Origin of the sequence: Streptococcus sp. bf_0095, assembly GCF_004166885.1 — a bacterium.
Taxonomy (GTDB): Bacteria; Bacillota; Bacilli; order Lactobacillales; family Streptococcaceae; genus Streptococcus.
The window spans coordinates 459,914-572,605 of the sequence record NZ_RCYU01000001.1; the positions used below are offsets into that span (position 1 = coordinate 459,914).

General features: G+C 42.8%; 121 protein-coding genes, 4 tRNA genes, 1 pseudogene and 1 other annotated feature (1 of these 127 running past the window's edge). Of the genes and pseudogenes, 30 read left to right on the top strand and 96 right to left on the bottom strand.

Going from position 1 to position 112,692, the window contains the following annotated elements; translation table 11 throughout:
- Nucleotides 1-96 precede the first annotated feature (96 nt).
- The 4 genes from EAI95_RS02320 to EAI95_RS02335 all read right to left on the bottom strand — a co-directional run bounded on the left by EAI95_RS02320 (nucleotide 97) and on the right by EAI95_RS02335 (nucleotide 4,287).
- Nucleotides 97-651, bottom strand: coding sequence for a LemA family protein (locus EAI95_RS02320; protein WP_048715957.1), 555 nt, complete (start codon nucleotides 649-651; stop codon nucleotides 97-99).
- Nucleotides 652-653: 2 nt separating this feature from the next.
- Nucleotides 654-1,541 carry a DUF3137 domain-containing protein gene (locus EAI95_RS02325; RefSeq protein ID WP_238662884.1) on the bottom strand — a complete coding sequence of 296 codons (888 nt, stop codon included), beginning with the start codon at nucleotides 1,539-1,541 and terminating at the stop codon, nucleotides 654-656.
- Nucleotides 1,542-2,024: 483 nt separating this feature from the next.
- Nucleotides 2,025-2,537, bottom strand: coding sequence for a GNAT family N-acetyltransferase (locus EAI95_RS02330; protein ID WP_048715955.1), 513 nt, complete (start codon nucleotides 2,535-2,537; stop codon nucleotides 2,025-2,027).
- A 79-nt stretch (nucleotides 2,538-2,616) separates the two neighbouring features.
- Nucleotides 2,617-4,287 carry a formate--tetrahydrofolate ligase gene (locus EAI95_RS02335; protein WP_048788993.1) on the bottom strand — a complete coding sequence of 557 codons (1,671 nt, stop codon included), beginning with the start codon at nucleotides 4,285-4,287 and terminating at the stop codon, nucleotides 2,617-2,619.
- Nucleotides 4,288-4,554: 267 nt separating this feature from the next.
- Here EAI95_RS02335 and EAI95_RS02340 point away from each other — a divergent pair, with 267 nt between their 5' ends.
- The 5 genes from EAI95_RS02340 to EAI95_RS02360 all read left to right on the top strand — a co-directional run bounded on the left by EAI95_RS02340 (nucleotide 4,555) and on the right by EAI95_RS02360 (nucleotide 8,755).
- The gene (locus EAI95_RS02340; protein ID WP_048715952.1) at nucleotides 4,555-5,241 is read left to right on the top strand and encodes a phosphopantothenate--cysteine ligase; all 687 of its coding nucleotides are present in this window, start codon (nucleotides 4,555-4,557) and stop codon (nucleotides 5,239-5,241) included.
- 5 nt (nucleotides 5,242-5,246) lie between these two features.
- On the top strand, nucleotides 5,247-5,786 hold the full coding sequence (gene coaC / locus EAI95_RS02345) for a phosphopantothenoylcysteine decarboxylase (RefSeq protein ID WP_048715950.1): 540 nt from the start codon (nucleotides 5,247-5,249) through the stop codon (nucleotides 5,784-5,786).
- On the top strand, nucleotides 5,783-6,343 hold the full coding sequence (locus EAI95_RS02350; RefSeq protein ID WP_129269106.1) for an ECF transporter S component: 561 nt from the start codon (nucleotides 5,783-5,785) through the stop codon (nucleotides 6,341-6,343). The genes coaC and EAI95_RS02350 overlap by 4 nt, the downstream gene beginning before the upstream one ends.
- Before the next feature lie 236 nt (nucleotides 6,344-6,579).
- Complete coding sequence (locus tag EAI95_RS02355) at nucleotides 6,580-8,298, top strand: phospho-sugar mutase (protein ID WP_048715947.1); 1,719 nt, start codon at nucleotides 6,580-6,582, stop codon at nucleotides 8,296-8,298.
- Nucleotides 8,299-8,407: 109 nt separating this feature from the next.
- Complete coding sequence (locus tag EAI95_RS02360) at nucleotides 8,408-8,755, top strand: thiol reductase thioredoxin (RefSeq protein WP_048715945.1); 348 nt, start codon at nucleotides 8,408-8,410, stop codon at nucleotides 8,753-8,755.
- A gap of 27 nt (nucleotides 8,756-8,782) precedes the next feature.
- Here the strand turns inward: EAI95_RS02360 and mutY are convergent, their stop codons facing one another.
- From mutY to EAI95_RS02385, 5 genes are all read right to left on the bottom strand, one after another.
- Nucleotides 8,783-9,937, bottom strand: coding sequence for an A/G-specific adenine glycosylase (gene mutY / locus EAI95_RS02365; protein ID WP_048715943.1), 1,155 nt, complete (start codon nucleotides 9,935-9,937; stop codon nucleotides 8,783-8,785).
- Between the two features lie 91 nt (nucleotides 9,938-10,028).
- On the bottom strand, nucleotides 10,029-11,003 hold the full coding sequence (gene pta / locus EAI95_RS02370; protein WP_023023173.1) for a phosphate acetyltransferase: 975 nt from the start codon (nucleotides 11,001-11,003) through the stop codon (nucleotides 10,029-10,031).
- 21 nt (nucleotides 11,004-11,024) lie between these two features.
- Nucleotides 11,025-11,915, bottom strand: coding sequence for an RluA family pseudouridine synthase (locus tag EAI95_RS02375; protein WP_048715941.1), 891 nt, complete (start codon nucleotides 11,913-11,915; stop codon nucleotides 11,025-11,027).
- Nucleotides 11,912-12,730 (bottom strand): NAD kinase, encoded by an 819-nt coding sequence (locus EAI95_RS02380; protein ID WP_281281320.1) that lies wholly within the window; start codon nucleotides 12,728-12,730, stop codon nucleotides 11,912-11,914. Before EAI95_RS02380 ends, EAI95_RS02375 begins: the two co-directional genes overlap by 4 nt.
- Complete coding sequence (locus tag EAI95_RS02385) at nucleotides 12,714-13,385, bottom strand: GTP pyrophosphokinase family protein (RefSeq protein ID WP_048690012.1); 672 nt, start codon at nucleotides 13,383-13,385, stop codon at nucleotides 12,714-12,716. The genes EAI95_RS02380 and EAI95_RS02385 overlap by 17 nt, the downstream gene beginning before the upstream one ends.
- Before the next feature lie 95 nt (nucleotides 13,386-13,480).
- On the opposite strand from EAI95_RS02385, the gene EAI95_RS02390 reads away from it, so the two are divergent.
- The 6 genes from EAI95_RS02390 to EAI95_RS02415 all read left to right on the top strand — a co-directional run bounded on the left by EAI95_RS02390 (nucleotide 13,481) and on the right by EAI95_RS02415 (nucleotide 17,514).
- On the top strand, nucleotides 13,481-14,047 hold the full coding sequence (locus EAI95_RS02390) for a CYTH domain-containing protein (RefSeq protein ID WP_129822077.1): 567 nt from the start codon (nucleotides 13,481-13,483) through the stop codon (nucleotides 14,045-14,047).
- A 62-nt stretch (nucleotides 14,048-14,109) separates the two neighbouring features.
- Nucleotides 14,110-15,066 (top strand): ribose-phosphate diphosphokinase, encoded by a 957-nt coding sequence (locus tag EAI95_RS02395; protein WP_129822078.1) that lies wholly within the window; start codon nucleotides 14,110-14,112, stop codon nucleotides 15,064-15,066.
- 9 nt (nucleotides 15,067-15,075) lie between these two features.
- Nucleotides 15,076-16,203 (top strand): cysteine desulfurase family protein, encoded by a 1,128-nt coding sequence (locus EAI95_RS02400; RefSeq protein WP_129822079.1) that lies wholly within the window; start codon nucleotides 15,076-15,078, stop codon nucleotides 16,201-16,203.
- Nucleotides 16,193-16,540, top strand: a complete 348-nt coding sequence (locus EAI95_RS02405) for a DUF1831 domain-containing protein (protein ID WP_129822080.1) — start codon at nucleotides 16,193-16,195, stop codon at nucleotides 16,538-16,540. The genes EAI95_RS02400 and EAI95_RS02405 overlap by 11 nt, the downstream gene beginning before the upstream one ends.
- Entirely contained in the window at nucleotides 16,540-16,776 is a 237-nt protein-coding gene (locus EAI95_RS02410; RefSeq protein WP_129822081.1) for a DUF4649 family protein, read from the top strand. The genes EAI95_RS02405 and EAI95_RS02410 overlap by 1 nt, the downstream gene beginning before the upstream one ends.
- Nucleotides 16,777-16,869: 93 nt before the next feature.
- Nucleotides 16,870-17,514, top strand: a complete 645-nt coding sequence (locus tag EAI95_RS02415; RefSeq protein ID WP_129822082.1) for a redox-sensing transcriptional repressor Rex — start codon at nucleotides 16,870-16,872, stop codon at nucleotides 17,512-17,514.
- A gap of 188 nt (nucleotides 17,515-17,702) precedes the next feature.
- Here EAI95_RS02415 and radC read toward each other — a convergent pair whose 3' ends face one another.
- From radC to gyrA, 4 genes are all read right to left on the bottom strand, one after another.
- The gene (gene radC, locus EAI95_RS02425) at nucleotides 17,703-18,386 is read right to left on the bottom strand and encodes a DNA repair protein RadC (RefSeq protein WP_129822083.1); all 684 of its coding nucleotides are present in this window, start codon (nucleotides 18,384-18,386) and stop codon (nucleotides 17,703-17,705) included.
- A 60-nt stretch (nucleotides 18,387-18,446) separates the two neighbouring features.
- A complete protein-coding gene (locus EAI95_RS02430; protein ID WP_129269090.1) occupies nucleotides 18,447-18,725 on the bottom strand; it encodes a porphobilinogen deaminase in 279 nt (92 codons plus the stop codon).
- 477 nt (nucleotides 18,726-19,202) lie between these two features.
- Nucleotides 19,203-19,949, bottom strand: coding sequence for a class A sortase (locus EAI95_RS02435; RefSeq protein WP_129822084.1), 747 nt, complete (start codon nucleotides 19,947-19,949; stop codon nucleotides 19,203-19,205).
- An 8-nt stretch (nucleotides 19,950-19,957) separates the two neighbouring features.
- The gene (gyrA, locus tag EAI95_RS02440) at nucleotides 19,958-22,420 is read right to left on the bottom strand and encodes a DNA gyrase subunit A (protein ID WP_129822085.1); all 2,463 of its coding nucleotides are present in this window, start codon (nucleotides 22,418-22,420) and stop codon (nucleotides 19,958-19,960) included.
- 195 nt (nucleotides 22,421-22,615) lie between these two features.
- On the opposite strand from gyrA, the gene EAI95_RS02445 reads away from it, so the two are divergent.
- Nucleotides 22,616-23,602, top strand: coding sequence for an L-lactate dehydrogenase (locus tag EAI95_RS02445; RefSeq protein WP_061563935.1), 987 nt, complete (start codon nucleotides 22,616-22,618; stop codon nucleotides 23,600-23,602).
- A gap of 162 nt (nucleotides 23,603-23,764) precedes the next feature.
- Here the strand turns inward: EAI95_RS02445 and EAI95_RS02450 are convergent.
- From EAI95_RS02450 to parE, 9 genes are all read right to left on the bottom strand, one after another.
- Nucleotides 23,765-23,836: transfer RNA gene (locus EAI95_RS02450), tRNA-Arg, on the bottom strand.
- 76 nt (nucleotides 23,837-23,912) lie between these two features.
- Entirely contained in the window at nucleotides 23,913-25,112 is a 1,200-nt protein-coding gene (rpsA, locus tag EAI95_RS02455) for a 30S ribosomal protein S1 (protein WP_006596419.1), read from the bottom strand.
- Nucleotides 25,113-25,279: 167 nt separating this feature from the next.
- A tRNA-Gln gene (locus EAI95_RS02460) sits at nucleotides 25,280-25,351 on the bottom strand.
- Nucleotides 25,352-25,360: 9 nt separating this feature from the next.
- A tRNA-Tyr gene (locus EAI95_RS02465) sits at nucleotides 25,361-25,441 on the bottom strand.
- Between the two features lie 52 nt (nucleotides 25,442-25,493).
- A complete protein-coding gene (locus tag EAI95_RS02470) occupies nucleotides 25,494-25,724 on the bottom strand; it encodes a DUF2969 domain-containing protein (RefSeq protein ID WP_048715920.1) in 231 nt (76 codons plus the stop codon).
- Nucleotides 25,725-25,868: 144 nt separating this feature from the next.
- Nucleotides 25,869-26,894 carry a branched-chain amino acid aminotransferase gene (locus EAI95_RS02475; RefSeq protein WP_129822086.1) on the bottom strand — a complete coding sequence of 342 codons (1,026 nt, stop codon included), beginning with the start codon at nucleotides 26,892-26,894 and terminating at the stop codon, nucleotides 25,869-25,871.
- Nucleotides 26,895-27,067: 173 nt separating this feature from the next.
- Nucleotides 27,068-29,521, bottom strand: coding sequence for a DNA topoisomerase IV subunit A (parC, locus tag EAI95_RS02480; protein ID WP_129822087.1), 2,454 nt, complete (start codon nucleotides 29,519-29,521; stop codon nucleotides 27,068-27,070).
- A gap of 217 nt (nucleotides 29,522-29,738) precedes the next feature.
- Nucleotides 29,739-30,557 carry an aminoglycoside 6-adenylyltransferase gene (locus tag EAI95_RS02485; protein ID WP_129822088.1) on the bottom strand — a complete coding sequence of 273 codons (819 nt, stop codon included), beginning with the start codon at nucleotides 30,555-30,557 and terminating at the stop codon, nucleotides 29,739-29,741.
- Nucleotides 30,558-31,172: 615 nt separating this feature from the next.
- The gene (parE, locus tag EAI95_RS02495) at nucleotides 31,173-33,122 is read right to left on the bottom strand and encodes a DNA topoisomerase IV subunit B (RefSeq protein ID WP_129822089.1); all 1,950 of its coding nucleotides are present in this window, start codon (nucleotides 33,120-33,122) and stop codon (nucleotides 31,173-31,175) included.
- 188 nt (nucleotides 33,123-33,310) lie between these two features.
- Between parE and plsY the strand changes: the two genes are divergently transcribed.
- Entirely contained in the window at nucleotides 33,311-33,952 is a 642-nt protein-coding gene (plsY, locus tag EAI95_RS02500; protein ID WP_173018596.1) for a glycerol-3-phosphate 1-O-acyltransferase PlsY, read from the top strand.
- Between the two features lie 81 nt (nucleotides 33,953-34,033).
- Here plsY and EAI95_RS02505 read toward each other — a convergent pair whose 3' ends face one another.
- From EAI95_RS02505 to EAI95_RS02520, 4 genes are read right to left on the bottom strand one after another with little or no spacing between them, the layout of a single operon-like run.
- Entirely contained in the window at nucleotides 34,034-35,317 is a 1,284-nt protein-coding gene (locus tag EAI95_RS02505) for a glycosyltransferase (RefSeq protein ID WP_129822091.1), read from the bottom strand.
- A complete protein-coding gene (locus tag EAI95_RS02510) occupies nucleotides 35,277-35,933 on the bottom strand; it encodes a hypothetical protein (protein WP_129822092.1) in 657 nt (218 codons plus the stop codon). Before EAI95_RS02510 ends, EAI95_RS02505 begins: the two co-directional genes overlap by 41 nt.
- The gene (locus EAI95_RS02515; protein WP_129822093.1) at nucleotides 35,926-37,068 is read right to left on the bottom strand and encodes a glycosyltransferase; all 1,143 of its coding nucleotides are present in this window, start codon (nucleotides 37,066-37,068) and stop codon (nucleotides 35,926-35,928) included. The genes EAI95_RS02510 and EAI95_RS02515 overlap by 8 nt, the downstream gene beginning before the upstream one ends.
- Nucleotides 37,065-37,841: an SDR family NAD(P)-dependent oxidoreductase gene (locus EAI95_RS02520; RefSeq protein ID WP_129822344.1), complete on the bottom strand. Its 777-nt coding sequence runs from the start codon at nucleotides 37,839-37,841 to the stop codon at nucleotides 37,065-37,067. The genes EAI95_RS02515 and EAI95_RS02520 overlap by 4 nt, the downstream gene beginning before the upstream one ends.
- A gap of 168 nt (nucleotides 37,842-38,009) precedes the next feature.
- On the opposite strand from EAI95_RS02520, the gene EAI95_RS02525 reads away from it, so the two are divergent.
- Together EAI95_RS02525 and EAI95_RS02530 are read left to right on the top strand one after the other, a co-directional pair.
- The gene (locus EAI95_RS02525; RefSeq protein WP_129822094.1) at nucleotides 38,010-38,462 is read left to right on the top strand and encodes a DUF3290 family protein; all 453 of its coding nucleotides are present in this window, start codon (nucleotides 38,010-38,012) and stop codon (nucleotides 38,460-38,462) included.
- The gene (locus EAI95_RS02530; protein WP_129822095.1) at nucleotides 38,459-39,091 is read left to right on the top strand and encodes a DUF421 domain-containing protein; all 633 of its coding nucleotides are present in this window, start codon (nucleotides 38,459-38,461) and stop codon (nucleotides 39,089-39,091) included. Before EAI95_RS02525 ends, EAI95_RS02530 begins: the two co-directional genes overlap by 4 nt.
- A 224-nt stretch (nucleotides 39,092-39,315) precedes the next feature.
- On the opposite strand, the gene EAI95_RS02535 is transcribed toward EAI95_RS02530, so the two are convergent.
- The 18 genes from EAI95_RS02535 to EAI95_RS02620 form a co-directional block, all read right to left on the bottom strand.
- On the bottom strand, nucleotides 39,316-40,101 hold the full coding sequence (locus EAI95_RS02535; protein WP_006596430.1) for a Sua5/YciO/YrdC/YwlC family protein: 786 nt from the start codon (nucleotides 40,099-40,101) through the stop codon (nucleotides 39,316-39,318).
- Nucleotides 40,102-40,198: 97 nt separating this feature from the next.
- Entirely contained in the window at nucleotides 40,199-40,789 is a 591-nt protein-coding gene (gene leuD, locus EAI95_RS02540; protein ID WP_006596431.1) for a 3-isopropylmalate dehydratase small subunit, read from the bottom strand.
- An 11-nt stretch (nucleotides 40,790-40,800) separates the two neighbouring features.
- The gene (gene leuC / locus EAI95_RS02545) at nucleotides 40,801-42,183 is read right to left on the bottom strand and encodes a 3-isopropylmalate dehydratase large subunit (protein WP_129822096.1); all 1,383 of its coding nucleotides are present in this window, start codon (nucleotides 42,181-42,183) and stop codon (nucleotides 40,801-40,803) included.
- 2 nt (nucleotides 42,184-42,185) lie between these two features.
- Nucleotides 42,186-42,455, bottom strand: a complete 270-nt coding sequence (locus EAI95_RS02550; protein ID WP_048689804.1) for a DUF1294 domain-containing protein — start codon at nucleotides 42,453-42,455, stop codon at nucleotides 42,186-42,188.
- Nucleotides 42,452-43,489 carry a 3-isopropylmalate dehydrogenase gene (leuB, locus tag EAI95_RS02555; protein WP_129822097.1) on the bottom strand — a complete coding sequence of 346 codons (1,038 nt, stop codon included), beginning with the start codon at nucleotides 43,487-43,489 and terminating at the stop codon, nucleotides 42,452-42,454. The genes EAI95_RS02550 and leuB overlap by 4 nt, the downstream gene beginning before the upstream one ends.
- Nucleotides 43,490-43,500: 11 nt before the next feature.
- A complete protein-coding gene (locus EAI95_RS02560; RefSeq protein WP_129822098.1) occupies nucleotides 43,501-45,063 on the bottom strand; it encodes a 2-isopropylmalate synthase in 1,563 nt (520 codons plus the stop codon).
- A 315-nt stretch (nucleotides 45,064-45,378) separates the two neighbouring features.
- Nucleotides 45,379-46,035, bottom strand: coding sequence for a YpmS family protein (locus EAI95_RS02565; protein ID WP_129822099.1), 657 nt, complete (start codon nucleotides 46,033-46,035; stop codon nucleotides 45,379-45,381).
- On the bottom strand, nucleotides 45,995-46,846 hold the full coding sequence (locus EAI95_RS02570) for an SGNH/GDSL hydrolase family protein (RefSeq protein WP_129822100.1): 852 nt from the start codon (nucleotides 46,844-46,846) through the stop codon (nucleotides 45,995-45,997). Before EAI95_RS02570 ends, EAI95_RS02565 begins: the two co-directional genes overlap by 41 nt.
- 53 nt (nucleotides 46,847-46,899) lie before the next feature.
- Entirely contained in the window at nucleotides 46,900-48,168 is a 1,269-nt protein-coding gene (locus tag EAI95_RS02575; RefSeq protein WP_129822101.1) for a dihydroorotase, read from the bottom strand.
- Between the two features lie 11 nt (nucleotides 48,169-48,179).
- The gene (locus tag EAI95_RS02580) at nucleotides 48,180-48,644 is read right to left on the bottom strand and encodes an 8-oxo-dGTP diphosphatase (RefSeq protein WP_006596439.1); all 465 of its coding nucleotides are present in this window, start codon (nucleotides 48,642-48,644) and stop codon (nucleotides 48,180-48,182) included.
- A 26-nt stretch (nucleotides 48,645-48,670) separates the two neighbouring features.
- Nucleotides 48,671-49,321: a uracil-DNA glycosylase gene (locus EAI95_RS02585; RefSeq protein WP_129822102.1), complete on the bottom strand. Its 651-nt coding sequence runs from the start codon at nucleotides 49,319-49,321 to the stop codon at nucleotides 48,671-48,673.
- Between the two features lie 25 nt (nucleotides 49,322-49,346).
- Nucleotides 49,347-50,858, bottom strand: a complete 1,512-nt coding sequence (locus tag EAI95_RS02590; protein ID WP_129822103.1) for a glycosyltransferase family 39 protein — start codon at nucleotides 50,856-50,858, stop codon at nucleotides 49,347-49,349.
- Between the two features lie 39 nt (nucleotides 50,859-50,897).
- Complete coding sequence (locus EAI95_RS02595) at nucleotides 50,898-51,767, bottom strand: GNAT family N-acetyltransferase (protein ID WP_238662885.1); 870 nt, start codon at nucleotides 51,765-51,767, stop codon at nucleotides 50,898-50,900.
- Between the two features lie 62 nt (nucleotides 51,768-51,829).
- Nucleotides 51,830-52,459 carry an orotate phosphoribosyltransferase gene (gene pyrE / locus EAI95_RS02600; protein WP_129822105.1) on the bottom strand — a complete coding sequence of 210 codons (630 nt, stop codon included), beginning with the start codon at nucleotides 52,457-52,459 and terminating at the stop codon, nucleotides 51,830-51,832.
- A 443-nt stretch (nucleotides 52,460-52,902) separates the two neighbouring features.
- Nucleotides 52,903-53,595, bottom strand: coding sequence for an orotidine-5'-phosphate decarboxylase (gene pyrF / locus EAI95_RS02605; protein WP_023023089.1), 693 nt, complete (start codon nucleotides 53,593-53,595; stop codon nucleotides 52,903-52,905).
- 376 nt (nucleotides 53,596-53,971) lie between these two features.
- Entirely contained in the window at nucleotides 53,972-54,910 is a 939-nt protein-coding gene (locus EAI95_RS02610) for a dihydroorotate dehydrogenase (protein ID WP_129822106.1), read from the bottom strand.
- 10 nt (nucleotides 54,911-54,920) lie between these two features.
- A complete protein-coding gene (locus EAI95_RS02615) occupies nucleotides 54,921-55,727 on the bottom strand; it encodes a dihydroorotate dehydrogenase electron transfer subunit (RefSeq protein WP_129822107.1) in 807 nt (268 codons plus the stop codon).
- Nucleotides 55,728-55,918: 191 nt separating this feature from the next.
- Nucleotides 55,919-57,286, bottom strand: coding sequence for a DUF6688 family protein (locus tag EAI95_RS02620; RefSeq protein ID WP_129822108.1), 1,368 nt, complete (start codon nucleotides 57,284-57,286; stop codon nucleotides 55,919-55,921).
- Between the two features lie 141 nt (nucleotides 57,287-57,427).
- On the opposite strand from EAI95_RS02620, the gene EAI95_RS02625 reads away from it, so the two are divergent.
- Both EAI95_RS02625 and EAI95_RS02630 read left to right on the top strand, forming a co-directional pair.
- Nucleotides 57,428-58,336: a LysR family transcriptional regulator gene (locus EAI95_RS02625; protein ID WP_048689847.1), complete on the top strand. Its 909-nt coding sequence runs from the start codon at nucleotides 57,428-57,430 to the stop codon at nucleotides 58,334-58,336.
- 9 nt (nucleotides 58,337-58,345) lie between these two features.
- Entirely contained in the window at nucleotides 58,346-59,278 is a 933-nt protein-coding gene (locus EAI95_RS02630; protein ID WP_129822109.1) for a hypothetical protein, read from the top strand.
- A 30-nt stretch (nucleotides 59,279-59,308) separates the two neighbouring features.
- Here EAI95_RS02630 and EAI95_RS02635 read toward each other — a convergent pair whose 3' ends face one another.
- On the bottom strand, nucleotides 59,309-60,274 hold the full coding sequence (locus tag EAI95_RS02635; RefSeq protein ID WP_129822110.1) for a hypothetical protein: 966 nt from the start codon (nucleotides 60,272-60,274) through the stop codon (nucleotides 59,309-59,311).
- Nucleotides 60,275-60,740: 466 nt separating this feature from the next.
- Between EAI95_RS02635 and EAI95_RS02640 the strand changes: the two genes are divergently transcribed.
- Nucleotides 60,741-61,514 carry a hypothetical protein gene (locus EAI95_RS02640; protein ID WP_129822111.1) on the top strand — a complete coding sequence of 258 codons (774 nt, stop codon included), beginning with the start codon at nucleotides 60,741-60,743 and terminating at the stop codon, nucleotides 61,512-61,514.
- Between the two features lie 150 nt (nucleotides 61,515-61,664).
- Here the strand turns inward: EAI95_RS02640 and EAI95_RS09950 are convergent, their stop codons facing one another.
- From EAI95_RS09950 to rpiA, 9 genes are all read right to left on the bottom strand, one after another.
- Nucleotides 61,665-62,642, bottom strand: coding sequence for a hypothetical protein (locus EAI95_RS09950; protein WP_173018597.1), 978 nt, complete (start codon nucleotides 62,640-62,642; stop codon nucleotides 61,665-61,667).
- Nucleotides 62,643-62,768: 126 nt separating this feature from the next.
- Nucleotides 62,769-63,500 (bottom strand): NAD-dependent protein deacylase, encoded by a 732-nt coding sequence (locus tag EAI95_RS02650; RefSeq protein ID WP_129822112.1) that lies wholly within the window; start codon nucleotides 63,498-63,500, stop codon nucleotides 62,769-62,771.
- 10 nt (nucleotides 63,501-63,510) lie between these two features.
- Nucleotides 63,511-64,269 (bottom strand): hypothetical protein, encoded by a 759-nt coding sequence (locus EAI95_RS02655; protein WP_129822113.1) that lies wholly within the window; start codon nucleotides 64,267-64,269, stop codon nucleotides 63,511-63,513.
- Entirely contained in the window at nucleotides 64,269-64,979 is a 711-nt protein-coding gene (gene deoD / locus EAI95_RS02660) for a purine-nucleoside phosphorylase (protein WP_129822345.1), read from the bottom strand. The genes EAI95_RS02655 and deoD overlap by 1 nt, the downstream gene beginning before the upstream one ends.
- Before the next feature lie 345 nt (nucleotides 64,980-65,324).
- Nucleotides 65,325-66,590, bottom strand: a complete 1,266-nt coding sequence (locus EAI95_RS02665; RefSeq protein ID WP_129822114.1) for a chloride channel protein — start codon at nucleotides 66,588-66,590, stop codon at nucleotides 65,325-65,327.
- Nucleotides 66,591-66,595: 5 nt separating this feature from the next.
- The gene (locus EAI95_RS02670) at nucleotides 66,596-67,405 is read right to left on the bottom strand and encodes a purine-nucleoside phosphorylase (protein ID WP_123159244.1); all 810 of its coding nucleotides are present in this window, start codon (nucleotides 67,403-67,405) and stop codon (nucleotides 66,596-66,598) included.
- Nucleotides 67,406-67,418: 13 nt separating this feature from the next.
- Complete coding sequence (locus tag EAI95_RS02675) at nucleotides 67,419-67,961, bottom strand: DUF1697 domain-containing protein (RefSeq protein WP_129822115.1); 543 nt, start codon at nucleotides 67,959-67,961, stop codon at nucleotides 67,419-67,421.
- 1 nt (nucleotide 67,962) lies between these two features.
- Nucleotides 67,963-69,174, bottom strand: coding sequence for a phosphopentomutase (locus EAI95_RS02680; RefSeq protein ID WP_129822116.1), 1,212 nt, complete (start codon nucleotides 69,172-69,174; stop codon nucleotides 67,963-67,965).
- Between the two features lie 126 nt (nucleotides 69,175-69,300).
- On the bottom strand, nucleotides 69,301-69,978 hold the full coding sequence (gene rpiA, locus EAI95_RS02685; protein ID WP_129822117.1) for a ribose-5-phosphate isomerase RpiA: 678 nt from the start codon (nucleotides 69,976-69,978) through the stop codon (nucleotides 69,301-69,303).
- Nucleotides 69,979-70,140: 162 nt separating this feature from the next.
- On the opposite strand from rpiA, the gene mnmE reads away from it, so the two are divergent.
- A complete protein-coding gene (gene mnmE, locus EAI95_RS02690) occupies nucleotides 70,141-71,514 on the top strand; it encodes a tRNA uridine-5-carboxymethylaminomethyl(34) synthesis GTPase MnmE (RefSeq protein WP_129822118.1) in 1,374 nt (457 codons plus the stop codon).
- Between the two features lie 43 nt (nucleotides 71,515-71,557).
- On the opposite strand, the gene EAI95_RS02695 is transcribed toward mnmE, so the two are convergent.
- The 12 genes from EAI95_RS02695 to EAI95_RS02750 form a co-directional block, all read right to left on the bottom strand.
- Nucleotides 71,558-72,370 (bottom strand): PrsW family glutamic-type intramembrane protease, encoded by an 813-nt coding sequence (locus EAI95_RS02695; RefSeq protein WP_129822119.1) that lies wholly within the window; start codon nucleotides 72,368-72,370, stop codon nucleotides 71,558-71,560.
- Nucleotides 72,371-72,624: 254 nt separating this feature from the next.
- Complete coding sequence (locus tag EAI95_RS02700) at nucleotides 72,625-72,912, bottom strand: hypothetical protein (protein ID WP_129822120.1); 288 nt, start codon at nucleotides 72,910-72,912, stop codon at nucleotides 72,625-72,627.
- A 191-nt stretch (nucleotides 72,913-73,103) separates the two neighbouring features.
- Nucleotides 73,104-73,571, bottom strand: a complete 468-nt coding sequence (locus EAI95_RS02705) for a hypothetical protein (RefSeq protein ID WP_129822121.1) — start codon at nucleotides 73,569-73,571, stop codon at nucleotides 73,104-73,106.
- A 57-nt stretch (nucleotides 73,572-73,628) separates the two neighbouring features.
- Nucleotides 73,629-74,273, bottom strand: a complete 645-nt coding sequence (locus EAI95_RS02710; protein WP_129822122.1) for a DUF6572 domain-containing protein — start codon at nucleotides 74,271-74,273, stop codon at nucleotides 73,629-73,631.
- Nucleotides 74,274-74,306: 33 nt separating this feature from the next.
- Nucleotides 74,307-74,729, bottom strand: a complete 423-nt coding sequence (locus EAI95_RS02715) for a hypothetical protein (protein WP_129822123.1) — start codon at nucleotides 74,727-74,729, stop codon at nucleotides 74,307-74,309.
- Between the two features lie 69 nt (nucleotides 74,730-74,798).
- Nucleotides 74,799-75,356 (bottom strand): hypothetical protein, encoded by a 558-nt coding sequence (locus tag EAI95_RS02720; protein ID WP_238662886.1) that lies wholly within the window; start codon nucleotides 75,354-75,356, stop codon nucleotides 74,799-74,801.
- Between the two features lie 17 nt (nucleotides 75,357-75,373).
- On the bottom strand, nucleotides 75,374-75,607 hold the full coding sequence (locus tag EAI95_RS02725) for an Imm74 family immunity protein (protein ID WP_129822124.1): 234 nt from the start codon (nucleotides 75,605-75,607) through the stop codon (nucleotides 75,374-75,376).
- A 202-nt stretch (nucleotides 75,608-75,809) separates the two neighbouring features.
- Nucleotides 75,810-75,881 (bottom strand) — tRNA-Arg (locus EAI95_RS02730).
- A gap of 43 nt (nucleotides 75,882-75,924) precedes the next feature.
- A complete protein-coding gene (rplS, locus tag EAI95_RS02735) occupies nucleotides 75,925-76,272 on the bottom strand; it encodes a 50S ribosomal protein L19 (RefSeq protein WP_003016418.1) in 348 nt (115 codons plus the stop codon).
- Between the two features lie 117 nt (nucleotides 76,273-76,389).
- Nucleotides 76,390-77,601 (bottom strand): chloride channel protein, encoded by a 1,212-nt coding sequence (locus EAI95_RS02740; protein WP_117744186.1) that lies wholly within the window; start codon nucleotides 77,599-77,601, stop codon nucleotides 76,390-76,392.
- Between the two features lies 1 nt (nucleotide 77,602).
- Nucleotides 77,603-77,884 carry a chorismate mutase gene (locus EAI95_RS02745; protein ID WP_117744185.1) on the bottom strand — a complete coding sequence of 94 codons (282 nt, stop codon included), beginning with the start codon at nucleotides 77,882-77,884 and terminating at the stop codon, nucleotides 77,603-77,605.
- A gap of 131 nt (nucleotides 77,885-78,015) precedes the next feature.
- Nucleotides 78,016-78,459: a flavodoxin gene (locus EAI95_RS02750; RefSeq protein ID WP_126404151.1), complete on the bottom strand. Its 444-nt coding sequence runs from the start codon at nucleotides 78,457-78,459 to the stop codon at nucleotides 78,016-78,018.
- 176 nt (nucleotides 78,460-78,635) lie between these two features.
- Here EAI95_RS02750 and EAI95_RS02755 point away from each other — a divergent pair, with 176 nt between their 5' ends.
- From EAI95_RS02755 to EAI95_RS02765, 3 genes are all read left to right on the top strand, one after another.
- The gene (locus tag EAI95_RS02755) at nucleotides 78,636-79,574 is read left to right on the top strand and encodes a bifunctional oligoribonuclease/PAP phosphatase NrnA (RefSeq protein ID WP_129822125.1); all 939 of its coding nucleotides are present in this window, start codon (nucleotides 78,636-78,638) and stop codon (nucleotides 79,572-79,574) included.
- Between the two features lie 179 nt (nucleotides 79,575-79,753).
- The gene (locus EAI95_RS02760; protein ID WP_129822126.1) at nucleotides 79,754-80,488 is read left to right on the top strand and encodes a hypothetical protein; all 735 of its coding nucleotides are present in this window, start codon (nucleotides 79,754-79,756) and stop codon (nucleotides 80,486-80,488) included.
- A gap of 221 nt (nucleotides 80,489-80,709) precedes the next feature.
- On the top strand, nucleotides 80,710-80,952 hold the full coding sequence (locus tag EAI95_RS02765) for a type B 50S ribosomal protein L31 (protein ID WP_023023047.1): 243 nt from the start codon (nucleotides 80,710-80,712) through the stop codon (nucleotides 80,950-80,952).
- 102 nt (nucleotides 80,953-81,054) lie between these two features.
- Here the strand turns inward: EAI95_RS02765 and ldcB are convergent, their stop codons facing one another.
- From ldcB to hemW, 17 genes are all read right to left on the bottom strand, one after another.
- Nucleotides 81,055-81,828, bottom strand: a complete 774-nt coding sequence (gene ldcB, locus EAI95_RS02770) for an LD-carboxypeptidase LdcB/DacB (RefSeq protein WP_129822127.1) — start codon at nucleotides 81,826-81,828, stop codon at nucleotides 81,055-81,057.
- Nucleotides 81,829-81,838: 10 nt separating this feature from the next.
- Nucleotides 81,839-83,620, bottom strand: a complete 1,782-nt coding sequence (locus tag EAI95_RS10040) for a hypothetical protein (protein WP_173018599.1) — start codon at nucleotides 83,618-83,620, stop codon at nucleotides 81,839-81,841.
- Between the two features lie 80 nt (nucleotides 83,621-83,700).
- Nucleotides 83,701-84,855: a DUF6574 domain-containing protein gene (locus EAI95_RS02780; protein ID WP_129822128.1), complete on the bottom strand. Its 1,155-nt coding sequence runs from the start codon at nucleotides 84,853-84,855 to the stop codon at nucleotides 83,701-83,703.
- Nucleotides 84,856-84,953: 98 nt separating this feature from the next.
- Nucleotides 84,954-85,235, bottom strand: coding sequence for a rhodanese-like domain-containing protein (locus EAI95_RS02785; protein ID WP_023026738.1), 282 nt, complete (start codon nucleotides 85,233-85,235; stop codon nucleotides 84,954-84,956).
- Between the two features lie 21 nt (nucleotides 85,236-85,256).
- Complete coding sequence (locus EAI95_RS02790; RefSeq protein WP_129822129.1) at nucleotides 85,257-85,748, bottom strand: prolyl-tRNA synthetase associated domain-containing protein; 492 nt, start codon at nucleotides 85,746-85,748, stop codon at nucleotides 85,257-85,259.
- Between the two features lie 33 nt (nucleotides 85,749-85,781).
- Complete coding sequence (locus tag EAI95_RS02795; protein WP_023023037.1) at nucleotides 85,782-86,375, bottom strand: uracil-DNA glycosylase family protein; 594 nt, start codon at nucleotides 86,373-86,375, stop codon at nucleotides 85,782-85,784.
- 52 nt (nucleotides 86,376-86,427) lie between these two features.
- The gene (gene pepV, locus EAI95_RS02800; RefSeq protein ID WP_129822130.1) at nucleotides 86,428-87,834 is read right to left on the bottom strand and encodes a dipeptidase PepV; all 1,407 of its coding nucleotides are present in this window, start codon (nucleotides 87,832-87,834) and stop codon (nucleotides 86,428-86,430) included.
- 136 nt (nucleotides 87,835-87,970) lie between these two features.
- Nucleotides 87,971-88,576, bottom strand: a complete 606-nt coding sequence (locus EAI95_RS02805) for a nitroreductase family protein (RefSeq protein ID WP_129822131.1) — start codon at nucleotides 88,574-88,576, stop codon at nucleotides 87,971-87,973.
- 79 nt (nucleotides 88,577-88,655) lie between these two features.
- Nucleotides 88,656-89,492 (bottom strand): metallophosphoesterase family protein, encoded by an 837-nt coding sequence (locus EAI95_RS02810; protein ID WP_129822132.1) that lies wholly within the window; start codon nucleotides 89,490-89,492, stop codon nucleotides 88,656-88,658.
- 94 nt (nucleotides 89,493-89,586) lie between these two features.
- A complete protein-coding gene (uvrC, locus tag EAI95_RS02815; protein ID WP_129822133.1) occupies nucleotides 89,587-91,419 on the bottom strand; it encodes an excinuclease ABC subunit UvrC in 1,833 nt (610 codons plus the stop codon).
- A gap of 116 nt (nucleotides 91,420-91,535) precedes the next feature.
- Entirely contained in the window at nucleotides 91,536-91,943 is a 408-nt protein-coding gene (locus tag EAI95_RS02820; protein WP_129822134.1) for a hypothetical protein, read from the bottom strand.
- Nucleotides 91,944-92,347: 404 nt separating this feature from the next.
- A complete protein-coding gene (locus EAI95_RS02825; RefSeq protein ID WP_129822135.1) occupies nucleotides 92,348-93,307 on the bottom strand; it encodes a CPBP family intramembrane glutamic endopeptidase in 960 nt (319 codons plus the stop codon).
- 12 nt (nucleotides 93,308-93,319) lie between these two features.
- A complete protein-coding gene (locus EAI95_RS02830; RefSeq protein ID WP_129822136.1) occupies nucleotides 93,320-93,949 on the bottom strand; it encodes a TIGR01906 family membrane protein in 630 nt (209 codons plus the stop codon).
- On the bottom strand, nucleotides 93,942-94,712 hold the full coding sequence (locus EAI95_RS02835; protein ID WP_023023020.1) for a TIGR01457 family HAD-type hydrolase: 771 nt from the start codon (nucleotides 94,710-94,712) through the stop codon (nucleotides 93,942-93,944). The genes EAI95_RS02830 and EAI95_RS02835 overlap by 8 nt, the downstream gene beginning before the upstream one ends.
- Nucleotides 94,702-95,406, bottom strand: a complete 705-nt coding sequence (locus tag EAI95_RS02840; RefSeq protein ID WP_023023018.1) for a hypothetical protein — start codon at nucleotides 95,404-95,406, stop codon at nucleotides 94,702-94,704. The genes EAI95_RS02835 and EAI95_RS02840 overlap by 11 nt, the downstream gene beginning before the upstream one ends.
- A complete protein-coding gene (locus tag EAI95_RS02845; RefSeq protein ID WP_117744165.1) occupies nucleotides 95,388-96,146 on the bottom strand; it encodes an acyl-ACP thioesterase domain-containing protein in 759 nt (252 codons plus the stop codon). Before EAI95_RS02845 ends, EAI95_RS02840 begins: the two co-directional genes overlap by 19 nt.
- Nucleotides 96,147-96,149: 3 nt before the next feature.
- Nucleotides 96,150-97,280, bottom strand: coding sequence for a radical SAM family heme chaperone HemW (gene hemW / locus EAI95_RS02850; RefSeq protein ID WP_117744164.1), 1,131 nt, complete (start codon nucleotides 97,278-97,280; stop codon nucleotides 96,150-96,152).
- A 318-nt stretch (nucleotides 97,281-97,598) separates the two neighbouring features.
- Between hemW and EAI95_RS02855 the strand changes: the two genes are divergently transcribed.
- Nucleotides 97,599-99,122 (top strand): ATP-binding cassette domain-containing protein, encoded by a 1,524-nt coding sequence (locus EAI95_RS02855; RefSeq protein ID WP_129822137.1) that lies wholly within the window; start codon nucleotides 97,599-97,601, stop codon nucleotides 99,120-99,122.
- 288 nt (nucleotides 99,123-99,410) lie between these two features.
- Here EAI95_RS02855 and EAI95_RS02860 read toward each other — a convergent pair.
- The 4 genes and pseudogenes from EAI95_RS02860 to EAI95_RS02880 all read right to left on the bottom strand — a co-directional run.
- Nucleotides 99,411-99,602, bottom strand: a pseudogene (locus tag EAI95_RS02860) (pyrroline-5-carboxylate reductase dimerization domain-containing protein); the annotation flags it as partial.
- A gap of 201 nt (nucleotides 99,603-99,803) precedes the next feature.
- Entirely contained in the window at nucleotides 99,804-100,694 is an 891-nt protein-coding gene (locus EAI95_RS02870; RefSeq protein WP_129822138.1) for an RluA family pseudouridine synthase, read from the bottom strand.
- Nucleotides 100,684-101,145 (bottom strand): signal peptidase II, encoded by a 462-nt coding sequence (gene lspA, locus EAI95_RS02875; protein WP_129822139.1) that lies wholly within the window; start codon nucleotides 101,143-101,145, stop codon nucleotides 100,684-100,686. The genes EAI95_RS02870 and lspA overlap by 11 nt, the downstream gene beginning before the upstream one ends.
- Before the next feature lie 3 nt (nucleotides 101,146-101,148).
- On the bottom strand, nucleotides 101,149-102,051 hold the full coding sequence (locus EAI95_RS02880; protein WP_048690250.1) for a LysR family transcriptional regulator: 903 nt from the start codon (nucleotides 102,049-102,051) through the stop codon (nucleotides 101,149-101,151).
- A gap of 504 nt (nucleotides 102,052-102,555) precedes the next feature.
- On the opposite strand from EAI95_RS02880, the gene EAI95_RS02890 reads away from it, so the two are divergent.
- The gene (locus tag EAI95_RS02890) at nucleotides 102,556-102,939 is read left to right on the top strand and encodes a DUF2513 domain-containing protein (RefSeq protein WP_238662887.1); all 384 of its coding nucleotides are present in this window, start codon (nucleotides 102,556-102,558) and stop codon (nucleotides 102,937-102,939) included.
- A 146-nt stretch (nucleotides 102,940-103,085) separates the two neighbouring features.
- Here the strand turns inward: EAI95_RS02890 and EAI95_RS02895 are convergent, their stop codons facing one another.
- Nucleotides 103,086-103,274: a helix-turn-helix transcriptional regulator gene (locus EAI95_RS02895; protein ID WP_129822141.1), complete on the bottom strand. Its 189-nt coding sequence runs from the start codon at nucleotides 103,272-103,274 to the stop codon at nucleotides 103,086-103,088.
- 68 nt (nucleotides 103,275-103,342) lie between these two features.
- Entirely contained in the window at nucleotides 103,343-103,459 is a 117-nt protein-coding gene (locus EAI95_RS10085) for a helix-turn-helix transcriptional regulator (protein WP_257573089.1), read from the bottom strand.
- Between the two features lie 159 nt (nucleotides 103,460-103,618).
- On the opposite strand from EAI95_RS10085, the gene EAI95_RS02905 reads away from it, so the two are divergent.
- A complete protein-coding gene (locus EAI95_RS02905) occupies nucleotides 103,619-103,843 on the top strand; it encodes a DUF2188 domain-containing protein (protein WP_129822142.1) in 225 nt (74 codons plus the stop codon).
- On the opposite strand, the gene EAI95_RS02910 is transcribed toward EAI95_RS02905, so the two are convergent.
- The gene (locus tag EAI95_RS02910; RefSeq protein WP_129822143.1) at nucleotides 103,840-104,022 is read right to left on the bottom strand and encodes a hypothetical protein; all 183 of its coding nucleotides are present in this window, start codon (nucleotides 104,020-104,022) and stop codon (nucleotides 103,840-103,842) included. The two genes, EAI95_RS02905 and EAI95_RS02910, sit on opposite strands and share 4 nt — an antisense overlap.
- Nucleotides 104,023-104,098: 76 nt before the next feature.
- Between EAI95_RS02910 and EAI95_RS02915 the strand changes: the two genes are divergently transcribed.
- Nucleotides 104,099-104,797, top strand: coding sequence for a hypothetical protein (locus EAI95_RS02915; RefSeq protein WP_129822144.1), 699 nt, complete (start codon nucleotides 104,099-104,101; stop codon nucleotides 104,795-104,797).
- Here the strand turns inward: EAI95_RS02915 and EAI95_RS09955 are convergent.
- The gene (locus EAI95_RS09955) at nucleotides 104,751-104,906 is read right to left on the bottom strand and encodes a hypothetical protein (RefSeq protein WP_155223217.1); all 156 of its coding nucleotides are present in this window, start codon (nucleotides 104,904-104,906) and stop codon (nucleotides 104,751-104,753) included. The two genes, EAI95_RS02915 and EAI95_RS09955, sit on opposite strands and share 47 nt — an antisense overlap.
- Nucleotides 104,907-105,358: 452 nt before the next feature.
- Here EAI95_RS09955 and EAI95_RS02920 point away from each other — a divergent pair, with 452 nt between their 5' ends.
- The 3 genes from EAI95_RS02920 (at nucleotide 105,359) to EAI95_RS02930 (ending at nucleotide 108,331) form a co-directional block, all read left to right on the top strand.
- Nucleotides 105,359-106,120, top strand: a complete 762-nt coding sequence (locus EAI95_RS02920; RefSeq protein ID WP_155223218.1) for an XRE family transcriptional regulator — start codon at nucleotides 105,359-105,361, stop codon at nucleotides 106,118-106,120.
- 53 nt (nucleotides 106,121-106,173) lie between these two features.
- A complete protein-coding gene (locus EAI95_RS02925) occupies nucleotides 106,174-106,989 on the top strand; it encodes a MazF family toxin-antitoxin system (RefSeq protein ID WP_129822146.1) in 816 nt (271 codons plus the stop codon).
- Nucleotides 106,990-107,227: 238 nt separating this feature from the next.
- Nucleotides 107,228-108,331, top strand: a complete 1,104-nt coding sequence (locus EAI95_RS02930) for a site-specific integrase (protein ID WP_129822147.1) — start codon at nucleotides 107,228-107,230, stop codon at nucleotides 108,329-108,331.
- Between the two features lie 85 nt (nucleotides 108,332-108,416).
- Here EAI95_RS02930 and rpmA read toward each other — a convergent pair whose 3' ends face one another.
- From rpmA to EAI95_RS02955, 5 genes are all read right to left on the bottom strand, one after another.
- Complete coding sequence (rpmA, locus tag EAI95_RS02935; protein ID WP_003002805.1) at nucleotides 108,417-108,710, bottom strand: 50S ribosomal protein L27; 294 nt, start codon at nucleotides 108,708-108,710, stop codon at nucleotides 108,417-108,419.
- A 16-nt stretch (nucleotides 108,711-108,726) separates the two neighbouring features.
- A complete protein-coding gene (locus EAI95_RS02940; RefSeq protein ID WP_006596492.1) occupies nucleotides 108,727-109,071 on the bottom strand; it encodes a ribosomal-processing cysteine protease Prp in 345 nt (114 codons plus the stop codon).
- A 15-nt stretch (nucleotides 109,072-109,086) separates the two neighbouring features.
- A complete protein-coding gene (gene rplU, locus EAI95_RS02945; RefSeq protein ID WP_003007734.1) occupies nucleotides 109,087-109,401 on the bottom strand; it encodes a 50S ribosomal protein L21 in 315 nt (104 codons plus the stop codon).
- A 33-nt stretch (nucleotides 109,402-109,434) separates the two neighbouring features.
- Nucleotides 109,435-109,521, bottom strand: a sequence feature (ribosomal protein L21 leader region).
- Nucleotides 109,522-109,688: 167 nt separating this feature from the next.
- Nucleotides 109,689-110,909: a tRNA uracil 4-sulfurtransferase ThiI gene (gene thiI, locus EAI95_RS02950; RefSeq protein WP_129822148.1), complete on the bottom strand. Its 1,221-nt coding sequence runs from the start codon at nucleotides 110,907-110,909 to the stop codon at nucleotides 109,689-109,691.
- Between the two features lie 21 nt (nucleotides 110,910-110,930).
- Nucleotides 110,931-112,073 carry a cysteine desulfurase family protein gene (locus EAI95_RS02955; protein WP_048716734.1) on the bottom strand — a complete coding sequence of 381 codons (1,143 nt, stop codon included), beginning with the start codon at nucleotides 112,071-112,073 and terminating at the stop codon, nucleotides 110,931-110,933.
- A 238-nt stretch (nucleotides 112,074-112,311) separates the two neighbouring features.
- On the opposite strand from EAI95_RS02955, the gene EAI95_RS02960 reads away from it, so the two are divergent.
- Nucleotides 112,312-112,692, top strand: partial view of a hypothetical protein gene (locus tag EAI95_RS02960; protein WP_048716731.1) — the 5' portion only. It continues 183 nt past the right edge of the window; 381 of the gene's 564 nt are visible here — the first part of the coding sequence; its start codon is at nucleotides 112,312-112,314; the stop codon falls past the right edge of the window.

Sequence of the window (112,692 nt, forward strand, 5' to 3'; positions counted from 1 at the left end):
CTACAAATGAAAAGTGTATTTTACACTTATAAAAACAAAATAATCCCGATCTAAGACCGGGATAGTTTCTAGATATCGAATAGCTTTTATTGAAAATTAATGGATTTCATAATCCAAATCATTCAAATTCTTCTTGCCTTGAGTATCTTCCAATAAAAATGGCACCTGTTGCATCCCTTTGATACCCGCCACTAGTGAAGTTGGGAAGGTTACTATTGCTTGGTTGATTTGGCTAATATTACTATTAACAATACGTTTAGAAGCTGCCAAATCTTCATTTTCGTCTGCAATTTCTTTTTGCAAGGCCAAGAATTGGTTAGAAGATAAGAGATCTGGATAATTCTCACCTACTGCTCGGATTTGTGCCAAGACATCATTTTGATTGGCAATAACTTGGTTGGATTCTTGGATAGAGGCACCTTGACGAAGGGCTACTAATTCGGTAAAGACTTTCTCTTCATGTTTGGCGTAGGCCTTAGCTGCCTTCAACATTTCAGAAATGGTATCGTAGCGTTTGACAAGAATTATATCAACCGTTCTCTTTGCTTCTTCAATCATGACCTGATAACGATTCAAGCGATTGCTTTCACCGATAAACCACATAACAATGACAAGAGCAAAAACGACGATGGCAATAAATAATCCTAACATAGTTATTCTCCTTTAAATATATTGGTTAATTCATCAATGAGATCAATCTCCCTACAGAGTTTTTGATACTCTGCAGCAATCGAAAGACTTTCGATTGCATCTTTTCTATTCGGTGTTGGGAAAAGGTAGCGGTTAGTATATAAGGAAATATAGAGTGTATCTTGTACTAAATACACACACATAGCATTTTGAGAAATTTGCTGATCAAACCATTCTAGGATCTTGGGTTTTAAGAATTTTCGAGCAGCCAGTTCATCTGTACAATAGATATTGTAATTTTCATTGTTTCGGATATCTTCTGTTTCAATTTGAACTTCATTAGGTCCAGCACCCGGATAGGCACCTTTTAGTTCTCTTTTTAAAAACAAAGATTTCTTGGTTGGAACAACTCTCAAGTGCCCTGGAAATGAGATAGGAGCTTTTAAAGAAAAAATCTGACCAGCAAAATCTTCAACTTCTTCTCTGACCGTATGAGTTTCCCCACTTGAGTATCTCTTTGTTCGCGTCTCAATATGATAAGCATAGAGATTGGCTACTACGAGATTCTTTTCATCATGGAAAGACAATTGATGAAAGAGATCAAACTTAGTCGATCTCGGACTAATGACCTGCAGGACATTCATTGGGTAGTCAGCTGTCAGAGTTAGCTCCGCTTGAGGAAAAACTTCTTTCAGGATGGGACAAAGAAAATCTGTAATATAAATCTCTTCATTGGATCGAACCTGATCTCCGAATAAGGCTTTTCGTTTTTTGTATGCCGGTAAATAATAAAACACCACTACAAGAAGAATGATAACAATCGCTGCTCGCCATCTAACAAGTTGGAAGGAGAGAAAAGCTAGAATACCACCAAGAATAGTGGCGTTTCTCCAATGAAGATTATTCTTCATTTGTTACTTCATAATGAGCAACTTAGCCTGATATTGTTCTAATTTTTCCAGTTCACTGATACGTTGAAACGTTTCTTGTGACCACTTGTTGTTTGGACTGTTTTGATCATACACTATAACCATCTCCTTTCAAACACAAATGAATCCATTTATTTACATCATTATATCACCGGTAGTCATAAGAGGCAAACAAATTTATGTATTTGCTTACTATGAATTTTTACAAAAAAAATCCCTTACCACATGGTAAGGGATTCGAGGCATCTTTCGATGAGAACAGCAGGTTCACACAACTGTTCAAGGTCCGCTCCTGCGTTACAATTAAATGTAGACCTCCTCAGCGCAAAAGGCTCCTAAGAGCCAATCGACTCATCGCATAAACTTAGTGTACCATGAACGGCCCAAAAAAGTCAAGAGGCTCGTTCTAGACTTCCTTTTAAATAACTTAAAAGAAATTGAGCAAAGCTAAGCTCCTTCTAATTTTTACATTAGGGGCTTCACAGGCCCTTCGATCGTCTTTTGCATCCAGACAATATCATGCCATTGATCAAATTTATAGCCAATTTTAGGAAAATGAGCAACTTTCACATAGCCACGTTTCTCATGGAGGGCGATACTAGCTGGATTTGGCAGGGCAATGCAAGCTAAGAAACGTAAATAACCACGCGCCTCCAACTCCGACTCTAATGCCTCATACAATCGAGAACCCAGACCTTGCCCACGACGATCTTGATCCACATAGACGGATACTTCCACCGCCCAATCATATGCTGATCGATCATAATAGCTTGAGGCATAGGCATAAGCAAGGACTTGACCGTCTACTTCTGCTACTAAATAGGGAAAACGTTGAAGGATCTTTTCGATACGCCCTTCAAATTCCTCAATGGTCGGAACCTGGTATTCAAAAGTGATGGCTGTTTTCTCAACATAGGGAGCATAAATCCTGACAAGTTCAGGAGCATCTTCAAGGGTGACTGGTCGTATCTTCAGCATGGTCTTCTCGCTTTCTATTTCTCTATTATACCCCAAAAGCACAAAAATAGAGGTTGTCCGCCAACCTCTATATATTTTATTAGAACAATCCTAAAGCAGTCCCATCTTCTGCTACATCCATGTTCAAAGCAGCAGGACGTTTTGGTAATCCAGGCATAGTCATCACTTCACCTGTCAAAGCAACAATGAAGCCTGCACCAGTCTTAGGTACCAATTCGCGAATGGTAATGTCAAAACCAGACGGCGCCCCGAGGAGACTTGGATCATCTGAGAAACTATATTGGGTCTTAGCCATACAAACTGGCAACTTGTCCCAGCCATTTTTCACGATTTGAGCAATCTGAGTTTTGGCTTTCTTCTCAAAGACAACATTGTCGGCCCGGTAAATTTCTTGGGCAATCTTAGTGATCTTTTCTTCAACAGAAAGGTCATTATCATAAAGACGAGTGTAGTTGGCTGGACTTGTTTCAAGTGTCTCCACTACTGTTTCTGCTAGGGCCAATCCTCCATCAGCACCATCAGCCCAAACGCTCGCCAATTCAACAGGAACTTGAATAGAAGCACAGAGTTCTTTCAGAGCTGCAATTTCAGCTTCTGTATCTGTGACAAATTCATTAATAGCCACTACTACAGGAACTCCAAATTTACGCATATTTTCTACGTGGCGCTCCAAGTTCGCAAAACCTGAACGAACAGCTTCTACATTTTCTTCAGAAAGAGCATCTTTGGCAACTCCACCATTCATCTTCAAAGCACGAATCGTTGCGACAATCACCACTGCAGATGGGCTAACAGGAAGATTTGGTGTTTTGATATCCAAGAATTTTTCAGCTCCCAAATCCGCGCCAAAACCTGCTTCTGTCACTACGTAATCGGCTAAACGAAGAGCGGTTGAGGTAGCTAAAACAGAATTACATCCATGGGCAATATTAGCAAAAGGTCCACCATGAACAAAGGCTGGCGTTCCATAGATGGTTTGGACCAAGTTTGGCTTGATCGCATCTTTCAGAATCAAGGCAAGCGCCCCTTCTACTTCTAAATCGCGGACATAAACTGGACTACGATCATAACGGTAACCAATCACAATATTGGCCAAACGACGTTTCAAGTCTTCAATATCTGTCGCCAAGCAAAGGATGGCCATAATCTCAGAAGCAACGGTGATATCAAATCCGTCTTCACGAGGAATCCCATTGAGCGGTCCACCAAGACCGACCGATACGTGACGCAAAGCACGGTCATTCAAGTCCACTACCCGTTTCCAGATAATCCGACGTTGGTCAATGCCTAGCTCATTTCCTTGATGCAAATGATTGTCGATCAAAGCTGAAAGTGCATTATTTGCTGTTGTAATGGCATGCATGTCACCCGTGAAATGAAGGTTGATGTCTTCCATTGGTAGAACTTGTGCATAACCTCCACCTGCTGCTCCCCCTTTAATCCCCATAACAGGACCTAAAGAAGGTTCGCGAATGGCAATCATGGTTTGTTTGCCAATTTTATTTAAAGCATCTGCTAAACCAATGGTGATGGTAGACTTTCCTTCCCCTGCTGGAGTCGGGTTAATGGCGGTTACCAAGATGAGCTTTCCTGGTTCTTCCTTCTGAACGGCTTGGATCTTGTCAAAGGTTAATTTTGCCTTGTACTTTCCATAGAGTTCTAGGTCATCGAAGTGAATACCCAATTTCTCTACCACATCTGTGATTGGTTTCAATTCAATACTTTGTGCAATCTCGATATCTGTCTTCATCTGAATCTCCTCACTATTTAATAATCCTATTATACAGAAATTTCACAAGGATATATATTTTAAATCTCAAACTTTTCTCATTCGTTCGGTTTTTGCTTAGTAACTCTGCTTTTTCAGCCTTTATTCCAATTTCTTATACCCCTCTATATGAAATAACTATGAGTCCCTTCGTCGTCTACTCTACCGCCTTTGTATCCCCTTGACCAACAATCGCAAGAGCCGTGTTCTTGGCTTTACTAAAATATAAAATTCTTGTAAAATAAGCCTATGAATATTTTGATTACTTCCGGTGGGACGAGTGAAAAGATTGATCAGGTTCGTTCGATTACCAACCATTCCACTGGTCAACTTGGAAAAATCATTTCCAAACGTTTTTTAGAGGCAGGTTTTTCTGTGACTCTGGTGACAACTCCAACTGCGGTTCAGCCTAAAGAACATCCTCATTTAAGAAAGATATTTATCAAAGATGTCGCTGAACTTCAAACAGTCCTTGAAAAAGAAACTCCAACTCACCAGGTGCTCATCCATGCTATGGCTGTCTCTGACTACAGCCCTGTCTATATGTCAGGTTTCCAGGCTGTCAAAGAAGCTAGCAATTTAGAGCATTTTCTTCATCAAACCAACCAGGAATCGAAAATTTCTTCAGAGGAAGATTACCAAGTTCTCTTTTTAAAGAAAAATCCTAAGTTGATTTCCTTAGTAAAAACATGGAATCCAGACATTCGCTTGATCGGCTTTAAACTGCTGGTTGGTGTAGCACAGGATCAACTCCTAGCCGTTGCTCGTGCAAGTCTCGAAAAAAATCAGGCAGAAATGATTGTTGCCAATGACTTAAGCGAAATTCAAGACGGAAAACATCGAGCTTACTTAGTTACGAAAGATGCTACTCAAATAGCCGAAACGAAATTGGATATTGCTCAAAAAATTTATCATCACATTAGGAACAAAGGATAAAACCTATGGCGAATATACTACTGGCTGTAACTGGGAGCATTTCTGCCTACAAGGCAGCAGACCTCACCAGTCAATTGACCAAGCTCGGTCACCAGGTAAAGATTCTTATGACTCCTGCAGCTACAGCTTTTATTACCCCTCTAACACTTCAGGTCCTCTCCAAACAAGCTGTCCTGGTAGAGGTCATGACAGAAGACGATCCAAAACAAATCCAACATATTGACTTGGGGAAAGAGGCTGATCTTTTTCTAGTCGCTCCTGCAAGTGCCAATACCATTGCAAAACTTGCCATAGGGCTAGCGGATAATATGGTGACGAGCACAGCTCTAGCCTTGCCTCAAGGAACTAAAAAAATCCTAGCCCCCGCTATGAATACGAAAATGCTGGAACACCCAGCTACCCAACGAAATCTAAAACTTTTACAAGACTACGGCTATCAGATTATTCAACCTCGCCATGCTACTCTGGCTTGTGGCGATCAAGGGTCTGGAGCTTTAGCTTCTATCGAAACCATTCTAACTACTATACAGGAGTCACTTTCATGAAAAAATCTTCATCCATTTCACGCATTGCTATATTTTTCGCGGTAATGATTACCATCCATTTTACAACTTCCTTCATCTTACATTTTGTACCATCAGGTATTCAGCCAACCTTGGTTCATATTCCTGTTGTGATCGCGTCTATCATTTACGGGCCACGAATCGGAGCTACCTTAGGATTGCTTATGGGACTATTTAGTTTAACGATGAATACCCTTGTTTTAACACCTGCAAGCCACCTCTTTAGTCCCTTTGTACCAAACGGAAACTTCTATTCCCTCCTTATTGCAATAGTTCCACGTATCTTGATCGGAATAACACCTTACTATATCTATCAATTAATGCGCAATCGTACCGGGTTAATAACAGCCGGCATTGTCGGATCCATGACCAATACCGTTTTTGTTTTAAGTGGGATTTACTTCTTTTTTGGTAGTCAATTCAAAGGTGGAATCAACGATTTTCTAGCCTTGATTGTGTCTACAAACTCACTTATCGAAGTTATTGCAACGGTTCTGATCACTAGTGCCGTTGTCCCAGCCCTTGAAAAAATAAAATAAACAGTTGAGTAGGGCTATAAAAGCTGATGAAATCAGCGTAGTAGAGCCCACTCGAAAACTGCGTCTTGCTCGACAATCCAAAGACAATTGAGAGGCTAGGACTTTTGTCCCAGCCTCTTTTTTTCTATCCAAAATTCCCCCTTTATTTTTGAAAAGATTTACAATTATCGCTAGAATTTTCTGAAAAAATTTGCTATAATGTAAGCGATTAATTTATAGAAATAAGGAGTTGCACTATGACTTATCAAGAAAACTTCCAAAAATGGGCTGATTTCGCGGACCTACCAGATTACCTTCGTCGTGATTTGGAAAGCATGGATGAAAAAACGAAGGAAGATGCCTTCTACACAAACCTTGAATTCGGTACTGCTGGTATGCGCGGATTGATTGGTGCTGGGACTAACCGCATTAATATCTACGTTGTTCGTCAAGCAACTGAAGGTTTGGCGCGTTTGATCGAATCTAAAGGTGGAAATGAAAAAGAACGTGGTGTAGCCATCGCCTACGATAGCCGTCACTTCTCTCCAGAATTTGCCTTTGAATCAGCAGCCGTTCTTGCAAAACACGGTATTAAATCCTATGTCTTTGAAAGTCTCCGTCCAACTCCAGAACTTTCATTTGCTGTTCGTCACCTAAACTGTTTCGCAGGGATCATGATTACTGCTAGCCACAACCCTGCTCCGTTTAACGGATACAAGGTTTACGGTGAAGATGGTGGTCAAATGCCTCCACACGACGCGGACGCTTTGACAACCTACATCCGTGCCATCGACAATCCATTCGCTGTAGAAGTTGCGGATGTTGAAGCTGAAAAAGCATCTGGTTTGATTGAAGTCATCGGTGAAGCTGTCGATACTGAATACCTCAAAGAAGTAAAAGACGTTAACATCAACCCAGCCTTGATTGAAGAGTTTGGCAAAGACATGAAGATTGTCTACACTCCTCTTCACGGTACTGGTGAAATGTTGGCTCGTCGTGCTCTTGCTCAAGCAGGATTTGACTCTGTTCAAGTCGTTGAAGCTCAAGCAACTCCAGACCCTGACTTCTCAACTGTAAAATCACCAAACCCAGAAAGCCAAGCAGCCTTTGCTCTTGCAGAAGAACTTGGTCGCCAAGTAGGAGCTGATGTTCTTGTGGCAACTGACCCTGACGCTGACCGTGTCGGTGTTGAAGTCCTTCAAAAAGACGGTAGCTACCTTAACCTTTCAGGTAACCAAATCGGTGCTATCATGGCTAAGTACATCTTGGAAGCTCACAAAAATGCTGGCACTCTTCCAGAAAATGCAGCCCTTTGCAAATCTATCGTATCAACTGACTTGGTAACGAAGATTGCTGAAAGCTACGGCGCAACTATGTTTAACGTCTTGACTGGTTTCAAATTCATCGCTGAAAAGATTCAAGAATTCGAAGAAAAACACAATCACACTTACATGATGGGATTTGAAGAAAGCTTCGGTTACTTGATTAAACCATTCGTACGTGATAAAGATGCGATTCAAGCTGTCCTTGTCGTTGCTGAGCTTGCTGCTTACTACCGCTCTCGTGGTTTGACACTTGCTGACGGTATCGAAGAAATCTACAAAGAGTACGGCTACTATGCTGAAAAGACAATCTCTGTTACACTTTCTGGTGTTGACGGTGCTGAGCAAATCAAAGCGATTATGGCGAAATTCCGTGAAAACGGGCCAAAAGAATTTAACTCAACAGAAGTTTCAATCACTGAAGACTTCAAAGCACAAACATCTACTGCTGCTGATGGCACTGTAACAACCTTGACAACTCCTCCAAGTGATGTATTGAAATACACACTTGCTGATGGTTCTTGGATTGCCGTTCGCCCTTCAGGTACAGAACCAAAAATTAAGTTCTACATTGCCGTTGTTGGTGAAAGCAACGAAGATTCTCAAGCTAAAATTGCTAACATCGAAGCTGAAATCAATGCCTTTGTAAAATAAGAAACCACAAAAGATGAGATCAACCAATCTCATCTTTTTTTCGTATCAAAATACAGCATTTTTTCGCCCTTTATGGCATACTAGATTTATAAGAAAGCGAGGTAATCTCATGGAACAATTTTTAGAAGATATTAAAGATCTTGAAGTAACCACTGTTGCGCGTGCGCAAGAAGCCATCGACCAAAAAGAAACAGCAACCTTCTTTATTGGACGCAAGACTTGCCCATATTGCCGAAAGTTCGCTGCTAAATTAGCAACTGTAGTAGCCGAAACTAAAGCTCATATCTACTTCATTAATAGTGAAGAACCAAGTCAACTGGATGCTTTGCAAGTCTTCCGCTCTACCTATGGCATTCCAACTGTTCCTGGATTTTTACATGTCGAAGCCGGTGAAGTTACCGTTCGCTGCGACTCATCCATGTCAGAAGAAGAAATCAAAGCATTCGCTCATCTATAAAAAAAATAGCTAGAGATTATTCTCTAGCTATTTTTCATTTTCTGTAAAAGTCGTCCAAATCTTCTGCTGGGGTTTGGCAAAAGGAAAGGCCGAAAATTCTTCCGGTTTTAACCAAATAGTTGATTCACTGGTTGCTTGTTCTCCTTCTTTTACCAATCCGTACCGAAGTTGAACCTGCCACTTGCGGTGCGAAAAGACATGCTGGACCATGGGATAAGTTCTCTCTTGCCAATCAATGACTAAGTCATAGTCCTGTTCAAAGGAGAGAATCTCTAGATTGCTCTCTGCTTGTTCCTTCTCATCCAGTAGAGACAATTGGCCCAGGTTCTCAGATAGACTATCCACTTCAATCAAGGGAAAATGCCAGAAGCCTGACAAGAGTCCCTCTCGCTCATTTTTTTCCAGCAGGTAGCGCTCTTGACTATCCTTTATAATAAAGGCTGTTAAATAAACGGGTACTGGTTTCTTCTTTGGAGCCTTGATGGGATAGCGATCCATGGTCCCATGCTGATAGGCCGCGCTAAACTCTTTTACAGGACTCTCTTCGGGCCGTGGATTGACTGGTGATTCAATATCTGAGCCCAGATCCATCAAAGCCTGATTGAAATCACCCGGACGCTCTGGATCGATCAAGACTTCCATCATGGCTTGAAAAATCTTACGATTAGTCGGAACTCCGATATCGTAGTCAACCTCAAACAAACGAGCTAAAACCCGCATGACATTGCCATCCACTGCTGGCTCTGGCAAGCCAAAAGCAATACTGGCAATGGCACCAGCTGTATAAGGTCCAATTCCCTTGAGTTTAGAGATAGCCTCATAGCTTGATGGGAAAACACCCCCATGGTCCTCCATGATTTGCTGGGCAGCTTTCTGCATGTTGCGGACCCTCGAGTAATAGCCCAAGCCCTCCCAAGCTTTTAAGAGCTTTTCTTCAGGGGCTTGAGCTAAATCCGCAATGGTCGGAAACCAATCCAAAAAACGCTCATAATAAGGAATAACCGTATCGACACGTGTCTGCTGGAGCATAATCTCTGAAATCCATATTTTATAAGGATCCTGCGTCCGTCTCCAGGGGAGATCCCGTTTATTGGCATCATACCAGGCTAATAACTTTTCTCGGAAAGAGGCAATTTTTTCCTCCTCCCACATGATAATCCCGTAATCTTTTAAATCCATCATATTCCTAGTATACCATAGAATGACTTCTACTTTAGAGATTCTGACTCTACCATAAAAAGGCCTAGGAAATCCCTAAGCCTTTCAATCATTCTTATTGTTCCACAGCTTGAGCTGCTGTGATCAAGGTCAATTTGTAAACGTCATCTGCATTACATCCGCGAGAAAGGTCGTTAACTGGTTTGTTCAACCCTTGCAAAACTGGTCCTACTGCAGCAAAGCCACCGAGACGTTCTGCCATCTTGTACCCAATGTTACCAGCCTCAATACCTGGGAAGATAAAGACATTAGCTTGTCCTGCCACCTTGCTTCCTGGAGCTTTCAATGCTGCTGTTTCTGGTACAAAGGCAGCGTCAAATTGCAATTCCCCATCAATTTCAAGGTCTGGACGAAGTTCATGAGCGATTTTTGTTGCTTCCACAACTTTATCAACACTTTCACCGAAACCAGAACCTTTGGTTGAATAGCTCAACATGGCGATTTTCGGATCGATGCCAAACATCTTGGCTGTGATAGCAGAGTTGATGGCAATTTCAGCCAAACCTTCAGCATCTGGATTGATGTTAATCGCACAGTCTCCAAACAAGTAACGTTCAGAACCACGAACCATGAGGAAGGCACCTGAAGTGCGTTTGACATTTGGACGAGTTTTGATAATTTGAAGGGCTGGACGAACAGTTGCAGCTGTTGAGTGAATCGCACCTGAAACCATACCATCAACGATTCCCAGATGTACCAACATAACACCAAAGTAGTTGACATCGTCTTGCAAAATTTGACGTGCTTCTTCTTCTGTCATTTTACCCTTCCGACGTTCTACCAAGGAAGCTACCATCTCATCAAAGCCTGCGTAAGAATGCGGGTCGATAACTTCGTATCCTTCCAAAACTCCTTCAATTTCAAGGTAAATACGAATCTTATCTGGATTACCAAGCAAGACAGGTGTAACGTCTGTTTCTTTTACAATCCGTTTTGCTGCTTGCAGAATACGAGGCTCTTCCCCTTCTGGTAACACAATACGAGCATTCTTACCAACGAGGTTGGTTTTGAGGCTTTCAAAAACTTCCATGAGTTTCTCCTTTGAAAAAAATTAAATATTTGATAACTGTTTTAAGACTCGGCTAAAATCATCTGGCAGAGAGCTTTCAATTCGGAGCTCCTCTTCCAAAAAAGGATGATAAAAAGCCAAGGAATGGCAATGCAAGGCTTGTCGAAGAATCCCATCTTCTAACGAACCTCCATAGAGATCATCTCCCAAAAGTGGAAAACCAATATGAGAAAAATGAACGCGAATCTGATGGGTCCGGCCTGTATGCAACTGGATATCCACCAGATGAATATCACCAAAAGACTGGACAACTTGGTAGCTGGTATGAGCATACTTGCCACCTTTTGCTACCTTTCGGGTAATAATGGAGTCTTCATCACGCGCAATGGGGGCTATGATATCCCCCTTGCTTTCCAACTTACCCTTGCCCTTTACCAATGCAAAGTAACGTTTTTGAATCGTCTTAGCCTGAAGTTGCTTATCCAAGCGAGCATGGGCATAGCCATGTTTGGCAAAAAGCATGATCCCACTGGTATCCTTGTCTAAACGGGTGACAATATGAACGAGCTGATTTTCATACTGATTGCGAACATAGTAACCCTTGACAAAGTTCGCAATGGTGTTGGAATGAAGGGAGCTAGGAATGGATGCCACTCCTGCTGGTTTGTTGATAACCAAGAAATGATCGTCTTCGTACAAGATTTCCAAATCACGATCAATGGCCTCCAAAGCTTCATAACCTTCCTCAGAGGGAATATCAATCGTTACCTTATCTCCGATATCCAGAAGATAAATGGCATTTTGTTCAACGCCATTGACTAAAATCTGGCCTCCAGAAAACTTGATCTTGGCCAATAAGCCTTTTGAAACCTGATGTTTCTTCAGAAAGGTTTTAACCTTGACATGTTCATCTGCAATAAACTCGAACCTCATTCGTCAATATCTCCGATAAAGGCATCCTTGACCCGATTCCAGAAACTGGTATGGCTTGGGCTCGCTACGAAATTGATCTTGTGGTTATCAATCTGGTACTCGATATGGGCGATATTTCGATAGGAATAGGTTGAATTATCAACAGAGAGAATGTGAAAACCTGGCCGGCTAGGAGTGATTTCAATCTTATCTTTTTTGGGAACAATAATCGATGACCCCAAAGTTCGATAGACACGATTATTCAGACTAGCGATTTCAGCAATCTGAAGCGCTTCGATCGTCGGGTGAAGAACAGCTCCTCCCAAAGATTTGTTATAAGCTGTGCTACCTGTAGGGGTCGAAACCGTAATGCCATCCCCTCTGAATCGCTCAAAATGAACGCCATTGATGGTTAAATCAGCCACCATGGTTCGATCGCTGCGTTTGATTGTCGCTTCGTTAAGAGCTCGCATAATCTTCGTATCCCCATTATCAAAGGTCACTTTGACATTAAGGATTGGGTAAGATACCTTGGCACCTGTATCGAACTTGAGATTTTCTACCAACTTGTCAATCTCATCATCTAAATAGTCCGTATAAAATCCAAGATGACCCGTATGCACTCCAACAAAACGAACCCGATCTAATTGACTCTCGTACTTATGAAAAGCCGAGAGCAACATACCATCCCCACCGATAGAGATCACGATATCCGGATGCTTCTCAGTTAAGATAAAATTATTCTTTTTTAATTTATAACGAAGTTGTTGAAAAACCTCTTCGCTCTGGCGTTTTCGATTCCGAATAATCGAAACCTTTTTACCTGTAGTCCTCATCTGTATCATCACTATTTCCGACGCCATCGTTTAATTTACGATGCATTGGATCAAAAAGAGCTTGCGCCTCCTGAATGGCATCACGAATGGCACCCATTTCCTCATCGAGTTGATAAGCCAAATTCGCGGTGACTTCAAGACGCTTCTTAATCTCGTCCGGAAAATCTCCTTTATATTTGTAATTTAATGAGTGTTCAATGGTAGCCCAGAAATTCATAGACAGAGTACGAATCTGAATCTCTGCCAAAATCGTTTCATAGCCATTAATGGTATCTACTGGATACTCTACCACTACATGATAGCTTCGATACCCACTTGATTTCTTGTGACGAATATAGTCTCGTTCTTGAACCACGCGCATATCCTGACGCTTCCGCAAGACTTCTAGGACTTCGTCTACATCGTCTACAAATTGAACCATGATCCTCAGACCAGCAATATCTTGCATATCTTGAGCCAGGTTCTCTTCAGATATACTTCTGCGTTCCATCTTTTCGAGAATACTCTCAATCGGCTTCACACGACCGGTCACAAACTCGATTGGGGAATGCTTTTGTTGTTTGCGATACTGCTTTCTTATCCCACGAAGTTTAATCTTCAACTCCCCAACTGCTTGGATATAGGGATCTAAAAAATTTTCCCAATCAATCGCCATTGAATCACCTTGTCATCTCAAAGTTTTTTGTATAAAATAAACACATCTATTATTATATCATAAAGAGCTTGCAAACGAAAGGAAAGGACGTAGCTATGAATCATTTAGAAATTGAATTTAAAACCTTATTAACCAAGGAAGAATACCACTCTCTTGAAGATTTTTTCAAGGACCAACCTCCTATCCAACAAACCAATCACTATATCGATACGCCTGACCAAGCTATCCGAAAACATCAGATGGCCTTGCGCATTCGTACCTTAGCAGATCGGGCTGAGCTAACCCTTAAAGTACCGCAAGAAGCAGGACATTTCGAATACAATCAAGCCCTTACATTTGATCAAGTGGGAGCCTTTCTATCCAAGAAAAAACTCCCTCAAGGTGAGATTGCCAGCTTTCTCACTGATTTAGACATTCCTCTAACTTCCTTAGATGTCTGGGGAAGTCTAGAAACAGAGAGACGGGAGAAAAGAATCCCTAAAGGATTATTAGCTTTTGACCGTAGTCGCTATAACTCTATCGAGGACTATGAGTTGGAGATGGAGGTAGATGACGCCTCAGATGAAACTTATTTTCACGAATTTCTCAAGGAAAAACAAATTGAATACAAGCCAGCAAAAAGTAAAGTAGCAAGATTGGCTCAAAGTTTGCTAAAAAGCTGAAATTACTGAATTTTTTTGCTAAAATAAGAGTAGACAAAAATATCTAAATGAGGATCAAACACATGTCAGAAAAAAACAATATGAAGCTCTTCGCACTCAACTCCAACCAAGAAATTGCACAAAAAATTTCGGAAGTTGCTGGCATCCCACTCGGAAAGCTTTCTTCACGTCAATTCTCAGATGGTGAAATCCAAATTAATATCGAAGAAAGTGTGCGTGGATATGATATTTACATCATCCAATCTACTAGCTTCCCAGTGAACAATCACTTAATGGAATTGTTAATCATGGTAGATGCTTGCCAACGAGCAAGTGCCCATACCGTAAACGTGGTCCTTCCATACTTTGGGTATGCTCGTCAAGACCGCACTGCTGCTCCTCGCGAACCAATTACAGCAAAATTAGTTGCCAACATGCTTGTCAAGGCAGGGGTAGACCGTGTTGTAACCCTCGATCTTCATGCGGTTCAAGTACAAGGCTTCTTCGATATCCCAGTAGACAACTTGTTCACGATTCCTCTATTTGCTGATCACTATATCAAACAAGGTTTAACCGGTTCAGATGTAGTGGTTGTCAGCCCTAAAAATTCTGGAGTGAAACGCGCACGCAATCTTGCAGAATATCTAGATGCCCCAATTGCTATCATCGACTACGCCCAAGACGATTCTAGCCGTGACGAGGGCTACATCATCGGGGATGTTAAAGGTAAAAAAGCAATCCTGATCGATGATATTCTAAATACAGGAAAAACCTTCTCTGAGGCTGCAAAAATTGTTCAACGCGACGGCGCCACTGAGATTTATGCCGTTTCTAGTCACGGACTTTTCGTTAAGGGAGCCGCAGACCTACTGGATCAAGCACCGATTAAAGAGATTTTGGTTACAGACTCTGTAGCAACCAAAGAACAAAAACCAAAAAATGTAAAATACATTACTGCAAGTGAATTGATTGGAGATGCCCTTGTTCGTATCCAAGAGCGTAAACCAGTTAGTCCTCTCTTTGCATACCACAAGAAATAAGGTGATGGCGTGATTTATTTTGACAATGCGGCAACCACTCCCCTAAGCCCAGGAGTAATCAAGGTGATGACAGAAACGATGGAAACCAGTTTCGGAAATCCCTCTAGCCTCCACTCCCATGGTCGTCAAGCGAAAAAGATTCTTAGAGACGCTAGGGAATGCGTTGCAACTTGTTTAAAGACCTCTAGTCAACAGATTATCTTCACATCTGGCGGGACCGAAAGCAATAACACAGTTATAAAGGGCTACTGCCTCAAACATAGACAGCAAGGGAAGCATATTATTACCACGGCTATTGAGCACCATGCCGTCCTTGAACCGATTGAGTACTTGGTCCAAGAATATGGATTTGAAGTAACCATCATTCAACCGGTCGATCAAAAAATTCGACCTGAAGATATTCGAGCTGCACTTCGTCCCGATACTATTTTAGTATCCACCATGTATGCCAACAACGAAACGGGTGATCTCTTGCCTATCAAGGCAATTTCTGACCTTTTGAAAGACCATCCTGCTGCTTTCCATGTCGATGCTGTTCAAGCCGTTGGTAAACTTGCTGTAGCCCCTGAAGAGTTAGGAGTTGATTTTCTAACCGCATCAGCCCATAAATTCCACGGGCCTAAAGGAGTTGGTTTTCTCTATGCTAAAAAGCCTGACTTCTTCAATCTCTTACACGGAGGTGACCAAGAAGACAAGCGTCGAGCTAGCACAGAGAACTTGATTTCAATTGCTGGAATGGCTCAAGCCCTCAAAGAAGCAACTGATCAGTTAGACGCAAATTATCAGTATATTCAGCGCTTATCTGATCGTATCCTAACTGGCCTAGAAGATTTAGATTTCTATCTGAATAGCACAGACTCCAAACTTCCTCATGTCTTGAACATTGGCTTCCCTGGTATCAGCAATGATATCTTACTGCTTCGTTTAGATATGGCGGGAATTTCAGTCTCAACTGGCTCGGCTTGTACTGCGGGGACTGTTCAGCCAAGTCACGTCCTTGCAGCTTATTACGGCGAAGATTCACCCCGCTTGAAGGAATCTATTCGCATTAGTTTATCCGAATTCAATACGACTGCTGAAGTCGATACTTATATAACAACTATTCACAAAATTTTAGGAGAATTACATGGCATTTGAAACATCTGTCTCATTACCAAACTGCGATTACACATACGCAATCCATCCAAATATTAAAAAATATACCCTACGCGACAATACCTTTGCACAAACAAAGGTTGGAAACTACGAATTAAATCGTTTGTTAGAAGCTATTCCAAATAGCGGAGATGGCTTTAAGTTAAAAATTATCATCAATAAGGATTTAACAGGATTTAAAATTAACATTACTGACAAGTCAGGCCTTCGTTTGGTAAATATTTTTAAAAATCCAGAAAACAAGATTATCCAACAAAAATTCTACTTCCTCATGGACAGTTTAGTTGAACGTGAAATCTTTGAAAGGATTGAAAACTAATGACCAATGGTCCTGTAGTCCTCACCTATTTGGATGCATACCAAAAGGAACGTCAGGTTAGCTACGACAACATCGATCACTGTCTATTAGCCTTCTCAGGCTGTGTTTCCATTCCAGATTCCTATCAGGTTGTTTCTGTTACCTACAAGGAGCATACCTTACCTTTCACTGGAAAAATCGGTGACTTTTATCGCTATCTGATTCAGTTCGATCAGAGTTTAAGAAATTCCAATTAAGAAAGAAAAACACCATTTTGGTGTTTTTTTAGTAGAAGATAGTTGCTTTTTTCACAAACTTTTTATAAAATAGATTTGAAAGGTTGTGATATTGTGAAACAAGATAAGACTAATCCAATTCCTCGTGCTACTGCCAAACGACTCTCCTTGTATTACCGCATTTTTAAACGCTTTAATGCAGAGAAAATCGAGCGAGCAAATTCAAAACAGATTGCTGAAGCCATCGGGATTGATTCCGCAACTGTTCGTCGAGACTTCTCCTACTTTGGAGAGCTTGGACGACGTGGTTTTGGTTATGATGTCAAAAAGTTAATGAACTTCTTTGCTGATCTCTTGAATGATAACTCCATCACCAATGTTGCTATCGTCGGGATTGGAAATATGGGGAGTGCCCTTCTTCACTATCGCTTCCATGAGCGAAACAAAATGAAAATTGTCATGGCATTTGATACGGATGATCATGAGTTAGTCGGCACTAAAAGTAAAGATGGTATTCCGATTTACGGCATCTCCACACTAAAAGAAAAACTTGAGGGACAAGAGATTCAAACAGCCATTTTAACCGTTCCAAGTGTAAAATCTCAAGAAGTTGCAGATTTACTAGTTGAAGCTGGTATCAAGGGAATCCTTAGCTTTTCTCCAGTCCACTTAACAGTTCCAAAAGATGTGGTAGTCCAATATGTCGACCTAACCAGTGAACTGCAAACCCTTCTCTACTTTATGCGCAAAAATTCATGATAAGCAAAGAGGCTGGGACAAAAGTCCTAGCCTCTCAATTGTCCTTGGATTATCGAGCAAGACGCAGTGGTTGAGTGGGCTCTACTACGCTGATTTTATCAGCTTTTACAGCCCTACTCAACTGTGCGGAGGTGGGACGACGAAATCGAATTCTAACGAATTACCGATTTCTGTCCCACTCTCTTTTTCTATACCAATAAATCTGTTTCTTCCCGGTAGCTATAGTAATCATCAGTTGAGACAATCAGATGGTCCAATAAAACAATTCCTAGACAATTGCAGGCTTCAATCATTTGTTGGGTAACGCCATCATCATTCTTGCTAGGATGAATGACCCCGGACGGGTGGTTGTGAACCAAGATTAAGGATGTCGCCATATGCTTGATGGCATAGTGCAAGATTTCCCTCGGTTCTGCAATGCTACGATTGACTGTTCCGATAAAGATCACTTGCTGATGGATAATTTGATTTTGGGTATTCAGATACAAGGCCAGTAAATGCTCCTGTTTCTCATGGCCTATTTTTTGTTGCATCATTTTTGCCAGCTTCTGACTACTCATGATTTGTTCCGTTTCAATCACTTCAGAAGTCTGTATTCGTTTCCCTAGTTCAATAGCAGCTAACAGCTCAATGGCCTTAACTTTCCCAATTCCTGGAACTTCCTTTAACTCCTGAAAACTCATACTAGCCAGTTCTTTTAAATTCTTTAGTGAGCCCAGCAGGTCCTGAGCGATCTCGTAGACTGGTTTATTTTTGTTCCCCGTCCGTAATAAGATGGACAGCAATTCTTGATGACTGAGCTTATCAGGTCCTTCTGTTAGCAAACGTTCTCTAGGTAAGAGACCTGATTCTTGAAATACAATATGATACATAAAAAACCTCCTCAATTAATAATTCGCAATTGAGGAGGAAAAAGGACGATTCTGTATAAATTAAATTGGACAAACTACTTCTCTTAAGTTTTCAAGAATTCGAGTTTCTTCATTTGAGAAGTTAATTTTATAGCACTCTTGCACTTGTTCCAAAGACGCAAGAAATTGACGAATTTCGTATCGAATTAAGTGTTCTTGATCATCAGGAAGGTTTTCAATGGTTTCGAAGACCTGTTCAACTTCGTAGATCCCCTTGGTAATGAGACCTGTTTTGGGGAAATCATTGACCAGTAAGCCATAGAAGTTTCTTAACAAAGTATAGATATCTTCTGTGCACATTTGGTTCCTCCAAGTTTCTTTCTATCACTCTTCTATTATAAAATAGAAAGCATGCAAAAATATGTCAGTCAGGTAACATTTTATGACTATCCTCTTACAAGTTGGCAGAAAATTAACAGAAAAAAAGGGGGCAGGGACCTCTTTTCAGATTGAAAACAAAGTAATTTAAAAAACTTTCCTTAGGTGAGTACGGACGTCAGCGAACTTCGTAGAAGTTCCGTGACTAATTATTGAGTCTCTTCGCTCTTTAATTTCTTGGCTCAGGCTAAAACAGTTCCCCAAACTGTTTTACTCTCAATAATTCCGAGTGCCTGAATTAACAGTGTTTCAGGCACTTTTCTCACATCGGAAAGTTTTTCTTCTTCTTAAATGAGTAAAAATAAAAGTCATTTTTTGAAAATCATCCAGCTGTTTTATGTAACATAACAATTTGTCTACATTCAAAAAAGAGGTCAAGGACCTCTCTTTTTAAGTTGATTATAATTGCATTTGATTATAAGATTTTGTGAAAGCTTCCAGTATATCATTTGGTGCTTTTGAGTAATCTACTGAAGTTTCCAAAGTACCTTTTACAATCGTACGATAAGTTGCTGCGGCATCCTCACAGGTCACCAAGGTAATTTCATTAACCCCTTCACGATCTGCAATAACATCGACCCGATCTGGTGTCACTGTCTCAACAGAATTAATGACATAGGTATAGACCTTTTCCTTATCAGTGATATAGATTTTCATTCCAGCTTTGGCATGTTCTAATGGGGAAAAGAGCATTTCATTTGCCCCTGTTAAACCAAAGACATGGTGACTAGCCAAGGAGTAATTCCTTTGCCCCATAACCTGGTCCTCTTTCATGGTACCTGCCCCATAATAGAGTCCCACATTATCTAAGCCTTTAAAAATCGGAAGGTTCATCTTTAACTCAGGAATTGCTATCCCCCCAATAACAGGCAACTTCTGCGCCTGCCACTGGGCATTGATAACAGATTCTGTAGAAAGCGATTTGACTTCTTTAAAATCAAAGCTAGTCTTGGCATCTTTATTCTTATCGATGGTCTTTTTCGATACCTTGTTGACTTGATACTGATTGGTATGCCACACCATGATCATGTTCCGAATCGGAGCATTAAAGATCAAGGCAATAGACAAAAGGATTAGTAAGGTAGCAAAGATATTAATCAAGCGATTGCGTAAGCTTGTTTTCTTCTTTTTTCTTCTTGAAGCCATTATTTATCCTACCCTTCACTTTCAGTTTCAGTCTCTGACTCATCTTTTTCGTCAGCTTGAACCGTTGTAAAGGTTACGATTTGGGCATCTTGATCCAGACGCATCACTTTCACACCCATGGTCGAACGTCCAGTTTGAGAAATATTGGCGACGCTGGTACGAATCATGACACCTGTATTGGTGATAATCATCAAATCCTCATCTCCTTTGACAGTCATGAGACCGGCCAGAGGACCATTCTTATCAACCACATTAGCAGTTTTAATCCCTTTACCACCACGTCCTTTTGTTGGATACTCATCAGCACGCGTTCGTTTACCGTACCCCTTTTCAGTGATGATCAATACTTCATCTTGATCTGTAATCACACTTGCACCGACCACTTGGTCGCCTGGACGGAGGTTGACACCTCGAACCCCAGTTGCCGAGCGACCCATGTTCCGTACAACAGACTCTTTGAAGCGAACAGAATAACCAAATTTGGTCCCGATGATTACGTCCGTATTTCCATCGGTTAGGAAGACGTTAATCAGCTCATCCTCGTCTTTAAGGTTAAGAGCTTTCAAGCCATTTTGACGAATATTAGCAAACTCAGCTACACTGGTCCGTTTTACCAAACCTGAGCGGGTTGTAAAGAAGAGATAGGCGTCTTCACTACGATCCTGAGCGACGTTAATAATGGTCTGAATGGATTCTCCGTCATCTAACTTGAGCAAGTTGACAATTGGAAGTCCCTTAGCTGTACGGCCGTATTCAGGGATTTCATAGCCTTTCAGACGGTAAACCCGTCCCTTATTGGTAAAGAAGAGCAAACGATCATGGGTGCTGGTAGAAACCAATTCACGGACAAAGTCATCATCTTTGACCCCTGTACCTTGAACACCACGTCCCCCACGTTTTTGAGCAGTAAATTCATCTTGATCCAATCGCTTGATGTAGCCCTTGTTAGAGAGAGTGATCAAAACATTGCTTTCTTCGATCAAATCTTCGTCTTCTAGTGAAAGAACTTCTCCTACCATCAATTCTGTCCGACGTGGATCTCCAAACTTCCGTTTGACCTCGTCCAATTCTTCCTTGATAATCGCAACTACACGCTCTGGCTTGGCTAAAATATCAGCAAGATCAGCAATCAAGGCAACGAGATCATCGTATTCGCTTTGAATCTTGTCACGTTCCAAACCAGTCAAACGACGAAGACGCATATCCAAGATAGCTTGGCTTTGACGCTCAGAAAGCTTGAACTTACTCATCAATTCTGCTTGTGCTTCTGCATCTGTCTGGCTATTACGGATGATTTTAATCACTTCATCGATGTGATCAAGAGCAATTAAGAGTCCTTCCAAGATATGGGCACGTGCTTCTGCCTTCTCTTTATCAAAGATGGTCCGACGAGTCACCACTTCTTTTTGGTGCTCAATATAAGATCCCAAAATCTCACGAAGAGAGAGAATCTTAGGAACACCATTTTGAATAGCCAACATGTTGAAACCAAAGTTGGTTTGCATTTGGGTCATCTTGAAGAGGTTGTTTAAGATAACATTAGCTGAGGCATCACGGCGCACTTCGATGACGAAACGAACCCCTTCCCGGTTAGACTCATCCCGAACTGCTGTGATCCCATCGATTCGTTTTTCTTGAACCAAACGAACGATATGCTCATGCACTTTGGTCTTGTTGACCATATAAGGAAATTCAGTGACGACAATGCGTTCACGGCCTGTCTTGGTCTCTTCAATTTCCGTCCGAGACCGTAAGACAATTGAACCTTTTCCTGTTTCATAGGCCTTATGAATACCTGATTTGCCCATGACCAAGGCCCCTGTTGGGAAATCTGGTCCAGGAAGCACCTCCATCAGCTCACGTGTGGTCACATCAGGATTGTCCATCATTAGCTTGACAGCATCAATAGACTCACCGAGGTTGTGTGGAGGGATATTTGTCGCCATCCCTACCGCAATCCCTGTAGCCCCATTGACTAACAAGTTAGGGAAGCGAGCTGGAAGGACGTTTGGTTCGCGTTCACTGGCATCATAGTTATCTGTGAAATCAACTGTATTCTTGTTGATATCCCGAAGCATTTCAAGAGCAATCTTGCTCATACGAGCTTCTGTATACCGTTGGGCCGCGGCTCCATCACCATCCATTGAACCAAAGTTCCCATGCCCATCTACGAGCATGTAACGATAGCTCCACCATTGAGCCATCCGAACCATAGCCTCATAAATAGAAGAGTCCCCGTGTGGATGGTATTTACCCATAACATCCCCAGTAATACGGGCAGATTTCTTATGTGGTTTATCTGGTGTAACCCCAAGTTCATTCATTCCATAAAGGATCCGACGATGAACTGGCTTTAAACCATCTCGCACGTCAGGAAGAGCCCGAGACACGATAACACTCATAGCGTAATCGATGAAACTGGTCTTCATTTCAGATGTTAAGTTAACATCAACTAAGTTATTATCCTGCATTAAAACAATGCCTCTCTTTAATTAATTCATCATACTATTATAACACATTTAGCACTTTTTTTCTCCTTCTGAACACAAGAGAAAAAACGTTTACATCGTCCAAATTAGGCGTAAAACCGTGACAAAGAAAAGTAAAAGTGGTAGAATAAATGCGAATGGGGAAACCCCAAAAAATAGAAGGAGACGTTTAGAATAATGACATTAACTAAACAACATAAAAAAGTTATCCTTGTTGGTGACGGCGCTGTAGGTTCATCTTATGCTTTCGCACTTGTTACTCAAGGTATCGCACAAGAATTAGGTATCATCGAAATCCCTCAATTGTTTGAAAAAGCGGTTGGTGATGCTGAAGACCTTAGCCACGCACTTGCCTTCACTTCTCCTAAGAAGATTTATGCTGCTAAGTACGAAGACTGTGCGGATGCTGACCTCGTTGTTATTACTGCGGGTGCTCCTCAAAAACCAGGTGAAACTCGTCTTGACCTTGTTGGTAAAAACCTTGCCATCAACAAATCAATCGTTGAACAAGTTGTTGCTTCTGGTTTCGACGGTATCTTCCTTGTTGCTGCTAACCCAGTTGACGTTTTGACTTACTCAACTTGGAAATTCTCAGGTTTCCCTAAAGAACGTGTTATCGGTTCAGGTACTTCACTTGACTCAGCTCGTTTCCGTCAAGCACTTGCTGAAAAAATCGGCGTTGATGCTCGTTCAGTTCACGCCTACATCATGGGTGAACACGGTGACTCTGAGTTTGCTGTTTGGTCACACGCTAACGTTGCCGGTGTAAAATTGGAACAATGGTTGCAAGCTAACCGTGACTTGGATGAAGCTGACCTTGTAGATCTCTTCATCTCTGTACGTGATGCTGCTTACTCAATCATCAACAAGAAAGGGGCTACTTACTACGGTATCGCCGTTGCCCTTGCACGTATTACTCGTGCCATCCTTGATGATGAAAATGCTGTACTTCCACTTTCAGTCTTCCAAGAAGGACAATACGGAGTTGAGAACGTCTTTATCGGTCAACCAGCGATCGTTGGTGCTCACGGTATCGTTCGTCCAGTAAACATCCCATTGAACGACGCTGAAACACAAAAAATGCAAGCATCTGCAAAAGAATTGCAAGCAATTATCGATGAAGCATGGAAGAACCCAGAATTCCAAGCAGCTTCTAAAAACTAAACAAAACATTAAACACCATGTCTTAGGACATGGTGTTTTCTTGATCTCATTATTATGAAATCCTAGAGAGCCCTGAGAGCCCAATCCTGCTCTTAAAAACTCACTGCTATCTTTCTTCATCCAAAAACAAAAAAAGAGAGCCTCAAGGCTCTCCTATCGTCATCCACCCTGAGAGAATCGAACTCCCATCTCAAGAACCGGAATCTTACGTGATATCCATTACACTAAGGGTGGCAACTATGATAGTATATCAAAAAATCGATCATTTTACAAGTAAAAAAAGCTTGCCTAAGCAAGCTTTTTATGTTGATTACAATTCAATATCACCAAACAAGTCAGCCATTGAGAATCCAGTTTGAGTTTCTGGAAGTTCAAAGTCACGTTTTTCTTGTTTTGGACGACGTGGACGTTGTTGACGTTTTTCTTGTTTTTCGCCTTCTTCTTGAGCTGGACGTTCTTCAAGAGCTTTGATAGAAAGTGATACACGTTCATCAGCAGCATTTACTTCAAGAACTTTAACAGTTACTTCTTGTCCAACTTTAAGAACATCTTTTGGATTTTCAACACGTTTGTGTGAAATTTGTGAGATGTGTACAAGTCCATCGATACCTGGCAATACTTCAACGAATGCACCGAAGTCAGTCAAACGTTTAACAGTACCTTCAATGACATCACCAGCAGCCAATTTTTGTTCTACGCCATCCCATGGTCCAGGTGTTGTAGCTTTCAATGAAAGTGATACGCGACCTTCTTCTTCGTTCAAGTCAAGGACTTTCACTTCGATTTCTTCACCAACAGTTACAACTGATTTAGGTGAAACGTTGCGTTCGTGTGACAATTCAGTCAAGTGAACCAATCCATCAACACCACCAAGGTCGATGAAAGCACCGAAGCTAGTGATACGAGCAACTTTACCAGTTACAACGTCACCAACATTCAATTTACCGAATACTTCAGCGCGAGCTGCAGCTGATGCAGCTTCAACAACTTCACGACGAGAAAGGATGAAGCGGTTTTCTTTTGCGTCAACTTCTTTGATTTTAGCATCAAATTCTTGACCTACGAAACGTTCAGTGTTACGTACAAAACGAGTATCAAGCATTGAAGCTGGAATAAATCCACGAAGTCCTTCAAATTCTACTGAAAGTCCGCCTTTAACAGCGCGAGTTCCTTTAACAGTAACAACTTCTTCTTCACGTCCGACCAATTTGTCCCATGCTTTGCGAGCTTCCAAACGTTTTTTAGATACAAGGTAAGTTACTGTATCAGTATCTTTACCAACTACTTGACGAAGAACAAGCAATTCAAGTGTTTCACCTGGTTTAACCAAGTCATTGATGTCAGCATCACGATCGTTTGTCAATTCGCGAAGAGTCAAGACACCTTCGACACCAGTTCCAGAGATTGCAACGTTAGCTTGTGTAGCGTCAACTGTCAAAACTTCAGCAGTAACAACATCACCTGGCTCAACTTGGCTAACACTGTTTAGCAAATCTTCAAATTCATTCATCTAAAAAATCCTCCAACAATCAAGTTTTCTAAACTTGACATACTTATAATTATTTTTCCTAAGCAAGCACTCGCAACGAAATCAAAATGATCTACAACGACTTCTTCATATAAAGAAATAAAATACCTGAGTAGATATTTTACCACCTTATCTGATATTACCTAGAACTGGGGTAGCTGGATTCGAACCAACGCATGAGGGAGTCAAAGTCCCTTGCCTTACCGCTTGGCTATACCCCAAAAGTGAAATGGAGAGAGAGGGATTCGAACCCCCGAACCCGAAGGAGCGGATTTACAGTCCGCCGCGTTTAGCCTCTTCGCTATCTCTCCAAGCAAATCAACAGACACAATTATACCATTGATTTCATGAAAATGCAACCCCTTATTTATTCAAATTGTAATTTTCGATGGCACTTTCCACTGCTTTTTCCAGTGATTTATAGAGACTTTCTACGGCTCCATTTTTCACAAGAGCGAACTGAGCCCCCATATCAGCAATCTCTGCAATAGCCTTCTTCCCAATCGCTAATTGGTAGCCATCAAAGGTATCTTTTCCAACAACTACCTTGCTATCAGAGATTTGGATTTCGATTTTTTTATCTTTTTTACTCATTCTTCTACCTCATTTCAACCCCTTTATTTTACAAAATTTTTCACATGCTTGCAAGCCGGAAATGTTTCATGATTAAATTATTTTAATTTGCTAGTATCGCTTCCTAAGAAAAAAGAGGGAGTACTTCTCCCTCTGATCATTCCTTTAATCGTTTACTTTGAAAATCCATCCTTCTGGTGCTTCAATATCACCAAACTGGATGCCCGTTAATTCATCATACAGCTTGCGGGTAACCGGCCCTACTTCCGTTTCTGAATAGAAGACATGGAAGTCATCTCCGTGCTGAACTCCTCCGATTGGTGAAATAACTGCGGCAGTTCCACAAGCACCTGCTTCAACAAATCGGTCTAAGTTATCGATTGGGACATCCCCTTCGATTGGTGTCAAACCAAGACGGTGCTCTGCGAGATAGAGCAAGGAATACTTGGTAATGGATGGCAGAATAGATGGGCTAAGTGGCGTCACAAACTCATTATCAGCTGTGATCCCAAAGAAGTTAGCAGATCCCACTTCTTCAATCTTGGTGTGGGTTGCAGGATCCAAGTAGATCACGTCTGAGAAGTTTCGAGACTTAGCTAATTTACCAGGTAAGAGGCTAGCGGCATAGTTTCCACCGACTTTCGCTGCACCTGTCCCATGGGGAGCTGCCCGGTCATAGTCGTCTTGGATCAAGAAGTTGGTTGGAACCAAGCCACCCTTGAAGTAGTTTCCGACGGGCATAGCAAAGATCGTAAAGATGTATTCCTCTGCTGGCTTCACCCCAATGATATCTCCAACCCCAATCAACAATGGACGAAGATAGAGGGTTCCACCTGTTCCATATGGTGGGACATATTCTTCATTGGCACGCACTACTGCTTTACAAGCTTCCACAAACATGTCCGTTGGAACTTGATGCATAAGCAAGCGATCTGCAGTCCGTTGAAGGCGTTTGGCATTTTCATCAGGACGGAACAATTGAATGCTGCCATCTTTTGTCCGGTAGGCTTTCAGCCCCTCAAAAGCTTGCTGTCCATAGTGCAAACTTGGAGAAGATTCCGAAATATGAAGAGTGGCATCTTCGGATAGTTCTCCATTTTCCCAGGCACCATTACGATAATAGGCGATGTAGCGGTAAGGTAATTTCATATAAGAAAATCCAAGATTTTCCCAATCAAGTGATACTGTCATGTCAGTTTTCCTTCTTCCATTCAAGACTTGCTAAATAGCAAGAGCCACCACAAAGGATGACTTTATTCATGTACTCTATTTTACACCATTTCATGAGAATTTCAAGTGAAATTTGCAATTTTCAGAAAATTTATCGAGCAAAAAAATTAGCCATAAACTGGCTAATTTTGTTTTTATTTAATTCTAGCAGTAAAGACTTCTTGATCAGAAATTTGATCATTGACAAAAGAACCATTGCTAGTTCGTTCTGACAAGCTGAGTTGAGTAACATCCACTTCTGTCACCTGACCTGTTGTCGAGGTAATCTGAAGAATTTGATCTTGCTCTCCCACTTCTTCTTGGCTAGTAAAGAGATCAAAATCGCCCTGGTCAGTGAAGACTGGACCTGCCTTAAAGACGCGGTGTGGTTTAGACTTCAGTTCACGCAGGACCTGTAGGCCACGTTTGGCACGGCTGGTCACAGGAATATCATCTTGTGACATTCGTTTGAGGCTGCCTCGCTGGGTCAGGATATACATGCTTGGTGTCGTTGACTTAAAGACGGCCATAACTTGATCCCCGTCTTTGAGGTTAATGGCTTTAACACCTGCTGCTTTGGGCCCTACCACTGGAACCTCTTCAATATTGAATCGGAGGCCATAACCATTCTTAGTAATGATCATGATGTCCTCGAGGACCACTGGTGCAACCGCTACGATACGGTCCTCTTGGTCCTTCAGTTTAGCGTACTTAGTTGATTTAGAACGATAGGTCCGCCATGGGCTCAATTCCTTGCGTTCAAAACGCTTGATTTGGCCTTGTTGGGTAGCTGCAAAGTAGGTCACTCCTTCAAACTGATCCACAATCTCCGCAAAAAGAATCTCTTCTTCTTGCTCGAAATTGGTCAAGGTCTGACTAAGGTGCTCCCCGATGTCCTTCCACTTGGTATCTGCCAATTCATGAACAGGTCGATAGATGGCATTTCCCAAGTTGGTAAAGAGCAAAAGATGCTGGGTGGTCTTAGCAGGCTCTACGAAAATCAATTCATCGTCGTCCCGCTTACCGACTTCTTCCACTGTCGACGCATTGAAGGAACGAGGAGAGGTCCGTTTAATGTAACCCGCACGGGTCACGCTGACGAAGGTTTCCTCTTCAACGATCAGACTAGCTGTATCGATCTCAATCGTTTTAGCAGTGTCTTGCAACTCACTACGACGCGGGTTACCAAAGAGCTTCTTGACTTCACGCAATTCCTTCTTCATGAGGTTAAACATAGTCCGTTCATCCCCAATGATAGCTGCCAAGGTCGCGATTTGCTCCTTGAGACTGGCATGCTCTTCTTCCAAGGTCACGATATCCGTATTGGTCAAGCGGTACAATTGCAAGGTGACAATAGCTTCTGCTTGTTCTTCCGTGAAATCGTAGCTGACCTTGAGGTTTTCCTTAGCATCTGCCTTGTTATCGGAAGCTCGGATCAAGGCAATCACTTCATCGAGGATAGAAATGACGCGGATCAAGCCCTCTACGATGTGGAGGCGTCGTTCTGCCTTTTCCTTATCAAAGCGTGAGCGAGCGACAATGATATCCCGACGGTGAGCAATGTAGCTAGAGAGAATCGGTACGATCCCAACCTGACGTGGTGTGTAGTTATCAATCGCCACCATATTGAAGTTGTAGTTGACCTGCAAGTCTGTGTACTTGAACAAGTAGTTCAAGATTAGATCAGCATTGGCATCTTTCTTCAACTCAATGGCAATGCGAAGACCATCTCGGTCAGACTCATCCCGGACTTCCGCAATACCGGCCACCTTGTTGTTAACACGGACATCGTCGATCTTCTTGACCAAAACAGCCTTGTTGATCTCATAAGGGATTTCGGTAACGACGATTTGCTGCTTACCACCTTTGAGTTGCTCGATTTCTGTCTTAGAGCGGACAACCACCCGGCCCTTACCAGTTTCATAGGCTTTCTTGATCTCATCACGCCCTTGGATAATGGCACCAGTCGGGAAGTCAGGCCCAGGTAGAAACTCCATGAGCTTGTCTACCTGGGCAGATGGATGGTCGATCATGTAGACCACGGCATCGATGACTTCAGCGAGATTATGTGGCGGAATATCTGTCGCGTAACCAGCTGAAATTCCTGTAGCTCCATTGACCAAAAGGTTTGGAAAGGCCGCCGGCAAAACAGTTGGCTCTTTTTCTGTATCGTCAAAGTTCCAGGCAAAGGGCACTGTGTTCTTTTCGATATCTTGCAAAAGATAACCAGCGATTTCGGACAAACGCGCTTCCGTATAACGCATGGCCGCTGGTGGATCACCGTCCATGGAGCCATTGTTTCCGTGCATTTCGACTAGGATCTCGCGGTTCTTCCAGTCTTGAGACATACGGACCATGGCATCATAGATAGAAGAATCCCCGTGAGGGTGAAAATTCCCCATGATATTTCCGACAGACTTGGCAGACTTGCGGTAGCCCTTGTCATGGGTATTGCCATCCTTATTCATAGAATAAAGAATCCGCCGTTGAACAGGTTTCAAGCCATCCCGAATATCAGGAAGAGCCCGTTCTTGAATAATGTATTTGGAGTAGCGACCAAAACGCTCTCCCATGATGTCCTCCAAGGACATATTTTGGATATTACTCATATAGGATACAAAGCCCGTAAAATACAAAGTGAAAATAGGAAATTCTTGCAGTGAGCCATGCTCACAAGAGAATTTATCTTTTTCACACAGTATTTAGGGCGTGTTCAACTCCTTTCAAAGAATGTAGAGTAGATTTTTTTAGAAAAAGGAATTCAGTTACTACAAGTAACTAAACTATCCTTTCTGTATTTTAAAGTGTTTAAAATAGATTATTGAATCAATGATTTGACAGTTTCTCTTCAGCATAAGCTATCATCTTCTCAGCCTCTTCCTGATCGTAGGCAAATCCCATCTTTTTGGCCAGGCTTTGAGCTTCTCGATCAAAAACATTCATGGTAGCAAACAAGGACTGGCTGACCTTCTCTATACTAGATAGATTTAGCAGAGCTGAGAACTCCTTCTCTTTCTCAGCTGGGAGATAGTGAAAGAGGTATTTGTAGTTCTTTCCGATATCAACTGCTCCCCTATCACTTGTCACCTGCCAAGCAAAGACCTTGAGGAGTTCTTGCTGGCAAATGCCATAGAGGTGATCCGTCGCATAGATGAGCTGATTTCTTCGAATGGCCTTTACGACATAAGCCGATACCCACCAAAATTCATTGCAGGATGCTGCAAATTCCTCTTCAGTAGGCGGAGCGGTCCAATAGCGCTTGGAATTAGGCTGATAGGCTTCAAACAAACCTTTGTCGTCTTTTATAACTTCAAAATTTGCTTCGCTGTCCACCCACTCTTGGATATACTCCTTGGGGCAGAGGGTTAAATCAATACGATTCCCATCTTCAAAAAGCATGAGATACAGACGACGGTGTCCAAGGACATTGTGCTGTTCAATCAGACGCATTCCAAACTGGCCTAGCCAAGATAAATCAGATAACAAGTCTTTCAGATCATCAACTATATAAACCACATCGTAATCTTGAAACTCGTCTTTGGATGCCTGAGGATTCGTTCGTGATCCGGATAAAGCAATTGCTTCTACTTCTAGAGTATCAGCTATTTGCAAAATCAGATTCATCATTTCTGTATCAGTTCTCATCTTTCCCTCCTTCATCACTTAAAGGTATTGGTTATATTTTAACAGGATAGAGCAGTAAACTATTGATCACTTCTGAATTTTCTATACAATCAACGACAAGATATTATTAAGGAAGTGTCCCGTAGCCTACTGATCTCGCTCAAAATGATAGAGATAAAGAGGAGGCAGATAGGAAACCAGAATCATCAAAATAAGGACTATGAATACGAACTGATGAATCTGAAATATCATTACCACACACAAGCCAAGAAGACCAATTAATAGGGGGCCTAAGATATAGGATAGGAAAATCAAAAGTCCCTTCCGCAGATTCTTCCTATAAACGAAACACAAACGAATCAGTGTGTAGACTAAGGCTCCTATTATCAAAGGAAAGCCAAATAAAAACATGATAAAGGTCGCCCCTAAAGCAGCGGATTCTGAGCCCTCTATATTAAAAATAAGCATCAAGATCATGAACAAAGTAAACACGATCGGTGCATAAAGTCCTAGTAAACTTTTTTTCCGATGATTCATAAAGAATGCAAAAATAGCTGAGGGCGATGAGACTAAGAGAATAAAACCTAAGTAAGTCCATATAATCGAATGTCCTGAACTATCCATCACTCGCACTTCTTAAAACGCGGTCGTTTCTTCCAGGGTAAACTTAACATTGTCTTCGATCCATTGGCGGCGAGGGGCTGCCTTGTCACCCATGAGGACTGAGACACGGCGTTCTGCACGCGCCAAATCATCAATCGTGACACGAATCAAGGTGCGGGTTTCTGGGTTCATGGTGGTTTCCCAAAGCTGGTCCGCATTCATCTCACCCAACCCTTTGTACCGTTGAAGGGTTGCTCCACGGCCAAAAGTTCGGCGTAGGTCTTCCAATTCATTGTCTGTCCAGGCATAAGCCACTTCTTCTTTCTTGCCTTTCCCTTTAGACATCTTGTAAAGAGGAGGCATGGCGATATAGACACGTCCTGCTTCAACCAAGGGGCGCATATAGCGGTAGAAGAAAGTTAGGAGAAGGGTCTGAATGTGGGCTCCATCCGTATCCGCATCGGTCATGATGATAATCTTGTCATAGTTGGCATCTTCAATTGTAAAGTCAGCCCCGACTCCAGCACCGATGGTGTAGATCATGGTGTTGATTTCCTCGTTTTTGAGGATATCACTCATATTAGCCTTTTCGGTATTAAGAACCTTCCCTCGAAGCGGAAGGATAGCCTGGAACTTACGGTCCCGACCTTGCTTAGCAGATCCACCGGCTGAGTCTCCTTCGACTAGATAGAGTTCGTTCTTGGCAGGATTCTTGGACTGGGCTGGGGTCAATTTACCAGATAAGAGTCCCTTATCCTTCTTGTTCTTCTTGCCATTTCGACTCTCATCCCGCGCCTTCCGAGCGGCTTCACGCGCATCCCGGGCCTTGATAGCCTTGCGGATCAGATTGGAAGCCAACTCCCCATTTTCCATGAGGAAGAAGGTCAACTTGTCAGCGACAATGCCGTCAACAACTGGTCGAGCAAGTGGACTTCCTAGTTTGTCCTTGGTCTGCCCTTCAAACTGCAAATGAGCTTCTGGCACCAAGATCGAAAGAACAGCAGACAAGCCTTCGCGATAGTCGGATCCCTCTAGGTTCTTGTCTTTTTCTTTGAGAAGACCCGTCTTTCTTGCATAGTCGTTCATAGCCTTGGTAATGGCTGTCTTCAATCCTGTCTCGTGGGTTCCCCCATCCTTGGTGCGGACATTGTTGACGAAGGACAAGATATTATCAGAGTAACCATCATTGTATTGGAGAGCAACTTCTACTTGGAAGCCTTCTGATTCCCCATTAAAGTAGAGAACGGGAGTCAAGGTTTCCTTGTCTTCGTTCAAGTACTCTACGAAATCTTGGACACCATTTTCATAGTGAAAGGCCACATGGTTGTCTTCTTCCTTGCGGAGATCGGTCAGCGTCAGTGTTACATCCTTGAGCAAGAAGGCTGATTCTTTGATCCGCTCAGCAATGGTATTAAACTTGAAATCGGTTGTTGAGAAGATGGTTGGATCCGGCATGAAGGTAACCTTAGTTCCCGTCTTAGACTTAGGAGCCGACCCAATCTTCTCAAGAGTAGTAACGGGCTTCCCACCATCTTCAAAACGTTGCTTGTAGACAGCTCCATCACGGGTAATCTCAACCTCTAGCCAGCTAGAAAGGGCATTGACGACAGAAGATCCCACTCCGTGAAGACCTCCAGATGTCTTATAGCCCCCTTGACCAAACTTTCCTCCAGCATGGAGGACGGTAAAGATGACCTCAACGGTTGGTTTGCCCATAGCATGCATCCCTGTCGGCATCCCTCGACCTTGGTCAGCTACAGATAAGGAACCATCTTTGTTGATGGTAACGTCAATTTGAGAACCAAAACCAGATAGGGCTTCATCGACCGCATTGTCGACAATTTCCCAGACCAAATGGTGAAGCCCATTTCCATCTGTCGATCCGATGTACATCCCTGGACGTTTACGGACCGCATCCAACCCTTCTAGTACCTGAATGGCATCGTCATTGTAATTATTAATGTTGATTTCCTTTTTAGACACAAGGAACCTCCTGTTTGTTCATCTTTTCTATATTACAGCTTTTTAGGAAATTTTGCAAAATTTTTCTTTCTTCTCTCCCTTTAACTAGGCTATTTACGTGCGATTGGATCAAATCAACTATCCGATGTGACACTTCAGCTAGAAATTTTCTTTTTCATTCAAAGCATTTTTGATATAATGAAACTATGATGAAAACTATTCTTTTACTCGTATTAGCATACTTATTAGGTTCTATCCCTTCTGGTTTGTGGATTGGGAAAATCTTCTTTAACATCAATCTACGGGAACACGGTTCTGGGAATACAGGGACGACCAATACCTTTCGGATTTTAGGGAAGAAAGCTGGAATTATCGTATTTGCGATTGATTTCCTCAAGGGAACTTTGGCTGTTTTATTGCCGACTATTTTTGGGGTCACGGGAATCTCGCCAATGATCTTTGGTCTTCTCGCTGTCCTCGGCCACACCTTCCCTATTTTTGCTAACTTTAAAGGAGGCAAGGCAGTCGCGACCAGTGCTGGGGTTCTCATTGGTTTCTCTCCCGTTTTCCTCATCCTCTTAGCCATCTATTTCTTTGTTAGCCTCTATTTAACCAGCATGATTTCTTTTTCAAGTGTAACGGTTGCTATTCTGGCTAGTATCGGAGTTCTCTTCCTCCCATTGACTGGCTGGATCCTCCCAAGCTATGACCTTATTTTCACTCTTATTGTCCTCGCTTTGGCCACCTTGATCATCATCCGCCACAAGGACAATATCAAGCGCATCCTCAACAAGAATGAAAACATCATCTCTTGGGGAAAAAACATCACCCATCAAAAACAAAAAGACTAGAGTCAAACCTCTAGTTTTTTTATGTTCAATAATAGAAGGTATTTGGAAGAAAGCAAACAGGAGTCGCCTCCTCCACTTCTTCTATAACCTCACTTTCATGAGTCTCTCTATTTCTTGATAAAGAATCTTCGTTGGCTGGTAGGCTTTGCTTTTCTGAGCCAGAGCCTTTAGGTGCGACCAATCTTCCCGAGAAACCAATTCATTAAATAAGCGCAAGACTTCGGAATCTGTCTTTTTACGAGAGACCAATCCTATTTGGAATAACTCAGCCCGAACCGCATTGTCAAACTGGTCATAGTCCTGGGGCAAAATCAGGCTTGGAATGCCCTCTTCGATACACCCCATCAAAATCCCAGCACCTGCATGATGAATAGCAAAGTCCATCTGATTTAGAACATCTGAATAAGGAAGGTAATCAAAAATCAAAAGATTATCTGACAACACCCGGGGTAGGTGATTCAAACCACTAGGGTCGCCTAGGGTTACGTAAAAGACATAGTCAGGATATTCTTGGCTCAAAAGCTTTGCCAACTCCACCATCCGCTCTTTTTCCCATTTTAAATGAGTGCCACAAGTGACGAGGACCCGCTTTTTAGAGCTAGTGAAATACTGCCTCTGTTCTTGAGGAAGTCGGTCAAAAGATAGACAGCGATAACCAACCCATTTAAGCTGGGATGGAAAATCGTCTCGAAACTCCAACTCTTTCATGCCTAGAGCCAAGATTGAATAGGGAGAATAGATCGCTTCTGTCCCATCTTCACGGTACAATTTGAAATCCTCTAGGGTATCGAGATTCTTCTTAACTAGCGAAAATCCAACTTTCTTTGCCAGACGGATGACTTGCCTACCCAGAGAATCTCTCCACTTGTAGAAGGTCCCCTGGTGAGGTTTCCAGCCACCTAGATAAGCAGGCGTTGTCGTGCGACTTTCAATCGCTACTGGACTTGGAATGGTCGTAATCCAGGGAATGCCCAAACGATCTGCTAACATACCAGCAGGAGCGGCTACAAAATCTGCAATGATCAAGTCTGGTCTCCCCTCAGAGTTCCAAATTCGAGTTATTTCGTCAAAAACTTCAGGGATCAGTCTGCTATTGGCCCCTAATTGTTGGTACATGATAAATAGGTTTGCTTGCTTTGATGTATTGGCTATATCTTCCATGACTGTCGGACGATCAGGAAATAAGGTAAGGCAGTCAAAACCAATCTGCTCAACCAATGCCTTTTTCTGAAAACCTGTAATAACACGGATCTGAAAACGCGGATCCTCCAGTAAGGGCTTTACCAGAGTCAAGGTTGGAAATAAATGGCCACTAAAGGGGACGCTAATTACATCGATTTTTATCACTTTTTCTAATCCAGTCATAGATGATTCCTTTCACATCTTCTCTGTATTCATAGCTATAATGATCCGTATCCACTTGAATATCCGCTGAATGGTGGTCCAGGATACGTGAATAAGGATCTTTCTTTCCTTTGATGACCAGTAGTTCTAGCTCCTTTTGACTTATGAGAAGCTGGGAAACCGGGCCAAGCGCTATCACACGCAATCTTGGAAGGGGGACTTGATTCCCTAAACTTCTGAGCCACTGGGTCAGCATATTGACCCCTGAACTCTTACAAACAAGAACCACTTCCTGCGCTTCCAACAAGGGAGACAAGTGTTGTTGTAAGAGCTTTTGAAAGCGAGGGTTCAAAATGGTATGCCAATAATAGATGATATTGGATGCAGAAGCCGACAAGAGGGATACTTGAGGAAACTGTATATGTTCAAAATCTTGATTGAAGGGAAAATTGCTGGCTACTACTGTATAGCCGGATGGACAAATCGCATGAAGGAGGTCTAGCTGCCCAGCTGTCAGTCCGGCACAAGTGACATCACTGCTCCCACTGAGAAAGAGAACCAAGCGATTAGAGTTTAGCATGGTCTGATCAAGAGATAAAGCAGACAAACGGTCTAGATAGGACTTCATCTTACTCATAACGAATCTTTCCGTCCGTCACACGAATCTTCCGCCCCCGCCAATTAATCACAGGAGGAGTCATTAGAACATAGATAAACAGCCAAGGAAGCAAGAGATCATTCAGCACTTCGTAGGTGACTTCATCCAAGTGTAAGCGATTGGTTAGAATGCTTTTTCGATACAGGAGCATCCAAACTGCCTTGAATACCAGTAAGCTTAAGGCTAGAAGAAGATAAGGCCACCCTAAAATAAGACTTAAGATCAAACCTGGAAGAGGCAGAAAACTCGGTAAACCTATGAGGCAAAAGACCTTCCAGTCCAGGTGTTCTTTGAGATAGATAGAGCTAAAGAGAAGCCAACGCTTCATCTGGAGCAGATATTGCTTGACGTCCTTGATAGTGGTTCGAACATTACAGGTGACCCGTGTTTGGATAATGGATACTCCTTTACTCCTTAAAAAATCGGCTACGGCTAAATCATCACATAGATAATCCTTAATCGCTGTGAAAAGCCCCTGGTCTTTTGCAAGTTCTACCGGTAGGATATAGAACATCCCGTTGATGGAGTGATTCGCCTCAACTTCTGCCATGGTAAAATAAGTAATAAAAGAATTGCCATTTACAAATGCTGCGACCAGCTTGGACCAGAAATTGCTTCTCTCCTGGTTATAAGGAATACCTGTCAGAATGACCTCTTGACCCAAATAGGCAGTCAGCTCCCCCATCTTAGAAAAATCAATCACACTATCATCGTCCAAAACAATCAGATAAGGCCGGGTCACCTCCTCTACAACCTGCTCAATCTTGTAACTCTTGGGATTAATCCCTTGAGGGACGTCTTCAATGAGAAAGACTCGAATGCGTTGGGCAAAGGAAGCCTCTTGGCAAATCTGATCTGCTACTCGCTGGGCTTCTGTATCAGACTGGTCGATCAACCAGTAGAATTCCACTGCTTCTGTTTGCTGGAGATTGGCCAGCAAATCATTCGCTAAACGAGGATCCCCAGAGAGGATGGGTTGGACCACTGTAAAAAGCTCTTCTGGGAAGTCTGCAATATGAGACTGGCCTTTTTTATAATAAATGAAGGACAGTAACCAACGGATGAGAAATAAGAGAAGATAAGCAACGCCTAAAAATATAAATAAAAATTTCATCTAGTAAGTCCCTTTCGTAAATACCGTGCAAGGAGACGAATGATCCATCTTTGGGGAAGCAGACGACCTAGCAAAACGAGCAAGCGATAGCGAAGGCCGATAACAGCATAGGAAGTATCTCTTTCTATGAATCGAATCAACTGCTGAGCGACTTTCTCAGGCTTCATCTGCAAGCGACCGCCACCCAATGCTTCTACTAGTTTGGGAGGAAGAATAGCTGTTTGGACTGGTCCAAGAATATAGAGACCTAGCTGAATCGGTGAATCTGATTGCTTCAGTTCCTCCTGGAGAGCAAGAGTGTAGGTCTGCAAGGCAGCCTTACTGGCACTGTAGGCTGCTAAATAGGGATGAGGAAAAAGAGCAGCCAGAGATGACAGCTGGACCAAGTGGATCTTCTGATTCTTCTTCACCACCTGCTTGATTAGTTGGACTGGAGCATGGTAGTTGACTTGCCAGAGGTCTTGCTCACTAGCTGAATCAAGGTCACTTCCACGGGAAAAGTAAGATAAACCCGCACAATTGACAAGAAAATCTGCATCTAGGTTCTCTACAAAGGCTTCTAGAGCCATTTGATCTAGCATATCTAATGCTAGGATTGACAGTTGCGCCTTGCTCCCAGTTAGTTCCTCTTGGACTTGGGAGAGTCTGTCTGAATCCCGACCTACTAAGACCAGATGATCCAGCCTTCTTGCCAATTCTTTCGCTAGCTGCCGGCCAATCCCTCCTGTAGCCCCTAAAATGATCGCTTTATTAATTGTATCTTCCATCTTCATAGCTCTAGTGTACCAAATTTCGATTAGATAGAAAACATCTACTGCCATTCTTCAACATTTAATGTACAATCTATACCTTAAAATAATGAGAATTTCACTTTTAATCATTGAAATATGGATTGAAATAATTTATAATATCTTGAATAAAAAAATAAGTGAGGGATTTTTATGAAATTCTATTCATATGATTATGTATTGAGTCAGATTAGTCAACAAAATTGGGTCATGGTAATCATGTCCATTCTCTTAGTGTTGGTAACGGCTTTTTTTGCCTTTAAGGCATTTAAGGATAAACGCGGAAGTAAGTTCCGTGAATTATCAATCATTTCTGTCTTAATCTTAGTGGCCGTTGTTTTGATTGGTATTTCAAATTTCCAAAGCAATCAGTCCAACGACAATCAATTCCGTAGCTCTTTGCACTTTATCGAAGTCGTTTCAAAAGAGTTAGGAGTTGAAAAAGAAGATGTCTACGTCAATACTTCAGCGACGACCGATGGAGCTATTATCAAGGTAGACAAGCAATTCTATCGTGCGATTAGCGAAACAGACCCAGATAGCTATTTACTTGAAAAAATGGACTTATATAAAACAGATGTAGAACTGGTGGAGGTTGAAAAATGATAAGCTTTTTTGCTACAATTGCAATTAAATTGGCCTTCGGGCTTCTTTCTCTTGTTTTTGTTATTAACGTAACAGGAAAAGGAAATTTAGCGCCAAGTTCTGCAGTAGACCAAATACAGAACTTTGTTCTCGGGGGTATTATCGGCGGGGTCATCTACAATAGCTCGATTACCATCCTTCAATATGTCGTCATCCTCATCATCTGGACGATTTTGATTCTGTCACTCAAATGGCTTAATACCAATGTATCCTTCATCAAACATCTGATTGATGGAAAACCAACTATTATCATAAAAAACGGAAAATTAGATCCAGAAGCTTGTCGCTCAAAAGGCCTTTCTGCTTCTGACGTCGCTCTTAAGTTGCGCTCTCAAGGGGTCTTCCAATTGAAAGAAGTCAAAAGAGCCATCATCGAACAAAATGGCCAACTCATAATCGTTCGAATGGGAGATGAAAATCCCAAATACCCAATCATTACAGATGGTGTAGTCCAAGTAGAAATCTTAGAGACCATCGGTAAAACTGAAGAATGGCTTATGGCCGAACTGAATAAAAAAGGATTTGAAAATGTCGATGACATCTTTATCGCTGAGTACGACAAGGGTGAGATTAATGTCGTGACTTATTAAAAAGTTACTTCAACTCCTACTCAATCAAAAGAGGCTGGGACAAAAGTCCCAGCCTCTCGATTGTCTTTGGATTGTCGAGCAAGACGCAGTGGTTGAGTGGACTCTACTACGCTGATTTCATCAGCTTTTACAGCCCTACTCAATTGTACGGAGGTGGGACGACGAAATCGAATTCTAACGAATGACCGATTTCTGTCCCACTTTCTTTTTAATACATCTATCTTTTAATAGTATTCCCCTTGGCGATAGTTCCAAGAGTTGAAATGATCGGATAGGTGCATCATGATCTTATCGATATCCAATCCTTTACGGATCACGACTGGGCAAGTATTGACAGAACGGCTACCTGCTCCTTGTTCTGGGATGAGTTTTCCTTCTGCATCAACCATAGAAACCATCACTCCTTGTTCATAGCGAGTTTCAATAGTCTTGTCTGGTTGGATAGAGGCTACATAATCATCGGCTTCGATGACCAAATCCACGGCACCTTCGATTCGCTCTCCGATTCCCTCGACTTTCCCACGATTTCCTTTACCAGATGGGTTAGCTGAAGAGGCATAAACCATTTTGCCTTCTTTTTCCCACATTTCTTTGGCGATTTGCTCACCAGCTTTACCGAATTTGATGACAAAACAGCTGGTTCCACGAACATCTGTCATGAGTTCTTCACGTCCATCGCCGAAGGCTTGTAATTTGGCATAGGCATCTTCACGCCAAGGAAGGATACAACCAAGCAAGATATCTTCATCCCAATGTTTTTGGTAGAAGGCTTCGATTTCAGGATTCAATTGCGCAAGGGCACGAAGTTCATCCATACTTCCGCAAAGAACGACACCTGGTTTGTTGCGGTTACGTTCTTTGGCTTCAAACTTGCGTTCCAAGCCAGCCTTGTCGCTGGTCATGATGATGTAGCCGACTTTGGTAGGGCAGACGATACAACCACCCTCGCCTTTAAGAATGTCAAATCCTTCTTGTGAAAGTGTTCCGTCCCATTGAATGTGTTTTGTCATAAATTTCGTCCTCTTCTATTTCTTTTTTTCTATTCTATCAAAATTCCAAAAAAGCTTCAATATATTTTCTGAAAATTCTTAATTAACTATACAATTTTTATTGCCAATAGGCGGGCCGATTCTTCTCATAAGCAGCAATCAAGTCCTCGTATTGGAGGGTAATCCCAATATCATCTAGACCGTTGAGTAATTTGTTCTTCCAATCCCCATCGATCTCAAAGCTAAATTCTCCAACAGGCGAGATGATCTTCTGCTCTTCCAAATCCACCGTTACCTCATCTGTCGGCTTCAAGCTTGCCAGCTTTTGACGAACCTCTAAAGGCTGGACTATTGGTAGCATCCCATTATTGAGTTCATTATTGTAATGGATATCTCCAAAAGAGCCGGCGATAACGACTTTAAAGCCATAATCAGCTAAAGCCCAGGCTGCGTGCTCCCGAGAAGAACCAGCCCCAAAATTGTCGCCAGTAATCAAGATGGTTGCCTTGCTGTATTCTGGTTTGTTAAAGATAAATTCTGGATCCTCGGTGTATTGATCATCCAAGTAGCGCCAAGCGTACATGAGGTATTTACCAAAGCCTTTTTTATCAATCAGCTTTAAAAATTGCTTGGGGAGGATTTGGTCGGTATCGATATTATCGTTCATCAAAGGAACCGTAGTTCCCGTATAAATGGTAAATTTCTCCATGATTCCTCCTTTTACTCAACTTCTGGCATTTGGCGCACATCGACAAAGCGACCGGCTATTGCTGCTGCAGCGGCCATTGCGGGGCTACAGAGATGGGTCTTAGCCCCAAATCCTTGGCGGTCTTCAAAGTTTCGGTTGCTAGTAGAGGCACAGTGGACGCCATCCGGCACCTTGTCTGGATTCATCCCGAGACACATAGAGCATCCTGGATCACGCCATTCAAAGCCAGCATCCAGAAAGATCTTATCCAAACCCATTTTTTCCGCTGCTCGTTTGACAGGACGGGAACCTGGAACTACGATGGCGGTTAAATTAGGGGCAATTTTCTTCCCTTCTACGAAACGGGCAGCCAGCTGCAAATCGCTGAGTCTGGCATTGGTACAAGATCCGATAAAGATATAGCCCAACTCGATGTCTGAAGCCTTTTGACCTGGTTGGAGATCCATGTAGGCATAGGCCCGTTCATCATTCATATCCCGAATTTCTGGGAAGGCTGTTTCCACGTCGACTCCCATAGAAGGGTTGGTCCCCCAGGTCACCATGGGTGCTAACTGGGATACATCGATGGTGATGACTCTATCATATGTCGCATCGTTGTCACTGACCAGGGACTGCCAATCGGCTACTGCAGCTTCAAAATCTTTTGGCACACATTCACGACCACGGAGATAGTCAAAAGTCGTCTCATCTGGATTCATAATCCCCATCTTAGAGCCGAATTCAATGGACATATTGCAGATGGTCATCCGCTCTTCCATGGTGAGGCTATCGATTGCTTCCCCTCTATACTCGACCACATGGCCAACCCCACAGGCTACGCCATAACGAGCAATCAAGGTCAAAATATAGTCCTTGGCATAAATCCCCTTCTGAGGCTTTCCAGTAAACTCGACCAAGAGCTTCTTCGGTTTGACCTGCCAGATGGTCTGAGTCGCAAAGACATGCTCCACCTCACTGGTCCCAATTCCAAAGGCAATGGCGCCGAAAGCTCCATGGGTCGCCGTATGGCTGTCTCCACAGACAATGAACTTTCCAGGCTGGGTACGTCCTGTTTCAGGACCAACCATATGGACAATTCCCTGTTTTTCTGAACCATGACCTGCATGATCGATCCCAAAGTCCTTGACATTTTCAGCTAATTTATCAATCTGAGCCTTGGAAATCACATCCCGGATATCATAAATGTTAACAGTCGGGACATTGTGATCAAAGGTTCCAAAGGTTAAATCTGGTCTCCGAACCCTTCTACCAGTGTCTCTAAGCCCTTGAAAAGCCTGGGGACTGGTCACCTCGTGGATATAGTGTTGGTCCACATACATGAGTTGGGGCTGGCCTTCCTCACCGGTCACTACATGCCGTTCCCAGATTTTATCAAAAATTGATTTTCCTGCCATCCTTACCTCCATAAAGCGTAGAGTGTGTAAAGTGTGAGAAGGGTTCCTAAGAGCCAGGTGACCTTAAAATACCACTTCTGTGTCTTGTGATGAAAGAGTAGCCCTCCTATCCACGCTCCTAGCCCTCCAACTGCAAAAGCATAAAAGAGCAAGGTCTTTTCTGGTATCCGCCAAGTATTTCTTTTGGCCTTTTCCTTATCAACTCCGTAGAGAATCCCTACGAAGAGATTCCATAGAAGGATCAAGCCAGTAATCATTCCTTTTACACTCATAAGCGTTTTATAATCTCTTCTGTCATTTCTTTTGTCGAAGCACTGCCTCCTAGGTCTCTCGTAAAGATCCCTGCAGCAAGAGTAGCTTCCACTGCTTTTTCAATGCGGCTAGCATCTTCTTCTCGATCAAAGCTTTCTCGCATCATCATGGCAACAGAGAGGATCATCGAGACTGGATTCGCCACGCCTTGACCTGCAATATCTGGAGCTGATCCATGAATAGGCTCATACATGCTTGAACCTGATTCTGAATGGCTAGCCGATGGCATGACCCCAAGAGTGCCAGACAAGACACTGGACTCGTCTGAGAGGATATCACCAAAGAGGTTTTCCGTCACGATGACATCAAAGCGAGAAGGATTGGTAATCATGAGCATGGCTGCTGAGTCTACCAACTGGTGCTCCAAGGTCACATCTGGAAAGTCTTGAGCCACTCGATCAGCTACTTTTCTCCAAAGTTTGGAGGTTGCGAGGACATTTTGTTTATCAATGCTGGTGACTTTCTTGCGACGTCCCCGCGCAATCTCAAAAGCCTTCCGCACGATTCGCTCCACTTCTTCAACTGAGTAGTCGTTGATATCCCGTGCTTGATTTTCTTCTAAGATATGCTCTCCGAAGTAGATCCCGCCGGTGAGCTCGCGAACTACTACGAAATCCACACCATGGATGCGCTCCTCCTTCAAAGGAGAGAGGTGCTTGAGGGAGTCGTAAATCTTGACCGGACGAATGTTAGCATAAAGGTTGAGCTCCTTACGAAGAGCTAACAAGCCTTGCTCCGGACGAATCGGTGATTGGTCATACTGAGGACATCCGATAGCCGCTAAGAGAATGGCATCCGCTTCCTTTGTAGCTTCTAGAGTAGAAGCTGGTAGAGGATGACCAGCCACATCAATCCCTGCTCCCCCAAATGGATGATCTTGGACTGAATAGTCAAAATTTGTTTTTTCTGCCACTGCTTTCAGCACGGACAGGCCAGCCTCCATGATCTCTGGTCCAATCCCGTCTCCAGCTAGGGCGACAATCTTCTTCGTCATAGTGTTCTCCTTTAAGCATCTGGTAGATCACGATAGGATACAATGTGACCGATCTCTCCAGCATTCTCTTTTTGCACCAAGGTATTGGCATTGATATAGGCAATCGCTGACGCCTTCAATACGTCAAAGTCTAAACCAGAAGCATTAAAGATGGTATCCGTCGCTTCGTTTTCAACAGTGACCAGTACACGCGCTTGGGCATCAATCCCATCTGTCACCGCATCAATAGTGTAGGAAGTCAGACGAACTTCTTGATGGAAGAATTGATCAATAGCATTAAAGATTGCTTCCACTGAACCTTGACCTTTGGCAAGGTATTCAAGAATTTCACCATTTTCATTTTTCAGACTGACTGCTGCAGTGATGCTTTCATCTTCATTGGTTGTGAGACGAAGATCATCAAAGTGGAAGCCTTCTGGATTTTCCACTGCTGTACCGGCAACAAGGGCGCGGATATCGGCATCAGTGATCTCGTGTTTCTTGTCTGCCAGAGATTTGAACTTAGCAAACAATGGCTGGATGTCTTCTTCTGTGAATTCCAGTCCCAACTCATGCAGTTTTTCTACAAAGGCATGGCGACCAGACAATTTTCCAAGAGGGAGGCTATTGCTCTTGACACCCACCAACTCAGGAGTGATGATTTCATAGGTAAGAGGATTTTTAAGGACTCCATCCTGGTGAATCCCAGACTCGTGTGAGAAGGCATTGCCGCCAACCACTGCCTTGTTTTTAGGAATTGGAATCCCAGAGTAACGAGAGACCAACTCAGAGGTGTTGATGGTTTCATTAAGGACAATCGGACTCTCCACTTGGAAATAGTCTTCGCGAATATTAAGGGCGACCGCTACTTCTTCAAGTGCAGCATTTCCAGCCCGTTCCCCGATGCCATTGATGGTTCCTTCGACACGACCAGCTCCATTCTTGACAGCGGCGAGGCTATTAGCCACCGCCATTCCTAGATCATCATGGCAATGAGGGGAATAGATAATCTCACGATCTGTCTTGACATGGTCGATCAAGTATTTGAAAATAGCTCCGTACTCTGCTGGTGTCGTGAAACCGACTGTGTCAGGAATATTGATGTAGCTAGCACCAGCATCGACTGCAGTCTGGACAACTTGCAAGAGGAAATCCAATTCCGTCCGTGTCGCATCTTCGGGCGAGAATTCAACAACTTCAAACTTAGAACGCGCATAAGAAACGTGTTCCTTGATCGCTGCAAGAATTTCTTCCTTGGTCTTGTTGAGTTTAAATTCCCGGTGAATGGGACTCGTTGCGATAAAGACGTGAACTTGCGGATACTTGGCGTCTTTCAAGGCTTCATAGCAAGCATCGATATCGGATTTAACGGAGCGAGCCAAACCTGTCACAGCAGTCTTGGTCAAGACCTTCGCAATCTCTTGCACAGCTGTGAAGGAATCCGGACTGGCTGCAGGAAAACCTGCTTCAATAGCAGAAATGCCCCATTTTTCCAATTGCTTGGCAATGGCAATCTTTTCTTTAATGGAGAAATTGACTCCTGGAGTCTGTTCACCGTCCCGAAGACTGGTATCTAAAAATTCAACTTTACGCATAGGGTCTCCTCTTTTCTAAACATAGTGAATAAAATAAAAACATCTCGCCAGTTACCTAAGCGAGATGTTTTGTTACTCCCGCTTGGTAAGCCAAACAGGACTAATGCTTTTGCACTAGCCCGAGTACCTCAACAACAAAGCAAATTGAATAAACTTAGCTGTTTTCATGTTTGACTTTTCTCCTTTGATTGATGTCTTGTTTAGTATTTTAGCATAGGAAAAATTGAATGTCAAGAATTTTCTACAATATTCTGAATTTTTTGAATAGAAACAAAATAAAGGCGAAAGTCGCTTTCTTACTTTCGCCTGATCTTCTTATTTTTTCCTGTAGAGATCAAAGATGATTTGATCATTGTATAGATCAATGGTATTGGCCTTGACATAGAAATCCATCTCATTTTTAATCTTAGCAAGCTCGATCTTGATCGTCGCTTCTTTGCTATCAATTTTTACAAAGTCAGGTAGATCCTTGTTTGTAGACAGCACCTGCATCACGGTCTTCTTAGGAAATTTCAAGGTCCCAACCGAAAAATCCTTGAGGGTCAGGAGGATACTCCCATCCTCTAGCTTACTTGGCTGGAAATAGATATAGAGCGGGTACTCCTTTCCTAAAAAGTCCATCTTCCCCTCTAGTAACATCTGTTGGTTGTCTGCATACAGTTGATAATCACTCAAATGATAACTTTTAAGCATGACCTTGATGGTTTCATTTAGTTGAGCCCTAGTTGTGGTCATACTGCCGATCTTGACATCTCCTCCTTGGCTAGGAGTCTGTAGTTGCTGGACATCCTCTCGTACCGTTGAGAAACGAGTCCATACGACTAGACTTGTTGCCAGCAAGAAACTGACCAAGCCTAGAAAGAGCCATTTCCAGATGTTAATCGGCGTTTTTCCTCGTCTCTCCTTAAAATGAGGTCCTGTGGTTGCTGGTTTAACCTTCTTCTCGCTCGAACCATTTTTTCTCAGTTGCATGTATTTTCTCCAGTACGGCTTCTTTCATGATCTCATAGCCAGTATTATTGGGATGGAAACTATCCTCATCATACAAGGCATCATTGGTCACAGTCTCTTTTCCTAATTCGGATTCTGTCACCCCACTCTTGCCATCAATGCCCTTATAGAGGAGGTCATTGATCGGAACAAAGTAGACGCCTTGATAGGCAGAGAGGGTCTCCTCCGTTCTTTGGTTCCACTGATCGACAAGGGTCTGCAATTCCGTTAGATCGGGGAAATTGAGATACAAGGGATTATAGATCCCCACCACGTAAACGGGCAGATCCGGGTTGTCCTTGCGGGCAAATTCGATAATCTGTTTGAGATTTTTCTCATAGGTCTTCGATGCTTTTTCGAAGCGGTCCAGATCTAAGTTACTGGTATCCTCAAGAATGGCCTTTCGCAGGTCATTGCCCCCGACAGTAATCGTCAGTAACTGAGCCTTCTTCAGGTCTTTTCGAATCTCCTTTTTCTCCTGCATACGTGACAAAATTTGACCGCTCGTGTTACCAGAAACACCATAGTTGATCGCTTTGAATTCAAGACCGGATTCATTGGTCAAACTCTGAGCGAGCAGAGGGACAAAACCTCCTTGATTGGTGCTATCTCCTACGCCTTTGGTCAAGGAATCCCCAATCGCTACATAGGTGACTACCTCCTTTTTGGCACTTGTTGACGGTTTGGTCATCACTGGTTCTGCCGAAGGAAGGAGCCAATTGACCAGAAAAAAGCAGACCAGAAAAGTGACCAAACAATATAAGATCATCTCTAGTATTTTTCTACTATTCATACACTCCTCATTCGTCCAGCTTTCAATTTGACTTTCTTATTTTTTATTCAGATTTAGGCTTGGTAGACAATCTTGCCCTGGCAGATGGTATAAGCTACCTGTCCCTTGAGAGATTCACCGACAAACGGGGAATTGGCTGCCTTAGAAGCAAAATGATCAGACACTAAACGGTCAGCATCCGGATCAAAGATCACAATATCCGCTGGTCCACCGACTTCCAAATAGCCCGCTTCAAAATTATATAATTTAGCGGGATTATAGGTCATTTTTTCTAAGAGTTCCATCAAGCCAAGCTCTCCTGCATGGACTAAATAGGTCAAACCAAGCGATAGAGAGGTCTCTAATCCTGTCATGCCGGAAGGAGCCTTGGTGATATCGGCTACGTTCTTTTCATCCGCATGATGAGGCGCGTGGTCCGTTGCGATTACGGTAATGACTCCTAACTTCAAGCCTTCGATGACTGCGCGACGGTCCTCTTCCCGACGAAGAGGCGGATTCATCTTGGCATTGCTTCCCTTAGACAGCAAGAGGTCTTCGGTCTTAGAGAAATGCTGAGGAGCTACTTCTGCTGTAACAGGAGCACCGATTGCTTGGGCAAACTCGACAACCTTGACACTCTCTGCTTTCGAGAGGTGTTGGATGTGGAGGTGGCCACCAGTCGCGTGAGCAATCATAGCATCACGCGCTGCCATAGAGTATTCTGCCACACCAGTGGCTCCGCAAACCTTGAAGTGCTCCCGAGCAATGTGCTCATTGAGTCCCAGAATGCCGTTCAACTCTGGGTCTTCTTCGTGGAGACTAATGAAGGTCCCCAGACGTTTGGCTTCTTCCAAGGCCTGACGGACTACCTTTGTACTTTGCAACGGAATCCCATCATCTGAGAAACCGACAGCTCCAGCTTGTAACAAGCCTTCAAAGTCGGTGAGATGTTGGCCATCAAAGTTCTTGGTAACCGTCGCAACGGTCTTGACATGGATGGCTTCCTTAGCAGCAGAATCCAAGACTTCTTTTAAGGTCTCGACATCCGAGATGGTTGGAGTGGTATTGGCCATCATGACGACTGTCGTAAAACCACCAGCTGCAGCTGCAAGAGCCCCAGTGTGAATATCCTCCTTATGGGTCTGACCTGGTTCCCGGAAGTGAACGTGAATGTCCACCAAACCTGGCGCTACCACCTTGCCACTCGCATCGATAACTTGGGCTCCTTCATAAGAAAGAGATGGACCTATTTCCACAATTTTCCCCTGATCTACTAAGAGATCACATACTTGGTCCAAACCAGTTTTTGGGTCCATTACCCGACCATTTTTAATGACTAACATCTTCTACTCCTTTATTCATAGAAATCAACATGGGTCTCTAGCAAGCGATCCCCATCATAGCGGAACATAGCTGAAAAGAAGGGTTTATCCTCCAAGAGCCACTCGACAAAAGTGTGGTCCCCTTCCCAAGTTGGCTTACTTAAGACTTGATCATAAGGCACCCACTCCAGTGTCCCTTCGTTACACTCGATGAGCTCCCCTTCAAATTCGGTCACCTTGAAGACATAGGTGTACCAGTCCAGGTCAGGTGTAAATTCAGGGAAGGTGATAATTCCTTTTAGAACTGGCTTAGCAACTAGACCCGTTTCTTCAAGGATTTCCCTAGCAGCACACTCTTGAGGAGTTTCCCCGCGTTCTAATTTTCCACCAACTCCGATCCATTTTCCTTCATGGACATCATTGGGCTTTTTATTGCGATGAAGCATCAAAAACGCTTCTCCATTATCGATATAGCAAATTGTAGCTAACTGTGGCATTATTTCTTCTTTCTATTTTCCTAACTTCACAGCCAATCAATCGGCTCGCGACCCATCTCCTTTAAATAAGCGTTAGCCCTTGAAAAAGGACGGGAGCCAAAGAAACCGCGATAGGCCGATAAGGGACTGGGATGGGCACTTTCAATAATCAAGTGTTTGCTTGCATCAATCAAAGACTTCTTCTTCCGAGCATAGGCACCCCACAGAATAAAGACAACATGCTCATCCTCTTGGCTGACTAGGCGAATAACTGCATCTGTAAATTCTTCCCAAATCAGGCCAGCGTGCCCATTGGCCTTGCTAGCAGGTACCGTCAGACAGGCATTAAGTAAGAGAACCCCTTGCTCTGCCCAAGGTGTCAAGTCATGGGAAGGCTTAAGCCCCACATCTTCCGCCAACTCCTTTAAAATGTTTTGCAAGGATGGAGGTGCTGGGATGTCATCCGGTACAGAAAAGCTGAGCCCCTGCGCTTGACTAGGACCGTGATAGGGATCCTGACCCAGAATCACAACCTTAACCTCTTCCAGATTCGTTGTCTTTAAGGCCTGAAAAACCTTTTCACGAGGTGGGTAGATGGTCCCTGATGCATAGACCTGATCTAAAAATTGATTGATTTGCTTAAAGTAGCCCTCTGGAAGCTGCTCCTTAAGCAATTGGTGCCATCTTGAATGTTCCATCGCTTCTCCTTACAGCATAAAATAATTAACCGTTCTCTTGGGATTTCCTTGGACCAGCAGCCAAACCAATAGAGGCTAACAAGAGAATTTGTGGTAGAAATTGGATCAGATAACGAGTCTTGCCACCTTCAAAGATGGTCAAAAAGAGAAGACCACCAAAGACAGCAAGCGATAGGAAGTGGAATTCGTCATCGTTCTTCTTCTTGAGATAGACTAGAACTAGGCCAGCCGCCATCACAATCCAAACCAACTGTTTGACGAACTCATAAAAACGGTACTGAGGACGATCTGTACTTAAGAAGTAGGTACGAATCCATTTGGCAACTGGTAAATCCTTGGTATAAGGCTCGTAAAGAGGGTTAATGACCGGAGTCTTTTCGTATTCAACATCCCGATAGAGCCAACCAAGTGTCCCTTCTGCCACTGTCAAGGATTGCTTTGTATAAAGATGTCCCAGGAGTCCAATCGGACCATATTCCTTCAAGCGCCGTTTGATTTCTTTCATGATATATTCGTTCTTGAACATCCCATTATTGTACTCGTCTCGCTTATCTTCATCGACATATTTCAAGAGACCCTCTTTCATATCTGCTTGGTTGTGACCAATATCCGTCAAGCCCAAGTTAATAAACAAGAGCGGTCCTTTAGCCAGACCTTCCCCTTTTAAAATAGGAACAGCCGTTTGGTGTTTGACAGCTGTATTCAGAGCTCCAAAGACCAGACCGGTTGATAAAAGGGTTAAAGCAAAGACTTTTCCAAAGACCTTCCACTGCCCTTTAAAGAAGAGGACCATCCAAAAGGCCATCACGACAATAATAGTCGTCGGACGGATCAGCATAGTAAGCCCTGATAAGAGGCCAAGCCACAAGGATGTTTTCCATTGTGCACCACTGTCGCCCCCTTTTAAGAGATCCAAGGCTAGCCCTAATTGCAAGGCGATGAGAGGAAGAGGCGGAATGTCCGTGTACATGGAGTAAAAATAAGGCGAGTAACAGATTAAGACCACATAGAGCGTATACACCCAGTCTGCTACTTTTTGGTCATAATGTTTCAGCCCTAAACGATACAAGAAGATAGCTCCTGCATTCACAAATACTATGTTGAGAATCTGCATGACCCAGAGGCCTGCCCCACCAAAGATTTGGTAGAAAAAGCGTTCGTACAAGAACAAGGGAAGGTTATTGGGATTCCGGCTCAGGTAGCTAGAAATGGAGGACTCTTTTAGAAGGCCAAAGGCTCCCGTATAGACAACTGCAGCATCCCGACGGATAAAGAGTTCCGCAGACAGCATAAAAACAATCTGAACCAGAATCGCTCCCAGCATCAATCCAGTCTTGTGTTTCATCAACCAGGCAAAGGCTCTTTTGAGATAGGAGCGACCAAGATAAGCTAGGAGAAAGACAAGTCCCCCAACTACAAGTCCCCATCCCGAAATATCTTTTAGGTAGACGACACTAATGACAAACCAGTGCACCATCAGGAGCAACATGACCAGATGGAGCAATCCAAATAAGATATTTTTACTTTTTACTAACATAGCTCCATTATAGCAAAAAAATAGTGATTTAGCTGGTTTCTATCGGCTTTCCATCAAATAGAGGACTTCAGTTTGGATGATGAAGCCAAGGCTTAGATAAAGACTCAGGGCTGCTTGATTCTCTTTTTCAACGACAATCTGAAATTGCTGCTCCACTTCTGCAGCCATCTGATTCATCACACTTCGTAAGAGATAGCGTGCGTACCCTTTACGGAGATGATCCGGGTCAACGGCTAATCCAAAGAAATAGGTCGTTCCCTGAGATAGATCCACCGTAACAGAAGCAAGAACTTGCTCTTGGTCACGCAAGACAAAGAGACGGGTATCCAGCCCCTCGAGAGACTCGGTCGCATACTTGAGGGCATAGTCAAGATCCGTCTCGAAAGCCTTGGATTGAAAATGCGCGATCTCTTGGAGCATGGACTCCTCAGCTTCCAACACCATCAGCCCTTCTCTCTTCTCATGGTCAGTGACTTTACATGGAGCCTCCAACCACAGTTCGTGGTCTTCCTCCTCTGCCTCCACTAAATGAAAATGGCTAAGTAAGTCTGGGTGCTGGTCCAAAAAGCGAAGTTCTGATACATACAAGCGGTTTTCCAATTGGTACTCCTCTGCCAAGCTCTTGAAATCATCCCACAAGGAACGGGCAATCCCTTGTCTACGAAAAGAAGGTGTCACAAAGAGCTGAACCTCTGCTTCCTTGGGTTCATCCGCATAGATGGACAAAAATCCAACTAGCTGCTCCTCCACCAATGCAAGGATAAAGGCTGGCATCGTAGGATCAGCATTGTAGAGATTATCCAAATAGGGCAAGCGATAAGTATGGTCAATTTGGTGACAGGCTCTCACAAGTTGTTCACACTGCTTTTTTTCTTCTAAACTCAGACGAATCCGTCTTTTAAGCTCCATAAAATTTCCTTTCATCACAAAAACAAAAGGAGAGCCAAGCGTTGGCCCTCCTCCATTATACTTTAGTCTTGCCAGGTTTCTTGGTTTTCTTTGAAACGGCGTAACAGTTCCAAACCTTCAGAAGTAATATAACCTTGTTCTTCTGCCAAATGAATCAGTTCTGTGTAGTTAGACAAGGTTTCGAGTTGGACACCAGCTTCTGCAAATTGCTTATCTGCCTTCTCCAATTGGTAGGTGAAGATAGCCACCACACCAAGGACATCTGCTCCTTCACGTTTCGCAGCTGCGACAGCATCCAAGACAGACCCACCAGTAGAAATCAAATCTTCCACCACTACCATCTTTTGACCTTGTGGTACACGGCCTTCGATTTGGTTTCCAGCACCATGGTCTTTTGGTTTGCTACGAATGTAGGCAAAAGGCAAGTTCATCTTGTCAGCAATAATAGCCCCGTGAGGAATCCCTGCAGTTGCTGTTCCAGCAATCACTTCTACTTCAGGGAAAGCTTCTTTGATTTTATCTACAAATCCATTCTCAATCAAGGTACGAGTTTCAGGATAAGCGAGGGTCACACGATTATCTGTATAAATAGGGGACTTGATTCCAGAAGCCCAAGTAAAAGGCTCTTCTGGTTTCAAATAAACGGCTTCAATTTTTAGAAGATGGCTGGCAATATCTTTAGCTAATGACATGATAACTCCTTTTTTACGATTTTAATCGAATACGAATTAAATAGGAAATAGTTTTAAACAATAACAGTATAGGTTGGTGAATACGTTAGGAAAAGTCCCTTCGGACTTTTCAGAGTTCCGACACTTGTTTGAAAGAAACGATATTTTTCTTTCAAACAAGTTAGTGAATAGTCTAGGGAAGGTCCTATCGGACTTACCGTATAGCTACAAAAGTTTCACTTTTAGTAGACCATATTATTCCGACGATTAGAAGAAAGAAACTATATTTTTCTTTCTTCTAATCTAGTGAATGCGTTAGGGAAGGTCCCATCGGACTTTTCAGAGTTCCGACACTTGTTTGAAAGAAACGATAATTTTCTTTCAAACAAGTTAGTGAATAGTTTAGGGAAGGCCCTATCGGGCTTCCCATAGAAGGTCTTAGAAGCACAGCTTCTTAGACCTTCTTAACTATTCCACTGTCTCTTAATCTCATGGTAAGCATCCCATGGGTTTTCTGCTTGGATAATCGGACGTCCAACGACAATGTAGTCTGAACCGATGGCGTGGGCTTCTTGTGGGGTCATGACCCGTTTTTGGTCACCAATTTCTGCTCCCGCAGGACGGATACCTGGGGTTACACAGACAAACTCTTCTGATGTAGCCTTCTTGATCAAATCAACTTCATGGGCTGAACAAACAACTCCGTCCAAACCAGCCTCTTGTGCTTTTCGGGCATAATTAACTACTGATTCTTGGACAGTGGTTTGGATGTTTTGGCAATCACGCATGTCTTCTTCACTGGTAGAAGTCAACTGAGTCACCGCCACCAACTTGGCCCCTGGCCCAAGTGCTTTTTTAGCTTCGCGCATCATCTCTACACCGCCGGCCGCATGAACTGTCACCATATCCACACCAAAGGTGCCAAGGACAGACATTGCTGACTTAACCGTATTTGGGATGTCGTGCAATTTTAGATCCAAGAAAATACTGTGGCCACGACCTTTCAGATAGTGGACAATTTCTGGTCCAACTGCATAGAAAAATTCCATTCCTATTTTTACAAAAAGTTTTTCATCTTCTGGGAAATGTTCTAAAAAGTTTTTTACATCTTCAAAAGCTGGAAAGTCAAGGGCGATGATGGGACGTTCTTCACGCATGGGTTTCTCCTTTTAATGGGTGACATTTTTTCCACAAAAAAACCTTGCCCGAGGCAAGGTTACACGAAAATTAGGTAGTATCTACCCTGATTCACCGTCTAGACCTTAGGAGCCTCTCTGGACCACTTTAAAGGTTTTTCTACATTGTAGTACGATATTAAAGAAAAGTCAAGAAATAATCATAAAACGTTCGGATTCCATCTGTCTTTTTCATCTTTCGACTAGGAAAGATTCATAAACATGTTAAAAGATTGACGAATAAACGTTTTTCCTGTAAAATTTTTGCTATGCTGAGTAAGGGTTGTTTCAGTTGTAGCTTACTCAGTAGCCTGTTGGGGTTGTAGCCAGCAGGCATTTTTTATTTTCATGATAATCCTTATAATAGATTTTCTCGAACATGTTTTCGTAAGTTCTCAAGAGTGTCAATGCCATATCGATCCATGACCTGCGGCAGGGCTTCGATGATCGTTGGACAAGCATAAGGATCGGTGAAATTGGCAGTGCCGACACCGATCGCAGAAGCGCCAGCAATCATCATTTCAATCGCTGCTTCTGCTGAATCTACACCCCCCATTCCTATAATTGGAAGTTTAGTGAATTGGGCTACTTGGCGAATTAACTTTAAGGCTACTGGGAAGATAGCTGGTCCTGACATACCTCCCGTACCATTGGCAATAATGGGTTTGCCAGTCTTGAGGTCAAAGCGCATCCCCACCAAAGTGTTAATCATGGTCAAGCCACTAGCGCCCGCATCTTCAGCAGCCTTGGCTACCTGGGTGATATCTGCTACGCTCGGGGTCAGCTTGACATAGACGGGGACAGACGAAGCCTCTACTGCTGCTTTAACGGCATCATAGGCCAACTCAGGAACCTGACCAATCAAAAGCCCGTTATTCCCATGGTCCACATTGGGACAAGAGATATTAAGCTCGATGGCCTTGACATTGGGTGCTTGAGAAATCTTCCGCGATACCTTCGCATACTCTTCGTTGGAAAATCCTGCTACGTTGGCAATAATCGGTAGATCTGGATAATGCTGGGCTAACCAAGGGAGTTTCTCTGCGAGAACGACATCGACACCTGGATTTTGGAGACCAATGGCATTGAGCATTCCTGCAGGAGTCTCTGCGACACGTGGTGTCGGATTGCCAAAACGAGCCTCAGCTGTCGTTGCCTTGATCATAATGGATCCTAATAAGTCCAAGTCATAGTATTTGGCATATTCTTGGCCAAAACCAAAACAGCCGGAGGCAGGAATAATGGGATTTTTCAAGTCTAATCCTGGTAAGGATACAGCTAATCGATTACTAGTCATACTTTCCTCCCTACATCACAATCGTACCAGTTTCAAAGACTGGACCATCTTCACACACGCGTTTATTGGCTGCTTGGCTTGCATTTTCCAGATGAACGACACAGGCATAGCAAGCTCCCATCCCACAGGCCATACGGGATTCCATTGAAATATAGGCCCGAGGATGGTCATGGAATTTGGTATTGACATATTTGAGCATGCCAGGTGCCCCACAAGAATAGATAGCGTCAAACTCCTGGTCCATCTGATCAACGATTGTTGACACATAACCCTTGGTACCATAAGTCCCATCGTCTGTCGTTACAGTAACATGAGCAACCTGAGAAAGTTCTTCTTCCAAAATGACGGCTTCTTTGGTCGCAAAGCCGACAACCACTTCAACTTCTACTCCCTGCTCATGTAGCCGTTTAGCCACTTGAACCAAAGGAGGTACTCCAATCCCTCCGCCGATAATTAAGGCACGCGCCCCTTGACCAAGACCTTTTAGGTCGAAGCCATTTCCCTGAGGACCCATGACGCTGAGGAAGCTACCGACAGGCAAGTGAGAAAAGATGGCTGTCCCTCCCCCTTCTACCCGATAGATGAGGCGACAGGTCTGGCTGTCTGGATCTAACTCAGAGATAGAAATAGGACGACGGAGGAGCTTAGAGTCATCCGGTACACGGATATGGAGAAACTGCCCCGGTAGCATCTGCTCCACCATTTCCCCCTTCAAGACCATTGAAAAAATCCGTGGCGCAATCTCTTCTTGAGCGATTAACTCCATGTCTTCCATCATGATTTTTCCAAACCGTTTCTTACAGCTATCACTGACCATTGGTTTCCTCTTCTTTCTTCCAGCAAAAAAGACCTCGCAAAAGCAAGGTCCTACAAATGATCAGCTAGACTCGGTCCGCTGATCTTTTTTCTGTCTTTCCTTGCAGGCCTCTCTGGACCCCTTAAAGGTTAAATTTGTCTCATTATATCGCTCTCCTTGTCGCTTGTCAAGTAGAAGCCCGATGGCTCCGCTCATTTCCCTTCTAGTTCAGGAGAAAACCCTTCTGGTACCGGTGGGATATACTGTAAAGCGATGCGATTTTCAGGCTTGCGATCGACCAAGTAGAGAACCAACAAGAAGATCCATTCCAGGGGCTTCATCAGATAGTAAATGATATCCATGGCCCATTTCTTCTTGATATGTTTGGCAAAGGGATAGCCATAGCGGTCATAATTACGACGCAGGAATCGATGGAAACGTGGCGTCTTTTCTTCTAGAACCTGCTCAAAGGCATTGGCAATACAGAGCTGGCGATTCACCACTACAGGATGACCGTGCCGAACACCCATCCGTTGGGGCTTGACAACTTTTTCATGGCCACTAGCCGCAACCGTACAGAGATAGTGCTCATCCATGATGAGATTCTGAGGAGGGATCTTTTCCGAGAAGGTCCAATCTGCCGTATTGGTCCAGGCCTTGACCAAGCTATCAGGACGTTGACCAAAGAGCATGAGAACCATGACCAATACTGCTAACATGGGGAGGGCAAAGACGACTGCCAACCAAGGCCAGTGTTTGGATTGGTGGAGGATCAGGTGAAAGCGCTGGAGAATTGGATTGTCATAGACCCTAATGGGATCAGCACCCTCCCACTCCTTTATCCTGGTCCGCAGGAGACTAATAGAATAAACCAACAAGAAGACCGTGTGACAACCGATGACTTGCAACTGGATGTCAAACACCGCTAACAATACCAATCCCATCAATATCCCACTGATACAAAAGATATTTAAAAGTGGAGATAAGGAATTGGCATCTCGGTAAGAATAGATGACCAGAGCTAGGAAGGAAATCAGTGCCAAAACAAGAATCGTCGGGAGAGTCTCCGACCAAATCATGGTATGCTTCTGCTCATTGATGAGCTGTTTGGTCCAATCATAATCTGTCAAATCCTTTACCAGATAGATGACGAAGGATTCCAGGATACAGCCAAAGACTCCTATCCAAAGGATCACAAAGTACTTGCGATTGTTAACCCTTCGTTTAATTTTTTCCTCTTCTTTCTCTTCATAGACACCGACCAGTTCCTTTTCCAAGGTCTGGGCCTGTATCGAAGACCAGCAAGATATAGCATACAGAATCACAAAGATATTGGGAACAAAATAACTAACTACTAGGGCATGAACAAGAATTGTAACACTGTATATTGCGACTCCAAAAATAGCATTCCAGAAACCCAAAGATTGGATATTTCCTGGCAAGCTACCAAGGATTAGAAAGACGTACAAACCAAGAAAGATCAGTAAATTGGTCATAAAGTTTATCTTTACTAAACTGGCTAAAAATTTGGTCTCCAGTTCCTGATTCCATTTTTTGTACCATTGAGCAATTCTTTTCATAAAGCCTCCTAAGCACTATTTGTCATCATTCTATCAAGCCACACTCAATCCTTCAATTCTTAACCTGTTTTATAGGGAAAAATCCTTCTAGAGACTGATACTAGCTGGGATTTTCTGTCAAAAGTATGTTAAAATATAAGCATGAGAATCCAACAATTACATTACATTATCAAAATCGTCGAAACAGGCTCTATGAATGAGGCGTCCAAGCAACTCTTCATCACCCAGCCAAGCTTGTCCAATGCTGTGCGGGACTTGGAAAAAGAAATGGGAATTGATATCTTCATCCGTAATCCCAAAGGAATCACTTTGACCAAGGATGGGATGGAGTTCCTTTCTTATGCCCGTCAAGTCGTCGAGCAGACCCAACTCCTAGAAGAACGCTATAAAAATCCAGTAGCCAATCGGGAGCTCTTTAGCGTATCCTCCCAGCACTATGCCTTCGTAGTCGAAGCCTTCGTCTCTCTCCTCAAGAAAAGCGATATGGAGAAATACGAGCTCTTCCTACGGGAGACCAGAACCTGGGAAATCATCGATGACGTCAAGAACTTCCGTAGTGAGATCGGTGTCCTCTTCCTTAACGGCTATAACCGGGATGTCCTCTCCAAAATGCTGGATGACAGCCACCTCAAGGCAACCCACCTCTTCACTGCCCAACCTCATATCTTCGTCAGCAAGACTAACCCTCTAGCTAACAAAGAGGTGGTGAAATTAGAAGATCTAGAAGACTTCCCTTATCTCAGCTACGACCAAGGGACCCACAACTCCTTCTACTTCTCAGAAGAGATCCTCTCCCAAGAGCATCACAAGAAGTCCATCGTTGTCAGTGACCGTGCCACCCTCTTCAATCTCTTGATTGGTCTGGACGGCTACACCATTGCGACCGGTATCCTTAACAGCAACCTCAACGGAGACAATATCGTTTCCATCCCGCTAGATATTGATGACCCAATCGAGCTAGTCTACATCCAACACGAAAAAGCTAGCCTCTCTAAAATGGGTGAAAAATTTATCGAATACTTACTTGAGGAAGTCCAATTTGATAAATAAGGAGGGACTATGAAGGTAAAGAAAACCCTTATTGTTATCAGTATAGCTCTTGTTATTGGTTTGATTGCTTTTTTTAATGTTCATCCTATACCGACTCTATTCGAAATCCCCCCTCAAGTTACCTTGAGTTCCGATTTTAATGGCTATTTTGATTCTGAGTATCCATTAAAGGAAGATAAAGAAGCCGAAAATAGGTATTCATTAACATTTAGTATCGAAGGCATCAACCGCGTATCTTTAGATGATGTCAAAATCCTGGATCAAGATAACAAGGAACAAAGTATTTTGACATTTGAAAACGACTCAGAAGGAGAGAACACCCTCTGGTTCGCGGGAAAACCAAATACCAAGTACAAACTCAGTTATGAAGATCGTTTTTCAGATACCAAAGCAGAATCCTCTTTCACCACACCTTCAAATAGAACTAAATTTAAGGAAGTTCGAAAAGAAGGAGAGAATCTACTTGCTAACTATCTGAAAAACAACATCCAAACAGAAATATACAGTAAACTAAATTCTAACTGGACCAATATTTCCCCTTATTATACTCCAACTGATGAGGAGAAAAAGGCCATTGCTGATGCCTATTGGGACTCATCCATGACCTATACTCTGGAATTCTATGAAGCTGATGCTTCTGATTTCCGTTTTCTTATCCGTTATAAATGGTCACCGCCAGATATGGACGAGCTGAACAAAAAAATAAATGATCGTGAAGACCAACTAAAAAAAGAATTCAAGAATGATCCAAAAAAAGTATTCAAAACAGTTGTTTCAGAACTGCCAGAAATGATCAAGGATACACCTCGGAAAGAAACAGAAGAGCAGACAGCTTCCTTAAGCTTTAATCGTGATTCTCCATCATTAGACAAGACTTCTGATAGACTAAGGATCATTGGGTTGGAAGATATTCTTAATACAATTGAAGAAATATATCCTTAAACGCACAACAACTCCAGATAGCTCAATTGGCTACCTGGAGTTGTTTAGTTTTTTATCAAGAACTTCAGTGGTATAGGTCATCTTGTCTGTATAGGTTTTTGACCTTGATACAACTTTGACCGCCTTATCTCCTCCATCAACATCCTCTATAACATAGGTTTCAGTAATCGTTGTTTTAAAGGTATCACCGGTTGTACTAATACCGACTGGAAGATTGGAGAATTGATTTGAATAAAATAAATTATAGAAAGAATAATCTTGCTTCACATCTAGCGTATTGGAACCCAAATCATAGCGTGTATCCCAATAATTTAATTCTTTTGAAGGATCATAATCATCAAAGAATGCTTGATTCTCTGCTGTTGAGTTTGATTGATACTGTAGAAAAAATACCGGGCGGAAATAATTAAAATCTGGTGCACCGCCATATTGATAATAGGTTTGCAATTTCCCTGTTTTCGGATTCTTCAGCTGAAACTGAATCTCTGTACTTGCTTCAGGAATTTGAAACAAGGTATCGCCTTGATAGAGCATCAAGACAGAGCCAAGTTCAATCGTACTTCTTTTCTCATTCACTTGCAATTCAGGAAAGCGATAAGATAGTTTTTTTAATAGTCGTGAATCGATACTTTCCTTACTAAAAGCCGGGCCGCTTCTAGAGGTAAAGATTGGAATAGTTGCTTTACTTTTATCAGTAAAGGTTACATGTAATACAGAATCATTATCATATAATCTTACATCTGTTCTTGTGGACTCTTCCCACTGACCATCAGAAGGTTTCTCAACATCTTTATCATAGATAAATTCAATGTTGATATCTTGAATGACCTTTTTTTGAGGTTTGACGTCACTGACCTTATAATCATATACCTTATGATAGATATGTTTTGAATCAAACCAATCTGGCTTGATGTAATAGCGCAGACCGATATAGCCAATAAACAGACTAACTAAAGCAAGAAGGACATATTTCCTCTTAAACTTCACCTTCTTCATACTCACCTCCAAGGAAAATCTATTTCATTGCAACAGTATCTCTTTTCATTAAACCATAATCAGTAACAATTTTCAAAATGTAGAGTAAATTCAGAAACAAAAATTCCTTAAATCGAAAAGCAACCATTTCTTTTTTCAAAAATAAGACTTTTCCATACATCTGAGGTTCCATGAGGACTCTAGATAATATTGATCACCTATGTTAAAATAGAGGCACTATGTTTGACTGGTATCGTTGAAACGATGCTTCTAACAACCGCTATTTTTAAAAAACTCACACTGTAACCGGAGTATGTATGAGCAAAAAGATTAAAAAAGACTGATATGGATTTTCTCCATTCTTATTTCGATGTTGTTACTAATTTACTATTTAAGTCCTTCTATCAGCGTTGGAACTGTTGACAATGGAGTGTTTGATAAGGACCAAAACACTTCAAATTTTCAAAAATCAAACGAGATGTATTTCGTGACTATTTCAGAAAAGAATCTTGAAAACTACTCTACCGAAAAAATAAGGCTTGTAGATGAACAGAACAAGGAAGTAGAGATTGAGAGAAAAGAAATTTCTTCTCAAGGCAAAACCATCTTATGGTTTTACGGAAAACCTCATGCCAACTATAAGTTGGTTTATCACATTCAAAAGAAAAATGATACAGATAAAGCTGTTCTTCAAGAGACTTTTTCCACTGCTGATAAACCATTCAATTTAGAAGATGTTTATCAAATTGTAGAGAAGAAAATAAAGGCTGAATTCGATACGAATATAAAAGATAGTATACTGGATAAGACAAAGGAAATGTCTAAGTCTATTGAAGTCTATTACATCCCTACTGAAAAAGAACTAGAAGCTATTCAACAAGCTTACACAGATACTTTTATAACCCATTCTTCTGGTTATAAAGTACATATGGATACAGCTACTTTTACAGGGTATTCCTTTACGGTTACTTCTAACTGGTCTGAGCCCGATATAGAGGATCTCAATCGGAGGATCAATGAGCGGGAAAGCCAATTAAAACAAGAGGTTGGTCACGATTTTCGCCAATTATACAAACGAATCGTTAACGAACTACCGGATTTAATCAAAAAAACGCCCAAAACAGCCACTATAAAGGAAAATAAAAAAGACTTCAATATCGGAAGAATCGCCCCAAAAGCTATCGATAAGAATTATAATTTTTCTAACATCAATTTGTTTGATGATGACTTTGCAGATCCTATTTTAAACATCCTACTGTAAAAACAAGAGGCTGGGACAAAAGTCCTAGCCTCTCAATTATTTTTGGATTGTTGAGCAAGACGCAGTGGTTGAGTGGGCTCTACTACGCTGATTTCATCAGCTTTTACAGCCCTACTCAACTATGCGGAGGTGGGACGACGAAATCGAATTCTAACGAATTACCGATTTCTGTCCCACTCTCTTGTTTTGATTTGGTATTAAAATTTCAGTAATATATTCATCTTTATTCGATTCGGTGTAAGTTTTCGAAGTGGACCAAGCTTTATAAAAAACACCATCATCATCCCCATAGTCTACCATAGTGTAAGTGATTGTCATATTTAACTGGTTACCAGTTGGCATCAAATTTAATGGTAGATTTGAGAATTCATCCGAATAATAAAGCCGGTATCCATAATTATCTATATGAGCGTCTAATTCAGCACTAAGATAGTTTAACCAGTCAACATAATTTCTATTTTCTCTTTTCTCAGCATCCTCCAAAAACTCTGTCATATCTGATGTTGCATGCTGAGTCTTCTGTTGCACAAAAAAGATTGGGAAAATGCTTTTTTGTGTTTCTGTGCCATACTTATAATAAGTTTGATCGGTCTGAATGATGGGATCTTTAAATTGAAAACTGACTATCTCTTTTAGATCCGTATCCTGGTAGAGAGTGTCATTTGGATAAAACATCAACACTGTTTCAAGTAGTTTGTCTTGATGATCACTCTGAACACCAGGAAATCGGGAGAGCAGTTTTTGGTACAAGTCACTTTTTAACATATTGCGACTAAATGCTGGACCCTCAGTAGAAGTTTGAATTGGGATATCTGCCTTGGTATTATCGGTGAAAGTCACATGCATGATGGGCGTTAATTTTCTGTCAATATTTCTTCTTGTCGACTCAACCCAGTGAGCTTCCCATGGGATGGAAATATCCTTTCGATAGAAAAATTCAATATTGATAGACTGAATGATCTTCTTTTGTTTTTTGAGTTCTTTCAGCTTATAATTTTTTATTCTATGGTAGATATGTTCTGAATCAAACCACTCAGGCTTGATGTAATAGCGCAGACCGATATAGCCAAAAAACAGACTAACTAAAGCAAGAAGGACATATTTCCTCTTAATCTTCACCTTCTTCATACTCTCCTCCTGGGAAATTTATTTCATTATATCATAATCACCATCATTATTATAGACTTGCTAAAAATGCCTCGCTTAATAAAAACACCTGAAAGAAGTAAACCTCTACTTCCTTCAGGTGTTCTTTTATTGTCTTAATTTCGAAAATACTTGGCCAATCTTCCCTTCGATGACCAGGTCTGCCTGCTTGTCCTGTGGGATACTGGTCTTATTGATAACGACCAGCTTCTTCCCTTGGAAATACTGGATCAGGCTGGCTGCTGGGTAGACGACGAGGGAGGTACCTCCAATAATCAGCAAATCAGCTTCTTGGATGGCTTGGGCTGCTTGGCTAAAGACGTCCATATCGAGAGGTTCCTCGTAGAGGGTTACATCCGGCTTGACGACATTACCACAGTCCAGACAGTGTGGAACAGGCCCTTCCAAAGCTAGAAAGGACTCTAAATCATAAAATCGCTGGCAACTCGTACAGTAATTACGGTCGGCACTACCATGGAGTTTCAAGACTTTTTTAGACCCTGCCATTTCATGGAGACTATCAATATTTTGCGTCACCACTGCCTTGAGCTTACCGGTCTCTTCCAGCCAAGCCAGATAGCGATGGGCTGCATTGGGCTTGGCATCTGGATAGAGCAAGTATTTCTTATAGAAGTCGAAAAAGTCCTCTGGATAGCGCTCAAACATGGTATGAGAGACCAGTTGTTCTGCAGTAAAATGGCGCCCCAATGTGACGCTATAGACGCCGTCCGAACTCCTAAAATCTGGAATATTGGATTCTGTAGAGACGCCTGCCCCACCGAAAAAGACGATCCGTTGACTCTGATCAATGATTTCTTGCAACTCTTTCAGTTTATCCATGTCTTCCTCCTTACAAGAGTGCCTCGATAACAGCATTGGCCTGGTCGAAGTAAAAAGGTTCTCGCTGGTAAATAATCCCCGTCTCCTGAGCCAAGCTCACCAAGAGCTCCATAAAATGCTGGGAGGAGAAACCAGTCGTCCGGTGCAATTCTTCCTCATCAAAGGGTTTGATCAAGTGGGCCAGAGGATTGCGGACAGATTTCTCCAACTCCCGCAGTTGCTTGGCCGCATCCTTGATGGAATCTGTCAAGTCCAAGAGTAAGATTAACTCTGTCAAACTAGACGAATTGACCGCACTCTCACTATGGAATTGTTGCAAGGCTGGATTGTCAGAGGCCCGAATCTTGTCAAACTTCCAATGGTCATAGCTGGACTCCTTAGAGTTGTGGATGTAGTCTGCAATATCTGGGATTTGCATCTCAATCAAGCGCATAAAGATCCGATAGATAGCAGGACTCACCGCCCGAATGAAGTCGATAATCTGCTCGTTGCGAAGCTTGGCTTCTAAGTCATACAGATAGTTCGCCAACTGTTCCTCTTCTGGGTCCTCATGCCAAAAAAGCTGAAAACCAGTCACTTCTAGCAAGTCGGTTCTCAACTTTTGATTCATGATTGGTTGGATATTGAGCTCTCGACGCTCGGTCATTAACTGCAATAAGGTCAAGACCAGCTCTGGCAAGCTCTTCTGCTTCTTAGCAGAACGAAGGGCCCGACTATACTGGTAGGTCTGAAGGTCGTAGAGCCACTCATCATGAAGGTATTCTGTCATTAGTCTGCGATCAAGGTTTCAAGACCAACTTTCATCATGTCTGTGAAAGTATTTTGACGTTCTTCTGCAGTAGTGTCCTCATCTGGATTGACCAAGCTATCAGAAATGGTCATGATGGCAAGGGCATCCACATGGTGTTGAGCAGCAAGATAGTAAAGAGCCGCCGCTTCCATTTCCACAGCTTTGACGCCCCATTTACCAAGCTCCAAGTTCTTTTCAAAGTAGTTTGAATAGAAGACATCAGAAGACAAGACATTACCAACGTGAGTCGTCATGCCAAGGTCCTTGGCAATGTGGTAAGCCTTGTCTAAAAGATCAAAGCTAGCGATTTGAGGGAAATCGTATTGAGGCCAGTCGTTGCGGATGATGTTTGAGTTGGTTGCGGCAGCTTGTGCCAAGACCAATTCACGAACATGCACATCCGCGTTCAAAGAACCAGCCGTTCCCACACGGATCAATTTCTTCACACCGTAGTCGACAATCAATTCACGCACATAGATGGAGATCGATGGCATCCCCATTCCAGTTCCCATGACAGAAACACGATGACCTTTATAAGTACCCGTGTAACCAAACATGTTACGGACTTCGTTGAAGCAAACAGCATCTTCAAGGAAATTCTCAGCAATAAATTTCGCACGAAGAGGATCTCCAGGAAGAAGAATTTTATCAGCAATTTCACCTTGCTTAGCAGCAATATGGATAGACATAATTAAGATATAAAGGGCGACAGAGAACAAAGTAAAAATAGGAAACTGACGACGCATCGCAGATGCTAGACAGTTTATCTTTTTTACACAGTTCTCCGCCCGTATTCAGTTCAGCGAATACGGTTAACCCTACCTTTCTGTGTGTATTTTGTTTAGAAAAGCTTTCCGCTCGTGTTCATAGAGAACACACGTTCTAGCTTCTTGTTTTTTTCTTATAGGTCGGGCCTCAGATTCTATTTGAATCCCAGACTAAACTGCCCTATTGCGTATACATCAATTATACCATAAGAAGATAGGATTCATCTAGCTTGTAGGGTAAATCCCCTCCATAAAAGCTCCTGAATCTTATCTACTTGAAGACTCCTTTAATTTTCTCCCCATCATACGATCCAATCTTTGGGACAAACCAGCAGTTAGAAAGGCTGTTAGTAAAAGGTAAGGCAGCGCATCTAATCCTTGACCTGTAAATCCAATCACTAAACCAGTTGCAGAAAAGGGAGCCTTTAAGGTCACGGTCAAAAAGCAAACAGCGCCAATAAGTAAGATAGTAGATGGACTCTCAAGTCCAAAAGTTAGAGTGAAAAGTGCCGCTCCTGCCATCCCCAAGGCAAAGGAAGGCGTCAAAGTCCCTCCATAAGCTCCCGCCCAGAGAGTAAGCAAAACGACAAGTGCCTTTAGGACAAACAAGAGGAATGCCGTCTTCCATGAAATTCCATTGATGACCTCCTGAGCTACCATTCTTCCATTTCCAAGAAGGTGGGGGAGTTTCTGAGCTAGGCCAGCTAAGAAAAGAAATGCAAGTGGAAGAGTCAGGAGAATACGCTTGTCTTTAATCCGATGAGCAGTAGCTTGCTTGGTCAATCGCGCAAATCCATAGGCTAGCGGCGTTAAGACCAAGACCAAGATTGGCAGCAACCACAACACCTGTAGTGACCAAGTCGTAACCGGCAGCTTGTAGAGTGCATGATCTGAAATCACCCAACCTGCCGTATAAGCAGCCACATAAGTGGAAATCCCTGCCAAGAAAAAGCGTTTAAGTGAAAATGCAATGCCTAAGGTTTCAAAAATAAAAAACACACTCGTTAATGGGACTTGGTAAACCGCAGCCAATCCTGCTCCCGCCCCACAAGCGATCAAAAAAATACGATCTGCCAGCGGCAGGCCAAAACCTTTCGCAAGACGACCTGCCAACAAGGCCCCGATCTCTCGGGGCGCTCCTTCCTTGCCGATCGGTGCTCCTCCTCCAACAGCCACAATTTGCCAGCTAGAATGGAACAATTGTCTCCAGAAATGAAGGGCGAGACGGGAATCTTCCTCATTCATCTGCCCCTTGATGGAGAGAAGCTTCCCCTTTCGTTGCAAAAAATACCAGACTAGGGCTGAAGTAAGACCTACAATTAGTAAATTGATTCCTATCCGATAAGGGGGAACTCCATCCGTCAAAAAACTAGACTCATGCTCGGAGTGACCAAATACTAGCCCTTCAACAAATTCCAGAAGATCATGAAGAATAATACCTGCAAAACCCGAAACAAGCCCTAGCAGACAAGCTGCTAGGACTATTCTCAGTTTATAGGGAATTGCTTGGATGATTCTCACAATTCTTTCCATCTTTTTTACAATTCAGCAAGAATCGCTTTCAGCAATCCTTTGAAGTCTCCTTTGACGCGCTCAGTCACTTCCACTACTTCTTCGTGGTTGAGCTCTTCTTGGAAACCAGCCGCAAAGTTGGTAATACATGAAATACCAAGAACCTTCAAACCAGAGTGAGCCGCAATGATGACTTCAGGAACAGTTGACATACCGACAGCATCTGCACCAAGAGTCTTATACGCACGGATTTCAGCTGGAGTTTCATAAGTTGGACCTGTCACACCGATATAAACCCCATCATCCAGTTTAATGCCCAATTTGTCTGCTACTTGATGAGCAGTTTCACGGTATTCTGGAGTGTAAGCTTTCGACATATCAGGGAAACGTGGACCAAAGTCATCCAAGTTTTCACCGATCAATGGGTTTTGACCTGTCATATTGATGTGGTCAGTAATAGCCATCAAGGTACCAGGACCGAAGCCGATACCTCCAGCAGCGTTGGTTACAAGAACTCCTTCACATCCCAAAACTTTCATGACACGAACTGGGAAAGTCACCACTTCCAATGGGTTTCCTTCGTAGAAGTGGAAACGACCTTGAAGAGCCAAGACTTTACGTCCAGCAAGATCACCATAAACCAATTTACCAGCGTGTCCGACTACTGTGGATTGACCCCAGTTTGGAATGTCAGAGTAGTCTACTACGACTGCATTTTCGATTTCTTCAGCCAATTCTCCAAGACCTGAACCAAGGATCAAACCGAATTCAGGAGCTTCGATTCCTTTGCCCTTCAAAAATGCTGCTGTTTCATTGATTTTTGCTAATAATGTCATTGTGTTTCTCCTTTTATTTCTTAAGTAATCTACCAATTTTGTCAAAGGTGTTAGCGTTGCGAATAGTGATCTGACGATAGAAAGGCATCTTCATCAGATGTTTGTGGTAGGCGGTTTTAGCGTAGCTTGCTTCTGAGAATTTCCCCCAGAAAACAGCTAGCTTGCCAAAGTGAAGCACTTCATCTCCTAGCTTCAAAGCAAGCAACTTCTCTTCTACGGATTCCCTATCCACGCCCTCGGTGTAAAAGAGCACATCCTTGCGAGCCATCTCTTCTGTCCACCATTGCGGTAGGTTTGCACATTCTGCTTCATAGTCTTCACGACTCAGGAGAGAAAAGCACTGAATGAAGGGATAGTGATTCTTAAAGAAGGTCGACAGGCACTCTACTAATTGAGATCGAGAAAGACCTGTCGTAAAGAAGATATTGCCACTGTTGATGTAGGTTTCCACTTGTTCCAATCCCAGCTCCGTCAATTCTTGACGCAGTTGAGCCATGACCACCTTATTCTTGCCACCAACATTGATTCCTCTTACGAGTAAGGCAAAACGCGTCATCTTAGACCAATTTATCTAAGAAGCTTTCACCGATCATGGCTTTCTCAACTCCGAAGTTGTCCGCCACTGTAGCTGAGATATCCGCAAAGTGTCCAACTGGGATCAAGCCACTACCTTTGAAGGATGGGCTGTAAGCCAAGAATGGGATGTACTCACGCGTATGGTCAGTACCAGCGTATGTTGGGTCGTTTCCGTGGTCAGCCGTGATCATCAAGAGATCATCTTCTTTCATAGCAGCGATGATTTCTGGTAAGCGCTCGTCAAACTCATGCAAGCAATCGCGGTATCCGTGTGGATCACGACGGTGGCCATAAAGGGCATCGAAGTCTACCAAGTTAGTGAATGAGAAGCCATGTTTAAAGTCTTCTGATTTCATAGCCTTGATCAAGTTGTCAATACCGTGGCTGTTTGATTTGTTATGGCCCATATCGTGGTTGATACCAGCACCGTTGAAGATATCGCTAATCTTACCAACTGAGTAAGCATCGATACCAGCTTCGTTCAATTTGTCCAAAACAGTTGGCGCAAATGGTGAAACAGCCAAGTCACGACGGTTGGCCGTACGTGTGAAGTTTCCTGGCTCTCCAACATAAGGGCGAGCAATGATACGTCCAAGAAGAGCCGGACGTTCCAACGTAATAGAACGAGCGTATTCACAGATACGGTAGAGTTCATCCAAAGGAATGATGTCTTCGTGAGCTGCGATTTGAAGAACTGGGTCAGCTGATGTATAGATGATCAACTCGCCAGTTTCCATTTGGCGTGGTCCGAAGTCATCGATGACAGCTGTACCAGAATAAGGTTTGTTAGCTTCGCGGATGACCTTACGACCTGAGAATTCTTCAATCTTTGTAATAATTTCTTCTGGGAATCCATTCCAGAAAGTATCAAATGGTTCTGTAATATTAAGACCCATGATTTCCCAGTGACCTGTCATGGTATCTTTTCCAAGAGAGACTTCTTCTAACTTCGTTGCGTAACCAGTTGGATTGCTCTCAGCTGGAACAGTCTTCAAAGGTTGTTCACGCGGAATATTTCCAAGACCAAGCTTTGCCATGTTTGGTACATTCAAACCAACTGCTTTTGAGATGTGTCCAAGTGTATCAGATGCGCCATCAGGTACACCAGCATTGACAAAGTTATTAGCATCTGGAGCTGCTCCGATCCCTACTGAATCCAATACAACTAAATGCATACGATTAAATTTTGGCATTTTGAATGTCTCCTTTATATTTTAAACTCAATACAGTATAACACAAATTTTTGAAAATGTAACGCTTTCATATAAAAATTTATAAATAAGTTTTATATCCTCAGAAAAAAGGACAAAATGCCCTTTTTAAAGTGATTTGCTAATGATTTTTGGACCTTCTGGTGTCCCTACGATAACTTTAGAAACCATTCCTAAAAAGAGACCATGGTCGACAACACCGACAGTCCGGTCCAACTCTTCTGCTAAGGCTTCAGCGTCTGGGATCACTTTCAAATCCAAATCAATGATAAAGTTCCCTTGATCGGTCACAAAGCGCTGTCCATCTTTTTCACGGTAAGCTGGTGAATAGCCCTTCTTTTCAAAATGACGGAAAAGATTTTCTGCTCCGTATTGAACCACTTCTACTGGTAGTTTAAAGGCACCAAGCGTCTCCACTTGTTTTGACTCATCAACAATCCAGATGCAGTCTTTTGAGTTGGTCGCAACGATTTTCTCCATCAAGAGGGCACCGCCTCCACCTTTGATGCCGTTCAAAGCAGGGTCTACTTCGTCCGCACCATCGACGGTCAAGTCCACCACTTCGATATCATCGATCGCTTTGAGAGGAATTCCCAAGCCTTCTGCCTGTTCATAGGTCACGCTTGAGGTCGTTACAGCTGTAATCTGCAAGTCTTCTTCCTTGATGCGACGTCCCAATTCAGCCACAAAATAATAAGCAGTTGACCCTGTACCAAGACCGACAATCATGCCGTCTGTAACAAACTCAGCCGCCTTAATGCCTACCTGTTCTTTTAGGTTTACCATCTTAGACCTCCATTTCTATTCATATTTAGTATAGCATATCGACCGACAGATTTCACTACTTAACTGAAAACCTTTTCAACTTCTCCTTCTAAAAGCAAAACCTTGCCCCTCTTGCTAGTTTACGATAGAATAGAAGGGAATACACAGGAAAAGAGAAGATACATGATTACTAGAGAATTTGATACCATCGCTGCGATCTCGACTCCACTTGGTGAGGGAGCGATTGGGATTGTTCGCTTGAGCGGGACAGACAGCTTTAAAATCGCTCAAAAGATTTTTAAAGGAAAAGACTTGACCAGCGTGGCTAGCCATACCCTCAACTACGGCCATATCGTGGATCCGGATAAGGATGAGATTCTGGATGAAGTCATGGTCGGAGCCATGCGTTCGCCTAAGACCTTCACGCGAGAAGACATCATCGAAATCAACACTCACGGTGGGATTGCTGTGACCAACGAAATCCTGCAATTGGTGATCCGCGAAGGCGCTCGTCTGGCTGAGCCTGGTGAATTTACCAAGCGGGCCTTCCTGAATGGTCGGGTCGATTTGACCCAGGCTGAGGCGGTCATGGATATTATCCGCGCCAAGACCGACAAGGCTATGAACATCGCCGTCAAGCAGTTGGACGGTTCCCTGTCTGATCTGATCAACAATACCCGTCAAGAGATCCTCAATACCCTAGCTCAGGTCGAAGTCAACATCGACTATCCTGAGTACGATGATGTCGAGGAAGCAACAACCGAGATAATCCGCGAAAAGACCACAGAATTCGAAGCCCTCTTGACCAACCTCCTCAAGACAGCTCGCCGTGGAAAAATCCTTCGCGAAGGAATCTCTACTGCTATCATCGGGCGACCAAACGTCGGGAAGTCCAGCCTTCTCAACAACCTCCTGCGCGAGGAAAAAGCCATCGTGACCGATATCGAAGGGACAACCCGGGACGTCATCGAGGAATACGTCAACATCAACGGTGTTCCTCTCAAGCTGGTCGATACAGCCGGTATCCGCGAGACCGAGGACATCGTCGAACGCATCGGTGTGGAGCGCTCTCGCAAAGCCCTTAAAGAAGCCGACCTGGTCCTCCTGGTCCTCAACGCCAGTGAACCCTTGACCGATCAGGATCGCCAGCTGCTAGAAATCTCTCAAGACAGCAACCGCATCATCCTCCTCAACAAGGTCGATCTCCCGCAGCAAATCGAGTTGGACGAGATCCCTGCTGATCATATCAAGATTTCTGTCCTGAAAAACCAAAATATCAATCAGATTGAAGACCGGATCAATGCCCTCTTCTTTGAAAATGCTGGCCTGGTCGAGCAAGATGCTACTTACCTGTCTAATGCCCGCCACATCTCTCTCATTGAGAAAGCTGTTGAGAGCCTCCATGCAGTCAACGAAGGCTTGGCTATGGGCATGCCAGTGGACCTGCTCCAAGTCGATCTGACCCGCACTTGGGAAATCCTTGGAGAGATTACAGGAGATGCTGCTCCAGACGAGCTCATCACCCAACTTTTCAGCCAGTTCTGTCTTGGAAAATAACCATCAAAAAATCGTATGTTGCAAACATACGATTTTTCTATTCTTAATTTCCTTGGTCCAGAATTTGGACAGTGAGGTAGGCTTGGTAGACCAAGAAGAGTCCTACTGCTGTCAAGAATGGAATGGCAAGAGGGAGTTCTGTCTCGATTTGACCAAATGGTGAATTGCCGACAAAGTGAAGGCCAAAACCAGCTACAAAATAGAACCAACCCGTCAGCATCAATTCCTTGCGACCTTTTGTCGCTTGAACGATTAAGAAGAGACCCACCATGAAGAGGGCTGTGTAGACCCAGTGAGATACGACCCCATTCATGATCCGACCTAGGATACCAGATACTGCGTATGAGAAGCCTTCTGGCATGTCTTGACGGATATAGGCAAAGTCCTCCACAATCTGGAAACCAAGACCAGAAGCAATCGCTAAAAGGAAGATGGATTTGATCCGACGCACATTGAATAAATAGAGAACAAAGAAGATTGGAATCAACTTGAAGGGTTCCTCAAAGAGGGGTCCTGCAATAGCACTCTCATACTGGTTCCAAAAATCGCTATTGGGCGCTACGGCTTGAATCATCTCATGGAAATAGGTATTGGCAAAACTAGATAACCAACCTGCGATAAAGCCCCCACCTAGAAGTGAAAAGAGAACCGGAATCCAAGACAACTTCCACTTCTTGGAGAAATGAAAGAGAGCCCAAACAGCAGGAATCGCATAAACTAGGAGCAAGAGGACAGAGATACCAATGATTCCATACTGGCTGCCTGTCATCCAACCAGCTGTGATAGACTGCGTCTCATAAGCCAGACCAATCGAGAGCAAGAATAAAAATAGAAACAAAATCGATTTGCGTTTCATAAAAAACCTTTCTTTAAAACAATTAAAAAGGCTGGAAATCCAGTCTTTTTGTCTATATGGATATTGTAACAATAAAAGCTTAAAAAAACAATAAATGGCTACGGGGAATAGAGACTGCTGAGTACTGCAAATTATTGAAGGCATTTTGTGACCATCCGAAACAACAGAGCTCTAGAACTAGGGAACATTGATACTATCAACTCCACACATCCCACATAGACAGTTTCCCTTATGTTTTTTAATATTCATCAAAACTATATCTTGTACAAATTATTTAATCTTTCTAACTCTAATACATTCATACATACTTCTACTCCAGTAACTACCCCCTTACTATAAATAATTCCACAAGAAAACACAATCCTATCCGTACTCAAAAAATTTGACAATACTACAAATGATTCCAAAACATAATCCTCTATAGTAATAAAACAATTATTTTTATCTTTAAAAAACTTTATAAATCCAAAATCCTTACACCTATCACCAAAATAAAACTTAAGTGATTTTAAATAATAATCAAAAAATGCATCATTTTCCATAGAAAGCCCTTTATTTTATATCATACAAAAAATACGTTTTAGAACTATTCGAAACAACACAGCTCTAAAACTCACTCACCTCGTCAACTTCCATTCCCTCGCATTCAGTTGTACAGTTACTTAAATCTTGAGAGTACAAAAACCAACTCCAGAAACAGCCTTACCGATACTAGGTTAAATAGAAAATGATTTCATATTTTTCTCCTTCGGTCTACTGGCAAATCCTTTCTACGACGTAAAATGGTTACTTCGCTGACAGGGATTTTTCCTGATGCATACGTGATAAGACCATACTTATCATCCATCAATTCCGCACCATCTGCTATATTGTTTTCATTTAAAAATTCTTTATCAGAAACTAATATTCGCACATAAGAATCGGGTGCTGTAAAATCATCATCTCCACGCTTGTGACCAGCCATTTCAAATTCCTGACCTTTATACAAAACACGATCATAAACCGAATACCTCTGACTAACCTCACTATAAGGCTCAAGCTTCCCGTATACGCCTTCTCCGGCATCATCTACATAGCAACTATAGGGAACGTAGCCTTCTTTCAACATTGCCGGATCTTTTGAAAGAAGAATATAATCATTTATATAATTCACAAAATTAGAGTATACTTTGTTTTGGTAAACTAGATATTCTTTATCCATTTTATCCCTCCACGTATTCCATTATAGCACAAAAAGAGAGCGTTCCCGCTCCCTTTATTACTCCGGCAATTCTACCTTCAAGCTCATATTTGTTGGTTGTAACACTTTCTGAACAGCTGCGAGAAAGGCCAATCCATTATCAGATGGAGAGTATTGAAAAGTAATTTGGATGAATTTTTTATTAAAGTTATCACCATATCGATCCACATACTGCTTGTTTTCGAGGAAGTAGATATAGTTATTTAGTTTTTCCTGCAGAATTTCCAAATGGACTGCTTCTATCTCTTCCTCCCAGCCAATTGGATCCACCAGAAGAAGTTCTAAATGACTACCAACAACACCAATTGCATCAAGTTCAGTTGGTTTGAGCTCTGAGGAAATTGCTTTTTGTAACAATTCTTCAAATTCTTGATTGGAAAATAACCGTTTAATAGATGATGGATTTACTAAAATACGAACTGGTGAGGATCTAAAATAATTTTGTCTGGCTACTTCTTTACTTTCTTTAGTCACCCATTCTCCAGTTTGTAAGAATAACTCAACCTCATAAGCATCCTGTTCTGACCTTAAAGCCTTGTCCACTAATTCTTTACTAACTGGATAAGTAACTTCTCTATCTTGAAAACCTCCTGTCATCCAGGACATTGTATAATTGCCATTTTCTTCAGTTATAATGAATCCATTCCCCTTTATCTGATTCATTTAAAAATAAACCCTCTCTATTTTCCCCATAAGCTATTTCAATGGCGATACATAATCATCTGGAAGTCTCCCTCTCCAATCAATCCACATTTGCTCAGCAAGTGGAATTAATCTTTCAAGCTCTTCCTGAGTAAATAATTCCCAACTCTTAGGACTAGCTATTAAAGGAGTTAAGCCTTTTAATATAAATTGTTTCTCACTAGCTTTCTTTTCTTCTTCCGTCGGTGGCCAACGATCGTTCTGAATCTTCCAAGATACTTCGCTTAGCGTTCTCTCCCCACTTTCCAGTAAGGCAAATAACTCATTTGGTAATTCATAAACCACTCGCTGAGGGGCAATTCCTCCCTCCTCAGTAACGTAATAAAGATTATTGCCATCTCTCCAAATGTGCTGACCATAACCTTTTACTTCTTCAAACTGGATGACATCTTCCCATTCTAGGTTGGTTGGTTTCATTTGTATTCTCCTAGTGCAAGTTATTCTCTCAACCAGAATATCATTAAATCAGGCTTCTTTTTCTCTTCCTCAATAGGCAATGCCATCTTTTACCCATTTTCTATTTTCTAACTCCACATCAAAATAGAAATCCCTTCGACCAAATTTATCAAAACAATCCTCTTTAAGAGCCTCACATACAATTCTCAGTTTCTCTTTACTTATCTCAGAAATATACATCATTGTATATCCTATAGGAGATTCAATTTTGTCAATTTTCTCACCTTCTAAATTATAAATCTCTAATTCTGAAGGAAGTCCAAAGTCACTTGATAAGCGAAATATACTGAAGATACGCTGATATTTAGGACTAAATCGAAGATGATGTAAATGAGGGAAACCAATCTGGTGTTGACCATTATGATTCCAATCTATGGTTCCTTCTATCAGATTTTGTTGCCCTATCAATTTTCCTTCTAAACTAAAGTAGAAAATGATTTTGCTTACAAAGTTTTCTCCACTATAGACGATAACAATGTTCTCATCTTTATTATATTCCGCATGAATGATATCTGATAGTTCTATCTTTATTACACAACCATCCCATCCCCATATAACCATCCATTCACTGTAATCAATTTTCATCATCCTTCTCCTACTCTAACTCAGATAAATTCGATCTGTATTGTCTGCTCAGTCATCATGGAGTTCACTTCCTCGACAAGTTTATCTATCTCGTTCTGTGTGATAGGAATGTGGTTGTAAGGTGGCTCCCAATTCTGTATGCTTGACCTATATACAATAAAGCTACCATCAATCAACAACTCTCCCTCTGCTTTTAAAACATAGCCATTTTCATAGTCAAATGTGATGATAGACCTTGTACCAGAAATTTTCATTCTACTCCCTTTTCTTTATCCCTTTCAGACTAAACTTGTAGAGCACTCATAATCTTTTAATTTGGTATTCCAAAATGATAGGACTACCTTAAAAATCAATGTTCTCATTTTCCACTATTATACCATACAAGCACTTTCCCCATGATCCATCCTTCCATAAACCAACAAAAAAACACTGAAAATTCAGTGTTTTTTCTATCTCTGTCCCCTGCCGGAATCGAACCAGCAACTACTCCTTAGGAGGGAGTTGTTATATCCATTGAACTAAGGGGACCTATAAAAAAAGAAGCGAGATCACTCCCGCCTCCTTGTTCGTCTTAACGACGGATTTCTTTAATACGAGCTGCTTTACCTTGCAATGCACGAAGGTAGTACAATTTCGCACGACGTACTTTACCGTAACGTACTACTTCAATCTTTTCTACACGTGGAGTGTGTACTGGGAATGTACGTTCAACACCGACACCGTTAGAGATTTTACGAACAGTGTACATTTCAGTGTGTCCTTGACCTTTACGAGCGATAACAACGCCTTCAAAGATCTGGATACGTTCACGAGTTCCTTCGACAACTTTCGCGTGTACACGAACAGTGTCACCAGGACGGAATGCAGGGATATCAGTACGAAGTTGACCTTCAGTCAAGCTTTGAATTAATGGATTCATTTTATTCTCCTATCTTCGTCAATCTTGAGGGCTACTCCCCCAGCGGATAAACTGTATTTTTGTGCTTCCATTACGCACAAAGTTTATAATACCAAAAGAATGTCCTTTTGTAAAGGATTATTGCAACTTTTTCGCAACTTTTTGTCCACCATAGATAGACAGGGCTGGAAAGAGACGAGTTGCGACCAGACAAACCAAGAGAAAGGCTGGCCAATGTTGGAAACCAAAGACCTCACACCCGATCAAGATAGGTCCAATCGTCGTCGAGGTTGCTCCGGCAAAGACTGCTGCATAGCCTAAGGCGGCTACCAGATAAACCGGAAGTCCAAAGAAAGGAGCTAGCCAGACACCCAGACTGGCCCCGATAGAAAAGAGCGGGGTCACTTCTCCTCCCTTATAGCCTGCCGCAATGGTCGTCACCGTGAAGAGGAGCTTGAGGATCCAGTCTGCCCCAGTGATCAAGCTCTTCCCATCAGCTCCTTCAAAACTTTGGGAAATCAGATTGGTCCCCAGTCCCGTGTAGCGACCTGCTCCAATCAGATACAAGAGAATACTCAGACCGAGGCCAACCACTCCAATCCGCACATAGGGATTGGCAAAGGTCCTGGTAAAGCTTTGTTTAAAGGTGCCTAGGAGATAGGCAAAGAGCTTGCCTGTCAGACCAAAGATGACTCCCAAAAGAAGTAACTGCAAGAAGACTTGTGGGGATAGGGAGAGCTTGGCAGAAATGATCTGGGTAAACTTTTCTAGTCCCAAGGTGTGAGAGGTCCAACTAGCAACAAAGGCTGCAATGGCCGCAGGATAAAGAGCCCGCCACTCTAGTCTCCCAACCACTAGGACCTCCATAGCAAAGAAGATGGCAGCTAGAGGCGTCTGAAAGAGTCCCCCGAAGCCGGCAGCCATCCCAGTGACCAAATAAATCCGTGAAGCGTGAGGGCCAAGCCAGTCTCTTCGAAGAGCATGGGCCACTGTTCCCCCAAGCTGGACCGCTACTCCTTCTCGACCAGCAGATCCACCAAAGAGATGGGTCAACCAAGTAGAAAGGATGGTCAAGGGAATCAAGCGCTTGGGAATGGCTTTCTCCCTTCCCTCTCCTACTTCAAAGAGGAGCTCCATCCCTTTTTGACTCTTACCTCCATAGGTGCGATTGAGATAGGTGATCAAGATACCGGCTAGAGGCAGAAAGGGTAAGAGATAGAGAAGGTAATCCGTACGAACTTCTCCAATCCCAATCAAGACACGCCCGAAGAGAGTATCAATCACCCCGACGATCCCCCCGATCATAATGGCATCTAGGGTATATACTAAGGTTCTTTTACTTATCGTCATCTCAAGCACCTTCGTCCCCATCTAATTGATCGGCCTGGTAGCCTCTGGAGCGCTTCATTAAGTCTCGATAAGTCGCAAGGATGGTCTCTTCATAGCGCTTTTCCTGCACCAAGCCAGCGACATTGGCTAAGACCTCATCTTCTCTGCCCCGATCCAAGATAGGATTTTGATGAGTTTCTTTGTACCGAATGATATCTTCTACACAGTGCATCCGGCGTTCCAATAAATGGACCAATTCTTTATCGATGCTATCAATCTCTTGGCGAATTTTCTCTAACTCCATACTGGTCTCCTCACTTTTTGCTCCCATTTTATCAAAAATCGGGCAATCTTACTAGCCCTATCCAGCTATTGAAGGTTTTCATCCATAAAAAAAAGTGCCTGCCGCATGCAAACACCTTTCTTAGCTATGGATTAGCCTACTTTTGCTACGACTTCTTCTGCAAAAGCTTCTAATTTTTCAATATCTTCATCTTCAGCTGACAAGTCTACCTTGACACACTCAGAACCTTTAACCGCACCAGTCGCTGCAAAAACACGATCAAAGTCATCGACTGCCTTACAGAACTCGTCGTAGAAGGTATCACCGGATCCAACAACACCGTAGATCTTACCATTCAAGTCAAGACCCGCTAAGTCTTCATAAAAGTCTACGATTTCATCAGGAAGCTCACCATCACCGTAGGTATAGGTCGCTACGACTGCAATATCAGCTTCAAGAAAGTCCTCTGCGTCTACTGTTGTACATTCGTCGACATCTACTTCGACACCAAGATCGCGAAACTTATCTGCTACGATATCAGCAATCTCTTCTGTATTTCCTGTCATACTTGCAAAAACAATCTTTGCTAATGTCATAATTCCCTCCAAATAATAATCTTATGACATTATACCACTTTCGCGCGCATTTTGCATGGTAAAGTACTGGGAGCCTGACATTGTTCGGAAATTGTCCACCTGAGGCTAGACAACCTTTTTCTTTTCCAAATGCCCTCCTTATGCTAAAATTGAATGAGAATTAAATGAGGTACTATATGCAGATCACACAGGACATTTTAGAGAAAATCAACCACTACGATACCATTATCCTTCACCGCCATATGAATCCGGATCCGGATGCTATTGGAAGCCAGGTCGGACTGAAAGAAATCATCCAGACCAACTTCCCAGATAAAAGAGTCCTAGCTACCGGCTATAACGAGCCGACTCTTGCTTGGATGGCTAGCATGGATACTGTAACAGATGAGGACTATGCAGGTGCCTTGGTCATTGTCTGCGATACTGCCAACACCCCTCGCATCGATGACAAACGCTACACGAGCGGCGATTTTCTAATCAAAATCGACCACCATCCCAACGACGATGCCTACGGAGATTTCCTCTGGGTAGACACAGATTCAAGCTCTACGAGTGAGCTTATCACCCTCTTTGCTCTTGAACAACAGCTTGAAATCAGTCCAGAAGCAGCCCGTCTCCTCTATGCTGGTATTGTCGGAGACACTGGACGCTTCCTCTACCCTTCGACGACTAGCCGGACTTTCGAGATGGTTGCCCACCTTCGTAGTTTTGACTTTGACTTTGCAGGTCTTTCTCGTCAGATGGACAGCATGAGCTCTAAGATCGCCAAGCTTCAAGGCTATATCTATGATCATCTCGAAATCGATGAAAATGGAGCTAGTCGCGTAACCCTGACCCAGGAGCTCCTCAAACACTACCAAATCACAGATGCCGAGACTGCTGCGATCGTCTCAGCACCTGGTCGGATCGAAGACGTCAGCGTCTGGGCTATCTTTGTCGAGCAAGCTGATGGCCACTACCGCGTCCGTATGAGAAGTAAAGCTCTGGTAATCAATGAGATTGCAAAACGTCACGATGGTGGAGGCCACCCCCTCGCTAGTGGAGCCAATTCATATTCCTTAGAAGAAAACGAGCAAATTTATCGGGAACTACAGGAAGTTGCCAAGGCCAAATAGATAATGAAAATCAAACAAGCAGGTCAGTCGTTTCTAGTGAAGACGATTGGCCTTTTTTCATTTTAAACAAAAACGAATGAATTTTAATAACATTTAGAAAAATGTGAACGATTTCTTAAATTTCCATTCCAGTTTGAGCTTATTTATGCTATAATAATCACAAAAAAAGGAGACGTTTTATGCATAAACATCGTATTTTTATCATTGTCGCAGCAGCTCTTACTGCCATTTCTACCTTTTTGCCATGGAGTACATTCAATGGTGGATCCTACGGAAGTTATTCTTTCAGTGGAATTCGAGGTGAATTTGGATGGGTCATCGTTGTCCTAGCTATTGGTGCCATCGTTCTAGCTTGCCTTCCAAACATTGCTCCACCAATGAACAAGAATTTTTCCATTGGTGTCATTGCTATCGGTATTCTTGAAAGCTTAATTACGATCATCACTATGTTTAGAGTCTTGGGTGCTTCATCTGAATTCGGTGATGGCTTCTCTATTGGTTTTGGTTTGATTATTGCAGTCATTGCAAGTATTGCTATTGTGATCACAGGACTTCTTGCCATGTCTGGTGGTAAAATCACTAAAGGAACATTCCAAGATCTTGCATCAACAAGTAGAGGATTCGCACAGTCTGTTGCATCATCTGTCCAATCACCACAACAACCGGGTCAACCTGGACAACAACAATGGCAACAACCGCAACAAGGATTTGGTCAACCTGCTCCAGGACAAGGGTTCCAACAAGCGCCTCAACAAGGATTACAACAACCTCAGCAAGGGTTCCAACAAGCACCTCAACAGCCTCCACAAGGGTTCCAACAAGCGCCTCAACAGCCTCAACAAGCTTGGCAACCACAAGAGCAACAGCAACCTCAACAACCAGAACAGCCAACTACTGAACCTGGTCAAGAATAAAAAGATTTCTATTGATCTTACATGTCCAACATTTCTTTACTGGGACTGTTAGGCAGAGTGGGAAAGCTTGTCTGATAGGATGAGCTTCTCCCACTTTTTTCTTAATAAAAATGCGAAAAATTTGGTAAAAATCCTTGCCAAACTCTTTTGTTTTTGATAAACTAACTTAGTAACAATCTATGGCTCGGAAAGAGACCATGGCAGAAAGGAATTATTGCAAAATGAAAAAAGATATCCATCCAGAATATCGCCCTGTTGTCTTCATGGACACTACTACTGGTTATAAGTTCCTTAGTGGTTCAACTAAGTACTCTAACGAGACTGTTGAATTCGAAGGTGAAACTTACCCATTGATCCGTGTTGAAATTTCATCAGACTCACACCCATTCTACACTGGACGTCAAAAGTTCACTCAAGCAGATGGACGTGTGGATCGTTTCAACAAAAAATACGGTCTCAAATAAGAAACCAATCAAAACCACTTCCACTTGGCAGTGGTTTTTTCTTGTCCTGCCCAGCACAAAAAATACCGCTCCTTCAGGATTCCTGAAAGAGCGGTTTTCTTATTATTCGTAGTCGCCACCGGTAAAGTTGAAGTATTCTTCTAAGCTTTTTCCTGAGGCTGCGACATCTTTTGCATCTTCTCCTATATAGCGAAGGTGCCAGCTTTCAGGCATGTAGCCTGTGCTCGCTTCTTTCCCTTCTTGATAGCGGACGATAAAGCCGTACTTGGCAGCGTTCTTGAGCAACCATTTGCTTGCGCCTGGTTCTTGAACGAGATTGCCACTGGTATCGATGAGGTCAAATGCTAGACCTGTCTGGTGCTCACTAAATCCAGGACGAGCTGAATAGCGATCTGCCGCAGCTACCCCGTCTTGATTGACATAGCTTTGGTAGAGACCTACTTGGGTCTCATAACTGCGGAAACCACTGTACTGATCGCTGATAGCATAGCCTTCTGCCTGCATAGCCGCAATCAACTCATGCAAGGCCGCAACCGCTGTCGGATCCTCACCTGGATTGTAGTCTGCAGCTAAGGGATAGTGCTTGTTGGCGATGACGATATCTCCAGATTTTCCTTGGACACTGTAATAAGAACCATTGAAGGAAACACCTTGGTCCACCGTGACTTCGCCTGCCTTCTTCCTTGACTTATCGCTATCGTTAGACGATGTTGCTTCAGAAGCACTGGTTTCTTTGCTGGCTGATGACTGTGCGACTTGCTTACTTGAAGCAGGCTCTTTTTGCGTTGAGCTCTTTGATTCCTTCTGTTGGCCACAAGCGCCTAGGCTCAAAAGAACAAGGCCAGCAAGTGTCCATTTTGTCATGCTTAATTTCATCATAAACCTCCTAATTACCAGCTGTGACCGCAATAGCCGTAATCACGTAAGTATCCCCTACTGGTTTTAGGGTATAGGTCTTGTCCTTGCTACTCTGGCTATCTTTTCGGCTGGTCACATAATGTACAGTATATTCTTCGTGGGTTTTCACGATCACCATTCCGTTCTCTTCGGTAACGCTAAGAACGTTGAAAACACCTGGTGTATAGTAGTCGATTTCAGCCTTCTTGACTCCACCACCTGTTGTCCACTCCACCATTTCCTTATAGGCATCACTTGAAGTGTCATAGTACTTGGAGTAGGTGTTGGATCTACTTGAGACAGATGAGAAGATTTCTGTCCGGTAGTCTTGGAGGAAGGAGGTGATAGCTGTTTTCTTCTCTTCTGCCTTCTTGGCTTCTTCTTCCTTGGCTTTACGAGCTGTTTCTGCATCTTTTAATCGTTTGGCTACATCCTTAGAAAGCTTCAAAGTGATGACTTCATCGTCATCCGGAGTTTCACCGATTGTGACTTTAGCTTTTTCAGTTGTATAGCTCTCACCATTGACACTAAAGACTGCATGAATTTCGATTTCTTGATGGGCTACGACATCGACTTCAAATAAAGTACTTGTGCCGACTTCCTTACCATTCACTGCTACCTTGATATCAGTTGGATTGCTTACTTCCTCTGGGAATTCAATTTCGAGAAGACGTTTTTCAGAATTGAAAGTCAAGTTCAGCTTATTCTTAGAAGCCTGAGCTGGGTCTAGTTTAACCTCACTAGAGATTTTTCCAACTTCGGTCTTACCATCTAGTTGCATGTCTCGTGGCGCAAAGTGAACCTCCCCAAGTTTGGTCGTTTGGTTCTTCTTAAGCACTGTCGACTCTTTTTCGCTAGTCTTAAGCTTGGCATCATCCAGATTCGTAACCGCTGTGACTTCAAGTGGATAGGTCGCGATGCGGTATTCTTGAAAGATACCGAATTTCTTATCCGCCTTCTCAATCCCGATCAGTAGATTCTGGTTTTTGTCCTTGACGCTACCTGTTTTTGAAGACTGAGCGATATGATCTAATTCGTAGATGACATCGATCTTCTGAGCTGTCATATAGTCTAGCAAGCCTTGAGCTTCTTCCTTGGTCCACTTATCCTTGTCACTAGAAAGGATGCTCGCCACTTCCCGGTAATCCTTTTGTTCAATGGCTGTGACCAATTTGTCCACTATCACCTGTGGGCCTGTAGTTGATGAGAAGTAATAGCCTAGACCAGACAAGGCCAAGACCAACAAAGCCAAAATACTGAAGAAGAAGACTTTCTTTTTCTTGCCTTTTTTCTCTTTTTTGACTTTCTTTTTCTTGCCTTTCTTGACAGCTTCTTCTTGCTCTGGAGCTTCTGCTGTAGCTAGGGCCTCAACCGGCTGGGACAAGTTTTCTGCGGTCTCTGATGGACTCTCCACTGGTGCGAAGACCTGCGTTGTCTGATTGGTCTCTTCCAAGTTAATCGTCGGAGCAGGTGCTTCTACGATTTCAAAGTTCTGACTACGTGCTGATTCGATCTCTTCTGGAAGCGGGGAACGTCCATAGAAGGCGATGAAGCGCTCTTCCCAAGTAAGTTGAAGAGGATTTACAACCGCTTCTACTGGCCCCTGTCCTCCTATAGCTGACGCTTCTGAAGCCACTTGGTCGATCGCTACTCCAGCAATCGATTTGATTGCCTTAAAATCAAAGCCGGAATCTCTTCCGGCAATGAATTCTTCAGGAGTAGGTTTGCGACCGATTACTTTTTCAAATAATTCTACCCATTTTTTGTTCATCGGTATGTTCTCCTAAAAACTAAAATATTTTCATCCGATATGTATATGAACAAGAATTTTATGACAAGGTTCCTATCTGATTAGAAGAAGGAAGCGATATAGATAGATACTTGTTCTAAAATACGTCTGTCAATGATGCCAACAATTGTGAAGATGACTAGAATGACTGCTGAAGAAGCAAGGAGCAACAAGAATTTGTCAGCCTTGAATTTTGTTCTGTTCAAACCTTGGTAAACAGTATAGAGCAAGCCTAAGAAATAGAGAACGAAGATTAACGATCGAAGGAAGATAAATCCTTCAAAGTACTTGACTAGAGAAAAAATCAAGACAATGAGGGATGCTGGCAAGGCATAGATAGACAAGCGAGCAAACTCATCGAATGAACGTTTGTAGGTGTATTCTTTATCTTGCAAGACAAGGTTACGAACCAAGAAACCAGTTAATTGAGTAACATAAATTGTAAAGAAAGTTACAATGACAATCAATAGGTAAGCTGTAAATCCAACTTCAGCATAAGGGAAGGCACTCGCCACGAAGAAAAGTGAGAGGCTAAGGATAAATGCAGTTAAGACATAATGAAGGATCCCATTCAATACTCTTGGTTGAGTTTCTACTGTTGGACGAACCAAAGCAGAAACGAACCATGACCAGAATCCTTTCATTGCTTGACCAAAGGCATTTGATTGAGCAGGTTGTGCATAATAGGCTTGACCTGGTTGAGGTTGTCCTGGATAAGGTACTTGTTGGAAGCCTTGACCTGGAGCTTGACCCGGAGCCGGTTGACCAAATCCTGGTTGTGGCTGTTGTTGAGGTGCTTGCTGGAAGCTATTTGGTTGAGCACCAAATGTTTGTGCTTCTGGCGCAGCAGTAAATTGTGGCGCTTCTTGTGCTGGTGCATCTGGCGCAGCAGTGTATTGTGGCGCTTCTTGTACTGGTGCTTCTGGCGCAGCAGCAACTGGTGCTTCTGGAGCAGCAGCAAATTGTGGCGCTTCTTGTACTGGTGCTTCTGGAGCAGTAGCAAATTGTGAAGCCGCTTCTTCTGGTGCTACTGGAGCAGCGACGAATCCAGCGCTTGCTTGGTCTGGAGCTACTGGAGCACCTACAAATTGTGAAGCTTCTTGAGCTGCCTGTTCTTCTTGGAACTCACCTGCAGCCAATGCTTGTGCGATCTCTGCTTCAGTTGCTGAACGACCGTTCACAGCTTCAAAGTAATCAAGCCAATCCTGTTTGATCATAAAATAATCTCCTTATAAAATAAAATACAGATATATTATATAAAAATTTTAGCTATAATTCAATATTATACAGGAATCAACTGTCTAGAGCATCCCAACTATTCAAATGCATCCATGCCACCTTGGACGTTGGTCACATCATAGCCCTCTTCTTCCAAAAATTGGCAGGCACGGGCTGAGCGCCGGCCAGACTTGCAGATGACATAATAGGCTTGCTCCTTGTCTAGTTCTGAATACCGTTCTGCCAACACGGATAAGGGAAGCAAGGTCACTCCGTCCAGATGAAGGGCATCGTATTCCTCCTGCTCACGGACATCGACGACTTGGATCTCTCCAACTTGGTACTTTGCTAAAAAGTCATTAAATGGAATTTCTTTCATGATTTCTCCTTTTTGATGCCACTATGGCAAGGTTAGTATTTCATAGTTAAAATCAATGGATTCTAAAAAGCGGAATAGGTCTTGGGTTTTGATAAAGATGGTCTTTTCATTGGTATTGGGATGGAAGGTCATGATTTCCTCTGACACAATGTCCTGATCAAAATAGACGAGAATATCCTTTTCTGCATTGTTTAACAAGCCAAATGGGGATACCGTCCCAGCTGGTAATTGCATTTTTTCTGCTAGAGATTCAGCTGAAGCCATACGGATCCGATTGGCTCCTACTTGCTCTTTGAAGTCATCCATATCCAAGAGTTTTTGTTCATCCATGATGAGCAGATAATACTGGGTTTTCTTCTTGTTGGTCAAAAACATAGTCTTTGTCCGGACCCCTTCTAGACCTTCAATATAGGAATCAGCCTGCTCTGTAGTGAATGCTGGTGGGTGTTCCACCTCATCAAATTCAATCCCGAGTTCGTCTAATTTGTCTTTGACTTTTTGATATGGATCCATGGAAATACCTCCTTTTACAATTATCACTAACTATTATTTTGTATGTTCGGCTATAATCTGCTGGACTCGAGACCGGAGAGCCGGCACCACTTCTGCCTCAAACCAAGGATTCTTGGCCATCCAGATCTGATTGCGAGGCGAAGGGTGGACCAGAGGGAAATAGTCGGGCAGGTAGTCCTTGTACCATCTCACCCGCTCTGTCACCTTGCCACTGACCTTCTCATGAAGATAGTAGGCTTGGGCGTACTGGCCAATCAAGAGGGTCAACTCAATATCTGGACATTCTTTGAGGAGTTGAGGATGCCACTTTTCCGCAAAGCCCTTGCGAGGTGGCAGGTCACCTGATTTTCCATGCCCTGGGAAATAAAAGTCCATAGGAATGACCGCAAATAGACCCGAATGGTAGAAGGTCTCTTCATCGACTCCTAACCATTCCCTTAAGCGGTCCCCGCTCTTGTCTTTCCAATAGAGGCCCGCTTCTTGAGTCTTGAGGCCAGGAGCCTGTCCGATAATATTGATTCGAGCTGTCTTTGGTGCCGCAAATAAGGGTTCGATTCCTTTATCCGTATAGTCTTTGTTTTGTGGATCGGCCATGATGGCCTCTTTGATCCGCTCTAGTTGCTCCATTTCTCCTCCTCTAAGCAAAAACTCAGCCAGCAAGTGCCGACTGAGTAGCGTCTTATTTGATGAGTTCGTAGATGGCTTCTGCGTAGATTGCAGCTGCACGGTAGAGATCTTCTACATCCGCAAATTCATTGGCTTGGTGCATGGTGTTCACATAGTCTGGGAACATGGCACCGAAGGCAACCCCACGTTTCAATAGACGACCAAAGGTTCCGCCACCGATTACTTGCTCATGACCTTTCAGTCCGGTTTGTTTTTCATAGACACGCAAAAGCGTTGAGACCAATTCATCTTCCATTGGAACATAGTGAGGGGTGTGGCCGTGGGCAGACAAGCTAACGGACGCCACTCCTTCTACTTTTTCAAGTCCAGCTTTGATGGTTTCTGGATCTGTTCCTTTAGGGTAACGAATGTTCAAGGCAATAGTGTTATCTGAGCTGTTTTCGTCGAAGTTGAAGACACCCGCATTCATGCTGAGAGCCCCCATCTTCTCATCTGTATGGGCAATGCCAAGCTTCTCACCAGCAAAGTCTTCATGAAGAAGAGATGCTGACACTTGCAAGTATGCTTTGGCATCTCCACCGAAGTCAAACTGGTTCAAGAAGAGAGCCAAATAAGTTGCTCCATTGATCCCAGCTTCTGGAGTAGAGCCATGGGCAGATTTCCCGATAATAGTGACTTTAAATTTACCGTCATCCTCTGTTGCCACTTCATAACGAAGTTGGTGTTCATTGGCAAAGGCCTCCAAGAGACCAGCTAAATCTGGTAATTGCCCAGAAACGACTGCTGTCGCTGACTCTGGTACCATGTTTTCACGAAGGCCACCTGTGAAGCTATGAAGATGCGCTTGACCTGTGTTTTGACCACCGATGTGAAGGTACTCAGTAATGTTTCCTTTTTCTCCGTTGATGATTGGGAATTCTGCATCTGGAGAGAAGCCAAAGTCTGGATCGGGAAGACCGACATGTTTGAAATAGTAGTCCATATCGCCCCAGCCAGATTCTTCATCTGTACCGACCACAAAGCGCACGCGCTTAGAAACTGGCAATCCCAGATCCTTGATGATCTTCAAGCCGTAGTAACAAGCTACTGTAGGCCCCTTGTCATCTGATGAACCACGCGCATAGAGTTTGCCATCGATAATCTCAGGTTTATAAGGGTCTGTATCCCAGCCACTACCTGCAGGTACCACGTCCATGTGGGCAAAGATTCCGAGCTCTTCTTCCCCTTGTCCAAAGGTGAAGTGTCCAGCATAGTTGTCCACATTGGTTGTTTCGTAGCCATCACGCTCAGCAATTTCCAAGAATTTCTCAAGAGCCTTGACGGGTCCAGGTCCATAAGGGTGAGTCGCATCCGCCTGGCTGTCATCCCGTTCTGAGTTGATTTCCAAGAGGCTGAAAAGATCAGCCATCATTTCTTCGCAACGTTTTTCTACTTCTGCTTTAAAGTCAATTGTTGTCATGCATTCCTCCGTTATTTCGATTTAAATTGAATCCTCTAGAATCCCTTCAGCGACTGTCTATCAGCCTGCCAAAGGATTCTAGAAAACCGGACTTGTATCGTACGAGACGAGGACCATCCGGTTCTTTCTGTTGTTATTAGCGTTTTTCGATGATTTCGTCTACTGGCAAGCGGTAGCTAGGTTCTACCTTCTCTGCTGCGTAACCAACCGTGATCAAGAGTTCTGGACGGAAACGCTCTTCGATTTCCAAGACTTCGTTGACTTTTGATTTGTCAAAGCCCAGGATGATGTTCGAGCCGATCCCTTGGTCCGTCAAGGCCAATACCAAGTTCATCGCGACCAATCCAGCATTTAATGCCAAGTAATCGCTGATCTGTTGTTCATTGTAGCGAGTATATTCTGCGGGAAGATTTTGCATGAAGTATTGCAACTGCTCCTCTGTGAAGTTTTTGACCCCACCAACACGCGCAATCTTCCGAGCCCGACGTTGCAAATCGGTGTCCGTAAAGAGAGCGATGGTCACAGGTGCTTCCATGATTTGGTCATAGTTCCCACCATAAGCTACTTTTGCCAATTCCGTATTTTTCTGGCGAACGACCACGAATTTCCATGGTTGGCTATTGTGTGCACTTGGAGCCAAGGTCGCAATTTCAATAGCTGTCCGTACATCCTTTGGATCGACCGGCTGGTCTGTGAAATGCTTGATCGCATGACGTTTTTTGTTGAGTTCTAGGAATTTCATAGTCAACTTCCTTTTCTAATTCTATTACCTCTATTTTAACACAAAATGAAAGAGCTTGCAGAGTTTTTTCATTGATCTTTTAGGAGAGAAAGTCATAGAAGTTCTTGACATCTTGGTCATAACCATACTTCTTATTAAGACTTGCGAGGAGTTCTTTGTTATGGCCCCGATAATTATCCTCTCGTCTCAATTCTTCGTACATCTCAATAAAGGGAAGTCCCTTATCTTTGGCATCTTGGAGCTCTGCTTCATAGTCGTAAGCTACCTTGCGAAATTGCAGGTTGGTCACCCCATCTTCTTCAACATCGATCAGCGCATACTGGGCTCTATGATTTTGGAGCTGTTCCCAGTCAAAATAAGGCATGCCAATGGAACCAGGATTGATGATATGCTGGCCCTGACTACCATAGCGAAGCAATTGCTTGTGGACATGACCGTAGATGGCCACATCGGTCTGGTCATCGAGCAATTGGTCAAAGTTTTCCGTCGCATTAGCTGGACGCAAGTCCCCACCATAATTCTTTTCTGGTAAGTTGTGGGTCAGTGAAAAGCGAATGCCGTTTATCTCCTTCTTCTCCATTAGAGGAAGCGAGCGAAGCCAATAGATCCGATTAGGATCAATTCCTTCCATGACATATTGAGTGAGACGAAGCATCTGAATCTCCTGCGGATCCTCAAGCCCGTATTCGCCATCCAAAGCCTCTAGGACACAATCGTCCCAATTTCCACGAACAGCCGCTGTAATGGGAATCGCATCCAGCAAGTCAAAAAGATCCTCTCTTCCTGGCCCCGGTAACAAAATGTCCCCTAAAAGCCAGTATTCCGTCGCGCCTTGATCACGCGCATCCGCAATCACTGCCTCCAGGGCTCTTGTATCCCCGTGGATATCAGATAAAATAGCGATTCGATGGTTCATAACTACTCCTTTATCGATCAAAAATCTGTGTGCATTAAGTATAACAAAATTAGAAGTAAAACGTAAAAACCATCCATGAAAATGGATGGTGCAATTACTCAAATCCTTGGGAGGGCTCCGCCACTTCCATCAACGGACTTGCTTCTTCCTGCTTTCCTTGATGGAGCTTGGCTTGGACAGCCTCCGCTACTGCCCGTGGGATACCGACCGTGACGATTTCATCCACAGTGGCTTCTTTGATCTTGGTCAGTGACTTGAAGTGCTTCATCAGCAATTGCTTGCGTTTTGGACCCAAGCCTTCGATGCCATCCAGCTGGGAGGAGAAGGAATTCTTGGACCGTAGCTGGCGGTGGAAGGTGATGGCGAAACGGTGGACTTCATCCTGGATTCGCTGGAGAAGGAAAAATTCCTGCGAGGTCCGAGAGAGTTCGATGACTTTGAGAGGATCGCCAAAGAGCAATTCATGGGTCTGGTGCTTGTCATTCTTTTGCAGGCCTGCAATGGGAATATCCAGCCCCAACTCGTCTTGAATGACTTGCTTAGCGATATTGACCTGTCCCTGACCTCCATCGATGACGATCAGATCTGGTGGCGTCAGGTCATCCCGCATGACCCGGCTGTAACGTCTGCGAATGACCTCCCGCATGCTGGCATAGTCATCTGGCCCGACAACGGTCTTGATCTTGTACTTGCGATAGTCCTTTTTGCTTGGTTTCCCATTGACAAAGACCACCATGGCTGAGACCGGACTGGTCCCCATAATGTTAGAGTTATCAAAAGACTCAATCCGGACAGGAGTTGGGATTTGCAGGAGTTTTCCAAGATTTTCAATAGCACCTTGGGTCTTTTCCATGGATTTTTCAAGGAGATTGAACTTCTGCTCCAGACTGACACGCGCATTCTTGATGGCCAGATTGACCAACTGCTTCTTCTCCCCACGCTGGGGCTTGAGGACCTTGGTATCCACAAGGGCCTTGACCGCTTCCTCATCGATATCCTGAGGGATCAGAATTTCATTAGGAATCAAGTGAGATTTCTCTTGGTAAAACTGCCCCACATAGGTTAAAAAATCCTCGTCTGGATCATTGTAGTAAGGAAAGAGATTGACATCGCGCTCGATCAGCTTGCCCTGACGGACAAAGAAGACCTGCACACACATCCAGCCCTTGTCCACGTAGTAGCCAAAGACATCCCGATTCTGCAAATCCTTGGCCATGACCCGCTGTTTGGTCCGCAGGGTCCCGATGGCCTGGATCAGATCCCGATACTCGGCCGCCCGCTCGAATTCCATGTTTTGCGCTGCCATAGTCATCTTGACCTTGAGCTCATCGATAATCTTGTCATCCTGCCCCTTAAGGAAATCAGAAACTTCCTGTGCCATGCCCTTGAAATAGGCCTCGTCCTTGTGACATACCGTGTGGGCCATACACTGCCCTAGATGGTAGTAAAAGCAAACCTTGGAAGGAGGATTGGTACACTTGCGAAAAGGGAAAATCCGGTCTAAGAGTCGCTTGATCTCATTGGCCGCCCCCACATCCGGATAGGGACCGAAATAGAGACCGCCATCCTTTTTGACCTGGCGCGTGATGATGAGACGCGGATAGCGCTCATTGGTAATCTTGATGAAGGGATAGGACTTGTCGTCCTTGAGCATGATATTGTACTTGGGCTTGTTCTCCTTGATGAGGTTGATCTCGAGAAGCAAGGCCTCAATATTGGACTCAGTGACGATAAACTCAAAATCCACAATCTCAGATACCAGGGCTTCCGTCTTAGTATCGTGGCTACCTCTAAAATAGGACCGCACCCGATTGCGAAGATTCTTGGCCTTCCCCACATAGATGATGGTACCGTTCTTGTCTTTGTGAATGTAACAGCCCGGACTCGTCGGCAAGAGCTCGAGCTTGGATTTAATCAAGTTATTCATACTCTCTATTATAGCAAAAAAGAGGGGTGTTATCCTCTCTGTATTATGTCTGTATTTTTTATATTCACCTTCAGCAAGTTAAAAAAATGATTAAAAGATAGATCAGACATCCAATCTCAATCCTTTATCTCGACTTGCCCTTTCTCATATCCCGAGTACCAACTGCTATTAGGGCTGACATACTCAGGTAATTCTTTCTGCGGCTGATCTCCTGAAAGAGTTAAAATTCCATCATATATCAGACAAGAATACTTCACAGAATCTCTAACAAATTCATCATTTTCAGTATCATAAGAGTAGGTTCGCTCTGAACTCCCTTCCTTCACTGTGATTTGCTCTCCTTCTATTTTTATCCATGATGTTTTATCTAGTGAGGCTGTTTTAGTAGATTCATTTTTTACTGTCAGATAATAAATTCCATCCTTTGATTTCATCTCATCAAGGGTAATACTGATAATCCCTAAAATCATAAGTGCAGGAATAATCAACAAAAACCATTTCCATTTTTTAGATTTATTTTTCATCAGTAGACATTCCTCCAATTTTTATATTTTAAAATTCCTTATTTCCAAGTTTTATCTTTCCACTTCGACTCTCTCTATTATAATGGAGACAGACTATTGTTTTAAGTAAAATAGTTAGATATTTATAAAAAAATGACTTTTTTAGTCAATTAAGAGGATAAAAAACTTTCCGCTGTGAGAAAAGTGCCTGAAATAATTCGAATTTCAGGCACTCAGGAGTTTTGAGAGTAAAACAGTTTTGGGAACTGTTTTAGCCTGAGCCCAGAAATTAAAGAGCGAAGGGGCTCAAAACTAAGTCATGGAACTTCCTTGAAGTTCGCTGACGTCCGTACTCACCTAAGGAAAGTTTTTCAGAAGAATTTATCTTCAATCAAAGAGGGATCGAAAACGATCCCTCTTTGATATTAATAGCCTCTTAGGTAAGGAAGTAAGGACACAAGAGTTGTCCCAAGGACCAAGACCCAGAACCAGAAAGAATACAAGCTTCTTTGGAAGACACCGGGTGCTGGTCGGTTTTCTTGAATGTAGTGAAAAATAGCTTTTCTTTTTAAAATCAAAACTATGGTAAAGGCGATGGTTCCACCTAAAAAGACCAGAATTTGAACCCACTCAGCTACATTCATATTGACATGCGTACCGAGGTAATGAAGCCCTTGAGAGAGGACCAGGTTGTTAAAGATATGGTAGAAAATAGCCCACCAGATCGAATACTCGAAGGTCAAGTAGCCAAAGCCTAAGCCGATAATTGTCGCAAAGAACAACTGATCAAAATTGGCATGGAACATTCCAAAAGCCAAGGCTGTCATGACGATCGCAAAGACTTTTCCATACTTTTCCAAGGCTCTCAGTCCAGCAACCCGGAAAACCAATTCCTCTGTGATAGGACCGATCAGAGTCGCATAGAGCAAGAGGCTCCAAGACTGGCTGAGTTGCTCGGACATATCCTCTTGTGGCTTGAAAAAGCCTAGAGTTTCCATCATGTGGTCTAAGAGTTGAGACAAGGCGCTAGAAGCCAATTGGGCGAACCCCAAGAAGGCAATGAATACTAAGAAAGTCTGCCAGGTCATCTTGCGTCCCTTTTGTCTCACATCTCCTTTAAAGAGGGAGCCTTGCCGATAAAGGGCAAATAGGAAGACACCTATACTGACAGATATCAGGTAGCTAATCCCATTCCCATTGATGAGATTTTCTACATACTCCTGCTTCTCTGCCATCTCCAATCCATACCGTCCAAACATAAAGAGGGTAATGGCAAAGGTCAAAATGATGCTAACAAAGACCATGACCAAGAGATAGAGACAAACCATCCCCGAAAAGCTTCCCAAATCCTTTTTGGGATCTAAAAATCGATTAAACTGTTTCATCCATTCACTCCGCTAATCTACTGTTTTTGTTTTCCGGCTCCATCCGTAGCACCATCCAAAAGCCCCCTCATAGAGAACAAAGAAAATCAGAAAGGCATGTAGGAAATAGTCCTCCGGAAGAGCTAATATGATGGGATCCTTGTAGGGATCAAAGAGCCAAGTAGCATCTCCGACAAAGAGGACTTGGTGAAAGAGGGTAAAGAATTGATCAAAGCCAATAAATAGGGTCACTCCTCCTATGACGATAGGCAAGAGAACCATCCCACCAAATAAAGGGCGATAGAGACCTGCGTAGCCTTTACGCATGACCGTTCGAATAAATCGTATAGCCACTGGCAACAAGACCAGGAACAAGATCTGAGTCAGGTGAAAGAGGTACTTGACTGCTTGAAAATGATGGAGGCCATCTGGAGAGGATGGAAAATCTGGCATATCCAGCTTCCAATTAAAAGGACTGGTCAAATACTGCATGAGGACTTGAAAGTTCTTCTGAATGACTGCAGGAGTCAAACCGGTCCGATTTTGAATTCGTAACCAGCTAATCTCCATGGGATAAATCAACCAGGCTACGAGAATGGTCCCTAAAATCACTGTTGCTAAGAGCCAGAGGACAAAGCCCGTTACCTTTAACCGATCACGCATCGAAATCCCACTCCGCTAAGCTAGATAGGACATGCGTTGGTGGCAAGGGCAGATCCGGCACTTCTTCTGGCTTGGTAAAGCCAGTTGTCACCAGCAAAGTAGGAATGCCATTGTCAATTCCTGCTCGGATGTCGGTCAGGTAATTGTCTCCCACCATGACCACTTCTTCGCGCTCTAGTCCCAGGTGAGCGATGGCCTTGTCCATAATGATGGCATTGGGCTTACCGATAAAGGTCGGCTTCACGCGCGTTGCCGCTTCGATAAGAGCATTTAGAGCACCCGCCCCTGGCATCATTCCCCGCTCTGTCGGGATATTGAGGTCAGGATTGGTCCCGATAAAATGCGCTCCCTTTTGAATGGCCAAGGTAGCGATAGAGAATTTCTCATAGTCCACTTCCCAGTCGAGACCCACCACGACATAGGCTGGATTGACGGTATCTTCGACGAAGCCTGCCTCAGCAATGGCTTGTTTCAAGCCAACATCTCCAATGACATAGGCGGTTTTTCCAAGATTCATATCCACCATATAATCAATGGTTGCTAGTGTCGCTGTATAGATGGTATCCAGCGGCGTTTCGATGTTGAATTGGCCTGCCAGCATCTCTTGGACCATTTCTGGCGTCCGCGTGGTATTGTTGGTCACAAAGAGGTAGGGGATCTGACGCTCTTGCAATTCGTGGACAAAGGCTTCCCCAGCTGGAATCCGCTCTTTCCCTTTATAAATAGTTCCATCTAAGTCAATTAAATAACCCTTATAAGTCACGAGATTCTTGGTCTCCTTTTTCACTTAATTCCTCTGCTTCTTTCTCCTGAAATTGAAACTGGCCACCTGCTCCATAGAGAAGCAAGCAAGCCCCGTATAAGGCAAATTGAAGGACAAGACCGAAGAAATTGATACTTGCTTTTCCAGCCTGAGTAAAGAGGAAGGATGAAATCATCAAGATGACGATGGTCACCATTAAGCCACCAATCTTAGCCTGATCAATGGTAATGGTATAGACGCCAGTTTCTTTTTCCTCATTAGTCTCTTTGCCAGCCTGAATAGGCTTCATGGTCTCAATGAAATCTGTCATTAAAGTCGCTGCGAGGCTGACAGTCGTACTGAAGAGGACACCTTGAGAGAGCTTATTAAAGAAGTTACTCCAAAAGCTACCTGATTGGCTAGTGATACTCAAAGAAAAGACGACGACAGGCAGGATAAAGGCCAAAATCAAATGAATCCAAACACGATACCAGCGTACATCTTCCTTGAGAAAACGAAGAAAGTCTTCAAAATTCAATCGGTAGCGTACAAAACGAATCGCTTCCTCAATAAAGATATAAAAGGCTGCGACTAAGGTTAAGAAACCATCTCCCAATACATAGAGAGGATTTTTCTTACGACGAGCATAGGCAACAACCCGTCGTTGAACCTCCATCAAGTCTTCTTTTTTCTGTTTTAATCTTCTTTTTTCCATAATGTTTCCTTATCTATTTCTTCCCAAGTGATGAGGGCTTGGGCGTGTACTTGGCCTTCTGATGAGATGACATGATTGCTGATCATCCCTTCTCGCTCAACGCTAGAGGTAATCATGCCTCCAGGAAGGACCTCCTTAACATACTTGAGATGGACACGTTTGGGGATATGCTGGGTTAGGAATTCTGCTCCCATGACTTCAAAGACCCAGTCTAGGTACTTGCTGTTGTTCACATGACCGTTCATGTCTAGATCATAGAACCGCACATGGTAGTCCTGCTCCATGGCCCCATTCAGTTCTGGATAGCGTGGACCACGGCGGATTTTCTTCTCAAACGGTGACTCATATGGATCGGTGATCTCCTCCGGTACGGATTGGACCTTACGACTATCCCGATCCATCAAGACAAAGGTGGCCACCATCTCGACGATAGCTTCCCCATTCTGATCTCTGACCACAAAGGAACGGTAGCAAAAGAGACGATTGTGGGCCAGGGCCTGAGTCTCAATGGTAATCTGTTCATCAAAGACCGGCAGGCGATGAACCGTGATGTCATAGTCGGTGATGATCCAGACTAGATTGTACTGTTCGAGCAGGTCCCTGTCACTGATACCAATCTCCATCGACTGCATGCCTGAGACTTGCAAGGACAAGAGGATGAGCTGTGGCATTTTGATAAAGCCATTCACATCGCTCATATCAAAGGGGACTTTCATGTCATACTGATAAATTTTAGCCATCGTTTACTCCAATATAAATTTCTCTGCTACGGTATCCCCAAGGAACAAGCCTCTCTTAGTCATCCGCACTTGCTTGTCATCTGGAACCAAGAGTCCCTGCTCCGTTAGACTGGCCACCACTTGTCCATAGCGTTGGTCAAAGGAGATACCAAATTTTTCTTCAAAACGTGCCTTAGACACACCTGTCTTTTTCCGTAGACCGAGGAACAACTCCTCTTCCATCTTCTCTTCCAGTGTCAGGTGCTCCTCTGTAATCCGTGCCTTACCAGCCTCAACAGCTTCCAGGTAATGCCGGATTGGGCCATGATTCTTGTAGCGAATCCCATCGACATAGCCGGAAGCACCAGCTCCCAGGCCATAGTATTCTGCATTATCCCAATAGACCAGATTGTGGCGACTTTCAAAGCCAGGCTTGGAGAAATTGGAAATCTCATAGTGCTCAAAGCCTGCTTTTTCCAGTTCCTCAATGATGTACTCAAACATCTCCGCTTCCAACTCTTCTTTGGGGAGAGGAAGCTTGCCCCGTCGCATGCGGTTCATAAAGACCGTGTGGTTTTCTAAAATCAAACTATAGAGACTCATGTGGGGGATGTCCAAGTCGATCGCCTTGGCGACATTTTCCTTGACCTGGTCCATGGTCTGACCCGGCAGAGCATAGATCAAATCAATCGAAATATTGTCAAATCCTGCCTGCTTGAGGTGGCGGATATTGTCATAGATATCCTGCTCCTGGTGACTCCGACCGATCTTTTTCAGCATCTTGTTATCAAAGGTTTGGACACCCAGAGAGACCCGATTGACCTGAGACTCCTTGAGAACTGCGATCTTATCCGGATCCAAATCGCCAGGATTGGCTTCGATGGTAAACTCTTCTACTTCCGATAGGTCCATAACCTTGGGCAATTCTGTCAAGAGATAGGCCAGTTGTTGGGCGGACAGAGCTGTCGGAGTCCCTCCACCGATGTAGAGAGTCCGAAGTTTGCCAATCTCATACGATCGAGTCTCCTGGATCAAGTGTTCCAGATAGGCATCGACCGGCTGATTCTTGATAAAAACCTTAGAAAAGTCACAATAATAACAAATCTGGGTACAAAATGGAATATGCACATAGGCAGAAGACGGTTTAGCTTGCATAACCTTTATTATACCATATTTCCGACCAAAGCCCGAGCAGAAAATAAAGGGGAAAGCAAGGATTTCCTTGACAAGAAGGAATGAAAGGATTAGAATAAAGCTAATCACATTCGGAGGTAAGGAGATATGAACAACTAAGTTTCGTTAAATAAGATACTTTATTTAGTGGACTGTTTGTTCTATCTCTTTTTGTGTACCCTCTCGCCTAATTTCCAGCCTTTTGTTGGCTAAATAAGGTCTTTTTCTGCTTGGGTTTCACTTGAATACAGCTCTACTAAATAGGTAGAGCTATTTTTTGTCCCAGTAGAAAGGAATCTTATGCTAAAACTATCCCACCTCACTATCCGACATACAAAAGATTTACGAGATCTGGTTCGAAATCTTTCCCTGACCATTCATGAAGGAGAAAAAGTTGCCATTATTGGCGAAGAAGGGAATGGAAAATCTTCCTTACTTCAGGTCCTTATGTCCCCAAAATCTCTACCAGATTATCTGACCATAGAAGGAGAAATCACCACTTCCTTTCACTCCTATGCCTATATTCCCCAAACTTTACCGGAAGCTTTGAAGGGAAAAACCTTGGAAGAATATTTTTTTGGAGAGGACGAACTAGACTATGCCACCCTCTACAGACTGGCAGATCAATTGCATTTTAATAGCGAGCGCTTTGCAAGCGATCAAGCTATCGGAAGTCTATCTGGAGGAGAAGCCCTCAAAGTCCAACTGCTTCACGAACTTTGTTGTCCTCATGAATTGCTATTTTTAGATGAACCTTCAAATGATCTGGATTTGGAGACCTTGGACTGGCTCCAGCATATGATCCAAACGAGCCCCCAAACCATAATATTTATTTCCCATCATGAGGATTTTTTGACTCAGACGGCGGATACGATCATACACCTCAGACAGATCAAACACCGCAAGGAGGCTGAAACCATCGTAGAGCACCTAGGCTATCAAGACTACAGTAGCCAGAGGGAACAACAATTTAAGCAACAGTCTCAGCAAGCAGCCAACGATCAACGAGCCTACCAAAAAACAATGGAGAAGCACCGTCGCGTCCGTCAGCAAGTCGAAACCTCCTTACGAAATACCAAAGATAGCACTGCTGGACGTCTCCTGGCAAAGAAAATGAAGTCCCTCCTCTCACAAGAAAAGCGCTACGAGCGAGAATTCCAATCCATGACTTCCCAACCCTATGATGAGGAAATCATCAATCTACATTTCCCTTCCCTCACTCCCTTGTCTCCTCAAAAACTTGTCCTTCTCTTAGATCAGGAAGAGCTCATAATTGGTGATCGTGTCCTAGTCAAGAACCTCTCCCTCACACTTCAAGGGCAGGATAAGATAGGGATTATCGGTTCCAACGGTGTTGGGAAATCCACTTTCCTAAAAATGATCTGGGAGATTTTACAGAATAATGAGAGTATCCGCACTGCCTATATGCCTCAAGATTACACTGAACATCTCCCTCTGACTCAGACACCCGTTCAATTTCTACAGCATTCAGGCGATCGCGAAGAAATCAACACCATTCAATTGCATTTAGCCTCCCTCAACTTTACTTATTCTGAAATGCATCATCCGATCTCTGAACTTTCTGGTGGCCAGCAAGGAAAACTCTTCCTCCTTCAATTAGTACTCACAAGTCCCCAGTTTCTACTCTTGGACGAGCCTACCCGCAATTTTTCCCCCACTTCCCAACCAGAAATTCGTCGCCTATTCGCAGACTACCCAGGCGGACTGGTTACAGTCTCCCACGATCGGACCTTCCTCAAAGAAGTCTGCCAAAAAATCTATCGTCTGACTGAAAATGGTTTGGTAGAAATAGAGGCTCTCTAACGTAAAAAAGATTGGCTAAAAAACCAATCTTTTACGTTGAAAATAAAGTCCTCTATTGAAACTTTCCTTAGGTGAGAACGGACGTCAGCGAACTTCTTCGAAGTTCCATGACTAATTATTGAGCCTAAGGTCTCAATAATTCCGAATGCCTGAAACCATTAAGTTTCAGGCACTTTTCTCACGGCGGAAAGTTTCAATAGAGGATTTGATAACTCTGAATTTGTTAGATTTGTTTAAAAGAACAGTTCGTCACTGTTCTACAAGCTTGGTTTTGACCAATTATTTTATCTAATTTCGCCCTGCCTCTTGTCCCATTTCCTGGGTGCGTTTGTAGGCAGCTTCCACACCTGCAATAATGTCGCCCCGTAAACCAACTTGTTCTAAGCGGTTGACTCCTGCGATGGTAGAGCCACCTGGACTACAAACCGCATCCCTTAATCGGGCTGGGTGATGGTCTTGACCTTGCTCCAAGACAAGCTTCCATCTTGATTGGTCAGGGAAGAGGTCCCTACTTTAAACACAATTCGCTTATTCTTCATCCATTCATTCTTCATAGTATTCGATTGTAACATTATACCATGAAAGCCTTAAAAATTTCTAAGAGGGGACCAGAGAAGGCTATTGCCCACAAAAAAATGAGTTTGAACCTCAAGAGTCAAACTCGTTTTTATGATTGAATGCTTATCCTTGACGGAGCTGCTCCAAGGTTTTTTGGAAGATCTCCGGAACCTCCACTGAAAACTCCATGACCTCTCCCGTCCGAGGATGGGTAAAGCCCAGTGTTTTAGCATGGAGGAATTGCCCATGGCCTTTCAAAGTCCTACGAGGTCCATAGACTTCATCACCAGCGACCGGATGGCCAATATAGGCCATGTGAACCCGGATCTGGTGGGTCCGTCCGGTCTCCAATTGCAGCTCGACCAAGCTATAATCCCCGAAACGTTCCAAGACTTGGAAACGAGTCAGAGCTGGTTTCCCTTTGGCTGTCACAGCCTGCTTCTTGCGATCCTTGTCACTCCGTCCAATCGGTGCCTCTATGACACCTCGATCGTTAGGAAGATTTCCATGGACAATGGCCCAATACTTACGCAGGGACTTCTTAGCCTTGAGCTCATCTGCCAAGGCTACATGGGCGGCATCGTTCTTGGCCACCATGAGGAGGCCAGAGGTGTCCTTGTCAATCCGATGGACGATCCCTGGACGAAGCTCGCCATTAATGCCTGACAAGTCTTTGATGTGATACATGAGGGCATTGACCAGAGTTCCACTGGTGTGACCAGCACTAGGATGGACCACCATGCCCTGGGGTTTATTGACCACTGCGACATCTGCATCCTGATAGACAATCTCTAAGGGGATATCTTCTGCTTCATAGGTCACTTCTTCAACTTGAGGGACTTCATAGCTTATGACATCCCCTTCTTTTACGGTATACTTGGCCTTTTTGACTTGACCGTTGACAAGGATCTTTCCTTCCTTGATCTGTTCATTAGCCAAGCCACGTGAGAGTTCCGTCAACTCTGAGACGGCCTTATCCAGTCGCGCACCAGCGACTTCCACTCTAACTTCCATGGCTCTCCTCTCTTAAAAGATAAATCAGTAACAATCCCACACCGACGGTTAAATAAATATCTGCTACATTAAAAATGGCAAAATTCATAAAATCCAAGTGAAACATATCGACGACAAAGCCCTGACGAACCCGGTCAATAAAGTTGCCGATTCCCCCTGAGATAATCAGGGTCAACCCAACCAAGAGCCAGAGGGAACCTTTGATGTGACGATAAAGGTAGACAAAGGCGGTTCCCATGGCTAGGATCGTAATGATGGTAAAGAACCACTGTTGGTTTTCTAACATAGAAAAGGCAGCACCTGAGTTCTTTAGATAGGTAAGGCTGACCACTTTGGGAATGAAGCGACGCATACCCCCTAGCGGGATCTCCTTGACAACATACCCCTTCACCGCTTGATCTAGGATAATCAAGAGGAGGATACTAATAAAAATACTTACTTTTCTCTTCATTACCTACCTCTTCTCATCAAAGTAGGCTTCCATAACTTGGACAAACTTCTCAGCTACCGGTGAGAGATCTACCTCTTCCCGCTTGACATAGACCATTTTATTATTCAGATCATCGATCAAGGGGATAACGGTAATGCCATTCACCGACTGGCTATCCAAGAAGCCAGAACCGGTCGCATAGGCATCGGTCCGCTCTAAAATCCCATTCAGGGTTGCGCGGTCCGTCACATTGAAGAGCTGGGAACTGCTACTCGTATCGACAAAGTTCTCCGAATAGTAGAGATACTCATCCTTTTCCTGGGTAAAGCGAACAGTCGGTAGGTGTGCCAAGTCCTCCATCACTAAGGATTCTTTCTTAGCTAATGGATGACCCTTGCGCAAATAGATATGAGTCTGGAAAGGAATCAGGTCAACGACTTCCAAGCCCAGTTTATCCACCCGTTGCATGATCCCTTTTGTATTTTGCTTATTGAGGTAGATAATCCCCAGTTCACTATGACCCTGAGCCACTTCATCCAGGATTTGAACCGTTGTCGACTCAAAGATTCGGAAATCTTTGTTCTCCGGATAAAGGACTGAGAATTGGGTAATCAAAGGGGGAAGGAAATCATAGTGCTGACTCGAGATTGAGAATTCCTTCTTTTCTTCCTCAGGATTGGCATACTGGTTTTGAAAAACATCAAAGCCCTTGACCAATTCTTGGGCCTTTTCATAAAATTCCATCCCGCGGCGGGTCAAGAAAGTCCCAGAACTAGTCCGACGGAAAATTTTAAAGCCCAGTTCCTTCTCCAAGTCTCTCACAGAGATGGACAGACTCGGCTGACTGACGTACATTTTTTCAGCTGCTTCACGAAAAGTACCACTATTGGCAATCGCGACAACATAGCGTAATTGTTGAATATTCATGTCTTCTTCCTTCTAACAATATCACTCCATTATACCATAATCTAGAGGATGAAAAAAGATGGGGGCATCAATCGAAAGAGCACAAAAAAACTCCCTGATGTCAACTGCACCTCAAAAGTTAGACAGAATAATTTAACTTTTCGGAGTGTTTTTATTGTTAAATTAACGTACAATAATAAGCTTAAAATTTATGAACTCAGAAAGAAAAGGCAAAGCTTCAACCAACTTTCAAATCGATTTGGTGTGGATATTTCTAGACAATATTATCCCCCCCTTGATCTTTTGCTACTCATTTTTGAGAAGCAAAAGATTTTGATTTTCTGAATAACTTTAGTCAATCATTTGATCGAACCAATCGGCATATTGGGTTTTCACTTCAAGCTCCTTTTCAGTTGTCTACCCGACACCGCTGACTCCTAACTATCATTCTAGGTTACATTAATAAGTTCGTTCATAGTATTCCTTCCTAAATTTGGTATAATAAAAAAAAACGAGGTGATAGTTATGAGACTAAATCCCGATTGTATTCGAGATATTCTTTTTGTTGTAGAAAATAATGCGACGTATTCAAATGATGTTTCTGAAGAATCGATTTTCAAAGAACTTACTCCAAAATATTCTCGAGAAGAAATCCTCTACCATGTACGACAATGCGAACACAGCGGATTATTCCTCAAAGTGGTACACTATTTTGGAGGCTTCTCCATTGAGGATCTATCACCTTATGGTCATCGTTTCATTAATGATATACGTCAAGATAATAACTGGAATAAAACAAAGGAAATTGCCAAAAGTGTCGGCTCTTTTTCATTGGATGTTCTAAAGATATTTCATCACAAGTTATTACCAACCTCATTTCAAATCAACTTGGCAGTAAATTTTAAGTAGACAGTAGCATGGTTGCTTTCAGCCGTGCTTTTTGATTTGATTGATTGCACACCTTTTAATTTTTGGTTATTCAAATAAACGCCGTCTTTTCTTATTTTCAGTTCGTTCATAAATTCTCTTTTCTTGGATTTCACGTTTCGTGAAGTTCAGGGTGTAAATATATCGCCCAACTCTTTATTGAAATGTCGAGCGATTATAAACATCTCACTTTGAGTGAAGGCCGTCTTCCCTAATTCTTTATTTCGATAAGTAACTTCACTTTTATTTATCAATTTTGCCATTTCTCTTTGAGAAAGGCCGTGTTCTTTTCTCAACTTATATAGCAGAATCTGCATTCTTTCACCTCCTATCTAAATTCGTCCAAGCTGACTTCTAGTGCATCAGCTAATTTTCACATATTCGTTCAAGACATCTCTTTCAATTTTCCAGCCTTTAAGTTGGAAAAATTCGATTGAGAAATGCCTGATTTTTTAGCTAGTCGATATACTGACCAGCCTCTTGATTTTAATTGTTGTTCAATCTTTTTCTACATTTTAAACACTATATGTTGTGTACGCGCAACATATTCAATCCTTTATACCACTATATATTGACAAATAAAAGCTTTTACATTATAATGTATCTTGACTGAGACCTCTCACCGTTTTAGTCAAAATTTCAACGGAAAGGAGGAAAAACTATGGGCAAAAACCAACATGTCGTACCTGCCAAGAATGGCGGTTGGAACGTGAAAGGTGCTGGCAATTCTAGAGCAACAGCTCATACTACTACGAAGAGAGAAGCTACAAACATTGCTAGACAGATTTCACAAAATCAAGGTTCCGAGCTAATCATTCATGGAAAAGATGGGAAAATCCAAAGCCGAGACAGTCACGGTAAAGATCCATTCCCTCCTAAAGGCTAGTCATATTTCGGTCTTAGCCTTATAACATATCCTGTAGCAGGAGTTACATCATCCAATGTGACTTCTGCTATTTTTTTCTTACCGTCACTAGTTTCAACAATTAGTCGTGTATAGAAACGACTATCTAAAATATTCACCCGATTTGGTTTAAATCTATACGGATATCGTTTAGGTTTCATTCTTTCACCTCCTTATTATTTAATTTCCTATCGCTATTTGGTATAATAAAAATAAAAACGATTGGGGTTAGTATTTATGTCTGATAAAACTTGTTTTGTTGTTACTGCTATCGGTTCACCAGGAGATGCCACCAATAAACACGCAAACAAAGTATTGAGAAATCTAATTAAACCTGTCTGTGAAGAACTAGGTTACAATGTAGTTCGAGTCGATCAAGAAAGTTCATCTGGAAATATCAACGACAGTATTATTAGTCATCTTAAACATGATCATCTTGTAATTGCAGATATGACTGGCCACAATCCTAATGCTTTTTATGAGCTAGGATTTAGAGAGGCTCTTAATCGGCCTATGATCCCGATTATTCATCACGGAGAAAGTTTGCCTTTTGATGTTTCTAGCAATAGAACAATCATGTATTCCTTAGAAGTAGAGGACATTGACGTAGCCAAAAATAAACTTCACGAGATGATTAAAAGTTTTGATGGTTTTATCATGCCTGACGAAAAAGAACAACAGCAAACAACATTAAATGACTTGAATAATAAGATCGACGATATTCTTGCAAATTCATCAAACCAAACGATTAACAATAAATTAGATAAAATACTAGAATTGTTGAAGAAAAATACTAATAAAAATTTTACAATCTCATCAGAAATTAATGGAATTGATAGCAAAGGTATCCGAACATTTTTAGAACGTTCTCGAGAATCAACACCTTTCATTACTCCTGATCTGAAGCATCTATCACGCCCTGAAGATAGTAAATAAGCATCTTCTGTTCGGTTTGTAATTGAACCAATTCTTCTGTTTTACTACGGATAACATTGACGCTATTCAGCAGTTCACGAACTGCTGTTTTTTCTTGTTCGTTCAGCATGAAACTACCTCCTACTTAATTAAATTTAAAATTACAATTACAATAACCACTCCTACTGCGACCAAACCGCCGATTTCCCATCTTTTGTCGTCCATTGCTTTTCTCCGAACAGTATGCTAAACTTAAGTCGTAGGGTTGGGGCTTGCACCCCTCCTACAACTGTGTGTAACTCTTATCTAAATAAGAGTTGGAGTAACACGGCTATCAGTGCGATGATCGCCGCTATCACTGTGGCTCTTGGTTGTGTCAACCAAGGGTCTTTTTTCTTTTGCTTTCGGCTTAGCATACTGTCCTTCCTTCCTTTTGTTTTTGGTTAATTCCTTAACCTTGATTATATTTTATCGCGGTTAAACCGTGATGTTAATAAAAAAATACGTTTTTTTTATTTTTTTATCATTCTTCTTTACTTTTTTACGTTTTAACCGTAGAATATAATAAAAGGAGCGATTTTTATGGCATTAGGAAATAAAGAGATTATGTCTCGAAATATAAAATACTACCTTCAAAAATATGGCAAAACTAGAAATGACCTAGTAGCTGATTTGAACTTGAAGTATATGACAGTTTCTGACTGGATAAATGGTAAAACATATCCGCGGATTGACAAAATAGAAATGCTTGCAAATTACTTCGGTGTGATGAAATCAGATCTTGTTGAAGATCGTTCAGCAACACAAAATATTGTTGAGAATCGTATCGTTGACAAAATTGTTAATACAGTTAAAGAACTCGACCCAGAACCATACCAGCGCAATGTACTAACTTACGCAGAAGGACAACTTGAAGAGCAAAAACAAGCTAAGAAGAGACTAGCTGAAGTCCATGATTTGGTCGTCGAATATATTACATACAACTACTACGATCAGCCTGTTTCTGCTGGTACAGGACAATATTTGAATGAAGTACAGATAGAGACAATCCAACTACCTGTGAAGGTAGATGCTGACTTTGTTTGTCCGATTGACGGAGATTCGATGGAGCCCGATTATAAATCTGGGGATTATGTCTTTGTTAAATTGACGGTAGAGCTTCCAAGTGGTACGGTTGGAGTATTTGACTACGAGGGAGAAGCCTATATCAAACAGCTTATTATAGAGAAAGATAAGGCCTATCTGAGAAGTTTCAATAAGAAATACAAAGATATACCGATTGATTCAAACAGTGATTTTAGGATCATCGGTAAAGTCGTGGATGTGTATAGAGAAGAAAAATAAAAACCATCGTGAATTAAATGATGGTGGTTGACGAATAGGAGTGATCAATTTACATGAATGACAATGAACATAAACGAAAATTAACGGCTTCTAGAGATATACTACTTAACGTGGCTCTGAATCCGCACAACCCAAAATTCCTCTCTTTACCACAACACGAAGTTCTTCGTGCCAAAATTTTTCGTTCTGAAAACAATAATAAACAGAAAAAGTTTATTAGATATAAAAGAGGAACTATTGTATTTATACATTTTGGAATAAATACAGGTACAGAGTTCTCAAACTCTCACTTCGGAATAGTGCTAGACAAAGACGATCATCCTAAACAAGGAAAGCTGACCATTCTTCCACTTACTTCAAAAAGCGGGAAACAAAATATTTCGATTGGGAAAGCTATCTTTTCTGGAATTATGAATGATGCTGAAAAACAAGTGAAAAAGATGCAAGAAATCTTGAATATGACTTTTGACCTTGAACGTTTACATTATTCATTACCAAAACCTCCTAGTCACTTCCATATGGGGGAGAATCACCCTAATTATAAGGATTGGCATGAATATTATAATCGACACGATCCAGATGGCAAACATATACCGGTTGCTAATGTCACAATAAAGCAATGGATCCAATCAGATTTAGATAAGATTAATCATTTGAAGAAGCTATATCGAAATTACAACAAGGTTTCTTATGCAAAGATTGATTCTATTACTTCAGTCAGTAAATTAAAAATTGCGAAACCAATAAACGATTTGGATCCTGTTGGGAAAATTCAATTAAGCAAAGAGACGATGGACGAAATAGACCAAGCTCTTGCAAGAAAATTGTTATCTGGTCCTTGGAGACGTGTTGACAAACAAACAGAATAGTGTTAAGATAATGGTGTAATCTTGGCAAGGTATCTTGCCATTGAGGAATTATTTTGTGTCCAAAAGGACTCACTGATAGCACCTGTCTTAAAGGATAGGTGTTTTTGTTTTCTATAAAAAGAAAAAAATCCCCACAATCGCCTGCAAGCTAAAATGTGAGGATGTGCTGTATAGAAAGAATGGCATTAAAAAGCCCTCTTTACTATACCCATTTTAACAAGAAATGAGGTGAAAATCAATGATCAAAAAATATAAAAAAGGTGATGGTTTCGCCTACTATTTTAAAGCCTATCATGGAATTGATCCATTGACTGGCAAGAAGATTGTTACTCTTAGACGTGGCTTTAAAACCGAACGAGAAGCTAGACTGGCTGAAGCTAAGTGTTTATCTGATTATGAGAAGAAAACCTTTAGAAGCAGAAATACCACTACTACTTTTAATCAGGTATATGAAACTTGGAAAGAGCATTATAGAAATACTGTAAAAGAATCAACCTATGTTAGCCAAATCGACAAAGCAGACAGACTTATTATCCCTCATTTTGGAGACAAACCTATAAATAAAATAAGTTTGGCCATGTGCCAAACTCAGGTTAATAAATGGGCTGAAGAATATAAGCGTTTTTTCGGTATCATCAGCATTGCTAATCAGATATTTGATTATGCAATATCTATGGAATTGATTGATAGTAACCCTATGAGAAAGACTCTTAAGCCAAAACGACAAAAAAATAATACAAATGAACTTGAAAAGTTCTACAACAAAGAAGAACTTAAGGAATTTTTTAAAATCGTTAAAGGCTTCGACGATAATGAAATGATGACGTATTTTAGATTACTAGCTTTTACCGGAATGCGAAAGAATGAAATTAGCGCTCTAAGATGGTCTGATATCGATTTTAAAAAAGGGCAGATTACTGTCAATCAAACCTTGGCCAAGGGTGAAGATAATAAACTTATCTTTCAAACTCCAAAGACAAAAAAGAGTGCCCGAACAATTACCCTCGATTCAAAAACAATCAAGGTTTTAAAAGATTGGCACAAGTATAGTACAAAAGGACTTCTTTTTAAAAATGATAATGGAGAACCCAAGAGTGTTGTCCATGTCAACAATATGTTGAACAGAATCTGGAGGAAGTACCCTGATTTCAAACGAATCACACCTCATGGATTTAGGCATACACACTGCTCTCTACTCTTCGAAGCTGGTGCTACTATCAAGGAAGTCCAGGAAAGACTCGGTCATGAGAATATTCAAACCACTATGGACATCTATGCTCACGTCACCCAAAAAGCAAAGGATGAAGTAGCTGACAAGTTCGCTTCTTACATTGGTTTTTGAAATATGGGTATCAGCGTGGGTATCAAAACAAAAAAAGAGGCTCTCCGAAAACTCGGAAAGCCTTATTTAATGCTACTTAGAGCGATTATTTAGCGATTGGGTAAACAGAAACTTGTTTCTTATCGCGACCTTTGCGTTCGAAGCGTACTACGCCTTCAACTTTAGCGAACAAAGTATCGTCTCCACCACGTCCAACGTTCACACCTGGGTAGATGTGAGTACCGCGTTGACGGTAAAGGATAGATCCACCTGTTACAGTTTGTCCATCAGCTGCTTTAGCTCCAAGACGTTTTGCTTGTGAATCACGTCCGTTTGATGTAGAACCTCCACCTTTTTTGTGGGCGAAAAGTTGCAAGTTAGCAAGATTCAATTTCAACATAATTGTTTTCCTCCAGTTAGTTTTCTGTGATAACTCTTGTTTGGACGAACTCCGATGAGTTCTCCGATAAGTTTGCCATCCCTAAGAAAAATGATTCAAAGAATAGTTGGGTCATTTCTCTTTGATGAGGTGGAATGTCTGTCGGGATTGTGACCCGCATGAAGCCACCCTCTTCTTCGTTTAATTCTAGTTCCGGTTCATAGCCTGCAAATTTCTCAACTGAGTTGACAAAGTTAATGGCAAGCGTAGAAACCGATGCACACACGACATCTAAGCCGTATTCGCCACTTTCGGCGTGACCAGTAATTTCTGCACTCCTCAGCTCGCCATCTTCGGCTCGTTCAAAGACTGCTTGTATCATGTGTTCTCCTAAAAATTAAGCGTTGATTGCGTTGATGACAACTTTAGTGTAAGGTTGACGGTGACCTTGTTTACGGTGGCTACCTTTTTTAGGTTTGTACTTGTAAGTAACAACTTTCTTTTGTTTTCCTTGTTTTTCAACAGTTCCAACAACAGTAGCTCCTGAAACAAGTGGAGTTCCGACAACAGTGTTTTCACCACCAACAAGAACAACTTCGTTAAATGTAACTTCTTGACCAGCTTCAACGTTCAATTTTTCAACGTAAACTGCTTGACCAACTTCAACTTTAACTTGTTTTCCGCCAGTTTTAATGATTGCGTATGTGCTCATTATGCACCTCCTATGTATTTTTGGGTTTCCCCGTATTTTGTGAAGACTCGCCTAGCATCGTGGGACGAACCACTTAAGCTCAAAGGATGAGCAACGATGATCGAGCGGTTGCACAGGCATGTGCATAGTCAACTCTCTAAGTATATCACTTCTATCAGACAAAGACAAGTATTTTTGTTCCTTGAAAACGGATTTTCATCATTTAATGATAAAAATAGAGGAAAACAAGCGTTTTCCCCTTTTTCATCGATTGGTCTTGCTGATTCTTCAAGCAATCTCAATGGATCTTACAACAAATCCTCAATCAGCTCGTCAACTTCATCAGTCTCTGCTTGTGGTCTGATCTCAGTAATCATGATGCCTGCTACCGCACGCTCCACCAAGGCTTCCACGTCCATGCGTTCTTCATACTTCTCCGCATTTTTTAGTTTTGGATTGGTCTTTGGACGGTCTGGTGCAAAGATGGTACAGCAATCTTCGAAAGGCTGGATAGAGATTTCAAAGGTGTCGATGGCCTGGGCGATGTCAATAATCTCCAACTTGTCCATAGTCACCACTGGACGAATGACGGGCGTATTGGTCACGGCATTGATAGCCTGCATGCTCTCTAGCGTTTGGCTAGCTACCTGACCAAGACTTTCCCCATTGATGATGACTAGGCCTCCACGGATTTGACGGATACGGTCTGTAATGCGCATCATAAAGCGACGGGTCAGGGTCATGAGATAAGCTTCCGGCGCCTTGGCTTTAATCTCTTCTTGAATCTCAGTAAAAGGTACTTCGATAAACTGGATATTGCCCCCAAACTTGGTCAATTTACGAGTTAAATCGTGGGCTTTTTTCAGCGCACCCGGGCTGGTATAAGGCGGGCTAGCAAAGTGGACCGCCTCGATGTCCACACCACGCTTCAAGGCTAGGTAACCCGCTACTGGAGAATCAATCCCACCAGATAGCATGAGCATGCCTTTACCAGACGTCCCAACTGGCAGACCACCTGCTCCCTTAATGGTTTCATAAGAGATATAGGCTGCTTCTTCCCGGATCTCTACTTGGAGGTTGATATCCGGTTTTTTCATTTGGGCTTGGATACTTGGGATCGCTTCAAAGACAGCGCCACCCAAGGTTTGGTTGAGCTCACGGCTATCCAACTCAAAAGAATGGTCACTTCGTCTGCTGGAAATCTTGAAGGTCATCCCTTCTTGGTAAATATCCTGCATGATTTCTTGAACGGCTGAAATCAAGGCTGGGACTGATTTTTCAATCTTGTAAACGGGTGAAAAATTTTGAATCCCGAAGACCTGTTTGAGGGATTCAGCTACCTGTTCATAATCCGTTCCATTTAGATAGGCATGGGCCCGGTCCCGATCGGCTGTCACTTTGACAGCTGGGTAAATGGACAAGACATCTGAGATATTATTACGCAATTTATTAATAAAGCGCATCCGGTTCTTTCCTTTAGTAGAAAGCTCCCCATAGCGGATCATAATTTCTGAATAAGTTAATGGCATAGTAACTTCCTTTTCTTTTCCTTAACGCACCTTTCGCGTCTTTTCATAGATCAGTTTGAACTTGGTCAAAAATTGCTCGACCTGACTCATGTCATTTTCGAGATCGAGGCTAAGACGGACAGCTGTTTGCGCCAGAGCCTTATCGACTCCCATAGCGATCAGGGTTCCAGCTGGTTTGCCAGCCTTGGAAGAACAGGCAGAGGTTGTCGAGATATAAATCTCATACTCTTCGAAAGCGTGGACGATGACTTCTCCTCGCACTCCCTTAATACCAAAAGTTAAGATATGGGGTGCAAAGCCCTCATCTCCTGAGAAGACAGTCACATCTGGGTAATGAGTTAATTCCTCACGAATGACTTCCTTCAACTGATGGCATTTACGCTCAAAATCCTCTTGACGCTCCATCGCCAAGCGCAAGGCCTTGGCAGTCGCTGCAATTCCAGCTAAGTTCTCAGTCGTCGAACGAAGGTCCTTTTCTTGTCCGCCACCTGTTAAGAGGGGACTGATCTTTTTGCCTTCTTTGAGATAGAGGAAACCAACCCCACGAAGTCCATGGAACTTGTGACTGGAGAAGGTCGCTAGATCCACCCGTTCTGGCAAATAGAGAGCGGTTGAAACCTTAGCCAGCGCCTGAACCCCATCGACATGGAAAGTGATGGTCGGACGATCCGCCAATAGGTCTGCAATAGCTTGAATCGGCTGGATAGAACCCACTTCATTATTGACAGCCATGATCGAAACGAGGGTTGTATCCGGACGCAAGAGTTTTTCCAGCTCTTCTACTTGGACAAAGCCATGCGCATCGACTGGAGCAATATCCACTTCAAATCCTTGACCTTGTAGCCAAAGGGCCGATTCCTTCACAGCTGGATGCTCAATAGCTGAGACAATGATATGCTTGCCATAAGGAGCTTTTTCAAAAGCAACTCCCTTGATCGCCCAGTTGTCTCCTTCAGTCCCACCTGAGGTGAAATAGATTTCTTCTGCTTTCTTGCCTAGGAGGGAAGCAATCTGCTTGCGGGATGCCTCCAAGATCCGGGTCGCTTGACTTCCCAGGTTGTGCAAGCTAGATGGATTGCCCCAAATTTTGCTTGCGACTTCCGTGTAGGTAGCCAAGGCCTCGGGATAAGGTTTGGTTGTTGCTGAATTATCAAAGTAAATCATCTTCCACTCTCTCCTAGTCAATTTTCAATCATCTTATTGTAACATTTATAGGTTGGAGGGACAAGGATTTGGCAGGCTTCATTTTGTTCCTAGTTTCAGACAGAAAACTTGTAAATTTTTCAAAATAGCTTATGATGAAGATGGAGAGTTTTGTAAAACGCTTACAAGACCCCCTGTTGTTTTTTATGACCTACTCAAGTCCAGAACTGGAACTGATTGAAGTTACAAGGAGACAAGCATGAAACGACCGATCTATTTTTCCATTGCCCTAGGTGGAAGTCTTGCTCTTGGAGGACTGCTCACTGTCCTACCACCACTTCCATTTTCCCTCCCTTCTGCCCGACTAGCCTGTCACGGTAAAGGACAGTGTGACCTACAACAGCCCTTGGAGAAGCCACCTTACTTTAGGGAAGATGAAGGCAGCCTCCGCGAAATGAGCCTTATCCAACCAATCCCTGGTGAATCCGATAGCTACATCAAATTCAATTGCTTGGTCGAATACAATGGCTGGTTCCGTCGTATCATCCGTGTCAAAGATGTAAAAGTGATTTCAAAAACCAAGGAATTCAAGGGTAAGATTGACTACTCTATCCCGGATCCAAACAAGATAGAGGTTCAG

Bases quoted from the DNA above. Each gene is read 5' to 3' on its own strand.
- EAI95_RS02320 (WP_048715957.1), bottom strand. From the start codon at position 651: ATGTTAGGATTATTTATTGCCATCGTCGTTTTTGCTCTTGTCATTGTT.
- EAI95_RS02325 (WP_238662884.1), bottom strand. From the start codon at position 1,541: ATGAAGAATAATCTTCATTGGAGAAACGCCACTATTCTTGGTGGTATT.
- EAI95_RS02330 (WP_048715955.1), bottom strand. From the start codon at position 2,537: ATGCTGAAGATACGACCAGTCACCCTTGAAGATGCTCCTGAACTTGTC.
- EAI95_RS02335 (WP_048788993.1), bottom strand. From the start codon at position 4,287: ATGAAGACAGATATCGAGATTGCACAAAGTATTGAATTGAAACCAATC.
- EAI95_RS02340 (WP_048715952.1), top strand. From the start codon at position 4,555: ATGAATATTTTGATTACTTCCGGTGGGACGAGTGAAAAGATTGATCAG.
- coaC (WP_048715950.1), top strand. From the start codon at position 5,247: ATGGCGAATATACTACTGGCTGTAACTGGGAGCATTTCTGCCTACAAG.
- EAI95_RS02350 (WP_129269106.1), top strand. From the start codon at position 5,783: ATGAAAAAATCTTCATCCATTTCACGCATTGCTATATTTTTCGCGGTA.
- EAI95_RS02355 (WP_048715947.1), top strand. From the start codon at position 6,580: ATGACTTATCAAGAAAACTTCCAAAAATGGGCTGATTTCGCGGACCTA.
- EAI95_RS02360 (WP_048715945.1), top strand. From the start codon at position 8,408: ATGGAACAATTTTTAGAAGATATTAAAGATCTTGAAGTAACCACTGTT.
- mutY (WP_048715943.1), bottom strand. From the start codon at position 9,937: ATGATGGATTTAAAAGATTACGGGATTATCATGTGGGAGGAGGAAAAA.
- pta (WP_023023173.1), bottom strand. From the start codon at position 11,003: ATGGAAGTTTTTGAAAGCCTCAAAACCAACCTCGTTGGTAAGAATGCT.
- EAI95_RS02375 (WP_048715941.1), bottom strand. From the start codon at position 11,915: ATGAGGTTCGAGTTTATTGCAGATGAACATGTCAAGGTTAAAACCTTT.
- EAI95_RS02380 (WP_281281320.1), bottom strand. From the start codon at position 12,730: ATGAGGACTACAGGTAAAAAGGTTTCGATTATTCGGAATCGAAAACGC.
- EAI95_RS02385 (WP_048690012.1), bottom strand. From the start codon at position 13,385: ATGGCGATTGATTGGGAAAATTTTTTAGATCCCTATATCCAAGCAGTT.
- EAI95_RS02390 (WP_129822077.1), top strand. From the start codon at position 13,481: ATGAATCATTTAGAAATTGAATTTAAAACCTTATTAACCAAGGAAGAA.
- EAI95_RS02395 (WP_129822078.1), top strand. From the start codon at position 14,110: ATGTCAGAAAAAAACAATATGAAGCTCTTCGCACTCAACTCCAACCAA.
- EAI95_RS02405 (WP_129822080.1), top strand. From the start codon at position 16,193: ATGGCATTTGAAACATCTGTCTCATTACCAAACTGCGATTACACATAC.
- EAI95_RS02410 (WP_129822081.1), top strand. From the start codon at position 16,540: ATGACCAATGGTCCTGTAGTCCTCACCTATTTGGATGCATACCAAAAG.
- radC (WP_129822083.1), bottom strand. From the start codon at position 18,386: ATGTATCATATTGTATTTCAAGAATCAGGTCTCTTACCTAGAGAACGT.
- EAI95_RS02430 (WP_129269090.1), bottom strand. From the start codon at position 18,725: ATGTGCACAGAAGATATCTATACTTTGTTAAGAAACTTCTATGGCTTA.
- EAI95_RS02435 (WP_129822084.1), bottom strand. From the start codon at position 19,949: ATGGCTTCAAGAAGAAAAAAGAAGAAAACAAGCTTACGCAATCGCTTG.
- gyrA (WP_129822085.1), bottom strand. From the start codon at position 22,420: ATGCAGGATAATAACTTAGTTGATGTTAACTTAACATCTGAAATGAAG.
- EAI95_RS02445 (WP_061563935.1), top strand. From the start codon at position 22,616: ATGACATTAACTAAACAACATAAAAAAGTTATCCTTGTTGGTGACGGC.
- rpsA (WP_006596419.1), bottom strand. From the start codon at position 25,112: ATGAATGAATTTGAAGATTTGCTAAACAGTGTTAGCCAAGTTGAGCCA.
- EAI95_RS02470 (WP_048715920.1), bottom strand. From the start codon at position 25,724: ATGAGTAAAAAAGATAAAAAAATCGAAATCCAAATCTCTGATAGCAAG.
- EAI95_RS02475 (WP_129822086.1), bottom strand. From the start codon at position 26,894: ATGACAGTATCACTTGATTGGGAAAATCTTGGATTTTCTTATATGAAA.
- parC (WP_129822087.1), bottom strand. From the start codon at position 29,521: ATGAGTAATATCCAAAATATGTCCTTGGAGGACATCATGGGAGAGCGT.
- EAI95_RS02485 (WP_129822088.1), bottom strand. From the start codon at position 30,557: ATGAGAACTGATACAGAAATGATGAATCTGATTTTGCAAATAGCTGAT.
- plsY (WP_173018596.1), top strand. From the start codon at position 33,311: ATGAAAACTATTCTTTTACTCGTATTAGCATACTTATTAGGTTCTATC.
- EAI95_RS02505 (WP_129822091.1), bottom strand. From the start codon at position 35,317: ATGACTGGATTAGAAAAAGTGATAAAAATCGATGTAATTAGCGTCCCC.
- EAI95_RS02510 (WP_129822092.1), bottom strand. From the start codon at position 35,933: ATGAGTAAGATGAAGTCCTATCTAGACCGTTTGTCTGCTTTATCTCTT.
- EAI95_RS02515 (WP_129822093.1), bottom strand. From the start codon at position 37,068: ATGAAATTTTTATTTATATTTTTAGGCGTTGCTTATCTTCTCTTATTT.
- EAI95_RS02520 (WP_129822344.1), bottom strand. From the start codon at position 37,841: ATGAAGATGGAAGATACAATTAATAAAGCGATCATTTTAGGGGCTACA.
- EAI95_RS02525 (WP_129822094.1), top strand. From the start codon at position 38,010: ATGAAATTCTATTCATATGATTATGTATTGAGTCAGATTAGTCAACAA.
- EAI95_RS02530 (WP_129822095.1), top strand. From the start codon at position 38,459: ATGATAAGCTTTTTTGCTACAATTGCAATTAAATTGGCCTTCGGGCTT.
- EAI95_RS02535 (WP_006596430.1), bottom strand. From the start codon at position 40,101: ATGACAAAACACATTCAATGGGACGGAACACTTTCACAAGAAGGATTT.
- leuD (WP_006596431.1), bottom strand. From the start codon at position 40,789: ATGGAGAAATTTACCATTTATACGGGAACTACGGTTCCTTTGATGAAC.
- leuC (WP_129822096.1), bottom strand. From the start codon at position 42,183: ATGGCAGGAAAATCAATTTTTGATAAAATCTGGGAACGGCATGTAGTG.
- EAI95_RS02550 (WP_048689804.1), bottom strand. From the start codon at position 42,455: ATGAGTGTAAAAGGAATGATTACTGGCTTGATCCTTCTATGGAATCTC.
- leuB (WP_129822097.1), bottom strand. From the start codon at position 43,489: ATGACGAAGAAGATTGTCGCCCTAGCTGGAGACGGGATTGGACCAGAG.
- EAI95_RS02560 (WP_129822098.1), bottom strand. From the start codon at position 45,063: ATGCGTAAAGTTGAATTTTTAGATACCAGTCTTCGGGACGGTGAACAG.
- EAI95_RS02565 (WP_129822099.1), bottom strand. From the start codon at position 46,035: ATGCAACTGAGAAAAAATGGTTCGAGCGAGAAGAAGGTTAAACCAGCA.
- EAI95_RS02570 (WP_129822100.1), bottom strand. From the start codon at position 46,846: ATGAATAGTAGAAAAATACTAGAGATGATCTTATATTGTTTGGTCACT.
- EAI95_RS02575 (WP_129822101.1), bottom strand. From the start codon at position 48,168: ATGTTAGTCATTAAAAATGGTCGGGTAATGGACCCAAAAACTGGTTTG.
- EAI95_RS02580 (WP_006596439.1), bottom strand. From the start codon at position 48,644: ATGCCACAGTTAGCTACAATTTGCTATATCGATAATGGAGAAGCGTTT.
- EAI95_RS02585 (WP_129822102.1), bottom strand. From the start codon at position 49,321: ATGGAACATTCAAGATGGCACCAATTGCTTAAGGAGCAGCTTCCAGAG.
- EAI95_RS02590 (WP_129822103.1), bottom strand. From the start codon at position 50,858: ATGTTAGTAAAAAGTAAAAATATCTTATTTGGATTGCTCCATCTGGTC.
- EAI95_RS02595 (WP_238662885.1), bottom strand. From the start codon at position 51,767: ATGGAGCTTAAAAGACGGATTCGTCTGAGTTTAGAAGAAAAAAAGCAG.
- pyrE (WP_129822105.1), bottom strand. From the start codon at position 52,459: ATGTCATTAGCTAAAGATATTGCCAGCCATCTTCTAAAAATTGAAGCC.
- pyrF (WP_023023089.1), bottom strand. From the start codon at position 53,595: ATGCGTGAAGAACGTCCCATCATCGCCCTTGACTTTCCAGCTTTTGAA.
- EAI95_RS02610 (WP_129822106.1), bottom strand. From the start codon at position 54,910: ATGACTAGTAATCGATTAGCTGTATCCTTACCAGGATTAGACTTGAAA.
- EAI95_RS02615 (WP_129822107.1), bottom strand. From the start codon at position 55,727: ATGGTCAGTGATAGCTGTAAGAAACGGTTTGGAAAAATCATGATGGAA.
- EAI95_RS02620 (WP_129822108.1), bottom strand. From the start codon at position 57,286: ATGAAAAGAATTGCTCAATGGTACAAAAAATGGAATCAGGAACTGGAG.
- EAI95_RS02625 (WP_048689847.1), top strand. From the start codon at position 57,428: ATGAGAATCCAACAATTACATTACATTATCAAAATCGTCGAAACAGGC.
- EAI95_RS02630 (WP_129822109.1), top strand. From the start codon at position 58,346: ATGAAGGTAAAGAAAACCCTTATTGTTATCAGTATAGCTCTTGTTATT.
- EAI95_RS02635 (WP_129822110.1), bottom strand. From the start codon at position 60,274: ATGAAGAAGGTGAAGTTTAAGAGGAAATATGTCCTTCTTGCTTTAGTT.
- EAI95_RS09950 (WP_173018597.1), bottom strand. From the start codon at position 62,642: ATGAAGAAGGTGAAGATTAAGAGGAAATATGTCCTTCTTGCTTTAGTT.
- EAI95_RS02650 (WP_129822112.1), bottom strand. From the start codon at position 63,500: ATGGATAAACTGAAAGAGTTGCAAGAAATCATTGATCAGAGTCAACGG.
- EAI95_RS02655 (WP_129822113.1), bottom strand. From the start codon at position 64,269: ATGACAGAATACCTTCATGATGAGTGGCTCTACGACCTTCAGACCTAC.
- deoD (WP_129822345.1), bottom strand. From the start codon at position 64,979: ATGTCTATCCATATTGCTGCTAAGCAAGGTGAAATTGCTGATAAAATT.
- EAI95_RS02665 (WP_129822114.1), bottom strand. From the start codon at position 66,590: ATGGAAAGAATTGTGAGAATCATCCAAGCAATTCCCTATAAACTGAGA.
- EAI95_RS02670 (WP_123159244.1), bottom strand. From the start codon at position 67,405: ATGACATTATTAGCAAAAATCAATGAAACAGCAGCATTTTTGAAGGGC.
- EAI95_RS02675 (WP_129822115.1), bottom strand. From the start codon at position 67,961: ATGACGCGTTTTGCCTTACTCGTAAGAGGAATCAATGTTGGTGGCAAG.
- EAI95_RS02680 (WP_129822116.1), bottom strand. From the start codon at position 69,174: ATGCCAAAATTTAATCGTATGCATTTAGTTGTATTGGATTCAGTAGGG.
- rpiA (WP_129822117.1), bottom strand. From the start codon at position 69,978: ATGGTAAACCTAAAAGAACAGGTAGGCATTAAGGCGGCTGAGTTTGTT.
- mnmE (WP_129822118.1), top strand. From the start codon at position 70,141: ATGATTACTAGAGAATTTGATACCATCGCTGCGATCTCGACTCCACTT.
- EAI95_RS02695 (WP_129822119.1), bottom strand. From the start codon at position 72,370: ATGAAACGCAAATCGATTTTGTTTCTATTTTTATTCTTGCTCTCGATT.
- EAI95_RS02700 (WP_129822120.1), bottom strand. From the start codon at position 72,912: ATGGAAAATGATGCATTTTTTGATTATTATTTAAAATCACTTAAGTTT.
- EAI95_RS02705 (WP_129822121.1), bottom strand. From the start codon at position 73,571: ATGGATAAAGAATATCTAGTTTACCAAAACAAAGTATACTCTAATTTT.
- EAI95_RS02710 (WP_129822122.1), bottom strand. From the start codon at position 74,273: ATGAATCAGATAAAGGGGAATGGATTCATTATAACTGAAGAAAATGGC.
- EAI95_RS02715 (WP_129822123.1), bottom strand. From the start codon at position 74,729: ATGAAACCAACCAACCTAGAATGGGAAGATGTCATCCAGTTTGAAGAA.
- EAI95_RS02720 (WP_238662886.1), bottom strand. From the start codon at position 75,356: ATGATGAAAATTGATTACAGTGAATGGATGGTTATATGGGGATGGGAT.
- EAI95_RS02725 (WP_129822124.1), bottom strand. From the start codon at position 75,607: ATGAAAATTTCTGGTACAAGGTCTATCATCACATTTGACTATGAAAAT.
- rplS (WP_003016418.1), bottom strand. From the start codon at position 76,272: ATGAATCCATTAATTCAAAGCTTGACTGAAGGTCAACTTCGTACTGAT.
- EAI95_RS02740 (WP_117744186.1), bottom strand. From the start codon at position 77,601: ATGACGATAAGTAAAAGAACCTTAGTATATACCCTAGATGCCATTATG.
- EAI95_RS02745 (WP_117744185.1), bottom strand. From the start codon at position 77,884: ATGGAGTTAGAGAAAATTCGCCAAGAGATTGATAGCATCGATAAAGAA.
- EAI95_RS02750 (WP_126404151.1), bottom strand. From the start codon at position 78,459: ATGACATTAGCAAAGATTGTTTTTGCAAGTATGACAGGAAATACAGAA.
- EAI95_RS02755 (WP_129822125.1), top strand. From the start codon at position 78,636: ATGCAGATCACACAGGACATTTTAGAGAAAATCAACCACTACGATACC.
- EAI95_RS02760 (WP_129822126.1), top strand. From the start codon at position 79,754: ATGCATAAACATCGTATTTTTATCATTGTCGCAGCAGCTCTTACTGCC.
- EAI95_RS02765 (WP_023023047.1), top strand. From the start codon at position 80,710: ATGAAAAAAGATATCCATCCAGAATATCGCCCTGTTGTCTTCATGGAC.
- ldcB (WP_129822127.1), bottom strand. From the start codon at position 81,828: ATGAAATTAAGCATGACAAAATGGACACTTGCTGGCCTTGTTCTTTTG.
- EAI95_RS10040 (WP_173018599.1), bottom strand. From the start codon at position 83,620: ATGAACAAAAAATGGGTAGAATTATTTGAAAAAGTAATCGGTCGCAAA.
- EAI95_RS02780 (WP_129822128.1), bottom strand. From the start codon at position 84,855: ATGATCAAACAGGATTGGCTTGATTACTTTGAAGCTGTGAACGGTCGT.
- EAI95_RS02785 (WP_023026738.1), bottom strand. From the start codon at position 85,235: ATGAAAGAAATTCCATTTAATGACTTTTTAGCAAAGTACCAAGTTGGA.
- EAI95_RS02790 (WP_129822129.1), bottom strand. From the start codon at position 85,748: ATGGATCCATATCAAAAAGTCAAAGACAAATTAGACGAACTCGGGATT.
- EAI95_RS02795 (WP_023023037.1), bottom strand. From the start codon at position 86,375: ATGGAGCAACTAGAGCGGATCAAAGAGGCCATCATGGCCGATCCACAA.
- pepV (WP_129822130.1), bottom strand. From the start codon at position 87,834: ATGACAACAATTGACTTTAAAGCAGAAGTAGAAAAACGTTGCGAAGAA.
- EAI95_RS02805 (WP_129822131.1), bottom strand. From the start codon at position 88,576: ATGAAATTCCTAGAACTCAACAAAAAACGTCATGCGATCAAGCATTTC.
- EAI95_RS02810 (WP_129822132.1), bottom strand. From the start codon at position 89,492: ATGAACCATCGAATCGCTATTTTATCTGATATCCACGGGGATACAAGA.
- uvrC (WP_129822133.1), bottom strand. From the start codon at position 91,419: ATGAATAACTTGATTAAATCCAAGCTCGAGCTCTTGCCGACGAGTCCG.
- EAI95_RS02820 (WP_129822134.1), bottom strand. From the start codon at position 91,943: ATGAAAAATAAATCTAAAAAATGGAAATGGTTTTTGTTGATTATTCCT.
- EAI95_RS02825 (WP_129822135.1), bottom strand. From the start codon at position 93,307: ATGAAACAGTTTAATCGATTTTTAGATCCCAAAAAGGATTTGGGAAGC.
- EAI95_RS02830 (WP_129822136.1), bottom strand. From the start codon at position 93,949: ATGCGTGATCGGTTAAAGGTAACGGGCTTTGTCCTCTGGCTCTTAGCA.
- EAI95_RS02840 (WP_023023018.1), bottom strand. From the start codon at position 95,406: ATGGAAAAAAGAAGATTAAAACAGAAAAAAGAAGACTTGATGGAGGTT.
- EAI95_RS02845 (WP_117744165.1), bottom strand. From the start codon at position 96,146: ATGGCTAAAATTTATCAGTATGACATGAAAGTCCCCTTTGATATGAGC.
- hemW (WP_117744164.1), bottom strand. From the start codon at position 97,280: ATGCAAGCTAAACCGTCTTCTGCCTATGTGCATATTCCATTTTGTACC.
- EAI95_RS02855 (WP_129822137.1), top strand. From the start codon at position 97,599: ATGCTAAAACTATCCCACCTCACTATCCGACATACAAAAGATTTACGA.
- EAI95_RS02870 (WP_129822138.1), bottom strand. From the start codon at position 100,694: ATGGAAGTTAGAGTGGAAGTCGCTGGTGCGCGACTGGATAAGGCCGTC.
- lspA (WP_129822139.1), bottom strand. From the start codon at position 101,145: ATGAAGAGAAAAGTAAGTATTTTTATTAGTATCCTCCTCTTGATTATC.
- EAI95_RS02880 (WP_048690250.1), bottom strand. From the start codon at position 102,051: ATGAATATTCAACAATTACGCTATGTTGTCGCGATTGCCAATAGTGGT.
- EAI95_RS02890 (WP_238662887.1), top strand. From the start codon at position 102,556: ATGAGACTAAATCCCGATTGTATTCGAGATATTCTTTTTGTTGTAGAA.
- EAI95_RS02895 (WP_129822141.1), bottom strand. From the start codon at position 103,274: ATGCAGATTCTGCTATATAAGTTGAGAAAAGAACACGGCCTTTCTCAA.
- EAI95_RS02905 (WP_129822142.1), top strand. From the start codon at position 103,619: ATGGGCAAAAACCAACATGTCGTACCTGCCAAGAATGGCGGTTGGAAC.
- EAI95_RS02910 (WP_129822143.1), bottom strand. From the start codon at position 104,022: ATGAAACCTAAACGATATCCGTATAGATTTAAACCAAATCGGGTGAAT.
- EAI95_RS02915 (WP_129822144.1), top strand. From the start codon at position 104,099: ATGTCTGATAAAACTTGTTTTGTTGTTACTGCTATCGGTTCACCAGGA.
- EAI95_RS09955 (WP_155223217.1), bottom strand. From the start codon at position 104,906: ATGCTGAACGAACAAGAAAAAACAGCAGTTCGTGAACTGCTGAATAGC.
- EAI95_RS02920 (WP_155223218.1), top strand. From the start codon at position 105,359: ATGGCATTAGGAAATAAAGAGATTATGTCTCGAAATATAAAATACTAC.
- EAI95_RS02925 (WP_129822146.1), top strand. From the start codon at position 106,174: ATGAATGACAATGAACATAAACGAAAATTAACGGCTTCTAGAGATATA.
- EAI95_RS02930 (WP_129822147.1), top strand. From the start codon at position 107,228: ATGATCAAAAAATATAAAAAAGGTGATGGTTTCGCCTACTATTTTAAA.
- rpmA (WP_003002805.1), bottom strand. From the start codon at position 108,710: ATGTTGAAATTGAATCTTGCTAACTTGCAACTTTTCGCCCACAAAAAA.
- EAI95_RS02940 (WP_006596492.1), bottom strand. From the start codon at position 109,071: ATGATACAAGCAGTCTTTGAACGAGCCGAAGATGGCGAGCTGAGGAGT.
- rplU (WP_003007734.1), bottom strand. From the start codon at position 109,401: ATGAGCACATACGCAATCATTAAAACTGGCGGAAAACAAGTTAAAGTT.
- thiI (WP_129822148.1), bottom strand. From the start codon at position 110,909: ATGCCATTAACTTATTCAGAAATTATGATCCGCTATGGGGAGCTTTCT.
- EAI95_RS02955 (WP_048716734.1), bottom strand. From the start codon at position 112,073: ATGATTTACTTTGATAATTCAGCAACAACCAAACCTTATCCCGAGGCC.